Genomic DNA, 111,519 nt, shown 5'->3' with positions numbered 1-111,519 from the left:
AGAACAACGTGCGCACTTCAACGATGCTCTTTCTGCCGCTCAGCAGCGTTATCAGAACAGCCTGCCGCCGGCGGTGTTTCAGGCCTTGGTCAACAACAGTAATCAGCGCTTTGCGCCCAAAGCCATGGATCAACGTGCTGAAGCGCAGCTGCGCAAAAAGCTTGCCGATCCGAAACCTGCATTGACCTTCTTCCAATCGCCCTTGGGCAAGAAAATCGTCGCCGCCGAACTGCTGGCGACCCGTCGCGATCAATTGGCCAAAAACGCCAAGGGTTTGCCGAGAATGCAGGCCAGCGATACCCGTCAGCTGATCATCGGCCACCTCGCCCAGGCCTTGCCTGCCCGCGAGGCCGGTGCTGAAGTCAGCCTCGCCATCGCGGGCGTGGCGGCCGACAGCCTGAGCTCGATGATCCCCGGCCTGCTCGGTGGCGGCCAGGCACAAGGCATGCTGAACGGCCAGCGCCAGCGTCTGATGGAGCAGATCGGCGCTGACCTGAATAACACGCTGCTGTATGTCTATCGCGACCTGTCGGATGAAGAACTGGAAGAGTTCGCCACATTTGCCGAGTCCGCTGAAGGCAAGGCTTACTACCAGGCAGCATTGGCAGCGATTCGGGCGGGGTTGGCGGTGGGGCAGAGTACGTCGAGCCTGGCCCAGTAATTTTTGGCGTCTGCCAAATCGCCTTCGCGGGCAAGCCCGCGATGGGGCCCTGACTACCGCTAAAGATTCCGCCCCTTCATCCGCTTGCTCAAAAACCCGAAATACTCCTGCCGCAATCCGGCTGACTCATTCGCCAGATGATGCCGCGCCTTGGGCAGCATCAGTACTTGGGGCCGATCAAACTTGCCCCGCAATACATCAAGGTTGTGCTTCCAATCCACGGTCATGTCCGCCTGCCCCTGCACGATCAGCGGCTGCCGCGGGCTGCTCGGTGCCGCTTCGATGCGCTTGATCCAGCGCCCCAGCGCACCGACCCAGGCCGTTGGCAGACGCAGCGGCTGCAGCGGATCGGCTTGCAGGAATGCGAGGAAGTCAGGGTCGTTGGAATTCTCGCTGAAACGCCGGGCGATGCCTTTGACAAATGGCTTGAGCAGGTAATAACTGAGCTGCGACCAGCCCCAGGCTCGCGGCCGCACCAGTGGTGACAGCAGAATCACTTGCCCTTGGGCCGGACTGCTCGCGCCTTGATTGAGCACATGATCAATCACGATCGCCCCGCCGGTACTTTGCCCGCACAAATGCCAGGGCTGCGGAAGGCCGAGCGATTGCGCCTCGACCAACAGGCCTTGCAACGCGCTCTGATACTCGGCGAAGTCCTTGATGCTCGCCCGTTCGCCGCTGGACAGGCCATGGCCCGGCAGGTCACAGGCGATTACTGCAAAACCCTGGTCCAGCGCCCACTCGATCACATGCCGATAGAGCCCGGTGTGATCGTAGAAACCGTGAAACAGAAACAGCGTCGCCTTCGCCCGTTCGGGCCACCAGAGCTGGCTGACCACTTCATAGCCATCGACCTCGAAACGCCCCAGGCCACTGCGCAAGGTTCGCCGGGGGAAATCCAGCCCATAAAAATGCTGATAGGCCATGGCCTCGGTCGACAGCGGCTGCCACTCGGCCAATGGCCGCAGGCTGGCACGCAAATGATCGGGGTCGAAAGTGGCAGACATGGGCGATTCCAGAGCGCGAAATGGACTTTATGGGCCTGCGATATTCATCTGTCGCGGCAAGCATGGCAAGCTAGCCGACCTTCGAGGATTGAAACCCATGCGTCCGGTCTACCGCACCACATTGCTTGCCAGCCTGCTCGCCCTTGTGTGTGCCGGCGTGCTGTGGGCCGCCTATGACTGGTTTCAGGGGCGCTACTTGCGCGCCTTCAGTTCGCACACTGCGATGTTTTCCGGCGATCCATTGCGCCTGCCGGACGAGCTCGCCGGCCCCGGCGCCATTCGCCTGGTGCATTTCTGGGACCCGGCCTGCCCGTGCAATGTCGGCAATCAACAACACCTGACCGAACTGGTCGAGCAGTATGTACCGCAGGGCATCGAGTTCTATGCGGTTCAAAGGCCCGGCAGCCACGGTCAATTGCCCAGCACGTTGAGCCGCCTTAAAACCATCACGGTCCTGCCTGGTTCCGAACAAATCCCTGCCAGCCCGGCGGTGGCGATCTGGGACCGCAGTGGCAGGCTGGCGTATTTCGGGCCGTACAGCGAAGGCCTGACCTGCAATTCGAGCAACAGTTTTATCGAGCCCATCCTGCAAGCGCTGAACGAAGGTCGAGCGGTGAACGCCACCCATACGCTGGCGGTGGGTTGCTACTGCCCGTGGCCTGCTGAGATGCAGTAAAGGCATTGCTGACTTTTCCAGGACCGCGATGGCCGGCGCAGAAGGTCTGTGCTACACGTTTGCAGCCCCACGGGCGGCAATCCCGTAAGAACAAGGAGTCACCATGAAACGCGTCCTGACCATACTTGCCGTGCTGATCATCGTGCTCGTCGCCGGAGGCGGCTGGTATGTGTACAGCAAGCAACCGACGCGTCAGGGCCAGGTGGCGTTGCAGCACCTGCAAGGTTCGGTGACCGTGCGCTACGACGAGCGCGGCGTGCCGCATATCCGCGCCGAAAACGAAACCGACCTCTACCGCGCCCTCGGCTACGTGCACGCCCAGGACCGACTGTTCCAGATGGAAGCCATGCGGCGCCTGGCCCGCGGTGAACTGGCCGAAGTCCTCGGCCCGAAACTGATCGACACCGACAAACTGTTTCGCAGCCTGCGTATCCGCGAACGGGCAGACAGTTATGTGGCCGCGCTGGATCGTCAGTCGCCGGCATGGAAGGCTCTGCAAGCCTATCTGGACGGCATCAATCAATATCAGGACAGCCACGCGGCGCCCGCCGAGTTCGACGTGCTGGGGATCCCCAAGCGCCCTTTCACTGCCGAAGACAGCATCAGCATCGCCGGCTACATGGCCTACAGCTTTGCCGCGGCGTTTCGCACCGAACCCTTGCTGACTTACGTGCGTGACCAACTGGGCGCCGAGTACCTGACTATCTTCGATCTCGACTGGCAGCCCAAGGGCGTGCTGGCCAAGAGGCGCGCCAACCCTGCACCGGCCCTCACCGCCAATGACTGGAAGGATCTGAATGCCCTCGCCCGTTTGAGTGAGCACGCCTTGGCCGACAATGGCCTGCCGCAATTCGAAGGCAGCAATGCCTGGGTGATTGCCGGCAGCCGCAGCAAAAGCGGCAAGCCACTGCTGGCCGGTGACCCGCACATTCGCTTCTCGGCGCCGTCGGTGTGGTACGAAGCGCACCTGTCGGCACCAGGCTTCGAGCTTTACGGTTACCATCAGGCGCTGGTGCCGTTTGCGTTTCTGGGCCACAACCTGGACTTCGGCTGGAGCCTGACCATGTTCCAGAACGACGACCTGGACCTGATTGCCGAGAAGGTCAACCCGGAGAACCCGAACCAGGTCTGGTATCGCGGCAACTGGACTGACCTGGTCAACACCGAACAACAGATCGCGGTCAAAGGCCAGCCACCGGTCACGCTGCCCCTGCGCCAGTCGCCCCATGGCCCGATCATCAACGATGCGCTCGGCACTGCCGCCGGCAAGACACCGGTCGCCATGTGGTGGGCTTTCCTCGAGACGCCGAATCCGATCCTCGACGGTTTCTACCAGCTCAACCGCGCCGACACTTTGGCCAAGGCCCGCGCCGCCTCGGCCAAGGTTCAGGCGCCGGGGCTGAACATCGTCTACGCCAACGCCAAGGGCGACATCGGTTGGTGGGCCTCGGCGCTGCTGCCCAAGCGCCCGGCCGGGGTGAAACCCGGGTTCATCCTCGACGGCAGCACCCCTCAGGCGGACAAGGAAGGTTTCTACCCGTTCAGCGCCAACCCACAGGAAGAAAACCCGGCGCGGGGCTATATCGTCTCGGCCAACTTCCAGCCAGTGTCGCCGACCGGCATGGAAATTCCCGGTTACTACAACCTTGCCGATCGCGGTCAGCAGCTCAATCGTCAACTCAGCGACAAAAATGTGAAGTGGGACAACGAGTCCGGCCAGAAGCTGCAACTGGGCACCACCACCGACTACGGTCCGCGCTTGCTCGCGCCGTTGCTACCGGTACTGCGTGAAGGGGTGAGCGATCCCGCCGAGCTCAAACTCGTGGAGCAACTGGCGCAATGGACTGGCGATTACCCGCTGGACTCGATCAGCGCCACGCTGTTCAACCAGTTTCTGTTCAACCTCGCCGACGCCGCGATGCGCGATGAACTGGGCAACGACTTCTTCGAAACGCTGCTGCCGACCCGGGTGATCGATGCCGCACTGCCGCGTCTGGCGGCCTCCGCCGATTCACCGTGGTGGGACAACCGCAACACTTCCGGTAAAGAAACCCGCGCCGATACGGTCAAGGTGGCCTGGCAAGCGAGCATGGCTCACCTCAACACCACCCTTGGCGCCGACTCCGCGCAATGGCAGTGGGGCAAGGCACATACCCTGACCCACGGCCATCCGCTGGGAACGCAAAAGCCACTGGAGCGGATCTTCAATGTCGGGCCATTCGCGGCGCCCGGCACCCATGAAGTGCCAAACAACCTCTCGGCCAAGATCGGCCCGGCGCCGTGGCCTGTGACTTACGGCCCGTCGACGCGGCGGCTGATCGACTTCGCCGACCCGGCCCACAGCCTGACCATCAACCCGGTCGGCCAGAGCGGCGTGCCGTTCGACCGTCACTATGACGATCAGTCCGAGGCGTATATCGAAGGGGTTTATTACCAGGCGTATTTAAACGATGAAGAAGTGACGGCCAATACCCGCAGTACGTTGAAGCTGTTGCCAGCGCGTTCAGGGCAATAGATTTCTGTTGGTTTAACTGACGTAATCGCGGGCAAGTCGAATCGTCGCACCGCCGCTCCCACAGGTTTTGTGTTGATCACAAAACTGTTGCTTCACACCGATCACTGTGGGAGCGGGCTTGCCCGCGATAACGGCATCACCGTCAACATAGATATCGACGGACAGACCGCTATCGCGAACAAGCCTGGATTTGGGTTGGCCCCGCAACGGTGGTCAACCCGGCCTCAGGATCAAGCCGCTTCCGGCGCCTGCGTCCGGCGCACGTCCGGTTGTTTCCAGGAGTCGGCGGCGCCTTCTTCGATGGCCTGCTGGATCGCACGCTTGCGAATCTCTTCGGCACGACGGCTGAAGAACCAGACCAGGAACGTGACGAACGACACCGCCAGCAGAATCAGGCTGGCCACGGCATTGATCTCAGGCTTCACGCCCAGGCGCACCGCCGAGAACACTTCCATTGGCAGGGTCGTGGAACCCGGACCCGATACGAAGCTCGCCAGCACCAGGTCATCCAGAGACAAGGCGAACGACATCATCCCGCCCGCCGCCAGCGACGGCGCGATCATCGGGATGGTGATCAGGAAGAACACCTTCCACGGCCGCGCGCCCAGGTCCATGGCCGCCTCTTCGATGGACAGGTCCAGCTCACGCAAGCGCGCCGACACCACCACCGCCACATACGCCGCGCAGAACGTGGTGTGGGCGATCCAGATGGTGACGATGCCGCGTTCCTGCGGCCAGCCGATCATCTGCGCCATGGCCACGAACAGCAGCAACAGCGACAGACCGGTGATCACTTCCGGCATCACCAACGGCGCGGTGACCAGACCACCGAACAGCGTGCGGCCCTTGAAGTGGGTGATACGGGTCAGCACGAAGGCCGCCAGTGTCCCCAGTGCCACCGCGGCAATCGCCGTGTAGCAGGCGATTTCCAGCGAGCGCACCACCGAGCCCATCAGTTGGGTGTTGTCCATCAACCCCACGTACCACTTGATCGACCAACCGCCCCACACCGTCACGAGTTTGGAGGCGTTGAACGAGTAGATCACCAGGATCAGCATCGGCGCGTAGATGAACAGCAAACCCGCTACCAGCATGAAACTCGAGAAACGGAAGCGCTTCATTCCTTGCCCTCCATTTCTTTGGCCTGACTACGGTTGAACAGAATGATCGGCACAATCAGGATCGCCAGCATCACCACCGCCAGCGCGGACGCCACCGGCCAGTCACGGTTGTTGAAGAACTCTTGCCAGAGCACTTTACCGATCATCAGGGTTTCCGGACCGCCGAGCAGTTCCGGAATCACGAACTCGCCCACCACCGGGATGAACACCAGCATGCAGCCGGCAATGATGCCGTTTTTCGACAGCGGCACGGTGATCTTCCAGAAACTGTTGAAGGTGCTCGAACCCAGGTCCGACGCGGCTTCCAGCAGGCTGGTGTCATGTTTGACCAGGTTGGCGTAGAGCGGCAGGATCATGAACGGCAGATAGGAGTAAACGACCCCGATATAAACCGCGAGGTTGGTGTTGAGAATCTGCAGCGGCTGGTCGATCCAGCCCATGCTCATCAAAAAGCCGTTAAGCAAACCGTTGTTGCTGAGAATGCCCATCCACGCATACACGCGGATCAGGATCGCGGTCCAGGTCGGCATCATGATCAGCAACACCAGCACCGTCTGCAGCTCTTTGCGGGCACTGGCAATGGCGTAGGCCATCGGGTAGCCGATCAACAGGCAGAGGACGGTGCTGATCAGCGCCATCTTGAGCGAACCCAGGTAAGCGGCGATGTACAAATCGTCGTCGCCGAGCATCGCGTAGTTGCTCAGGTTAAGCAGCACCTGGAGCTTCTGGTCGATGAAGCTGTAAATCTCGGTGTACGGCGGAATGGCCACGTCGGCTTCGGCAAAGCTGATCTTCAAGACGATGAAGAACGGCAGCATGAAGAACAGGAACAGCCAGATGAACGGCACCCCGATGACCAACTGGCGGCCACCGGGAATTATTCGATTGAGCCGGCGTTTGAATTTGCGCAGGTTCATGAGCGAAGTACCACGCCGCTGTCGTCTTCCCACCACACGTAAACCTGGTCACCCCAAGTCGGGCGCGCGCCACGGCGTTCGGCATTGGCGACGAACGACTGGACGATCTTGCCGCTCGGCAGTTCGACATAGAACACCGAGTGGCCACCGAGGTAGGCGATGTCATGCACTTTGCCGCTGGACCAGTTGTATTCGCAGGTCGGCATGGTCGGCGTCACCAGCAGTTTTTCCGGACGGATCGCGTAGGTCACGGATTTGTCCTGCACCGACGTGCTGATGCCGTGGCCCACATAAATCTGCCGGTCCAGGTCCTTGCAGGTGATGATCGCGTGGCCTTCGGCGTCGTCGATCACTTCACCGTCGAAGATGTTGACGTTGCCGATGAATTCGCAGACCAGACGGCTGGTCGGGGTTTCGTAGATGTCGATCGGGCTGCCGATCTGGGCGATCCAGCCCAGGTGCATGATCGCGATGCGCTCGGCCATGGTCATGGCCTCTTCCTGGTCGTGGGTGACCATCACGCAGGTCACGCCGACCCGCTCGATGATTTCCACCAGCTCCAGTTGCATTTGCGAGCGCAGCTTTTTATCCAGCGCGCCCATTGGCTCGTCGAGCAGCAACAGCTTCGGTCGTTTGGCCAAGGAACGCGCCAGCGCCACACGCTGACGCTGGCCACCGGACAATTGGTGCGGTTTGCGCTTGGCGTACTGAGTCATCTGCACCAGTTTGAGCATGTCGGCCACGCGCGCATCGATTTCAGCGGCAGGCAGTTTGTCCTGCTTGAGGCCGAAGGCGATGTTCTGCGCCACGGTCATGTGCGGGAACAGCGCGTAAGACTGGAACATCATGTTGATCGGCCGCTCGTACGGCGGCATGTCCGTGATGTCGACGCCATCGAGGTAAATGCGCCCCTCCGTGGGCCGTTCGAAACCTGCCAGCATCCGCAGCAAGGTGGATTTGCCCGAACCCGAGCCGCCGAGCAAGGCGAAGATTTCGCCTTTCCTGATTTCCAGGGACACGTCGTCCACGGCAATCGTCTCGTCGAACTTTTTTGTGACCCGGTCGATTTTGACCAGCACCTGTTTAGGTGTCTGGTCGCCCTCGAGGGCTTTCTTATAGGCGCCGGAGGCAACTGCCATTTACGAAACTCCCAACAGAATTTGCAGTTCGCCCAACGTGGCGAACCTGGATAGTTTGCAGCTATTTGCCCGACTTGACCTTGGTCCAGCTGCGCGTCATCAAACGTTGAATGTTTGGTGGCAACTCGGTGGAAACGTAGGTCTTGTCGAGGACCGCTTGAGGTGGATAGACCGATTCGTCGGTGCGTATGGACTGTTCCATCAGTTTGTCCGACCCGGGATTCGGGTTGGCGTAGCCTACGGAATCGCTGACCTGGGCAATCACCTCGGGTTTCAGCAAATAGTTGATGAAGGCATGGGCTTCCTTGACGTTGGCGGCATCCTTGGGGATCGCCAGCATGTCGAACCAGAGCGCGCCGCCCTCTTTCGGAATCGAATAGGCAATGTTTATGCCTTTGCCAGCTTCAGCCGCGCGGGCCTTGGCCTGGAACATATCGCCGGAGAAACCGATCGCCACGCAGATATCACCGTTGGCCAGGTCTGCGATGTATTTGGACGAGTGGAAATACGTCACGTAAGGCCGCACCGCCAGCAACTTGGCTTCGGCCTTTTTGTAGTCTTCAGGGTTGGTACTGTTGGCATCCAGGCCCATGTAGTTGAGGACCGTGGGCATCATTTCATCGGCGGAGTCGAGGAACGCCACGCCGCAGCTGTGCAGCTTCTTGATGTTCTGCGGTTCGAATACCACATCCCAGGAATCGATCTTGTCGAGACCCAGCACGGCCTTGACCTTGTCGACGTTGTAACCGATGCCGTTGGTGCCCCACAGATACGGTACGGCGTACTGATTGCCCGGATCATTCTGCTCCAGGCGCTTGAGCAGCACCGGATCGAGGTTGGAATAGTGGGTCAGCTTCGATTTGTCGAGCTTCTGGAAAGCCCCGGCCTTGATCTGTTTGCCAAGAAAGTGGTTGGACGGCACGACCACGTCATAACCGGTACGCCCGGCCAGCAACTTGCCTTCCAGGGTTTCGTTGGAATCGAATACGTCATACACCGGCTTGATGCCGGTTTCTTTCTGGAAGTCGGCCAGGGTGGTCTCACCGATGTAGTCCGACCAGTTATAAATATGCACTGTGCCAGCCGCCTGAGCACTGACAGCGAGTGTCAGCCCGGCGCCGACCAACAGGGCATTGCGCAACAAAGAAAAAATAGGCAAGTGGAGGTCCTCTAAAATTAGTTGGGCCCAAGTTGCCCCGCGTTACATGACAGCCATGGCTGCCTGACAACAAAACCGGCGCGCAACTTACCCTCGAAAAACCGTTCCAGCAAAACTTTTATGCAGAACCCTGTAGCAGCTGCCAAAGGCTGCGTTCAACTGCGAAGCAGTTGTGCTGTCGAAAAGCGGAGGTCCTTGGGACCTCAACGCAGCCTGCGGCAGCTGCTACAGGTTTATGGCTTATTTACCGGATTTGATCTTGGTCCAGCTGCGAGTCAGGATCCGCTGGGTGGCGGCCGGCAAATCGGCAATCGCGTACAGCTTGGCCAGTACTTCTGCTGGCGGGTAGATGCCAGGATCGCTGGTGATTTCTTTATCGACCAATGCGGTAGATGCCGCGTTACCGTTCGGGAAACGCACGGCGTTGGTGATCTCGGCCATGATTTCCGGCTTCTGCAGGAAGGTCATGAACTTGTAGGCGCCTTCGACGTTTTCGGCATCTTTAGGGATGGCGACCATGTCGTAGAAGCTGCCGGCACCTTCTTTTGGAATGTTGTAGCTGACTTTCACCTTGTCACCGGCTTCAGCGGCGCGAGCCTTGGCCTGGTAGATGTCGCCCGAGTAACCCACGGCGACGCAGATGTTGCCGTTGGCCAGGTCGGAGATGTATTTGGACGAGTGGAAGTAGCCCACCGAAGGACGGATTTTGAGGAACAGCGCTTCGGCTTCAGCCAGTTGTTTCTTGTCCTGGGTGTCGGTTGGATAGCCCAGGTAATGCAACGCCACCGGAATCATCTCGGTTGGCGAATCGAGGAAGCTGATACCACACGACTTCAACTTGGCAGCGTTTTCAGGTTTGAACAGCAAGTCCCAGGAGTTGGTCGGCGCATCGGCACCCAGTGCAGCCTTGACCTTGTCGGGGTTGAAACCGATACCGATCGAACCCCACATGTAAGGGAAGGCGTGTTCGTTGCCCGGGTCGCTTACCGATACGGCTTTAAGCAGGTCCGGGTTCAGGTTTTTCCAGTTAGGCAGCTTGGACTTGTCCAGCTTCTGGTAAACGCCGGCCTTGATCTGCTTGGCCAGGAAGTTGTTCGACGGCACGACGATGTCATAGCCGGACTTGCCTGCCAGCAGCTTGGCTTCCAGGGTTTCGTTACTGTCGAACACGTCGTAGACGACTTTGATACCCGACTCGGCTTCGAACTTCTTGACGGTATCCGGTGCGATGTAATCGGACCAGTTGTACACGCGCAGCACTTTGTCGTCCGCCTGAACGGCGCCCGCCATCATGCCCATCAGGGACATGGCGAGGAGGGTCTTGCCAGCTATCTTCATACCTAATGCCTTCATGGGTAATGCTCCAGTTTTTCTTTTTAACCACGTGCTCGGCGGCCGGTTACCGGGCATCCGAACAACCGTTAGTCTGGCAAGTTCCAAGGCAGGCTTTCAAGGAAAGACCCATCCTTTGTTTGCACTGAACGAAGTGCAAACTTCGCACCTCGTTCAGAGCCTAGCACTTAGCCCTGCAACGCACTCAGGGTCAGGTCCAGGCACTTGCGCGCCTTGGTCACCAACTCGTCGATTTCAGCCGGTGTAATCACCAGGGGCGGAGCAATGATCATGGTGTCGCCGACGGCGCGCATGATCAGGCCGTTTTCGAAGCAGAACGTGCGGCAGATCATGCCGACACCCTTGCCTTCGTAACGTTTGCGGGTGGCTTTGTCCTGGACCAGTTCAATGGCCCCCAACAGACCGACCCCACGCACTTCCCCCACCAACGGATGATCGCTCAGTTCCCGTAGACGCTTTTGCAAATAAGGTGCCGTTTCTGTCCGCACGCGCTCGACAATTTTCTCGTCGCGCAAGATGCGGATGTTTTCCAGCGCCACCGCAGCGGCCACCGGGTGCCCGGAATAGGTGAAACCGTGGTTGAAGTCGCCACCTTCGTTGAGCACCTCGACTACGTCGTCATGCACGATCAGGCCGCCCATCGGGATGTAGCCGGACGTCAGGCCCTTGGCGATGGTCATCATGTGAGGTTTGAGGTCGTAGAAATCGCTGCCGAACCATTCACCGGTACGGCCGAAACCGCAGATCACTTCGTCGGCCACGAACAGAATGTCGTACTTGGCGAGGATTTCCTTGATGCGCGGCCAGTAGGTGTCTGGCGGGATGATCACGCCGCCGGCGCCCTGGATCGGCTCGGCAATAAAGGCACCGACATTGTCGACGCCGACTTCCAGAATCTTCTCTTCCAGCTGATTGGCCGCCCAGATACCGAACTCGTCCGGCGTCATGTCACCGCCTTCGCCGAACCAGTACGGCTGGGCAATGTGGACGATGCCCGGGATCGGCAAGTCGCCCTGTTCGTGCATATAGGTCATGCCACCCAGGCTCGCGCCGGCCACGGTGGAGCCGTGATAGCCGTTCTTGCGACTGATGATGACTTTCTTCTTCGGCTGGCCCTTGATCGCCCAATAGTGGCGAACCATCCGCAACATGGTGTCGTTGCCTTCGGACCCGGAACCAGTGAAGAACACGTGATTCATGCCTTCAGGCGCAACGTCGGCAATGACCTTGGCCAGTTCCAGCACCGGCGGGTGAGCGGTCTGGAAGAACAGGTTGTAATAAGGCAGTTCGCGCATCTGTTTGCTGGCGGCATCGGCCAGCTCATCGCGACCGTAGCCGACGGCGACGCACCACAGGCCGGCCATGCCGTCGAGGATCTTGTTGCCTTCGCTGTCCCAGAGGTAAACGCCCTTGGCATGGGTGATGATCCGCGGGCCTTTTTCTTTCAGCTGCTTGAAGTCGCTGAACGGGGCCAGGTGGTAATCACTGCTCAGGGCTTGCCATTCACGGGTTTGCGGGTTGTTGCTGGTCATGCCAATTCTCCTTGGATTCCAGTGAAGGCGCGGCGATTGACAGCCGCGCTCGGCGCATCAGACGGCAAAGAGCAGGAATTCCCGCTCCCACGAACTGATCACGCGCTTGAAGTTTTCATGCTCGGCTCGCTTGACCGCGACGTAGCCCGTGATGAATTTCGTGCCCAGGTATTTTTCGATGGTCTTGCTGTTTTCCATGCGATCCAGGGCATCTTCAATGGTCAGGGGCAGGCGCAGGTTGCGTCGCTCGTAACCACGCCCCACGACCGGCGCACTGGGGTTATGCCCTTCGACCATGCCGATCAAGCCACACAACAGGCTGGCGGCGATGGCCAGGTAAGGGTTGGCATCGGCACCCGGCAGACGGTTTTCCACCCGACGGTTCTGCGGCCCGGCGTCCGGAACCCGCAGGCCTACGGTGCGGTTCTCTTCGCCCCACTCCACGTTCACCGGGGCCGAGGTATCCGGCAGGAAGCGGCGGAATGAATTGACGTTGGGAGCGAACAACGGCAGCAGCTCAGGAATGAATTTCTGCAGGCCGCCAATGTGGTTGAGGAACAGCTGGCTCATGGTCCCGTCTTCATTGGAGAAAACGTTTTTGCCGGTCTCAAGGCTAATGATGCTCTGGTGCAAGTGCATGGCGCTGCCCGGCTCGCCGGTCATGGGCTTGGCCATGAAGGTCGCCGCCACGTTGTGCTTGAGCGCGGCCTCGCGCATGGTGCGCTTGAACACCAGAATCTGGTCGGCCAGGGACAGGGCATCGCCATGACGGAAGTTGATTTCCATCTGCGCCGTGCCGTCCTCGTGGATCAGCGTGTCGAGGTCCAGCTCCTGCAGTTCGCACCAGTCGTAGACGTCTTCGAACAACGGGTCGAATTCGTTCGCCGCTTCAATCGAGAACGACTGACGGCCGGTTTCCGGGCGACCGGAGCGGCCAATCGGCGGTTGCAGCGGGTAGTCCGGGTCATCGCTGCGCTTGGTGAGGTAAAACTCCATTTCCGGCGCCACGATCGGCTGCCAGCCGTGGTCGGCGTAGAGTTTGAGCACCTTCTTGAGCACGTTGCGTGGCGACAGCTCGATCGGGTTGCCTTGCTTGTCGTAAGTGTCGTGAATCACGATGGCGGTGGGCTCGATGGCCCATGGCACCAGAAACACCGCGTTCTGGTCGGGACGGCAGATCATGTCGATGTCGGCCGGGTCGAGCAGTTCGTAATAGATGTCGTCTTCGACGTAGTCGCCGGTGACGGTCTGCAACAGAACGCTTTCGGGCAGGCGCATGCCTTTTTCAGCAATGAACTTGTTGGTCGGCGAGATCTTGCCCCGGGTAATGCCCGTCAGGTCGCCAATCATGCATTCGACTTCTGTGATCTTGTGGTCTTTCAACCAATCGGTGAGCTGGTCGAGGTTGTTACTCATAAATGCCTCTTAGGCTGAGTTTCCTGACTCTTATAAGTCAGGCGTTGTTTGACGCATCGGCGTCGCGTTGTAGTGCGCGCTTGCGGCAGGCATCGCCAAATGCCTGGAAAATCGCAAGGTAGTCAGGATTCAAGCTTACCTGCCATTCGGGATGCCATTGCACCCCTAAAGCAAAAGCCTTGCCTTCGATGACAGAGATGGCTTCGATCAACCCGTCGGGAGCCACCGCTTCCACGCGAAGGCCTGGCGCCAGACGCTCGATGCCCTGACCGTGAATCGAATTGACTTCAATCTCGCTCTTCAGGCCCAGCCTGGCAAGTACACCGCCCGGTTGAACGTGTACAAGGTGACTTGGCGCGTATTGCCCTTCCAGCGGCAAGCTGTCGTCTTCACGGTGATCCATGAATGGACCGGCCTCGTGAACCTTCTGATGCAGACTGCCACCGAACGCCACATTCATTTCCTGGAAGCCGCGGCAAATACCGAGCACGGGCACACCCGCCTCGACAGCAGCGCGGATCAGCGGGAGAGTGATGGCATCGCGTGCAGAATCATGAGCAGTACCTGGCGCACTGGCCGGGCCTTTATAGTGAAACGGTTCTATATTGGAAGGAGAGCCTGTAAAGAGAATGCCGTCCAGAGCGTCCAGAATATCGGACGATGTCAGTAGATCCGCCAGGGATGGAAGAATCAACGGCAGGCCCTTGGCAGCTGAAGCCACGGCGCGTACGTATTTGTCGCCACTGATGTGATAAGCATGCAGACCGATCTGCTTTGAGCAGGCGGTGACGCCGATTAACGGCAGGCGAGACATGAAGCACCCCGGTATTATTGCTGTTATGGGTTTGAATCGAGCTTAGCCTTGTTCATTTTTTTACACAACACCCCCGTAAAAAATACAACACGGCCCGCTCAAGCTCGCGGGCGCCAAGAAGGCCGAAGGCAAAAAAACGCCCCAAAGTGCCTCAAAAAAGCCCGGCCAGTGCTTTTTTAGGGCAAAAAAGGCCTCGCTTGACTTCGGCATGCCGTTCGGGTTGACTGGAATCCGAAGAGATCAATGATTGATATTTTTAACAACAAAGGTGTTGCATCATGTCGGTACCCCCGCGTGCCGTTCAGCTTAACGAAGCGAACGCGTTCCTTAAGGAACATCCTGAGGTTCTGTACGTTGACCTTCTGATTGCGGATATGAATGGTGTGGTGCGCGGCAAGCGCATTGAACGCACCAGCCTCCACAAGGTTTACGAGAAAGGCATCAACCTGCCGGCCTCTCTATTTGCTCTGGATATCAATGGCTCGACGGTGGAAAGCACCGGCCTGGGCCTGGACATCGGCGATGCTGACCGAATCTGTTATCCAATCCCCGATACCCTGTGCAATGAGCCCTGGCAGAAGCGCCCGACCGCGCAACTGCTGATGACCATGCACGAACTCGAAGGTGATCCTTTCTTCGCCGACCCGCGCGAAGTCCTGCGACAAGTCGTAGCCAAGTTTGACGAGATGGGCCTGACCATTTGCGCCGCGTTCGAACTGGAGTTCTACCTGATCGACCAGGAAAACGTGAACGGTCGCCCACAACCGCCGCGCTCGCCGATCTCCGGCAAACGCCCGCATTCGACCCAGGTCTACCTGATCGACGACCTCGACGAATACGTCGACTGCCTCCAGGACATTCTGGAAGGTGCGAAAGAGCAAGGCATCCCGGCCGACGCCATCGTCAAGGAAAGTGCCCCGGCACAGTTCGAAGTGAACCTGCACCACGTGGCCGACCCGATCAAGGCCTGCGACTATGCGGTCCTGCTCAAGCGTCTGATCAAAAACATCGCCTACGACCATGAGATGGACACCACCTTCATGGCCAAGCCTTACCCAGGCCAGGCGGGTAACGGTCTGCACGTCCACATCTCGATTCTTGATAAAGAGGGCAAAAACATTTTTGCCAGCGAGGATCCCGAGCAGAACGCCGCACTGCGTCACGCGATCGGCGGTGTGCTCGAGACCCTGCCGGCGCAGATGGCTTTCCTCTGCCCGAACGTCAACTCCTACCGTCGTTTCGGCGCCCAGTTCTATGTGCCAAATTCGCCGTGCTGGGGCCTGGACAACCGTACCGTGGCCATTCGCGTACCGACCGGTTCTTCCGATGCCGTGCGCATCGAGCATCGTGTCGCCGGTGCCGACGCCAACCCGTATCTGTTGATGGCTTCGGTTTTGGCGGGCGTGCACCACGGCCTGACCAACAAGATCGAGCCGGGCGCGCCCGTGGAAGGCAACTCCTACGAGCAGAACGAGCAAAGCCTGCCGAACAACCTGCGTGATGCACTGCGCGAGCTGGACGACAGCGAAGTCATGGCCAAGTACATCGATCCGAAATACATCGACATTTTTGTTGCCTGTAAAGAGAGCGAGCTGGAGGAGTTCGAACACTCCATCTCCGACCTCGAATACAACTGGTACCTGCATACCGTTTAAGCGGTTGCAGTAAAAACAACGCCGCCGGCTGATAAGGCCGAGCGGCGTTTTTTTATGGCCGCCTACGGCGGATCGCGGGCAAGCCCGCTCCCACAGGGATCGTCTGCGTATTCAATATCTGCATTCAACACATGACATTGTGGGAGCGGGCTTGCCCGCGATGGCGGCCGGGAAGACAACATCAAACCCTGCTCGTACAATGCCCGCTGCCCCGCAGGAGACTTCAATGACGCGCACCGCCACTATTCGCAAACCCCGCGCCCGCAGTCAGGCCCGGATCGACTCGATACTCGATGCCGCCCGCACGCTGCTGGCCGCCGAGGGCGTGGCCAGCCTGTCGATTTACAGCGTCGCCGAACGCGCGGAGATTCCGCCCTCCTCCGTCTACCATTTTTTCGCCAGCGTCCCGGCCCTGCTTGAAGCCCTGACCGCCGATGTCCACGCCGCGTTTCGTGCCTGCCTGCAAGCGCCAATCGATCACCACGCCCTCAACGGCTGGCGCGACCTGTCACGCCTGGTGGAACAGCGCATGCTTGCCATCTACGACGAAGACGCCGCCGCCCGTCAACTGATCCTCGCCCAGCATGGCCTGACCGAAGTCACCCAGGCCGACCGCCAGCACGACATCGAACTCGGCGACCTGATGCACAAGCTGTTCGACCACCATTTCGAATTGCCGAGGTTGCCCAGTGATGTCGATGTGTTTGCGCTGGCCATGGAACTGGGCGATCGGGTGTATGCGCGCTCGGTGCAGCAGCATGGGCAGATCACGCCGCGGATGGCTGAAGAAGGGATGCGGGTGTTTGATGCCTATTTGGGGCTTTATCTGCCGCCATATTTGCCCAAACGCGAAGTGCTTTGATCATTCCCACGCTCTGCGTGGGAATGCCTCTTCGGACGCTCCGCGTTCGGCTTGTGGGACGCAGAGCGTCCCGGGCTGCATTCCCACGCAGAGCGTGGGAACGATCAGTCCTCCGGGGGGTTGGCGCTCGCGCTTACAACTTGGCGATCGACACCTCGGTGGATTTCACAAACGCGATCACTTCACTGCCGACCACCAGTTCCAGCTCTTTCACTGAACGGGTGGTAATCACCGAAGTGACGATGCCGGAGGCCGTCTGCACGTCGATTTCCGACAGCACGTCACCCAGCACGATTTCCTTGATCGAGCCTTTGAACTGGTTACGAACGTTGATGGCTTTGATAGTCATGAGATTTCTCCTGAGGTCGAAATGAGCTGCAAGTTGCAAACTACAAGCTGCAAGAAGAAGCAGAGCGCTTTTACTTGCAGCTTCAAGCGTGAGGCTTGCGCTGCTCTTATTGCGCCCAACGCAATTGCGCAGGCAGTGGTGAAACAGGTTCCGGTGCCGGCGGTTGGCCTGGCAGGGACAGCACGCGGTTGAGCACTTCGGTTTCCAGCGCCGCCAGCCGATGGGAGCCACGGGCCCGAGGGCGCGGCAGTTCCACAGGCAGGTCGAGGCCGACTTCGCCCTCTTCAATCAGAATCACCCGATCGGCAATTGCCACCGCTTCGCTGACGTCGTGGGTCACCAGCAACACGGTGAAGCCATGTTGTTGCCAGAGCCGTTCGATCAACTGCTGCATTTCGATTCGGGTCAGGGCATCCAGTGCGCCCAGCGGTTCGTCCAGCAACAGCAAGCGCGGTTGATGGATCAACGCGCGGGCCAGGGCCACACGCTGCTTCTGCCCGCCGGACAACGCTGCCGGCCATTCGTGGGCGCGATCCGCCAGGCCGACGGCGTCCAGCGCTTGCAATGCTTGCGGCCGCCAGTTGCCCTTGAGCCCGAGACCGACGTTGTCGATGATCTTTTTCCAAGGCAGCAAACGCGCTTCCTGGAACATCAACCGAGTGTCTTCCCGTGCATTGCTCAGCGGCGCGGAGCCTGCATGCAGCTCTCCCCCGGTGGGTGTGTCGAGACCGGCGAGCAGGCGTAGCAAAGTACTTTTGCCGCAGCCGCTACGCCCGACCACCGCCACAAACTGCCCGGCCGGAATGTGCAAATCGATTTCACGCAACACTTGCCGCAAACCGAAGGTTTTTTGCAGCTTGCGCACGGCCAGCGGAATACCGCGCCGCAAACGTGGAGGTTGTTGAGCTGTCATGCGGCACCTCCCTTGGGTACCTGATAAGCCGGATGCCAGCGCAGCCACACACGCTCAAGCCCACGCGCCGCAAGGTCGGCCAGCTTGCCGAGCACCGCGTACAACAGAATCGCCAGCACCACCACGTCGGTCTGCAAGAATTCCCGGGCATTCATCGCCAGGTAGCCGATGCCCGAGCTCGCGGAAATGGTTTCCGCCACGATCAAGGTCAGCCACATGAAACCCAGGGCAAAACGCACGCCGACCAGAATCGAAGGCAGCGCGCCCGGCAAAATCACTTGGCGAAACAGGCTGAAACCGGACAGGCCGTAACTGCGCGCCATCTCCACCAGCGCCGGGTCGACGTTGCGAATGCCGTGATACGTGTTGAGGTAGATCGGGAATAACGTGCCCAACGCCACCAGAAAAATCTTCGCCGTCTCGTCGATGCCGAACCACAGAATCACCAGTGGAATCAGTGCCAGGTGCGGCACGTTGCGGATCATCTGCACCGAGCTGTCGAGCAGGCGTTCGCCCCATTTCGACAAGCCGGTGATGAAGCCCAAGGCCAGGCCGATGCCGCCGCCAATGACGAAACCGAGCGCCGCGCGCCAGCCGCTGATGGCCAGGTGAGTCCAGATTTCACCGCTGCCGACCAGGCTCACACCGGCTTCGATCACCGCGATCGGCGCCGGCAGAATCCGCGTCGACAACCAGCCCGTCGACACCGACAACTGCCACACTGCCAGCAACAAGACCGGCAACGCCCAGGGCGTGAGGTTGTGGATAATTTTCTTCATGGCGGTAACTCAGCGCTGGGACGCGGCTTTGGGAAGAATGTCGTTGGCTACCATCTCGCCGAACGGGCTGACGTAACCGCCACTTTTCGGCAACTGCGCACGCTCGATATCCAGGTGCGGGAACAGCAATTCAGCCACGCGATAGGACTCTTCCAGGTGTGGATAACCGGAGAAGATGAATGTATCGATGCCCAGGTCCGCGTATTCCTTCACCCGAGCGGCCACGGTCGGGCCATCGCCGACCAGCGCCGTTCCGGCCCCGCCGCGCACCAGACCGACACCGGCCCAAAGGTTGGGGCTGACTTCCAGATGGTCGCGGCTGCCACCATGCAACGCGGCCATCCGTTGCTGGCCGACCGAATCGAAACGCGCCAGAGACGCCTGGGCACGGGCAATGGTGTCATCGTCCAGATGCGAGATCAGTCGCTCCGCCGCTTGCCACGCCTCGGCATTGGTTTCGCGAACGATCACATGCAGGCGAATACCGAAGCGCACGGTGCGACCGAGCTTCGCGGCTTTGGCACGAACCTGTTCGATTTTTTCCGCCACGGCGGCAGGCGGCTCGCCCCAGGTCAGAACCATTTCGACCTGCTCTGCCGCGAGGTCTTGGGCGGCTTCCGACGAGCCACCGAAATACAGCGGCGGGCGCGGTTGCTGGATCGGCGGATAGAGCAACTTGGCACCCTTCACGCTGATGTGCTGACCGTCGTAATCAACCGTTTCACCTTCCAGCACCCGGCGCCAGATGCGGGTGAATTCCACCGAGGCCTGATAGCGTTCCTCGTGACTGAGGAACAAACCGTCGCCGGCCAGTTCTTCCGGATCGCCACCAGTGACCAGGTTGAACAGCGCCCGACCGCCAGACAAGCGATCCAGTGTCGCGGCCTGACGCGCCGCCACCGTCGGGGAAATGATCCCGGGGCGCAGGGCAACCAGGAACTTCAAACGCTGGGTCACCGGGATCAGCGATGCGGCCACCAGCCACGAGTCTTCGCAGGAGCGACCGGTAGGAATCAACACCCCGCCAAAGCCCAGACGATCCGCCGCTTGCGCGACCTGTTGCAGGTAACCGTGATCGACGGCGCGAGCGCCTTCGGCGGTGCCAAGGTAATGGCCATCGCCATGGGTAGGCAGGAACCAGAAGATATTAAGGCTCATGGAGTGGTCTCCTCAGGGAATCGAATTACGGCGCTTTGGCCACGGTGGCAGGTGGCGTCCAGATCACATCTTTAATGCTCAAGGGTTTGGGAATCAGCTTGAGCTGGTAAAAGCTGTCGGCAATCTTTTGCTGGGCGGCGGCGACTTCCGGCGTCAGGAACAGCGCGCCGTAGCCCTGGCGTTTCATCGAGGTTAGGGTGATGTCCGCTGGCAGGCCGAGCAGTGGCGAAACTTGCCGGGTCACGTCCTCGGGATTGGCCTTGGACCATTCGCCAACCGCACGCACTTCTTCCACCAGCGCCTTGATCACTTGAGGATTTTTCTGCGCGTAAGGTTTGGTCGCCAAGTAGAACTGATGGTTGTCGACGAGGCCTTTGCCGTCGCGCAGCGTGCGTGCTTGCAGTTGCTGTTCGGCGGCGGCCTGGTACGGGTCCCAGATCACCCAGGCATCGACACTGCCACGCTCGAATGCAGCGCGGGCATCGGCCGGCGGCAGGAACACGGTCTGGATGTCGGTGTATTTGAGGCCGGCGTCTTCAAGCGCACGCACCAGCAGGTAGTGCACGTTGGAGCCCTTGTTGAGCACGACTTTCTTGCCCTTGAGGTCCTGCACCGATTTGATCGGCGAGTCCTTCGGCACCAGGATCGCTTCGCTGTGGGGCGCTGGTGGTTCGTAGGCGACATAAAGCAGATCGGCGCCGGCCGCCTGAGCGAACACGGGCGGCGTTTCGCCGGTAACACCAAAGTCGATGGAGCCGACGTTCAGGCCTTCGAGCAGTTGCGGGCCACCGGGGAATTCAGTCCATTGCACGTCCACGCCTTGAGCGGCGAGGCGTTTTTCCAGTGTGCCCTTGGCTTTGAGCAGCACCAGGGTGCCGTACTTTTGATAACCGATCCGCAGGACGCCTTCATGGGTAGAAAGTGCCTGAACTTGAGTAATGGCGCCGAAGGTAACAGCCGCAGCAAACAGAGCGACCAGACCACGACGCAAAATGACAGTGCGCATAGCGCTCTCCTTTTTGCAGTTGGGTTTTGGCTGCACCTGCTTGGCCGTTAGCGGCTGAGTAAGGTGAGTACTTCAAATTCAGATGTGGTTTGAGGGCTGGCTTAAATGCTCCAGCGAGCACTCAACAAACGTTCGTTCAACAGGTTCGGATCGAGCGGCTTGGGCCGTCGAGCCATGGCGCTGAAAAACTGCTCCAGCGCTTCAAACAATCGTTGCGCAAGCTCCGGCGCCAACTGCGCCTGGGCGCTGCCTTCGCCGTAAGCGATCTGGCTGTCCACGGCGAAAATCCCCTGCAACATCTCCTGGGCTTTCAACGCTGACAGCACCGGTTTGAGCGCGTAATCCACCGCCAGCATATGAGCGATGCTGCCGCCGGTAGCCATCGGCAAAACCACCTTGTGGTTGAGGGCACGTTCGGGCAGCAGATCGAGCAAGGTTTTCAGCGCACCTGAGAACGACGCCTTGTAAACCGGCGTGGCGATCAGCAAACCATCGGCGTTTTCAATCTGTTGCAGCAGGTCGATCACTTTCGGGCTGTCGAAGCGGGCATGCAGCAAATCTTCAGCCGGGAAGTCCCGTACCTGGTAATTCACCACTTCCACACCTTGCTCTTGCAACCAGCGTCGCGAGCGCTCCAGCAAAACCCCGGAACGGGAACGCGGGCTGGGACTGCCACCGAGTGAGACGACCAGCATTCAGACATTTCCTTGAGCGATGTTGGCGATTTCGCGGCGTGCGATCTCGCGTCGATGGAGTGACATTAACAGCTGATTCATATATCCATAAATCATATTTATTCATTTGTTTATTCTTTTAATGAATATGGCGATGGTCTTTCCCGGACAAAAAAAGAGCCGTCGAAACGGCCCAAAATCCCCTGCTTTGGTAGACCTGTAGGAGCGAGGCTTGCCCGCGAACGGTACAACTCGGTATCTCTGGCCCCGCCCAAATACGCCTTCGCGGGCAAGCCTCGCTCCTACAGAAAATCAACGATTCGGCTGTGGTGTCAGACGCAGGTATGGCGATTTATTTAGATTAAAAATGAATATTAAAAATCTATTCACTGGACCTGAATAGTCATCGAGACGAACATCGGCCACAAGGTTCGAGAAGGCCTTGAGTTGCTGCAAAAGAGGGGAATTTCAAGGAGGGTTTACGGGGGTGAGCCCCCCTTGAAAACGCAAAAGCCCCGCCTGGCGAGATGCCGGGCGGGGCTTTTTTTCTACGTCTTACATGAAGTTGTAAGTGTAGTTAAAGATCAGGCGAGTCTGATCCTGATCGGCGATACCGGTACTGCTGCCACGGTAGGTGCCGTGACGCAGGGTAGTACCAAAGCCTTTCAGAGGGCCTTGCTGGACAACGTAGTCCAGGCGCATGTCGCGTTCCCACTCGGACGATTCGCTTGCGCCATTGACGGATTTGATGTCGTCACCGTGGAGGTAGGCAATTGCAGCCTTCAAGCCCGGAACGCCCAGGGCGGTGAAGTCGTACGAGTATTGACCGAACGTGGTGTTCTCACCGGCGCGGACAAACTGATGGATCATGCTATCGGTAAACAGATAGAAGCTTGAGCCGCCAGCCCCTTCGTTACGACCACTGTCATTCAAAAGGCTGCCCTGGTTCAGGTAGACGAAGCCGCCGTCATCCCCAACTTGCTGGTGACCCAACAGGAAGGCGCTGCCACCCAGGGTATAAGTGAACATGGCGCTCCAGGTCTTGTTATCGACCTCGCCCGGGGTCTTGGCATAGCCACCATTGTTGTTGAACCGATAGCCAGCGTCACCATTGCGACCATCTGAGCTGCTGTCGAAGTAACGCAGGTCAGTCTTGAACGACTGGCCTTCGGTGATCGGGAAAACATGTACCGCGCCCAGGAAGTGCTGTTTGTAATAATCCTGCAGGTTGGCGTAGTAGTACTGCAGGGTCAGGTCTTTGGTGACTTTCCAGTCCGCGCCACCATAACGGAACTGGTTGCTGTCCTGAGTACCGCCGTTCACTGCCAGGCCGGTGCTGTTGGTTCCCGCACGTCCAACAGCGTGCTCCAGTTGACCGCCGTTGAAGGTTACATTGTCGATTTCTTTGGAGGTGATGGTGCCACCTTCAAAGGTTTGCGGCAGCAAACGACCATCGCTGGCCACCAGAATCGGCAAGTTAGGCATCAAGGCACCACCCAGGTGAGCCTCGGTCTTGGACAATAGCGCCTTTACGTTGCCAGACAGACGACTCCAGTTGTGTACAGCCGAACCGTCGGTGTCGCTTGGGACGAAGGAGTTGTTATCCGGGTGGTGACCTTTGCCGCCATCGAGGTGGATACCGACCAGGGCTTGGGCGTCGATACCAAAACCTACAACGCCTTGGGTGAAACCGGACTTGTAGTCGAACTTCAAACCGGTAGCCGTTTCGCGCTGGTCGGAACCGCCTTCGCGGTTATCGTTATTGAAGTAAAGGGTACGGGAACTGACGGATGCCTTGCTGTCTTCGATAAAACCGGCGGCGCTTGCCTGCTGCGCCAAAACCCCTACGGCCACTGCCAGGGCCAAGGTGGACTTCTTCATTGTTTCGCTCCTCTCGTTCTAATTTTTATGCTCTTTGGTCCAGGGTCTAACGCCCCGGATCCAAGATGCGCGATTAGCACTGGTCCATGACTGACAAGTCAATCGTAACCATGTGTGTCTACGACCAAGGTCTAACCGCCCGTGATTTGCTCCTGCAGGTTAATGACTTCCTTATAAACCCAAAAAGAATTATTTCTATCTTTTTAATACTCTTTAGGAATATCGCTCGGTCGCCAGTATCCGAACCGGGACACAAGGTATCGGCTCATAAGCTAATTCCTAAATGGTATTTATTGACGTTTTTTTAGATCGATTAGCTTTCGACGTATTCCCCAAACGTCAATCAGTATCGAAAAGGCGACGCCCATGATGGCCAAGCGCGCACTATCCAGTCAAATTGTTACAGTTTGTGTATCGCTGATATTTTCTTTTTTCCGCCGACGGAGGGGGTCGTTCACAGGATTTACGCCAAGATGACCGGCGCCAATAATGTGCCGAAGCACGCGCCAGCTCGGCATTTGCAGCCAAGGCGATGGGCGAAACAGCGAAGTGCTGGAAGGGATAAGGTCGCGCCGTATGTCAGCGCGAAATTCATCACTGAGTAACACCCCCGCCCCGGTAGGAGCGAGGCTTGCCCGCGAAGAGGCCATATCTGCCGACACAAGTGTTGAATGTCAGGCCACCTTCGCGAACAAGCCTTGCTCCTACAAGGCTTGGGGCATCACAGGGCTTTTTCGAAGATCTTCGAATTACGCTGATAGTTGTAAAGCGACGCCCGCGCCGACGGCAGGCGTTCGACGCTGCTTGGCACAAAGCCCCGCTCACGGAACCAATGGGCTGTGCGGGTCGTCAGCACGAACAGGGTTTTCAGCCCCTGGGCCCTGGCACGGGTTTCGATGCGCTCCAGCAGTTCATCGCCGCGACCGCCATGGCGGTACTCCGGGTTCACCGCCAGACACGCCAACTCCCCGGCATCCGAATCGGCAATCTGATACAGCGCCGCGCAGGCGATGATCATCCCTTCACGTTCGACCACGCTGAACTGCTCGATCTCACGTTCCAGCACCTCCCGGGAACGCCGTACCAGAATGCCCTGCTCTTCCAGCGGGCTGATCAAGTCCAGCAAACCGCCGACGTCCTCGATGGCCGCCTCGCGCACCACCTCGAATTGCTCCTGGGCCACCAGCGTACCGCCACCGTCACGGGTGAACAGTTCGGTCAGCAGCGCGCCATCTTCGGCGTAACTGACGATGTGGCTGCGCGCCACCCCGCCCCGACACGCTTCAGCGGCCGCATCCAGCAGCTCGGCTTGATAGTTGTTGCCCAAACGCTGCAAGTGAGCGGGTACTTGCTGCGGTCGCAATTCGCGGACCAGCCGGCCATTTTCATCGATCAAGCCAGGATCGGCGCCGAACAGCAGCAGCTTGTCCGCCCCCAGATCGATAGCGGCGCGGGTGGCAACGTCTTCGCAGGCGAGGTTGAAGATCTCACCGGTCGGCGAATAACCCAATGGCGACAACAGCACGATGGAGCGTTCGTCCAGCAGGCGATTGATGCCCTTGCGGTCAACCCGGCGCACTTCGCCGGTGTGGTGGTAGTCGACACCTTCAAGTACGCCAATCGGCCGTGCCGTGACCAGATTGCCGCTGGCCACCCGCAGGCGCGACCCCTGCATTGGCGAGGAGGCCATGTCCATGGACAGCCGGGCTTCGATGGCGATGCGCAGTTGACCCACCGCATCGATCACGCACTCAAGCGTCGCCGCATCGGTGATGCGCATGCCGTGGTGGTAATGCGGAATCAGACCGCGAGCAGCGAGGCGGGTTTCAATTTGCGGGCGCGAACCGTGAACCAGCACCAGTCGCACGCCCAGGCTGTGCAGCAGCACCAGGTCGTGGACGATGTTGCCGAAGTTCGGGTGCTCCACGCCGTCGCCGGGCAGCATGACGACAAACGTGCAATCGCGGTGGGCGTTAATGTAAGGCGAAGCGTGACGAAGCCAATTGACGTATTCGGGCATGAACCTGGGCCTGTAATAAATAGCAGCCGAAAAAAGGGTAAAGCAGTAAACGCACAGCGGGCTGATGGTTATCGTCGGAACAGGCTTGGCGACACGCGCGCTCTCCTCATGAATACGGGTTGGGACATCGGCAATTTATACACGCTCTGTAGGAGCTGCCGAAGGCTGCGATCTTTTGATCTTGTTTTTAAAATGCAAAGATCAAAAGATCGCAGCCTTCGGCAGCTCCTACACCGTTTTGGCCGGTGTCAGGCAGTAATGTTCAATCAGTTGACGTAATAGATGCACGGTAGGTTGCAAACGTGACATTTCGAGGTATTCCCCCGGTTGGTGCGCGCAGGCGATGTCGCCCGGGCCCAGTACCAGTGTTTCACAACCAAGACGCTGAAGATAAGGCGCTTCTGTGCCAAACGCCACTGCTTCGGCGCGATGGCCGGTGAGTTTTTCTGCGACCCTGACCAATTCCGAGTCTTCGGCCTGCTCGAAGGGGGGCACTTCAGGGAACAGCGGCGCGTAATCGATCTTCACTTGATGCCGTTCGGCAATCGGATTGAGCTTCTGCAAAATCGCTGCGCGCAGCGCTTTGGGGTCCATGCCTGGCAAAGGCCTCAAGTCGAATTCCAGCGAACACTGGCCGCAAATGCGATTAGGGTTGTCCCCACCGTGGATGCAACCGAAATTCAGGGTCGGCTGCGGCACGCTGAACTGTGGGTTACGAAACTCGCGCTGCCACGCCAGGCGCAGGCCGCGCAGTTCGCCCATGGCGTCGTGCATGGCTTCGAGGGCGCTGTGACCCAGGCGCGGGTCCGAGGAATGGCCACTCTGACCGAGGATGTCGATGCGTTCCATCATGATGCCTTTGTGCATCCTGATCGGCTTCAGCCCGGTCGGCTCGCCGATCACCGCCGCGCGACCCAAGGGCCGTCCGGCTTCGGCCAGGGCACGAGCTCCGGCCATTGAGCTTTCTTCATCGCAGGTGGCGAGAATCAGCAAGGGTTGCTTGAACGGTTGGTCGAGCAAGGGTTTGACGGCTTCGATGGCCAAGGCGAAGAAACCCTTCATGTCACAACTGCCCAAACCGACCCAACGACCCTCTACTTCCGTCAGTTTCAGCGGATCGGTCTGCCACAACGCCTCGTCGTACGGCACCGTATCGCTGTGACCGGCGAGCACCAGGCCGCCGGGGCCGGAGCCAAAACTGGCCAGCAGATTGAATTTGCCGGGGCTGACCTGCTGGATATCGCAGGCAAAACCCAAGTCCCCCAGCCAAGTCGCCAACAAGTCGATGACCGGCCGATTGGTTTGATCCAGGCGAGGTTGGGTACAGCTGACGGACGGCGCGGCGATCAGCGCAGCGAACTGATCTTTCATGGACGGCAAAGGCATCGCTGACTCCCCACTCGCGAATTGAAGTCCATCATAGAACCATCCGGTGACAGGAATAAACTGTCGCGGCGCGCGTCACCAAGCGTCAACAGACCCTATCTCGAATGAGTCCTGTACACTGCACGACCTTGGCAGCCACACATTCCCCCGGCTGCGCTCCCGATCCTGGATTTTCCGGCCATGCAGAAAGAAACCGAAATCAAACTCCGCGTCAGCCGCGAAACCCTCGCCGCCTTGCGCGAGCACCCGTTACTGAAAAAACGCAACAAAAGTGGCTGGGAACGCCGTGAGTTGATGAACCAGTACTTCGACACGCCTGAGCGCGACCTGGCCCGCGCCAAGGTTGCCCTGCGCCTGCGCCGCGATGGCGACGAAGTGATTCAGACCCTCAAGACCCGTGGCCAGAGCGTCGCCGGTTTGTCCGAGCGTCACGAGTACGACTGGCCTCTGGCCAAAGCCAAGCTCGACGTGAAAAAACTCGACGGCGAATGCTGGCCCCAAGAGCTGGCCGAACTGGACAAGAAAACCCTGAAAGCCATCTTCACCACCGATTTCGTTCGCGAACGCGCCGAAATCGCCTGGGGCCGTGGCAAGACCAAAGTGGTCATCGAAGCCGCGCTGGATTTGGGCCACGTGGTGGTCGGCAAGCAAAAAGAAGAAATCTGCGAGCTGGAACTGGAACTGCGCGAAGGCGAACCGGCCGCGCTGCTGGAACTGGCCGCCGAACTGGCCGCGACCCTTCCACTGATGCCGTGTGACATCAGCAAGGCCGAACGCGGTTATCGCCTGTTCGACGCCAACAGCTACTCGCTGAGCCTGGCTGCGCCGCAAATCACTGCCGAGATGCCGCTGGACGATGCGTTCGCCGCATTGAGCTGGCATTTGCTGAGCAGTAGCCAGCGATTGGCCGAGCAATATCGCTTCAATGGCCACTGGCGTCTGTTGCAAGACTGGGTCGAGAACCTCGCTGAGATGCGCGCGCTGATCAGCAGCCTCGGTCAGGCCGCACCGCGTCAGTCGACGCATGATCTGCGCATCGCGCTGGATGCCCTGCTGGAAGACTGGCGCCCACTGGTACAAGCCGGCCTGGACGACGAAGACGTGCGCAAAGCCGCGCCGGAGCAGTTCCTCGAAGAACTCGAAGACCCGCGCTGGGGCCTGTTCTCCCTGAACACTTCGCGCTGGTTGCTGGCTCGCACCTGGGCCAGCGATCGCAACACCCGCGGTAATCGCCAGGGCGCTGCACAACTGGGCAGCTGGTTGCCACGCATGCTGGGCGAAGAAGCCAACTCGCTGCAGTTGCAGCGTTATCAGCAACAGCCGGAAGACCTGGCCGAACAGTTGCCGCGTATCGAACGCATCCAGGCGTGGCTGCACCATGCCCGCAATGTACTGGAGATCCCGGAAATGGATCGCCTGTACGGTGAATTGAACAAACTGGCGCAACTGGCCAACGAGCCGATCACCGATGAATCGCTGGATGCGCGCAAGCAGCAGGCCATCGCGGTGTATCAGAATCGCGCCTGGAAGACTTTGCTGCGTCTGTAAAATCGCCTTCGCGGGCAAGCCTCGCTCCTACAAGGGCAGCAGGATCTCTTGTAGGAGCGAGGCTTGCCCGCGAAGAGGCCCGCACAAGCGCTATAAATCTCTACCCCCCCGCAACACCGGCAAACTCGTCGTGGACTTGATCTCCGATAACGCCACGATCGAGTTGACCTCCTGAATCCCCGGCACCATCGACAGTTTCTCGAAGAAGAAGCGCTCATAAGCCTCGATATCTGCTGTGACGATCCGCAGCAAGAAATCCACCGACCCCATCAGCACATAACATTCCAGCACCTCGGGAAAACCGCGAATCGCCTCGGTGAACTCAGTGAAGTTCGAACGTCCGTGGGCGTTGAGTTTGATCTCGGCGAAGATCTGCGTGTTCAGGCCGATTTTCTTGCGGTCAAGCAACGTCACCTGAGCGCGAATTATCCCCTCTTCCTTCATCCGCTGGATCCGCCGCCAGCACGGCGACTGCGAGAGCCCCACCTGTTCGGCGATCTGCGCACTGGAGAGCGAAGCGTCCTCTTGCAGCAACGCCAGAATCATGCGGTCGTAGTTATCCATCTCGCTGTGCATAGAAAAACCTGTAAATGATATGAATACGAATTGATCGATTCGATAAATCACCAATTCGCCCAATCATAGATAAGAAATGCCCGGCACCGAATGTAAAAATTCCCCCAGTGATTTTGGAGCTCGACCATGCCGCATTTAGAATCCGTGACCACCTTGCCTGCCCGCGCCGATGTCTGGAACGTCAACAACGCCCATTGCCGCGTTCACTATCAATTACTGGCCGAGGCCGAGCCGGACCTGCTGTGTCGGGCGCTTAACCTGTTCGCCCTGCAGTTTCTTACACCTCAGCAAGTCAACGTGCAGCGCATGGACGATCTGCTGTCGGTCGACATCGTCATGGACGGCCTGAGCGGGCACCGGGCTCAAGTGATTGCGGAAAAATTACGTAACCTGATCAGCGTCTGCTCGGTGAACCTGCAAGTGGTTGATTCTGCGTGGGTAGAGCCGGCTCAGGCGACAGGCTGAAAAGAAACGACATGCCTTGGTCGGGTAGTGGCCCAACGGTCTGCGGGTGCGCGACTATCCTTTGCGAACGGTTGTTCAAAAGGAGCCCGCATGTCCGTTCAACTCGCCACTCAGGACCGCTGGCTGGACCTTAATGATTTGCTGCGTGAATTGGTCGCCCAAGGTTTTATCAGTCAGGATTCGGCCGAGCACGCGCTCAACGCCCGCCGCCGTCATGCCATAAATGGTCAACAGCACCCGCTGGAATTCATCGCCAGCCAACACCTGGACGATCTCAGCCGTCCCGGCAAACACCTCGATCTGGAAAGCCTGACACTCTGGCTGTCTCAGCGGGCCGGTCAGCCTTACTTGCGCATCGACCCGCTGAAAATCAACGTCGCGGCCATCACGCCGCTGATGTCCTATGCCTTCGCCCAACGCCACAAGATTCTGGCGGTGTCCATCGACCGCGACGCCGTTACCGTCGCCAGCGCCCAGCCCTTCGTCAGCAGCTGGGAAGCCGACCTGACCCACGTGCTGAAGCTGCCGATCAAACGCGTAGTCGCCAACCCGGTGGACATCCAGCGTTTCAGCGTGGAGTTTTTCCGGCTGGCCAAATCGGTCACGGGCGCCACCAACGCGGATCAGCAAAACAGCACCCTGGGCAACTTCGAACAGTTGCTCAACCTCGGCGCCAGCGACCAGGAGCCGGACGCCAACGATGCGCACATCGTCAACATCGTCGACTGGCTGTTCCAGTACGCGTTCCAGCAACGGGCCAGCGATATCCACATCGAACCCCGGCGCGAGCAAGGCACGGTGCGCTTTCGCATCGACGGCGTGCTGCACAACGTCTATCAATTCCCGCCGCAGGTGACCATGGCCATCGTCAGCCGCCTGAAAAGCCTGGGGCGGATGAACGTCGCAGAAAAGCGCAAACCCCAGGACGGCCGGGTCAAAACCAAAACCCCGGATGGCGGCGAAGTCGAATTGCGCCTGTCGACATTACCGACCGCGTTCGGCGAAAAAATGGTCATGCGGATCTTTGACCCGGAAGTGCTGCTCAAGGATTTCGATCAGCTGGGTTTTTCCGCCGATGACTTGCGCCGTTGGCAGGACATGACTCGCCAGCCCAATGGCATCATTCTGGTAACCGGGCCGACCGGTTCGGGCAAGACCACCACGCTGTACACCACCCTGAAGAAACTGGCGACGCCAGAGGTGAACCTCTGCACCATTGAAGACCCGATCGAAATGGTCGAGCCAGCGTTCAATCAGATGCAGGTCCAGCACAACATCGAGCTGACCTTTGCCGCCGGCGTGCGCGCACTGATGCGCCAAGACCCGGACATCATCATGATCGGCGAAATCCGCGACCTCGAAACCGCCGAAATGGCGATTCAGGCCGCACTCACCGGCCATTTGGTGCTGTCGACATTGCACACCAACGACGCCCCGAGCGCCATCAGCCGCCTGCTGGAACTCGGCGTGCCGCACTATTTGATCAAGGCCACGGTACTCGGAGTCATGGCTCAGCGCCTGGTCCGAACCCTCTGCCCGCATTGCAAGGCGCCATTAACTTTGGGCGAGGACGACTGGCAAACCCTGACCCGACCTTGGCAAGCGCCACTGCCAGGTAACGCACAACGCGCCATCGGTTGTCTGGAATGTCGCGAAACCGGCTATCGCGGCCGCGCCGGAGTGTACGAAATCATGCAGCTGACGGACGGCATCAAAGCACTGATCAACCCCGATACCGATTTACTGGCGGTCCGCCGTCAGGCCTTCAAGGAAGGCATGCGCAGTTTGCGCTTGTCAGGGGCACAGAAAGTGGCGGCGGGGCTGACCACGATCGAAGAGGTGCTGCGGGTGACGCCGCAGAGTGAGCAGAAGTAGGCCATTTCAACCGCTACACACTCCTTGTTTGTAGCAACTGCCAAGCCTGCATGCCTGGCAGGAGCTGCCGCAGGCTGCGATCTTTTGATTTTCGCTTTAAAAACAACAACAAAAGATCGCAGCCTGCGGCAGCTCCGACAGCCGTCACGGAACTCGATTGGGTAATTGGCAATCAAAGCCCGCAGTTAAAACCCAGTGGAGTCACCTTTTATGCGTCTCAAACTTGCTGTCGCTACCTTCGCCGTGTTGTCCCTTCCAGTCGGTTCGGCGATGGCTGATGACAGCTTTTGGCGTAACGTCCTTACATCCGGTGCCACCACCGGCACCTCTTACCTGACCTCCAGGGATCACAAGCTGGTCGTCGCCGCCCAGGACGACGCCGGCAGCTTTGTTGCCAGTGACGGCGCCATCCGCGGCCCCTACCTGGAAGCTGCGATACAGAAAGTCCGCGCCGATAACCCTGGCCTGCAAGCCACGGACATGGAACTGGCGAACGCCCTCCTGGCGAAGAATGCCATCGCTTCGAAATAAGGTTCGTTGCTGAACAAAAAATGCCGCTCTGGATGAGCGGCATTTTTTTTGCCCGATACAAAACCCTGTCAATGATCGCTCCCCACGCTGCGCGTGGTAGCACCGCCATGGACGCTCTGCGTCCGCTCTTGGGACGCGGAGCGTCCCGGGAGGCATTCCCACGCAGAGCGTGGGCACGATCAGCCTCCCGCTGTCAGCGGTATTCGTCCACCGGCACACACGCGCAAAACAGATTGCGGTCACCGTAGACATTGTCCACACGGTTCACCACCGGCCAATATTTATGGGCCTTGGTGTGCGCATCTGGCGTCACCGCCTGCTCGATGCTGTACGGGCGCTCCCAAACCCCGGTGATATCGGCCAAGGTATGCGGTGAGCGTTTCAACGGGTTGTCCTCCGCCGGCCAATTGCCGTTCTGCACCTCGGTAATTTCCGCGCGAATACTCAGCATCGCGCCGATAAAACGGTCCAGTTCCGCCTTCGATTCACTCTCGGTCGGTTCGACCATTAACGTCCCCGGCACCGGGAATGACATGGTCGGCGCATGGAAGCCATAGTCCATCAGACGCTTGGCAACATCCTCTTCACTAATCCCGGTCTGCGCCTTGAGCGGGCGCAAGTCGAGGATGCATTCGTGGGCCACTCGCTCGTTGCGCCCCGTGTAGAGCACTGGAAATGCGCCGGCCAAATGCTGCGCCAGGTAATTCGCGGCGAGGATCGCCACCTCACTCGCATCCGCCAATTGCGGTCCCATCATGGCGATGTACATCCAGCTGATGGGCAAAATGCTCGCACTGCCCCAAGGGGCCGCGCTCACCGCGCCGTTTGCCGGCAGCGGGCCATCGATGGGCACTACCGGGTGATTGGCGACGAACGGCGCCAAATGCGCGCGAACACCGATCGGCCCCATGCCCGGCCCACCGCCGCCGTGGGGAATGCAAAACGTTTTGTGCAAGTTCATGTGCGACACGTCGGCACCGATGTCTGCCGGCCGTGCCAATCCGACTTGCGCATTGAGGTTGGCACCATCCATGTACACCTGACCGCCATGGCTGTGGATAACTTCACAGATCTCGCTGATGCCTTCCTCGTAAACCCCATGGGTCGAAGGATAAGTCGCCATCAGGCAGGCGAGTTTATCCCCCGCTGCCGTGGCCTTTTCCTTCAGATCATCCAGATCGACATTACCCGCCTCATCGCACTCGACGATCACCACGCGCATCCCGGCCATTTGCGCCGAGGCCGGGTTGGTGCCGTGGGCCGAAGCCGGGATCAGGCAAACATCCCGCGCGCCCTGATGGCGGCTCTCGTGATATTTGCGAATCGCCAGTAACCCGGCGTACTCGCCCTGGGCACCCGAGTTGGGTTGCATGCAGATCGCATCGAAACCGGTGATTGCGCAAAGCCAGCGCTCCAGTTCCTCGATCATCAAGGAATAACCCACCACCTGCTCTTTCGGCACAAACGGATGCAGGTTGGCGAACTGTGGCCAGGTGATGGGGATCATCTCGCTGGTGGCATTGAGCTTCATGGTGCAAGAGCCCAGCGGAATCATCGATTGATTGAGCGCCAGGTCTTTGTTTTCCAGCTGCTTGAGGTAACGCAGCATTTCGGTTTCGCTGTGATGAGCGTTGAACACCGGATGACGCAGATAAGGCGTACTGCGTTGCAACCCGGCAGGAATACCGGATGCCAGCGTTTCAGCGTCCAGGTCGTCGACGTTGAGCCCATGATCGGCACCGAGAAACACATCGAACAGCTTCGCCACGGTGCTTTCATCGCAGGTTTCGTCGAGGCTCAGGCCCAGGTGCCCGCGGCCGAGAATGCGCAAATTGATCTGCGCCGTCTGAGCGCTTTCGATGATCGCCGTCTGAGTGCCACCGACCTCCAGGGTCAAGGTGTCGAAGAAATTCTGGTTGAGACGGGTAATTCCGTGACGCTCCAGGCCAGCGGCGAGGATGCAGGTCAGCCGATGGACACGTTGGGCAATCCGTTTAAGCCCTTCCGGTCCATGGTAGACCGCGTAGAAACTGGCGATATTGGCCAGCAGCACCTGGGCGGTGCAGATGTTGGAGTTGGCCTTCTCCCGGCGGATATGTTGCTCGCGGGTTTGCAGGGCCATGCGCAGGGCGACATTGCCGCGAGCATCTTTCGACACACCGATGATCCGCCCGGGAATCGCCCGTTTGTATTCGTCGCGGCTGGCAAAAAACGCCGCATGAGGGCCGCCGTATCCCATAGGCACGCCAAATCGCTGGGATGAACCGAACACCACATCGGCGCCCAACTCCCCCGGTGGGGTCAGCAATAACAGGCTTAGCAGATCGGTCGCCACGCAAGCCAGAGCTTGTTGGGCATGCAATTGATCGATCAATGGACGCAGATCGCGCACTTCACCGTGGGTGTCGGGGTATTGCAGCAACGCGCCGAACACTTGGTGCTGTTGCAAGTTATCCACAGCGTCGACGATCAGCTCGAAACCGAACCCTTCGGCCCGGGTCCGCACCACGGAAATGGTCTGCGGGTGGCAGTTCTCATCGACAAAAAACAGGTTGCTTCGGGATTTGGCCACGCGCTTGGCCAATGCCATGGCCTCGGCTGCCGCCGTGGCCTCATCCAGCAGCGAGGCGTTGGCCAATTCCAGGCCGGTCAGGTCGATGGTCAACTGCTGGAAATTCAGCAACGCTTCGAGCCGGCCTTGAGCGATCTCTGGTTGATAGGGGGTATAGGCGGTGTACCAACCGGGATTTTCCAGCACGTTGCGCAGGATGACGGCCGGCGTGAGGGTCCCGTGGTATCCCATGCCAATCAGGCTGGTCCAGACCTGGTTCTGCTCGGCGTAACCCCGCAACCTGGCCAGCGCGGCTTGTTCGTCGAGGGCCGGCGGCAAGTCCAGCGGCCGGTTGAGGCGGATTCCCGGCGGCACCGTCTGCTCGATCAGTTCGATCCGGCTGCCAAGACCGAGGCTGTCGAGCATCGCCTGCTGCTCGGCGGCATCGGGGCCCAAGTGGCGGCGCAGGAAGGTATTGGGGTCGCGTAACTGGCTCAAGGACGGCAACTGGGACATGACGGGCTCTCTCTTGACTGGCGCTCGGCGTCGATGCAATGCGGTCAAACCAGCATAGCAGTCGCTGTCGGGGAGCCATTGAAGAAGGAGTCGGTAAACGATGTAGGAGCTGCCGAAGGCTGCGATCTTTTGATCTTTGATTTTAAGAATACAAGATCAAAAGATCGCAGCCTTCGGCAGCTCCTACGGGGCGAGCATTACTCGCCGATGGCGACCTTGTAGGCCGCCGGGTCCAGCAAGTTGTTCAGCTCGGAGGTATCGGTTGGTTCGAGTTTGAAGAACCAGCTGTCATAAGGCGCGCTGTTGACCAGTTCCGGGTTGTTGGCCAACTCTTCGTTGACGGCAATGACGGTGCCGGAAACCGGCGAGTAAATATCGGACGCAGCCTTGACTGACTCCACGACACCCGCAGATTCACCGGCCTCGAACACTTTGCCGATTTCCGGCAGCTCGACGAACACGACATCACCCAAGGCTTCTTGAGCATGGTCTGAAATACCCACTTTCACGCCGCCATCATGGTCTAGACGGGCCCATTCGTGACTTTCGGCAAAACGCAGGTCGACTGGGATTTCGCTCATGTTTTGTGTCCTCAAGAAAAATGTCAGCGGTCATTGCCGCCAAAAAAGTTAGATCAAGGTTTTGCCGTGGCGTACGAAGGTCGGTTTGACCACTCGAACCGGGTACCACTTGCCACGGATTTCCACTTCAGCGCGGTCGGCGGTGGCCACCGGTACGCGCGCCAGTGCAATCGACTTGCTAAGCGTAGGAGAGAAACTACCACTGGTGATCTCCCCTTCGCCAACATCAGCGATGCGAACCACTTGATGGGCCCGCAAAACACCACGTTCTTCCAGGACCAGCCCCACCAGTTTGTGCTGTACGCCATTGGCCTGTTCGGCTTCCAGGGCAGTGCGGCCAATGAACTGGCGCGTGTCCGGTTCCCAGGCAATGCTCCAGGCCATGTTGGAGGCCAATGGCGAAACCTCTTGATGGATGTCTTGCCCGTAGAGGTTCATGCCGGCTTCGACGCGCAAGGTATCTCGCGCGCCGAGGCCGATCGGGGAAATACCCGCGCCCACCAGATCGTTGAAGAAGCCCGGGGCCTGATCGGCTGGCAGCAGGATTTCCAGACCATCCTCACCGGTGTAACCGGTGCGCGCGATGAACCAGTCACCGTCGGTCTGGCCTTCGAAATATTTGAGCTTCTCAATCAGCGTGCCGCGGGACTGAGTCACCAGTTCGGCAATCTTGTGCCGGGCGTGAGGCCCTTGAATGGCCAGCATCGCCAGTTCGGAGCGCTCGTTGAGCCGTACATCGAAGTCGTCGAGATGCGCCTGCATCCAGGCCAGATCCTGATTGCGGGTGGAGGCGTTGACCACCAGGCGATAACCGTCCTGGAGACGGTAGACGATCATGTCGTCGACGATGCCACCGTGCTCGTTGAGCATGGCGCTGTACAAGGCACGGCCGGGGCTGTGCAGACGTTCGACGTCATTGGCCAGTAAATACTGCAGCCAGGCCTTGGCCTGGGGGCCGTCGACATCGATCACGGTCATGTGGGATACATCGAAAACCCCGCAATCGCGGCGCACCTGATGGTGTTCCTCGACCTGCGAGCCGTAATGCAAGGGCATGTCCCAACCGCCAAAATCGACCATCTTCGCGCCGAGGGCGAGATGAAGGTCATACAGAGGCGTACGCTGTCCCATGGGTTTCTCCTTCCGGGCGTGGCGAAGGTGCGGGCAGGCGCTGTACGGGATAAATGCCTTGAAATAAAGGCTTTCAGCCGATTTCAGCAACCCGATCCGAGGACGGACCGCACCGAATGCCGCGCATTGTAGCCGCAAGGTGTAGGACTGACACCTACGCGTTTCGATGCGCCGAACGTCGGATCAATCCGATGACCGGTAACAGCCCGACCAACACCAGGGTCAATGCCGGCAACGAGGCCCTCGCCCACTCGCCCTCGCTGGTCATTTCAAAGATCCGCACCGCCAGCGTGTCCCAGCCAAACGGGCGCATCAGCAGGGTTGCGGGCATTTCCTTGAGCACGTCGACGAACACCAGCAACGCCGCGCTCAATGTGCCCGGCAGCAGCAGCGGCAGATACACTTTGAAAAACAGTCGTGGCCCACTGACGCCAAGGCTACGTGCTGCTTCGGGCAAAGAGGGCCGTATTCGCGCCAGGCTGCTTTCAAGCGGCCCATAGGCCACCGCGATGAAGCGCACCAGATAGGCCAGCAACAACGCCGACAGACTGCCCAGCAGCAGCGGTTTGCCCGCGCCGCCAAGCCAGCCAGACAACGGGACCACCAGTTCGCGATCCAGGTAACTGAACGCCAGCATGATCGACACCGCCAGCACCGAGCCCGGCAAGGCGTAGCCAAGGTTGGCCAGACTGATGCCGGAGCGGATCGCCCGAGTCGGCGCCAATCGACGGGCAAAGGCCAGTACCAGAGCGACACTGACGGTGATCACTGCGGCCATGCCGCCCAGGTACAGGGTATGGAGGATCAATCCGGCATAACGCTCATCCAGATCGAAGCGCCCGCGTTGCCAGAACCACACCATCAGTTGCAGCACGGGAATGACGAAGGCGCAGGCGAACACCAGAGCGCACCAGCTCATGGCCGCCAGCGCCTTGAACCCGCTCAGGTGATACAACGCCTTGACCCGTGGCCGTTCGTTGCTCGCCCGGTTGGCCCCGCGGGCACGGCGCTCGCCATACAGCACGACCATCACCACCAACAGCAACAGGCTGGCCAGTTGCGCGGCGGTGGAGAGGCTGAAGAAGCCGTACCAGGTCTTGTAGATAGCGGTGGTGAACGTATCGAAGTTGAACACCGACACGGCACCGAAATCCGCCAGGGTTTCCATCAGCGCCAACGCCACGCCCGCGCCGATGGCCGGACGCGCCATCGGCAATGCCACTCGCCAGAACGCCTGCCAAGGGGATTGCCCAAGGACTCGCGCTGCTTCCATCAAGCCTTTGCCTTGAGCCAGGAATGCGCTACGCGCCAACAGGTAAACATACGGATAGAAAACCAGCACCAGCACCAGAATCACTCCGCCGGTGGAGCGCACTCGCGGTAGCCTCAAACCGCTGCCAAACCATTCGCGCAGCAAGGTTTGCACGGGGCCGGCGAAATCCAGCAGGCCGACGAAGACGAATGCCAGCACATAAGCGGGAATCGCAAAGGGCAACATCAGCGCCCAGTCCAGCCAACGCCGACCGGGGAATTCGCAGAGGCTTGTGAGCCAGGCCAGGCTGACGCCCAGCAGCGTTACGCCAAAGCCGACGCCGAGTACCAACGTCAGGGTATTGCCCAGCAACCGCGGCATTTGCGTGTCCCACAGGTGGGACCAGATCTGCTGATCAATGATTTGCCAGGAAAAAAGCAGAACGCTCAGGGGCAGCAGCACCAGCGCAGCAATGGCGAAGACCAGGGGATACCAGCGGCGTTGGGCAGGGTGGGCCAAGGAAGGTGTCTCGCGAGGAAATCGTGAAGTGTAAGGAAAAAATGCAAAAAGATCGCAGCCTTCGGCAGCTCCTACGTTGGGATGATGTACACCCGGTAGGAGCTGCCGAAGGCTGCGATCTTTTGACCTTTAAAACAGCAGACTCAGTTCCAGCCAGCCCGATCCATCATCCGGATCGCTTCAGCCTGACGTTTACCGGCGATTTCCACCGGCAAGGTGTCAGCCTTGAACTTGCCCCAGCTCGCGACTTCAGCTGAAGGCTCAACGGCAGGGTTGGCCGGGAATTCCTGGTTCACGTCAGCGAAAATCTTCTGTGCGTCAGGCGTGGTCATCCACTCCACCAGCGCCTTGGCGGCTTCTGGGTGTGGAGCGTGTTTGGTCAGGCCGATGCCCGACAGGTTGACGTGCACGCCGCGGTCGCCCTGATTCGGCCAGAACAGTTTCACCGGCAGGTCCGGCTTCTGTTGGTGCAGACGGCCATAGTAGTAAGTGTTGACGATGCCGACATCGCACTGGCCGGCGTTGATCGCCTCCAGCACGGCAACGTCATCGGAGAACACGTCGGTGGACAGGTTGTTGACCCAGCCCTTGAGGATTTTCTCGGTTTTCTCGGCGCCATGGACTTCGATCATGGTGGCCGTCAGAGACTGGTTGTAGACCTTCTTCGCCGTGCGCAGGCACAGACGACCTTCCCATTGTTTGTCCGCCAGCGCTTCGTAGGTGGTCAGTTCACCGGGTTTTACCCGGTCGGTGGAATAGGCGATGGTCCGTGCCCGCAGGCTGAGGCCGGTCCAGGCATGGGAGGATGCGCGGTATTGCGACGGGATGTTGGCGTCGATCACCTTGGAAGTGAACGGCTGGAGGATGCCCATTTGCTCGGCCTGCCAGAGGTTGCCGGCATCGACGGTCAGCAGCAGGTCGGCAGTGGCATTTTCGCCCTCGGCCTTGATCCGCTGCATCAGCGGCGCTTCCTTGTCGGTGATGAATTTCACCTGCACGCCGGTTTTCTGGGTGTACATATCGAAGACCGGTTTGATCAACTCATCGATACGCGAGGAGTAAACCACCACCTCGTCGGCGGCCTGGGCGGCGGTGCTGCCAATCAGGGTCAGGGCCAGGGCGGTCAGTAGACGCTTGGGTGCCAACATGGGAGTGGTCTCTCGAATGGGGGAGTGAGAGCAAATGATAAGGACTCACATTTCGCATCTCAATCGGACAGTGGGTGGAGGCGTTACCGGATGTTGCACAGCCGAATGAAAGACAAATGTGGCGAGGGGGCTTGCCCCCGTTCGGCCGCGTAGCGGTCGCAGACCGGATAGCAAACTTTGTCTGGGATAAATGCCGGGACTGCTTCGCAGCCCAACGGGGGCAAGCCCCCTCGCCACAAGGCCATCCCTGTCAGGCCTTGGCAAGTGCCGGCAGATCCCCGATCAACCCAAGCGCTTCTCGCACGAACAATGCCTTGGCCTCGGGCATTTGATCGACCATCTTCAACCCGGTATTGCGCAACCAGCGCACCGGCAACGGATCGGCCTGGAACAATCGCTCGAGCCCTTCCATCGCGGCCATCAACGCCAGGTTGTGGGGCATGCGCCGACGCTCGTAGCGACTGAGTACTTTCACGTCCGCCAACCGCTCACCGCGCGCGGCCGCTTGCAGCAGCACTTCGGCCAGCACCGCGGCATCGAGAAAACCAAGGTTCACGCCTTGCCCGGCCAGCGGATGGATGGTGTGGGCCGCATCGCCGATCAGTGCCAGGCCTTCAGCCACGTAACGCTTGGCATGACGCTGACGCAGCGGCACACACAAACGCGGGTCGACGCGCAGCACGGTGCCGAGGCAGCCTTCAAAGGCCCGTTCCAGCGCCTTGCAGAAGCCTTCGTCATCCAGCGCCATCAGGCGTTCGGCTTCGCTCGGCGTGGTTGACCAGACGATCGAGCACCAATCCTGTTGACCGTCCCGCTCCAGCGGCAGAAACGCCAGCGGGCCGTTGTCGGTGAATCGTTGCCACGCGGTCATTTGATGAGGTTTTGAGCTGCGCACGCTGGTTACGATCGCGTGGTGCATGTAGTCCCATTCGCGAGTCGCCACACCAGTGAGGCGCCGAACGGCCGAGTTGGCGCCATCCGCCGCGATCACCAAGGGGGCCCGCAAAGTACGGCCATCGGCCAGGGTCAGCAGCCAGTCGTCACCGGAGCGACGCATCCGCTCCAGGCGCGCATTGGCCAGCAACCCGAGATCGCAATCGTGCAGTCGATCGAGCAAGGCGTCCTGCACCACACGGTTCTCGACGATATGCCCAAGCACTTCGGCATGCACGCTGGTCGCCGAGAAGTGGATCTGCCCGGTGCCGCTGCCATCCCAGACGTGCATGTCTGTATAAGGACTGCTGCGCCGGCTGACGATGCCATCCCAAACGCCCAAGTGTTCGAGTATTCGCTGGCTGGCCGCCGACAAGGCGCTCACCCGCGGTTCGAACGGCGCCTGTTCATCGAAGGGTTTGACGCTCAGGGGGCTGCCGTCCAGCAGCAGGACCTCCAGCCCACTGTTTTGTAACGCCAGCGCCAAGGCACTGCCGACCATTCCAGCCCCGACAATCAGCAGATCTGCGCGCATTTCCATGCTTAAACCTGTCTCGCTTGCGGCTTGAGCCGCACATAAAGTTTTTTTTCGACTCGCATCACCCAAGAGCTCGCGCCGTCGTGAATAACGACTTGCAGGTGCCCCCTGCCCGGCTTTCTCTTAGTCATCGGGACGCGTACGCAGGCCCATGGCTTGGCGGGCGAACCAGCGTTTGGCCGGCGGCAGCAGATCGAGGCCAAGCAGCCCGATGTTGCGACCCAGGGAAACCAGCGGCTGAGTGCTGCCGAATAACCGGGTGACCTGATCGGAGAAGCCCACGGTCAGGTTCTGGTCCATGCGTTGACGCTCGCGGTAGGCCTGCAAGGTGGCGAAATCACCGGGCGATGTCTCGCTGCCCAACAAACTGTCGGCCAGCGCCTGGGCATCGCGCAACGACAGGTTGAACCCTTGCCCGGCAATCGGATGCAGGCTGTGGGCGGCGTTGCCGAGGATTGCCAGATGCGGGCGGACCTGTTCCTCGGCTTCGATCAGCGACAACGGATACAAATGCCGTGCACCGACCTGTTTCAGTGTGCCGAGGCGATAACCGAAGACGCCCTGTAGTTCAGTGAGAAAACTGCGGTCATCAAGGGCTGCCAGCCGTTGCGCGTCCATGCCCAGACGGGTCCAGACCAGCGCGCAACGGTTGTCCGGCAACGGCAGCAAGGCCATCGGCCCATCATCGGTGAAACGTTCGAAGGCCATGCCGTTGTGCGCTTCGCTGGGGGTGATGTTGGCGATCAGCGCGCTCTGGTTGTAGGGGCGTTTCTTGATGCCGATCCCCAGTTGCTCACGCAAGCCGGAACGGCCGCCATCGGCGAGTACCGCAAGGTCGCATTCCACCAGGGTTTCATCATTGAGCGCCAGGCGATAGCCGTCGGTCAGCGGTTCCATGGCGGTGACCTCCGCCGGGCAACGCCAACTGATCACGTCCTTGTCCAGACTGTGCCAGAGGCATTGGCCAAGCCAGGCGTTTTCCACCACATAACCCAGCGCCGGAACGCCCTCTTCCATCGCCGACAGCCGCGCGGTGGAGAAACGTCCACGGTCGGAGACATGAATCTGTTTGATCGGCTCGGCGCGGCGGGAGATTTCCTGCCATACGCCCAACCGTTGATAAATCTGCCGGGCACCAAAGGACAACGCCGAAGAGCGGGCGTCATAACTCGGTTGATAGTTGTCGCCGGGGGCAAACGGTTCGATCAGCACGATCTTCCAGCCACGGGCCTTGGCCCCGGCCTGCAATGCCAACGCCAGACTGGCGCCGACCAGGCCACCGCCGATGATTGCCAGATTGACTCGACTCATGTCGCGTGTGCCCGTGCGGCGGCCATCAAGGCCTCGATGTCGGCGACCGTTTTCGGCACGCCGTTCGTCAGGATTTCACAACCGGTTTTAGTGACCACCACGTCGTCCTCGATGCGTACGCCAATGCCGCGCCATTTCTTCGCCACGTTCTGGTTGTCCGGCGCAATGTAAATGCCCGGTTCGACTGTCAGCGCCATGCCGACTTCCAGCACACGCCATTCACCACCGACCTTGTACTCGCCAACGTCGTGCACATCCATGCCCAGCCAGTGGCCGGCGCGGTGCATGTAAAACGCTTTATAGGCTTCGCTGGCGATCAACTCGTCGACGTCGCCCTGCAACAGGCCCAACTTCACCAGACCGGCGGTAATCACCCGGACCGTGGCTTCGTGCGCCTGATTCCAGTGTTTGTTCGGTGCGATTTCGGCAAACGCCGCTTCCTGGGAAGCCAGCACCAACTCGTAAATCGCTTTCTGCTCCGGTGAATACTTGCCGTTGACCGGCCACGTGCGAGTGATGTCGCTGGCGTAACAGTCGATCTCGCAACCGGCATCGATCAGCACCAGATCGCCGTCCTTGAGCACCGCATCATTCTGCTGGTAATGCAGGATGCAGCTGTTGCGCCCGGCGGCGACGATCGACCCGTAAGCCGGCATCTTTGCCCCGCCCTTGCGAAACTCGTAATCGAGCTCGGCTTCGAGGCTGAACTCATGCAAACCGGCACGGCTGGCCTGCATCGCACGAATATGGGCCTGGGCGGAAATCCGTGCGGCTTCACGCATCACCTTCACTTCCGCCGCCGATTTATACAGGCGCATGTCGTGAAGCAGATGATCCAGGGCAACGTATTCGTTCGGCGGCTGGGCGCCGAGGTGCGCTTTAGAGCGGATTACGTTGATCCAGTCCATCAGGTGCCGATCGAATTCCGGGTTGCTGCCCATGGCCGAGTACACCCGGTCACGGCCTTCGATCAGGCCCGGCAGGATGTCGTCGATGTCGGTGATGGGAAATGCGTCGTCGGCGCCGTAATCACGGATCGCGCCTTCCTGGCCGGCACGCAGGCCATCCCACAATTCCCGTTCGGCATTACGTTCCCGGCAAAACAGCACGTATTCGCCGTGCTCACGGCCGGGCATCAACACGATGACGGCTTGAGGCTCGGGGAAACCGCTGAGGTACTGGAAGTCGCTGTCCTGACGGTAGACGTGCTCGACGTCACGGTTGCGGATGGCCACCGCGGCGGCGGGCAGGATGGCGATGCTGTTGGGTTCCATCTGCGCCATCAGCGCCTTGCGGCGACGGCTGTATTCCGATTTCGGGATATGAATCATGGGCAGATGGCTTTCCCTGGCACGCGATTAATGCAACGACGGTTTGGCAGCCGCTTTGTCGGTTTTCCTGGTTTCGGTAAAAAGCAGCAAAGGAGCGACGCGCAGGTACTCCATCACTTCCATGTAATCGCTTTCGCCGTCGTCGGACTCTTCCAGAGCATCCTGGACCTGAGAAATCGCCGCCAGGTCTTGCAACACTTCTTTAGCTTCTTCGCTCAACGCGTATTCACGGCGGGTCAAGCCAAAGCCGGCGAGGAAGCCCTGGCACCACTGACCCAGCGCGGCCGCACGCTCGGTGAGTGGCGCGTCGTCGGTCGGCAGCAGCAGAACAACGGTCATGTCGTCGCTGGTCAGCTCGCCCTTGACCATCTCTTGCAGCCCGATCAAGGCGTTGCGAACGTTGTCTTGTGGCTCGCCTTCGAGCAGCTCGGCGGCGTCGGCCAACCAGCTGTCGGCTTCAAAGCCGGCACCGGCGCAACTGCGACCGAGCAACAGGCCGTGCAGTTCGGCAGGCGAGACGGGATGGCCGCTGGTGCTCAGCAGGGTGGCGAAGGCTTGGTACGGAGAATTCTGAATGGGCATGGGCAGCTAGGCGCCAGACGGCGCTATGTCTAGAATGAAGGCCTTGTATCCTACATCGACAGACTCGCCAAGACTATTAAAGGCTGTCCGCCAGCTATCACGCATCAGACACAACCAGTGGACCCAATGGAAGACACCGACCTGCAAGCGCTGATGGCCAGACTCGAATTGCTGATTACTCGAGTCGAGCAACTAAAGAGTCAGAACGGACTCCTATTAGCTCAGGAAAAGAGTTGGCGCGAGGAACGCGCGCACCTCATTGAAAAAAATGAAATCGCCCGGCGTAAGGTCGAATCGATGATTTCGCGCCTCAAGGCCCTGGAGCAAGACTCATGAGTTCAAGCAATAGCGTAACCGTGCAGATCCTCGACAAAGAATATTCGATCATTTGCCCCCAGGAAGAGCGCAGCAATCTGGTGAGCGCTGCCCGTTACCTGGACGGCAAGATGCGCGAAATCCGCAGCAGCGGCAAAGTCATCGGCGCCGACCGCATCGCCGTGATGGCAGCCCTGAACATCACACACGAGCTTCTGCACAAGGAAGAACGCCCGGATGTGCAGGCCAGCAGCTCGACCCGTGAGCAGGTTCGCGACCTGCTGGACCGCGTCGATCTGGCGCTGTCGACCGATCCGGATGTCACCAAGGGCTGAAACGCGAAACCGCTTGGGGTATACTCGCATCACTCCCTGGGGTGCTTGCCAGTTGACGACGTCCCTGAGCCGATTCGCACTACCCTGGAGGTTGCACGTTGGGCTGGTGTGCATGTCCGCTAGACGGAAAGCCTTAAAGCCTACTGCATCTTCCACCTTGAACTTTCGGGTTCAAGGGCTAAGTCGACAGCGGTTCATCCGGGGAGCCTTATTCCAGTCCGATGCCGGTTCAAATACCGGCATCGGCTTTTTTACGGGTACGCTTTGGTACTCGCACTTCTGAAGCCTGAATCCATGACCGAACCTGCGCTGCTGCCCCGCCCGCAACTTCGACGCATGCTGCGCAAGGCCCGCCGCGCACTGACACCCTGTCAGCAGCGCGAGGCCGCTCGCGGGCTGTATAAGCAATTGATCCAGCACCCGCTGTTCCGCCGCGCAAAACACATTTCCCTGTACCTGCCCACCGACGGAGAAATCGATCCGCGCCTGTTGATGCGTGCCGCGCAACGTCGGGGCAAAACGACGTATCTGCCGGTGCTCAGTGCCTGGCCGCGAACCAAAATGGTGTTCCAGCGGATCCGCCCCGGGGAAAAGCTCAAGCCCAACCGTTTTCGCATTCCCGAACCACGGCACAACATTGCCCGGCAACGCAAGGTCTGGGCGCTGGATCTGGTGTTGTTGCCGCTGGTGGGCTTTGACGATGTCGGCGGACGCCTGGGAATGGGCGGCGGCTTCTACGACCGAAGCCTGGCGTACCTGGCACGGCGCAAAAACTGGCGCAAGCCGACGCTGCTGGGCCTGGCCCATGAATGCCAGAAGGTGCAACGATTGGCTCAGGCGAGCTGGGATGTGCCGTTGCAAGGAACGGTCACGGACAAGGCGTGGTATTTCGCGGACTAGACGCCACTGGTATCAGCGGCGTCCATCAAGACAGGTTCAGCGCTTGAAGGCCGACGGCTGTTGCTGCGCGATCTCGACCGGAGCATCGGGTTTATTGTTCCACAGGCTTTGGGCATAGCCGGTGGTCACGACACCAAGGCCAAATAGAACAACCAAAATCCATAGTAAATCCGGTTTGCGTTTCATCGATTGCCCCCCAAAGGCATATCAACACGATGACAGCAGCGGTTCCGTTGTAGGTGTAGGCCGTGCAGCAGCGTCAAGCTTAGAAGGCCGGCATTTTGCGACAACGTGAACCGGCACGCAAACACTGGCGTCAACCGACCGTCGGTTTGTCATAAAATTGACCGACCACTTGCCCACTCACCTCGCAAGGAGCAAAACCATGGCCTATTGGCTGATGAAATCCGAGCCCGATGAACTCTCGATCCATGACCTGGAGAAGCTAGGCCGAGCGCGCTGGGACGGGGTTCGCAACTATCAGGCACGTAACTTCCTGCGGGCCATGGCGGTGGGTGACGAGTTTTTCTTCTATCACTCCAGCTGCCCCGAGCCTGGGATTGCCGGGATCGGCAAGATTGTCGAGGCGGCGTATCCGGACCCAACGGCACTGGAAGCTGAAAGTCATTATTTCGATTCCAAGGCCACTGCCGAGAAAAACGCCTGGAGCGCGATCGATGTTGCTCACGTCGAGACGTTCCCCAAGGTGCTGAGGCTCGATCATCTGAAGCAGCAAACCGCGCTGGCCGAGATGCCATTGGTACAAAAAGGCTCGCGGCTGTCGGTGATGCCCGTCACCGCTGAGCAATGGACGGCGGTGCTTGGCCTGCGCTAAATGAAGCAGGACCGTTGTCCTTTGGTTTACCTTACCCATCGGTCAGGTTTGACCCTCAGTTGACGGACATCAAGTCGCTCAGGCGCTTGCCTGTCAGACTACGGCGCTACAGATGCAGGATGCCTACATGTCGACCCACAGCCGCTCTTCGCTTTTCTTCGTTTTTTTACTGGGGGCTTTGCTACTGGCCGCTGGGGGATTCGGTTACTGGAAGTCGACGCTTAACCGACTGCCCGAAGGGTTGTATGTCGGCAATGGTCGGCTCGAAGCCACTGAAGTGCAGATCGCCAGCAAGACACCCGGCCGGCTGGCTGAAGTTTGGGTGGACGAAGGCGACAAAGTCACCAAAGGTCAACTGTTGGCCCGCATGGACACCCGCACCCTTGAAGCCCAGCGCAAGCAGGCTGAAGCTGAAGTGATACGCGCCCGGGAAAACCTTTCGGCCGCTCAGGCCAATCTGCAACTGCGCCAGAGTGAGCAACTGCTTGCCCATCAAGAACTCAAACGCTCCCAGGAATTGTTCAAGCGCGGTTTCGCCAGTGGCCAGATCATTGATCAGCAGCAGTCACGCTTCGACACCGGCAATGCGGCTGTCACCGCCGCCCGCGCTCAGGTGTCTGCCGTTGGCGCAGCCATTGGTGCGGCACAGGCACAAGTCGCTCAGTTAACCAGCGAAATTGACGATTGCAGCCTACGGGCCCCCATCGATGGGGTCATTCAGCTTCGCACCGCCGAGCCCGGTGAAGTGCTCGGTGCCGGTGGGCGGGTACTGCTGCTGATTGACCCGAACGACCAATACATGAACCTTTATCTTGCGGCATCCGTAGCCGGACGCCTGGCGGTCGGCGACGAAGCCCGGATCTTGCTGGACGCCCTGCCCGGTCAGCCGTTGCCGGCGAAAATCAGCTTCGTGGCGGCCAAATCACAGTTCACCCCCAAAGAAGTCGAGACCCGCGACGAGCGTCAGAAACTGGTGTTTCGAGTCAAGCTACGTCTGACCCAACCCAGCGCCGTGCCCCAGGCCAAACCGGGGATGCCCGGTAACGGCTACGTGCGCACCGCTCCCATTGACTGGCCGGCCAACCTTCAATGACCGGCCTGGCGCTGCATGCCACTGGCCTTCAGCACCATTACGGCCAACAGAATGCGCTGAGCGACATCTCATTCAGCCTGCCCGCCGGCACCCGGTGCGGTTTGATTGGTCCGGATGGCGCCGGTAAATCCAGCTTGCTGGGATTGATCGCCGGCGTGAAGACATTACAAGACGGCCAACTGGAAGTACTTGGTGGCTCGATCCAGGACCGTCGCCACCGCAACAGCCTCTACTCGCGTATCGCGTTCATGCCTCAGGGCCTGGGTGGCAACCTGTATCCCGAGTTGTCGATCAGCGAGAACATTCACTTTTTCGCCACACTGTTCGGGCTGTCCGGGACCGAGTGTGATCAGCGCATGCATAACCTGCTGTTGGCCACGGATCTACTGCGATTTGCCGAGCGACCGGCCGGCAAACTATCGGGCGGGATGAAACAGAAGCTCGGCCTCTGTTGTGCGTTGATCCATGAACCGGACCTGTTGATCCTCGATGAACCGACCACTGGCGTCGATCCCTTGTCCCGACGGCGTTTCTGGGAGTTGATTGATGACGTTCGGCGCCAACGCCCGCAACTGACGCTATTGGTCGCCACCGCCTACATGGAGGAGGCCGAGCAGTTCGAACACTGCCTGATGCTTGATGGCGGCAAGCTGATCGCCGCCGGTTTGACCCGCGAACTGGAGGCGGTCACTCCTGGCGGCAAACTCGATGCGGCCTTCACCCAATTTCAGGGCGACACCGTCCATGACAACCAGCCGCTGGTAATCCCTCCTCAAGTCAATGCCACCACCGACATCGCCATCGAAGCCCACGACCTGACCCTGCGCTTCGGCGATTTCACGGCTGTGGACAAGGTCAGCTTCGCCATCGGCCGCGGCGAGATCTTCGGGTTTCTGGGCTCCAATGGCTGCGGCAAAACCACCACCATGAAAGTGCTCACCGGGCTGATTCCCGCCAGCGAAGGCAGTGCCACGCTGCTGGGCAATCCGGTGAACGCCAAGGATCTGGCCACCCGCAAACGCGTTGGTTTCATGTCCCAGAGTTTCTCTTTGTACGGCGAACTGAGCGTGCGACAGAATCTGGACTTGCACGCGCGACTGTTCGATTTGCCCAAGGTCGATAGCGCGCCGCGCATCAATGAGCTGATCCAGCGTTTCAATCTGGGCAGCGTCGCTCATCAGCCGTCCGGGGCGTTGCCGCTTGGCCTGCGTCAACGGTTATCCCTGGCGGTGGCGGTGCTGCATCGCCCGGAAGTGCTGATCCTCGACGAACCGACTTCCGGTGTCGATCCGGCGGCCCGGGACGATTTCTGGCGGCTGCTGATCGAACTGTCCCGCGAACAGGGCGTGACGATCTTCCTGTCCACCCATTTCATGAACGAAGCCCAACGCTGCGACCGCATCTCGTTGATGCACGCCGGCAAGGTATTGGCCTGCGACACCCCGGCAGCCCTGCAACAGCGGTTCAAGGGCCAGACACTGGAGGCAGCGTTCGTCACCTGCCTGGAACAGGCGCAGGGCCCCATCGCAACGCCGCCAGCGCCCGTCGACGCCACGCTCGCACTGACCACACCGATAGACCGTCGCTTCAGTTTTGGACGGTTGCGGGCACTGGCAAGCCGTGAAAGCAAGGAACTGTTGCGCGATAAAGTACGCATGGCCTTCGCCTTGCTCGGGGCGATCCTCATGATGGTGATCTTCGGCTACGGCATTTCCCTGGATGTGGAAGAACTCGCCTTCGCGGTTTACGACCAGGACCAGACCCCGCAAAGCCGGGCTTATCTGGAGGCCTTCCGCGGCTCCCGCTACTTCGATGAGCATCCTCCCATCAACGATGCGGAGCAGTTGCATCGACGCCTGCAACGCTCGGAAATCAAACTGGCGCTGGAGATCCCGCCCGGGTTCGGCCGAGACCTGTTCGCCGGTCGTCAACCCGTGGTGGCGGCCTGGCTCGATGGCGGCATGCCGTTTCGCGCCGAAACCAGCCGCAATTATGTGGAAGCGGTCCACCTGGCCAACCTGGAGCAATTGGCCGAGCAGTCCAGCCCCGCACTGAACCGGCCAGCAGCGGCCGCATTGGAAACCCGCTTCCGCTACAACCAGGACGTCATCAGCGTCAACGCCATCGGCCCCGGGGTGATGGCGTTGATCCTGGCGTTCATCCCCGCCATGCTGACCGCGCTGGGTATTGTGCGGGAGAAGGAATTGGGCTCGATCACCAACTTCTACGCGACACCGCTGACGCGCCTGGAATTCCTGTTAGGCAAACAGGCGCCGTATCTGGCAATCAGCCTGATCAACCTCGCCGTCCTGGCGGCCATGAATCGCTGGCTGTTCGGCGTGCCCTTCAAGGGCAGCGCACTGACCCTGGCCTTCGGCGGGCTGCTCTATGTGCTGGCAACCACCAGCATGGGTCTGTTGATCTCGGCATTCACCCGAACCCAGATTGCCGCCATTTTGGGCACCATGATCATCACCAGCCTGCCGACCATTCAGTTTTCCGGCTTGATCGTGCCGCGCTCCTCCCTTGACGGCGCGGCGGCAGTCATGGGGATGCTGTTTCCGGCGGGCTACTTCCTCGATATCGCCGTCGGCACCTTTACCAAGGCGCTGGATATCCGCCAGCTGTGGCCTCAATGCCTGGCATTGTTCGGGTTTTTTCTCGTGTTCACCGGGCTTAGCCTGGCCATGCTGAAAAAGCAGGAGGTCTGATGCACAAGCTTGCGCACATCCTGCGTCTTGGCCTCAAGGAACTCACGAGCCTGCGACACGACAGTGTGTTGCTGTTGTTTCTGTTCTACGCCTTTACGGTGGCAATCTACATGCCGGCCGCGGGCTCCGTGATCGGCGTGCACAACGCCAGTGTGGCCATGGTCGATGAAGATCACAGTCACCTGTCACGGCAATTGGCCCAAGCCCTGCAACCACCGGAATTCCAGCCGCCGGTGTCGCTGCCTTATGAACAAATGGACGAAGTGCTGGACAGCGGCCGATACACCTTCGTGATCAATGTTCCGGCAAATTTTCAGGCGGATCTGTTAGCCGCCCGCCAGCCGGCGCTGCAAGTCAACGTCGATGCCACGGCCATGAGCCAGGCATTCATGGGCGCGGGCTACATTGGACGGATTTTCCAGCGCGAGCTGCTGACCTACAGTGGCCAGGACGATGCGGCGAACAAATCCCCCGTGCTGTTAACGACGCGAGCCTTGTTCAATACCAACCTGGAAGGTGGCTGGTTCCTGGCGGTCATTCAGATCGTCAACAACATCACCATCCTCGCCATCATCCTGACCGGCACAGCACTGCTGCGTGAGCGTGAACACGGCACCCTCGACCATTTGCTGGTGCTGCCGCTGACAGCACTGGAGATCATGCTGGCTAAAATCTGGAGCAATATGCTGGTGGTGGTGCTGTGCACCTGGGTATCACTGGAAGTGATCGTCAAAGGTGCGCTCGGCGTGCCGCTGGCCGGCTCCTTGACCTTGTTTTTGCTGGTGACGGCGGTTTATCTGTTCGCCAGCACGGCGCTGGGGATATTCCTCGCGACCCTCGCCCGCTCGACACCGCAGTTCGGTTTGTTGGCGATTCCGGTGATTATTCCGATGTTGCTGCTCTCTGGCGGCAGCACCCCGCTCGACAGCATGCCGCAATGGCTGCAATGGGTGATGCAGGGCTCGCCTTCCACGCACTTCGTCAGCCTCAGCGCCGCGATATTGTTTCGCGACGCGGGCATCGGCGTGGTCTGGCCGGACTTACTGGCATTGAGCGCCATCGGCCTGCTGTTTTTTACCATTGCGCTGATGCGGTTTCGCAAGAGCCTGGCGTCCTGAACAGTGGCGAAGAGCAGGCCCTGATACCGGCAAGCTAAACTGCGGCGCGCGCCTTGTAGCAGCTGCCGAAGGCTGCGTTCGGCTGCGCAGCAGTCGTGAGTCCGGCTAATGAGGTCTGTCTGATACACCACAGTTTCTGATTTTACGATTGCTTCGCAGCCGAACGCAGCCTTCGGCAGCTGCTACAGATCGTATGACAGCTTAACTCATCGGCATCAGCCCCCCTCTGCCTATTGAATGATCAGGTTGTTGAACAACAAATCCTCAACCACCGGTTTGCCGGTTTCGTCGTTCATCACTTGCTGGGTCTGCTTCAAGGCTTCCTGACGCAGCTTTTCCTTGGCTTCGACATTGTTCATGGCTTCCGTGGTCTGCTGGGCAAACAGCGCCACCAGCTTGTTACGGATCAATGGCTCATTGGCCTTTACCGCTTTGGTTGCCTCGTCACCGGTCACCCGCAATGCTACATCGGCCTTGTAGACCTTGAGTTTGGGCGTGCCGTCCAGCCCATAGTTGCCCACGAATGGCGGGCTCAGGGTGATGTAGTTGACCTTCGGGGCTTCACCTTCTTTGGCTTCTTCGGCCATCGCTGCCACAGGCAGAGACAGGGCCAGCATCAACATGATCCACGCTTTCACAATTCACTCCTTATCCGGTTTGCGGCCAAGCATAACGACCCGCCGCTCAAGCACAAGCTTATGGCTGACTATCAGGGTCGGGCATGCTCGTTGACCCGATGACTCACACACCTACACTTATCGGCCATCACTCCCAAAGGAATAGCCCTGATGAAAGCCGTGCTGTGCAAAGCCTTCGGCCCTGCCGAATCGCTGGTGCTGGAAGACGTCGCCAGCCCTGTGGCGAAGAAGAATGAAATCCTGCTGGACGTGCATGCCGCCGGGGTGAACTTCCCGGACACGCTGATCATAGAGGGCAAATACCAATTCAAGCCGCCCTTCCCATTTTCGCCGGGGGGCGAAGCGGCGGGTGTGGTCAGCGAGGTGGGCGAAAAGGTCAGTCACCTCAAGGTCGGTGATCGGGTCATGGCCTTGACTGGCTGGGGCAGCTTTGCCGAGCAAGTCGCGGTGCCGAGCTACAACGTATTGCCAATCCCCTCATCGATGGACTTCAACACCGCCGCCGCATTCAGCATGACCTACGGCACTTCGATGCACGCCCTAAGGCAACGGGGCCAGCTGCAACCCGGCGAAACCTTGCTGGTGCTCGGCGCTTCTGGCGGTGTCGGCCTCGCCGCGGTGGAAATCGGCAAAGCCATGGGTGCTCGCGTCATAGCCGCCGCCAGCAGCGCAGAAAAACTCGCGGTGGCCAAGGCCGCCGGCGCCGATGAGCTGATCAACTACAGCGAAACCAGTCTCAAGGACGAGATCAAACGCCTGACCGACGGCCAGGGCGCCGACGTGATCTACGATCCGGTTGGCGGTGATCTGTTCGACCAGGCCATCCGCGCCATCGCCTGGAACGGCCGGCTATTGGTGGTCGGTTTCGCCAGCGGACGAATCCCGGAGCTGCCCGTGAACCTGGCACTGCTCAAAGGCGCAGCGGTGGTCGGCGTGTTCTGGGGCTCCTTCGCCCAACGCCAGCCACAAGACAACGCAGCAAACTTCCAGCAGCTGTTTGGATGGTTTGCCCAAGGCAAGTTGAAGCCCCTGGTGTCGCAGGTGTATCCGCTGAGCAACGCGGCGCAGGCGATCAATGACCTTGGCCAGCGCAAGGCGGTAGGGAAGGTGGTCGTTCAGGTTCGCTGATTGTTGCCTGCCCGGGTTGTCCCCCTGCGACCCGGGCTCACCATTCCCATACCGTCCTTTATTTATACTTGAGCGACATGTTCATAAAAGAACATGCCATCTCCAATTTTTCCGCTGTTTTGCGACTGCGAACCGATGCTATTTTCGGTAACGAAACTGTAACATTCGCATCCGCAGTAAAAACAAGAAATCTGGAGCTCTTGAATGTTTGCTTTCTTTCGTCCTGCCGCACATCAGGCTCCATTGCCTGAAGAAAAAATAGACGACACCTACAAACGACTTCGCTGGCAAATCTTCGCCGGCATTTTCATTGGGTACGCGGGTTACTACCTGCTGCGCAAGAACTTCACCCTGGCGATCCCGGATCTGATTGCTCAAGGCTATACAAAAGGCCAGCTGGGTGTGGCCATGTCGGCGATTGCGATCGCTTACGGCCTTTCCAAGTTTTTGATGGGCATCGTGTCCGACCGCTCAAACCCTCGTTATTTCCTGCCTTTTGGCCTGATAGTGTCCGCCGGAGTCATGTTCATTTTCGGTTTCGCGCCGTGGGCGACGTCCAGCGTGACCATGATGTTCATCCTGTTGTTCATCAACGGCTGGGCGCAAGGCATGGGCTGGCCGCCGAGCGGGCGCACCATGGTGCACTGGTGGTCACAGAAAGAACGCGGCGGTGTGGTTTCGGTATGGAACACCGCGCATAACGTCGGCGGTGGTTTGATCGGCCCGCTGGCAATACTCGGCATGGGCTGGTTCAACGACTGGCACAGCAAGTTCTATGTGCCGGCAGCGGTGGCGTTGCTGGTCGCTGTATTTGCCTTCATCGTCATGCGTGATACCCCGCAATCGACGGGCCTGCCGCCGATCGAGAAGTACAAGAACGATTACCCGGAAGGCTACGACGCCAGCCATGAAGAAGAATTCAGCGCCAAAGACATCTTCGTCAAATACGTGCTGCGCAACAAAATGCTCTGGTTCATCGCACTGGCCAACGTCTTCGTCTATTTGTTGCGCTACGGCATTCTGGACTGGGCGCCGACCTACCTTAAGGAGGTCAAGCATTTCAACTTCGACAAGACGTCCTGGGCTTACTTCCTGTATGAGTGGGCAGGCATTCCCGGCACGCTGCTGTGCGGCTGGATGTCGGACAAGATCTTCCGGGGTAACCGTGGCCTGACGGGCATGGTCTTCATGGCACTGGTGACCGTTGCGACGATCGTTTACTGGCTCAATCCGCCGGGCAATCCGATGGTCGACATGATCTCGCTGTTCGCGATCGGCTTCCTGATCTACGGCCCGGTGATGCTGGTCGGCCTGCAGGCGCTGGAGCTGGTTCCGAAGAAAGCTGCAGGAACGGCCGCGGGCTTTACCGGTTTGTTTGGTTATTTGGGTGGTTCAGTCGCGGCCAGTGCCCTGATGGGCTACACGGTGGACTATTTCGGCTGGGATGGCGGCTTCATCCTGCTGGTTGTTGCCTGCCTGCTGGCGATGGCGTTCCTGGCGCCTACTTTGGGTCACAAAAACGTCGCCAGTCAGAGCCGCGAAGCGATCGCCTGATCGGCTTTTGATTTGCAGCGCTTGAGCCGCGCCTCCAGATTCCGGTCTGGCATGGCGTGGCTACGCAGGGCGTGGGCAGTCTGCTCGACATACTCGCGCGTCGTGCCATAACGCCCGCAAGCACTTTCGAACACCTGGCTCAGCACATGATCCGGCAAGTTGCCGGCATAGCTGGGCAGGTGTCGCTCCAAAACGAATCCCAATGCCTGAACCTGGCTTCCGTCTTCGAGACGGCAGTTGAGCCAGTGTGGGCGATAGGACGGGAATGGCATTTCACGCTGCCAGAGCGCATAAAGCGAAGCGTCGAGTTGCTCTTCGGGCAAGCGATAGGCAAACCCGCTGCATGAGCCGCCGCGATCCAGGCCAAATACCAGCCCGGGCGCTTCCGGCGTACCGCGATGTTCGTGGGACCACAGGTATAAACCGCGATGGTAGCCATGCACGCGACCGCGTACTCGCTCAACCGCCGCACATTCAGGGCGCCAGATCAGCGAACCATAAGCGAATAGCCAGACCGGCCCACCCTTGTGGCGCGCCATGGTCGATTGCATCGAGTTGAGCAGTTGTTCATGCGTAAGTTGCGGCCCCAGATCGAGCCGCGGAGGGTAAGCCAGATTCAAAAAAGCAGATTCAATGGCGCTCATGGCGAATAGCGTTCAGCTCCCCGCGGGTGAAGAATTACTTAATAGAACGCACCGTTGTAACAATAAGGCACATAGGTTTAAGGCAATTTAAGTGCCATGGCGGCGCTCTAAAACTTATTGCCTGAATGGGATATAACCTACCGGCATTTATATAATTATATAAATACCGATCGGCTATATGAGGAGTTATAACGATTCAAGATCGCGGCGCGTAAGCGAACACATCCGCGCGCATTTGATGGGCATCCATCCCCGCTTCGACCAGCGCATCCAGCGTGCCATAGACCATCGCCGGAGAGCCGCTGGCGTAGACGTGCAGGGCTTTGAGATCGGGGAAATCTTCACACACTGCCTCATGCAACATGCCGCAGCGCCCTCCCCAACCACACTGATCGCTGACGACTTTATGCAGGAACAGATTGGGCAGTTTTTCCCATTCATCCCAATGTTCGATGTCATAAAAGTCTTCAGGACGACGTACGCCCCAATACAGATGCACCGGATGCTTGAACCCCGCAGCCCGGCAATGTTCGATCAGGCTGTGAATCTGGCCCATGCCGGTCCCGGCAGCAATCAGCACCAATGGACCGTCTGGTAGTTCCGCCAGATGGGTATCGCCGAACGGCATCTCGATGCGCACCATCGGGTTGCGCTGAAGCTGTTCGATCAGGCTCAGCGCACTGCTTTCGCGCGCCAGTACATGAATTTCCAGGTCGCGCCCGGAATGCGGTGCAGAGGCCAGGGAGAAGGCGGATTTCTCGCCGTTTTCACGCTCGATCATCAGGTACTGGCCGGCGTGATAGCGCGGCGGCTTGCCCGCCGGGGCACGCAGACGCACGCGCCAGGTATCGCCGCCGACGTCCCTGCATTCAATGACCTGACACGACACGCTGCGCACCGGCAATTCTCCCAGCGCGAGCACGCCATCCCACAGCACGATGCAGTCTTCCAGCGGCTCTGCAATGCAAGTGTAGAACTCGCCATGGTCGCGCACATCGCCGGCTTGTTGGACCCGCCCTTCCACCAGCAACGCGCCGCACACATGGCAATTGCCGTTTCGACAGCTTTGCGGGCATTCATAGCCCAGGCGCCGCGCGCCATCGAGAATCCGCTCGCCGGGCAGAATATCCAGCACTGCTCCGGAAGGCTGCAAAGTTACACGCATCAATCTATTCCTAACTGATTCCAGATGGCATCGATCCGTTGGGTAACGGCTTCATCCTTGACGATGACCCGGCCCCACTCGCGAGTGGTTTCACCGGGCCACTTATGCGTGGCATCGAGTCCCATCTTCGAACCCAGGCCGGAAACCGGCGAGGCGAAGTCGAGGTAGTCGATCGGCGTGTTGTCGATCATCACCGTGTCACGCTTGGGGTCCATGCGCGTGGTGATGGCCCAGATCACGTCGTTCCAGTCCCGTGCGTTGATATCGTCATCAGTGACGATAACGAACTTGGTGTACATGAACTGTCGCAAAAACGACCAGACACCGAGCATTACCCGCTTGGCATGCCCAGGATACGACTTCTTCATGGTCACGATGGCCATGCGGTACGAGCAGCCCTCGGGCGGCAGATAGAAGTCGGTGATCTCCGGAAACTGCTTCTGCAGGATCGGCACGAACACTTCATTCAGCGCCACACCGAGAATCGCCGGCTCATCCGGCGGACGGCCGGTGTAGGTGCTGTGATAAATCGGTTTGATTCGATGGGTGATGCGCTCGACGGTGAACACCGGGAAGCTGTCGACTTCGTTGTAATAGCCAGTGTGGTCGCCATACGGGCCTTCGTCGGCCATTTCGCCGGGATGGATCACGCCTTCGAGGATGATCTCGGCGGTAGCCGGCACTTGCAGGTCATTGCCGCGGCACTTCACCAGTTCGGTGCGATTGCCGCGTAACAGGCCGGCGAAAGCATATTCGGACAGGCTGTCCGGCACCGGGGTCACGGCGCCCAGAATGGTTGCCGGGTCAGCGCCCAAGGCCACGGAGACCGGGAACGGCTGGCCGGGGTGTTTCTCGCACCATTCACGGTAATCCAGCGCGCCGCCACGGTGGCTCAACCAGCGCATGATCACCTTGTTGCGGCCGATCACCTGCTGACGATAGATACCGAGGTTCTGGCGATCCTTGTTCGGACCTTTGGTGACGGTCAGGCCCCAGGTAATCAGTGGACCGACATCGCCCGGCCAGCAGGTCTGCACCGGCAACATCGCCAGATCGACATCGTCACCTTCGATGACCACTTCCTGGCACACCGCGTCTTTGACGACTTTGGGCGCCATGGCAATGATCTTGCGGAAGATCGGCAGCTTGGACCAGGCGTCTTTGAGGCCCTTCGGCGGCTCGGGCTCCTTGAGGAACGCCAACAGCTTGCCGATTTCGCGCAGCTCGCTGACCGCTTCTGCGCCCATGCCCAGCGCCACGCGCTCAGGGGTGCCGAACAGGTTGCCGAGTACGGGAATGTCATAACCGGTAGGGTTTTCGAAAAGCAGCGCCGGGCCCTTGGCGCGCAACGTGCGATCGCAGACCTCGGTCATTTCGAGCACTGGGGACACCGGAACCTGGATGCGCTTGAGTTCGCCGCGCTGTTCCAGGCCGCTGATAAAGTCGCGCAAGTCGCGATACTGCATGCGTGAGCCTCGTGTTGGCCGTGGCGTTCGGGGCAGGCAGTTTAGCGCCGAACCCCTCTATTCAGAACCACGAACTGCCGTTGATCAAAAATCAGATAGCAAAAAGCCGGGTTTCCCCGGCTTTTGCTGACTTTCTGCGATTTACTTGCGCTTCATCGACAGGAAGAACTCGTCGTTGGTCTTGGTCTGTTTCAGCTTGTCGACCAGGAACTCGATGGCAGAGACTTCGTCCATCGGGTGCAGCAACTTGCGCAGGATCCACATACGCTGCAGCTCGTCGTCGGCCGTCAGCAGCTCTTCGCGGCGAGTACCGGAACGGTTGATGTTGATGGCCGGGAATACACGCTTTTCGGCGATCTTGCGGTCCAGAGGCAGTTCCATGTTGCCGGTGCCTTTGAATTCTTCGTAGATCACTTCATCCATTTTCGAGCCGGTTTCAACCAGCGCGGTCGCGATGATGGTCAGCGAGCCGCCTTCTTCGATGTTCCGTGCAGCGCCGAAGAAACGTTTCGGTTTCTCCAGGGCGTGGGCATCGACACCACCGGTCAGCACCTTGCCGGAGCTCGGGATCACGGTGTTGTAGGCACGCGCCAGACGGGTGATGGAGTCGAGCAGGATCACCACGTCCTTTTTGTGTTCGACCAGGCGCTTGGCCTTCTCGATCACCATTTCGGCAACCTGCACGTGGCGGGTTGGCGGTTCGTCGAACGTCGAGGCAACCACTTCGCCGCGCACGGTGCGCTGCATTTCGGTCACTTCTTCCGGACGTTCGTCGATCAGCAATACGATCAGATGAACTTCAGGATTGTTACGTGCGATGTTCGCCGCGATGTTTTGCAGCATGATCGTTTTACCGGCTTTCGGCGGTGCAACGATCAGGCCTCGCTGGCCCTTGCCGATCGGGGCGCACAGGTCGATGACACGACCGGTCAAGTCTTCGGTGGAACCGTTGCCGGCTTCCATCTTCATGCGCACGGTCGGGAACAGCGGGGTCAGGTTCTCGAAGAGAATCTTGTTTTTCGCGTTCTCGGGACGATCGTAGTTGATCGTGTCAACCTTGAGCAGCGCGAAATACCGCTCGCCTTCCTTTGGAGGGCGGATCTTGCCAACGATGGTGTCACCGGTGCGCAAGTTGAAGCGGCGGATCTGGCTCGGCGAGACGTAGATATCGTCCGGGCCGGCAAGATAGGAAGCGTCAGCGGAGCGCAGGAAGCCGAAGCCGTCCTGGAGAATCTCCAGCACGCCATCACCGGAGATTTCCTCGCCGCTTTTAGCGTGCTTTTTGAGCAGGGAGAAAATCACGTCCTGCTTGCGCGAACGGGCCATATTTTCTATGCCCATCTGTTCGGCCAATTCGAGCAGTTCGGTAATCGGCTTTTGCTTGAGTTCAGTCAGATTCATATAGGAATGACGTAATCATTTATGGAGGGGGGAAATTAAGCTTTTGGCTTAATGAGGCCGCGCCGCAGAGAAGGCGACAGGATCGCGTACTTATTCGAAAAGGAGTGCGTCGGCGACGGCTAGCAGGGGGCAGTGGAGAAACCAGTGCGGGGCCGAATGTACCACCTGAATTTCGGAGCGTCTAGCCCTCAATAACGAAAAGGCCCCGCATTATGCGGGGCCTTTTCATGACGCTTTATAACAACGCTTAGATGTTGGCGTCGAGGAAAGCAGCCAGTTGCGACTTCGACAGCGCACCGACCTTGGTGGCTTCGACGTTGCCGTTCTTGAACAGCATCAGCGTCGGGATACCGCGTACGCCGTGCTTGGCCGGGGTTTCCTGGTTTTCATCGATGTTCAGCTTGGCAACGGTGAGCTTGCCAGCATAGGTGCCAGCAATCTCGTCCAGAACCGGGGCGATCATTTTGCAAGGGCCGCACCACTCAGCCCAGTAGTCAACAAGCACAGGGCCAGCAGCCTTCAGTACTTCTTCTTCGAAGTTAGCGTCGGTGACGTGCTTGATAAGATCGCTGCTCATGGATGTCTCCGGGTTGTAAGCAATAAAAAACGTGGCCCATCATAGCCGCCCTTCCCGTGTTCAGGAAGCCGCAGATGATTGAGTCTCGCTATGGTGGCCCATGAGTTTGGGTATAGCTCAAGTCATGAGGTGGCGGGAGCGACAAAAGCAATTCCGGTCCGCAGGGCGGCATTGCGCACATGCTCTTGCATGGCCTTCTGCGCGGCGCCAGAGGCCCGACGGGCCAGTGCGCGGAGGATTTTACGGTGCTCCTGCCAGGTTTCCATCGCCCGTTCGGCCCTGATGAACGGTAGCTTCTGGCTCTCCAGGAAGATGTCGGCGCTGGCGGAAAGGATGCTTAGCATCGCCTGATTGCCACTGGCCAGGAGGATACGTCGATGAAACTCGAAATCCAGTCGCGCCGCTGCATCGAAGTCGGCGGTCCGCAGTTCGTTGCGCATGGCGGCGACATTGTCTTCCAGGGCATCGAGTTCATCGGTGCTCAAGGTCACGGCCGCCAGCCCGGCGGCAAAACCTTCCAGCGCGTAGCGCAGCTGGAAAATGTCCAATGGCGATGCCTGAGCCGCGAACGGCCAGCCCGGCGCCGCATCGCCCCGGGGCAGATCTACCGGCGATTGCACGAACACCCCCTTGCCCGGCTGGATACTGACCACCCCCAGCGCGCTCAGGGACGACAACGCCTCGCGCAATGACGCCCGACTGACGCCCAACTGAGCTGCCAGATCCCGTTGCGACGGCAACGCGTCCCCCGCCCCGAAGCCTTGTTCGGTAATCAGTTTGCGGATGGCTTGCAGCGCCACTTCGGGTACGGCGCGGGAGATCGAGTTCATGGTTTTTTCAGACGAACCAGGCCAATGAGCGGCTAGTTGTAAAGCTATTCGCAACGCCCGGCAAGTCGTGCCCCATGGGGGTTCGGGAATTTTCACGGGTGCGCCATCAGGGTGCGAAATGTCACTCAACTGTTCAGACCAGTAAGACCGAACGACACCAGCAAAACCGTGGCCTGCGCCCCCCAAAAACCATTTTTGGCATGGCCCGTGCTCTGTCGATCCGCAGAAATCACTTCTCGCCGATCCGGAGATTTGCCATGACCCTGCGTTACAGCGCCCTCCTCGCCGCCTTGTTTGCCAGCCTGATGCTGAGCCAGGCACCCGCCCACGCCGACGGTCTGGAGGATGTGGTCAAGCGCGGCACCCTCAAAGTCGCCGTGCCCCAGGACTTCCCGCCGTTCGGTTCGGTCGGCCCGGACATGAAACCGCGCGGCCTCGATATTGACACCGCCAAACTGCTGGCCGACCAACTCAAGGTCAAACTCGAACTGACCCCGGTCAACAGCACCAACCGCATTCCGTTCCTGACCACCGGCAAAGTCGACCTGGTGATTTCCAGCCTCGGCAAGAACCCTGAGCGCGAAAAGGTCATCGACTTCTCCCGTGCCTACGCGCCGTTCTACCTCGCCGTATTCGGCCCGCCAGACGCCGCCATCAAGGGCCTGGACGATCTCAAAGGCAAAACCATCAGCGTCACCCGTGGCGCCATCGAAGACATCGAGCTGACCAAAGTCGCTCCTGAAGGCGCGACGATCAAACGCTTCGAAGACAACAACTCGACCATCGCCGCCTACCTCGCAGGGCAAGTCGACCTGATCGCCAGTGGCAACGTGGTGATGGTGGCGATCAGCGAGAAAAACCCGAAACGCGTGCCAGCCCTCAAGGTGAAGCTCAAGGATTCGCCGGTTTACGTCGGCGTGAACAAGAACGAGCCAGCGCTGCTGGGCAAGGTGAATGACATCCTCACCTCGGCCAAGGCTGACGGTGCGCTGGAAAAGAACTCGCAAACCTGGCTGAAAGAGCCGCTGCCGGCCGATCTCTGATCGTTCGCGGAGACGACTTATGGCTTATCAGTTCGATTTCTTGCCGGTGGTGGAAAACACCGATCTGCTGCTGCGCGGCGCGCTGTTCACCCTTGAGTTGACGGCCATTGGCGCGGTACTCGGAGTCGGTCTGGGTATCGTCGGGGCACTGGTGCGGGCGTGGAACATCCGCCCGTTCGCCGGCATTTTCGGGGTTTACGTCGAGTTGATCCGCAACACGCCATTCCTGGTGCAGTTGTTTTTCATCTTCTTCGGTTTGCCGTCGCTGGGCCTGCAGATTTCCGAATGGCAGGCGGCGGTGCTGGCGATGGTGATCAACCTTGGCGCCTATTCGACCGAGATCATCCGCGCCGGCATTCAAGCAATTCCGCGCGGGCAGCTGGAAGCCGCAGCCGCCCTGGCGATGACCCGCTTCGAAGCCTTCCGCCACGTGGTGCTGCTACCGGCGCTGGGCAAGGTCTGGCCGGCCCTGAGCAGCCAGATCATCATCGTGATGCTCGGCTCGGCGGTCTGTTCGCAGATCGCCACCGAAGAGCTGAGCTTCGCCGCCAACTTCATTCAATCGCGCAACTTCCGCGCCTTTGAAACCTATGCCCTGACCACACTGATCTACCTGTGTATGGCGCTGCTGATCCGCCAATTGCTGAACTGGATCGGCCGGCGCTACATAGCAAGGAGCAGCAGCCAATGAGCGATTTCACCTTCTGGGACATCCTGCGCAACCTGCTCACCGGCCTGCAATGGACCCTCGCGCTGTCGCTGGTGGCATTTATCGGCGGCGGGCTGATCGGTTTGTTGATCATGGTGATGCGGATTTCAAAAAAGTCCTTGCCCAGCCACTTCGCCCGCACCTACATCGAACTGTTCCAGGGCACGCCGCTGTTGATGCAGCTGTTTCTGGTGTTCTTCGGTGTGGCGCTGGCCGGTGTGGAGATTTCGCCGTGGATGGCCGCGGCGATAGCCTTGACGCTGTTCACCAGCGCCTATCTGGCGGAGATCTGGCGCGGTTGTGTCGATTCGATCCCCAATGGCCAGTGGGAAGCCTCCTCGAGCCTGGCGCTCAATCCGCTGGAGCAACTGCGTTACGTGATCCTGCCGCAAGCCTTGCGCATTGCCGTGGCGCCGACCGTGGGCTTCTCGGTGCAAGTGGTCAAAGGCACCGCCGTGACCTCGATCATCGGCTTCACCGAACTGACCAAGACCGGCGGCATGCTCGCCAACGCGACCTTCGAGCCCTTCATGGTCTACGGCCTGGTGGCGCTCGGTTACTTCCTGCTCTGCTACCCCTTGTCCCTCAGTGCGCGCTACCTGGAAAGGAGACTGCATGCCTCTGCTTAGAATTTCCGCCCTGCATAAATATTACGGCGACCATCATGTGCTCAAAGGCATCGACCTGAGTGTCGAGGAAGGCCAAGTGGTGGCGATCATCGGTCGCAGCGGCTCGGGCAAATCCACCTTGCTGCGCACCCTCAATGGCCTGGAATCGATCAATGACGGCGTGATCGAAGTTGATGGCGAATACCTCGACGCTGCCCGTGCCGACCTGCGTAGCTTGCGGCAGAAAGTCGGGATGGTGTTCCAGCAGTTCAATCTGTTCCCGCACCTCACTGTGGGCGAAAACGTCATGCTCGCGCCGCAAGTGGTGCAAAAAGTGCAGAAAGCCAAAGCCGCCGAACTGGCGCGGCACATGCTGGAACGGGTCGGGCTGGGGGAAAAGTTCGATGCCTTCCCCGACCGGCTGTCTGGTGGCCAGCAACAGCGGGTGGCGATTGCCCGGGCGCTGGCGATGTCGCCGAAGGTGCTGTTGTGCGATGAAATCACCTCGGCGCTGGACCCGGAACTGGTCAACGAAGTGCTGAGCGTGGTCCGGCAACTGGCCAGGGAGGGCATGACGCTGATCATGGTCACCCATGAAATGCGTTTTGCCCGCGAGGTGGGGGACAAATTGGTGTTCATGCACCAGGGCAAGGTGCATGAAGTGGGGGATCCGAAGGTGCTGTTCGCCAACCCGCAGACGACGGAGCTGGCGAATTTTATCGGGACGGTGGAAGCGGCAGGCTGAAGGAAACTTAGTGCCTTTGAGGCCGCCTTCGCGGGCAAGCCCGCTCCCACAGGGTTCTCTGCTGGAACGCGATCATGTGTTCGACGCAAAAACCTGTGGGAGCGGGCTTGCCCGCGAAGAGGTCATTCGCAACACCACGGATGCCCCGTGGTAAAAGATCGCAGCCTTCGACAGCGCCTACGCGTTGGCGGCAGCGTTTGATCGTGGCAGGATGTCGGGGTTATCGACCGAGACCCCCTGACCATGCCGCTATCCCAAGCCAAGAATCTGTCCCTGATCGCCGCAATCGACCTGGGCTCCAACAGCTTTCACATGGTCGTGGCCAAGGCCCAGAACGGCGAAATCCGGATTCTCGAGCGTCTCGGGGAAAAGGTTCAGCTGGCCGCCGGCATCGACGAAGAACGTCAACTCAGCGAAGAATCCATGCAGCGCGGGCTCGATTGCCTGAAGCGCTTCGCCCAACTGATCAGCGGTATGCCACCGGGCACCGTGCGGATCGTCGGCACCAACGCCCTGCGCGAAGCCCGTAACCGCGCCGAATTCATCCACCGCGCCGAAGAAATTCTTGGCCATCCGGTGGAAGTCATCTCGGGCCGTGAAGAAGCACGCCTGATTTACCTCGGCGTCTCCCACACCCTCGCCGATACGCCGGGCAAGCGCCTGGTGGCTGACATCGGTGGCGGCAGTACCGAATTCATCATCGGCCAGCGCTTCGAACCGCTGCTGCGCGAAAGCCTGCAAATGGGTTGCGTCAGTTATACCCAGCGCTATTTCAAGGATGGCAAGATTACCCCGGCCCGCTATGCCCAGGCATACACCGCGGCGCGGCTGGAGATCATGAGCATCGAACACGCCCTGCACCGCCTGACCTGGGATGAAGCCATCGGCTCCTCGGGCACCATTCGCGCCATTGGCCTGGCACTGAAGGCCGGCGGGCATGGCACGGGCGAAGTGAATGCCGAAGGCCTGGCCTGGCTCAAGCGCAAGCTGTTCAAACTCGGCGATGCCGAAAAAATCGATTTCGAAGGCATCAAGCCCGACCGTCGGGCAATCTTCCCCGCCGGGCTGGCAATTCTCGAAGCAATCTTCGACGCCCTCGAATTGCAACGCATGGACCACTGTGAAGGCGCCCTGCGCGAAGGCGTGCTCTACGACCTGTTGGGCCGTCATCATCATGAAGACGTGCGTGAGCGCACCCTCAGCTCGCTGATGGAGCGTTACCACGTTGACCTGGAGCAAGCCGCCCGGGTTGAACGCAAGGCGCTGCACGCCTTCGATCAGGTGGCCGTGGATTGGGAGCTGGATGACGGCGTCTGGCGTGAACTGCTGAGCTGGGCGGCCAAGGTCCATGAAGTGGGCCTGGACATCGCCCACTATCAGTACCACAAGCACGGCGCCTACCTGATCGAGCACTCGGACCTGGCCGGGTTCTCCCGCGAAGACCAGCAAATGCTTGCGCTACTGGTACGTGGCCACCGACGCAACATTCCCAAGGACAAGTTCGCCGAATTCGGCGACGACGGCATCAAGCTGATTCGCCTGTGCGTGCTACTGCGTTTTGCGATTCTGTTCCACCACATCCGCGGCACCCAGCAAATGCCTCAGGTCGTATTGCACGCCAACGGCCACAGCCTGGATGTGTTGTTCCCCGAACACTGGCTGGACGACAACCAGTTGACCCAGGCCGACTTCGCCCTCGAAGCGGAATGGCTGACCCGCGTCAGCTTCGTGCTTAACGTTCGTTGAAATTGAAAAAGGCCTTCTTCGGAAGGCCTTTTTTTGTGCCCGCGATTCAGCAGACGATGCAATCCCCATGTGGGAGCGGGCTTATGTGGCGAGGGGGCTTACCCCCGTTGGGTCGCGAAGCGGCCCCAGAATCTGCGCTCGTGGTGTATCGGGTACACCGCGTGCAATGTTCTACGACTGCTACGCAGCCGAACGGGGGCAAGCCCCCTCGCCACACAGGTTCTGCGCGTTAACGAACCGCCAGAATCGGGCTACCCAAACGCTCCAGCAAGGTGGCCTGGGCACTGCGCGGGTTCTGGTTGCCGGTCGGCGTATTGCGGATATAGCGACCGTCCGACTGCAGGCTCCAGCTGTGGGTGTTATCGGTGAGATAAAGCTCCAGCTCTTTCTTGACCCGCAATATCAGCTTCTTGCCCTCGACCGGGAAGCAAGTCTCGACGCGTTTGTCGAGGTTGCGCTCCATCCAGTCGGCGCTGGACAAGAACATCTGCTCTTCGCCGCCATTGAGGAAGTAAAAGACCCGGGTGTGTTCCAGGAAGCGGCCGATGATCGAGCGCACGTGGATGTTGTGGGACACGCCGGCGATGCCTGGGCGCAGGCAGCACATGCCGCGCACCACCAGATCGATACGCACCCCGGACTGGCTGGCCTTGTACAACGCGCGGATGACCTTCGGGTCGGTCAGCGAGTTGAACTTGGCGATGATGTGCGCCGGTTTGCCGTCTAGAGCGAATTGCATCTCCCGGGCAATCATGTCGAGCATGCCCTTCTTCAACGTGAACGGCGCGTGCAGCAGTTTCTTCATGCGCAGGGTCTTGCCCATGCCAATCAACTGGCTGAACAGTTTGCCGACGTCTTCGCACAAGGCATCGTCGGAAGTCAGCAGGCTGTAGTCGGTGTACAGACGGGCGTTGGCTGCGTGGTAGTTGCCGGTCCCCAAGTGGGCGTAACGGACAATTTCGCCCGCCTCGCGGCGTAAAATCAGCATCATCTTGGCGTGGGTCTTGAAGCCGACCACGCCGTAGATCACCACCGCGCCGGCCGCTTGCAGACGGCTGGCCAGTTGCAGGTTGGATTCTTCATCGAAGCGCGCGCGCAATTCGATTACCGCCGTCACTTCCTTGCCGTTGCGCGCAGCGTCCACCAGCGCGTCGACGATCTCGGAGTTGGCGCCGCTGCGATACAACGTCTGGCGAACCGCCAACACGTGCGGATCCTTGGCCGCCTGACGCAGCAAGTCGACCACCGGGGTGAACGACTCGAACGGGTGCAGCAGCAGAATGTCCTGCTTGCTGATCACGCTGAAAATGTTCTCGCTGTTTTGCAGCAGTTTCGGGATCTGCGGTGTGAACGGCGTGTATTGCAGCTCCGGATGACTGTCCAGGCCGGTGATGCTGAACAGCCGGGTCAGGTTGACCGGGCCGTTGACCTGGTACAGCTCGGTCTCATGCAGGTTGAACTGCTTGAGCAGGTAATCGGACAGGTGTTTGGGGCAGGTATCGGCCACTTCCAGACGCACCGCGTCACCGTAGCGACGGGAGAACAACTCACCGCGCAGGGCGCGAGCCAGGTCTTCGACATCTTCGGTGTCGACCGCGAGGTCGGCGTTTCGGGTCAGGCGGAACTGGTAGCAACCCTTGACCTTCATGCCCTGGAACAGGTCGTCGGCGTGGGCGTGGATCATCGACGACAGGAACACATAGTTGTCGCCGGGGCCGCCGACTTCTTCCGGCACCTTGATGATCCGCGGCAGCAGACGCGGTGCCGGGATAATCGCCAGACCGGAGTCGCGACCGAAGGCGTCGATGCCTTCGAGCTCGACGATGAAGTTCAGGCTCTTGTTCACCAGCAACGGAAACGGGTGCGTCGGGTCGAGGCCGATCGGGGTGATGATCGGCGCGATCTCGTCGCGGAAATAACGTCGAACCCAAGTCTTGAGCTTGGTGGTCCAGTAACGGCGACGGATGAAGCGGACCTGATGTTTTTCCAGTTCCGGCAACAGAATGTCATTGAGGATCGCATACTGACGATCGACGTGGCCGTGCACCAGTTCACTGATGCGAGCCAGGGCCTGGTGCGGTTGCAGGCCATCGGCGCCAGCCTGTTCGCGAGCGAAGGTGATCTGCTTCTTCAGGCCGGCCACACGAATCTCGAAGAACTCGTCCAGGTTGCTGGAGAAAATCAGCAAAAACTTCAGCCGCTCCAGCAATGGGTAGGACTCATCAAGCGCCTGCTCCAGCACGCGGATGTTGAACTGCAGTTGCGAGAGCTCACGATGGATGTACAGGCTGCTGTCATCCAGGCCGGGAATGGCAATCGCTGGCGCCGCCGCAACAACAGGCTCGGCCACCACCGCGGGAGGAGCAGGCTCCAGCTCCGGCGGGGTTTCGGCGATTGGCTCCACCACAGGTTGAGCGTCTTTTACGGCAACTTCAGTGAGTCCTTCGGTATTCATCGAATGTTCCTGGGAGGGCTATTTTTGCTCTCGTAACAATTGAGCAGCACGGACGGCAAAGTAAGTCAGGATGCCATCAGCGCCTGCACGTTTAAAAGCGGTCAGGGATTCGAGGATAACCCCTTCGCTCAACCAGCCATTCTGGATCGCTGCCATGTGCATGGCGTATTCGCCGCTGACCTGATAGACAAAGGTCGGCACTTTGAATTCTTCCTTGACCCGGCAAAGGATATCCAGATACGGCATGCCTGGCTTGACCATGACCATGTCCGCACCTTCTGACAAGTCCGCCGCCACTTCGTGCAGGGCTTCGTTGCTGTTGGCCGGGTCCATCTGATAGGAGGCCTTGTTGGCCTTGCCCAGGTTCAGCGCCGAACCCACCGCATCGCGGAACGGGCCGTAGTAGGCGCTGGCGTATTTGGCCGAGTAAGCCATGATCCGCACGTTGACGTGACCGGCCAGCTCCAGCGCTTCGCGGATCGCCTGAATGCGCCCGTCCATCATGTCCGAAGGCGCCACCACCTGAGCGCCGGCTTCGGCGTGGGACAGGGCCTGTTTAACCAGCGCGTCGACGGTAATGTCGTTCTGCACATAGCCTTCTTCATCAAGAATGCCGTCTTGACCGTGGGTGGTAAACGGGTCCAGAGCGACGTCGGTGATCACCCCCAGTTCCGGGAATCGGTCACGCAGCGCTCGGGTGGCGCGCTGGGCGATGCCGTCAGGATTCCAGGCTTCGGCGGCGTCCAGGGATTTGAGCTCCGGCGGCGTTACCGGGAACAATGCCAGGGCCGGAATTCCCAGGTCGACCCACTTGGCCGCTTCTTCCAGCAACAGGTCGATGGTCAGGCGCTCGACGCCCGGCATCGATGCCACCGCTTCGCGACGGTTTTCACCGTCCAGCACGAACACCGGCAGGATCAGGTCATCGACGGTCAGTACGTTTTCACGGACCAGTCGACGCGAGAAATCATCACGACGATTACGACGCAGGCGGGTTGCAGGAAACAAACGATTGGCGGGGGTAAAACTCACGGCAGACTCCTGAGCCCGCGCTGGCGGGCGAGCGTGACAGTTATAAGCGGCCATTATGACGAACGGATGACAGTTGTGCTTCAGCACGCCGCATTCCATTGTCCCTGTAGGAAATGTTCACGTCGAGACACATTTTGACACTTTCCTGAATGTGTCCGAGGGGTTAGGCTGCGCGTTCATTTCGCCAGCACCCAGACAATGCTCCAACAATTTCTTCAGGAATTCGGCTACTTCGCCCTCTTTCTCGGCACGTTCTTCGAAGGCGAAACCATCCTGGTGCTCGCAGGCTTCCTTGCGTTCCGTGGATACATGGACATCAAAGTGGTGATGCTCGTGGCATTCCTCGGCAGCTATGCCGGCGATCAGCTGTGGTACTTCCTGGGACGCAAGCACGGGCGCAAATTGCTGGCGCGCAAACCGCGCTGGCAACTGATGGGCGATCGGGCGCTGGAACATATCCGCAAGCATCCGGATATCTGGGTGCTGAGCTTTCGCTTTGTCTATGGACTGCGCACCGTGATGCCGGTGGCGATCGGTCTGTCGGGCTATCCGCCGGGACGTTATCTGCTGCTCAACGGGATTGGCGCAGCCATCTGGGCCGCCGCGCTGGCGTCCGCCGCTTATCACTTTGGCGCAGTGCTCGAAGGCATGCTCGGTAGCGTCAAGAAGTATGAGCTGTGGGTGCTGGGCGCCCTGCTGGTATTGGGCTTTTTCCTGTGGCTGCGCCGGCGCTTCAAGAATGCCCGTCTGGCGAAGCAGATCTATGCCGACGAGCAAGCGTTGAAAGCCGAACAGGCCAAATCCAGCGAGCCTACGACGCCCATCGAGTGAAGCGGTTTGTGCAACAGTAGAGACCGATTCCGCTGAGCAGGCTGTAACTGAGCAGCCCCACCCAGCCCGCCGCGCCTCCCATTACATGGGCCGGCCATAACCCGACCATTGGCGCCAGCCATACCAGCGGCAGGTTTGACGCCAGCCGCAACAGCTCCAGCTTCAATGCCTGCGGGCGATTTTCCAGGGCCATGCCCAACACAAACAACCCCAGCGCCACGGCGCCCCAGCCCAACACCAAGGCTGCGGTGGGCAGACTGTGCTCCAGGTTCATCAAGTAACTGCCCAAGGCGATGTAGACGCAAAATTGCAGCGCCACATACCACTGCTGGCGTCCGTCGAGTGGAACCTCGAATTTGCGGAACTGGCTAAGGTCCGGTTTGTTCATCGGGTACTTGGCCGCCACATCCGCCGGCCGCCAACCGGTGCGCATGAACCAGATCCGCAGTTTGTCCCATCTGCTTTCTGCGCGCCGGGCGTCATCCCACAGCTGCACATAGAACTGCACGTTCGCCCACAACGGATTCCAGCTCGCCAGCGGCGTGGTCACGCCGAAAATCACCGGTTCGTTGTCATCCTCTTCCTGGAACGAGCCAAATAGACGGTCCCAAATAATGAACACCCCGCCGTAGTTGCGATCCATGTAAAGAGCGTTCTGTGCATGGTGAGCCCGATGATTGGACGGCGTGACGAAGCACCATTCGAACCAGCCAAGCTTGGGAATGTGCCGGGTATGCACCCAGAATTGGTACAGCAGATTCAGCGCCGCAACGCTGACGAACACCACCAGCGGCACGCCGAGCACGGCCATGGGCAGGTAGAAAATCCAGCTCAACAGGAACCCGGTGCTGGTCTGGCGCAAGGCCGTGGAGAGGTTGTACTCCTCGCTCTGATGATGCACCGAGTGCGCGGCCCAGAGGATGTTGCGTTCGTGGCCCATGCGGTGCAGCCAGTAGTAGCAGAAGTCGTAGAAAACGAAAGCGAACACCCAGACCCAGACGCTGTCGGCCGACAGCTCGATCACGGCCAGATGCTTCAGGGCGAAAGCATAAGTCACCAGGCCGACGCCTTTGGTAAGCAGGCCCGTGGTAGTCGACAGCACACCCGTGCTGAGGCTGTTGATCGCGTCTGCCAAGCGGTAATTGCTCACTGCGCGCCAACGGTCAGCCAGCAACTCGACTGCAATCAGCACAAAGAAAAACGGCACCGCATACAGAATGAAGTCCATGACGCGCCCTGATCAGAATCGTTCAGCAGAGATTAGGTGTAGCCGCGTATTAACCCTATGGCAACGAATGACAAATTAGTGGACATTTAACGCCATGAATCTGGAGAAAAGCCCATGAGCAAAAAAATTGCAGTGATCCTTTCCGGCTGCGGCGTGTACGACGGCGCCGAGATCCACGAAAGCGTGATCACCCTGCTGCGGCTGGACCAGCGCGGTGCCCAGGTGCAGTGTTTCGCACCCGATATCGCGCAATTGCATGTGATCAACCACCTGACTGGCGAAGAAATGCCCGAGGCGCGCAACGTGCTGGTGGAATCGGCACGGATCGCCCGAGGCAACATCAAGGATATCCGTGAAGCCAGCGTCGAAGATTTCGATGCGCTGATCATTCCCGGCGGATTCGGATCAGCCAAGAATCTGTCGAACTTTGCCGTCGAAGGTGCCGGATGCAGCGTTCAGCCTGATGTGCTGGCGTTGACCGAAGCGTTCGCCGAAGCCGGCAAACCGGTGGGCCTGATCTGCATCTCGCCGGCGCTGGCGGCCAAGATCTACGGCCCAGGCGTGACCTGCACCATCGGCAACGATGCCGATACAGCCGCCGCGATGAGTAAAATGGGCGCCACCCATGCCGAGTGCGCGGTGACCGACATCGTCGAAGACAAGGCGCGCAAACTGGTAAGCACGCCGGCGTACATGCTGGCCCAATCGATCAGCGAGGCCGCTTCTGGCATCAATAAACTGGTCGACCGCGTGCTGGAACTGACCCACGAGAACGACGAGTAAAGAAGCAAGATCAAAAGATCGCAGGCTTCGCCAGCTCCTACATGGACCGTGACCGACGCAAATTACAGGTTTATGCGAATCCTGTAGGAGCTGCCGAAGGCTGCGATCTTTTCAGGCTTTGCGCGATAACCGCGTGAGTATCCGGTCCAGCGCATTGGCGAACGCCTGCTTCTCACGGTCGCCAAACGGCGCCGGTCCGCCGCTCATCTGGCCTTGCTCGCGCAGATCGGTGAACAGGTTACGCACCGCCAGTCGATCGCCCATGTTCTGCGCATCGAACTCCTTGCCCCGTGGGTCCAGCGCCGCGACGCCCTTCTTTACCAGCCGATCCGCCAGCGGTACATCGCTGCAAATCACCAGCTCACCCGGCGTCGCGTGTTCCACCAGGTAATCGTCGGCGGCATCCGGGCCGCTGGGCACCACGATCAGTTTCACCAAGGCGAGGCCCGGTTTGATCTGTGGCTGACCGGCCACCAGCACCACTTCGAACTGGCGCTTGAGGGCGAACTTCACCACCAGATCCTTGGCTGCCCGAGGGCAAGCGTCGGCATCGATCCACACGCGCATAGCGTTTCCTCTATTGAAAAGCATCGCGGGCAAGCCCGCTCCCACAAGGTTAGCGCTTAACCTGTGGGAGCGAGGCTTGCCCGCGAATATGAGCGCAGCGAATGCTTTTAAGAAACCTGCATCCGCCGCTTCTCGGCCATTCGGCTACGGCTGTACAACACAATGATCGCAATGATCGCCACAGCCTGAGCACTCAGCGAATACGCATCAGCGTGGATCCCCAGCCAGTCGAAGTCAAAGAATGGTACCGGCCGCGTGCCGAAGATCCCGGCTTCCTGCAATGCCTTCACGCCATGGCCGGCAAACACCACCGACAACGCGCAGAGCAAACCGGCATTGATGCCGAAGAACAACGCCAGCGGCAGTTTCGCCGAGCCGCGCAGAATCACCCACGCCAGACCAATCAGCAATACCAGCGCCGTCGCTCCGCCCGCCATTACGGCGTTGTGCCCTGCCGGCCCGGCTTGCAGCCACAGGGTTTCGTAAAACAGGATCACTTCGAACAGCTCGCGATACACCGAGAAGAACGCCAGGATTGCAAAGCCGAAACGCCCGCCGCCGCTCACCAGGCTGCTCTTGATGTAATCCTGCCAGGCCGCTGCGTGGCGGCGGTCGTGCATCCACACGCCGAGCCAGAGCACCATGACACTGGCAAACAACGCCGTCGCACCTTCCAGCAATTCACGTTGCGCGCCGCTGACGTCGATCACATACGCCGCCACTGCCCAGGTCGCCAGCCCGGCCAGCAGTGCCAGGCCCCAGCCGATGTTGACGCTGCGCACCGCCGATTGCTGGCCGGTATTGCGCAGGAAGGCGAGAATCGCCGCGAGCACCAGAATCGCTTCCAGACCTTCGCGCAGCAAAATCAACAGACCGGAAATGTAGCTCAGCGACCAGCTCAAGCCATCACTGCCTAGCAGGCCAGCGGACTCTTTCAACTTGGCTTTGGCCGCTTCCAGACGCTGCTCGGCCTGGGCCACCGGCAAGCCGTCCTGCAACGACTGACGGTACGCCATGAGGGATTTTTCGGTGTCTTTGCGCACGTTGGCGTCGACGTTGTCCAGCGAGCTTTCAACCAGCTCGAAGCCTTCCAGGTACGCCGCTACCGACAAGTCATAAGCCTGATCGTGATCGCCGGCGCGGTAGGCTGCGATGCTCTTGTCCAGGGTGGCGGCCGTGTAATCAAGCAACTGCCCCGGCCCACGCTTGACCTGCGGCGGTTGCGCCCGTTGTGCACGGAAGGTAGCGGCTGCTTGCGGGCCTTCGGCGGCCAGCACTTCGGCTGGTGTCTGACGCGCGAGGTCGGCGATGTTGTAGGTTTTCCCGGATGTGGCCGCAGCCGGATCGGCGCTGAAGCTGGCGATGTAGGTTGCCAGGTCCCAACGTTGACGATCATCCAGTTGATCGGCGAAGGCCGGCATGTCGGTGCCTTCGACCCCCATGCCCAGCGTGTTGTAGATCCCATAGAGGCTCAGACGGTCCAGTCGCACGGCATCACGCAGATTGGCCGGCGGCGGCGTCATGCCGACGCCCGCCGGGCCGTCACCGGCCCCCGCATCGCCATGGCATACCGAACATTGCTGGGCATACAGCGGCGCACCGCGAGTCGGGTCGGGGGTAATGACCGGGGCCTGGCTGACCTCATAGGTCACCGCCAGTCTGGCCCCCAGCTGACGCGCCTGACGGGCAACATCCGCGCCATTCTTGCGTGCAGCGATGGCAGTGCCAAGGCTGTCGACGCCCTGCTCCAGCTCTGCGCGCTCGGGTTTGGCCGGCAAATCGGCGATCAAACCTTGCAGCACTTTGAGGAATTCCTGTTGTTCGCGGTACTCAGGTTCATCGATGACGTTGCCCGCCTCCACCGTCGCCGGGTAATCGGCGCCGATGTAATCGAGCAAATGCAAGGCCTTGGGCGCACCTTCTGCGGTTTCGGCCAGCGTATTGAAGCTGCAGAACGCAATCATCGGCAGCACAAGCCACGCCAGAAAACGAGAGGAAGCAGTCATGAATAACTCTCAAATGGAAATACGAAGTAACACATTGTTCACTTCGAATGAGTTTCACTCAAGCTTTGTTGGAATTTCCTGGGAAAGCGCTGTGGTGTTCGGCCTGAAATAAGTGATGGCACATCGCGGAAATTTGCAATTAAAAAGCCATTACATGGCCAGCATCCCTGTTTATAATGCCGCGCCTTCGTTATTGCGATATGGCATTTAAGCTCCTTTTTTTATGAGGAATTGGCAGGAGGCCAACAGCCCTGCCGATGGGTCCCAACAGCCCGACCAGCACGCGGCTGCTTAATTCAGGGAAGACGTACCCCTTATGGCATTCCATGCCCCCACCTTGATCGCGCTCAGCGCTGTCACCTTGCTTTGCGGCTGCTCGGCCTTTCGTAACTACGATTCGGAACTTGCACAAACCAACCAGCAACTGGCCTCCGGCAACGTCGACGCCGCCTTGACCCTGCTGGAAAAGAACAACACCAGCAAAGACAAAGACCTGCTCTATTACTTCGAGAAAGGTGAATTGCTGCGCGCCAAGGGCGACTTGTCCGGCAGCCAGAACGCCTGGTCCAGTGCCGATCAGGTGGTGGGTAAGTGGGAAGACTCGGTCAAGCTCGACACCGACAAATACCTGGCTCAGTTCGGCAGCTTCCTGGTCAACGATAAAGTGCGTCGCTACGAAGGCTACGATTACGAAAAAGTCATGCTGACCACGCAGATGGCCCTCAACCTGCTGGCGGTGAATGACTTCGATGGCGCGCGCACGGCGATCAAGAAGACTCACGAGCGTGAAGCGGTGATTGCCGACCTGCGTGACAAGGAATACCTCAAGAGCGAAGAGCAAGCCGAGAAACAAGGCGTCAAAACCCAGTACAAGGATTTGCAGGGTTACCCGGTGGCCAGCCTCGATGCGCCGGAAGTGGTCAGCCTGAAAAACAGCTACCAGAGCGCGTTCAGCCATTATCTGGCCGGCTTCGTCTATGAAGCCCTGGGCGAGAAAGATCTGGCGGCACCAGGTTATCGCAAGGCCGCCGAGCTGCGTCCGAACACGCCGCTGCTGGAGCAGGCGCTGGTGAATCTCGACAAACCCGCCAAGAACGAGGACAGCGACATCCTGATCGTGGTGCAAAGCGGTCTGGCGCCGTCCCGTGATTCGATCCGCATTCCGCTGCCGTTGCCGATCAGCAATAACGTGGTGATTACGCCGCTGTCATTCCCGATCATCAAGCCGGACACCTCCACCGCCGTGTTTGCCCAAATCGGCGTGGACGGTCAGCAGTTGGACCTGACCCCACTCAACAGCACCACTGCCATGTCCCGTCGCGCGCTGCGTGATGACATGCCAGGCATCATCCTGCGCACTACCGTGCGGGCGATCACTCGTGGCGTGGCACAGAAGCAGATCAACGAAACCAACCCGCTGGCGGGTCTTGCGGTCGGCATCACTTCAGCCGTACTCGAAGGCGCCGATACCCGTACGTGGCGCACGCTGCCGGACAACACTCAGGTGGTGCGGCTGCGTTTGAAGAAAGGCGAGCACAGCGTCACGTTGCCGAGCGCCGTGGGTGGCTCGGTGGTCAAGGTCACCGTCGATCAGCGCTTTCAGGTCATCACCCTGCGCGCCGTGGGCAATCACGTGTTCGCCAGCGTCCTGGCTGCGCATGTGATCCCGAGCGCCAACCCGACCGCCGTGGCCAGCCTCAAACAACCTTAAGAACGGAGTCTTTGCATGCGTTTCAAATTCATCGCTGTCGTCGCCCTGGCCTTGCTGGCCGGCTGCGCCACCCCGCCACCGCCAGAGCCAGGCAGCGCGGCCAGCAAGGTCGTGACCATGGGCAAGCTCAAGAGCGTCGTGGTCGGCGCCATGCGCGTGGCCCGGGAAAACGGCTTCATGACGGTCAATGCGCAGCTGAGTAACACCAGCTACAACAACAAGACCTTCTACTACCGCTTTGCCTGGCTCGGCCCTGAAGGTTTTCCGGTTGCCGAAGAGGAAACCTGGAAAAGCCAGATGATGTATGGCGAGCAGACCAGTTTTATCCAGGCCATTGCCCCGACCGCCAAAGCCGTGGATTTCCGTCTCGAAATCAAAACGCCTTAAGCCCGACACCCTATTCGTTCAGTTCTAGAGAGCATTCCCATGTTTGCACGCTTTTCGTTCATCGCCTTCATCGCCCTGCTGGCCAGCGGTTGCGCCAACACTTCGCCGACGCTTGGCAACAAAAACATCAGCTACGGCGACACCAAGGCCGTGGAAACCGTGACCAACGAATTCGGTTCCACTGATCTGCAGATGATCGCTGAATCCATGACCCGCTCCCTGGCCCAGTCCGGCATCTTGCAAGGCCGCCCGGTGGTTCAGGTCTACGACGTGAAGAACAAGACCAGCGAGTACATCGATACCCGCGAAATCACCACCAGCATCAAGACTCAACTGATGAAGTCCGGCACTGCCCGCTTCGCCAGCGACAACACCGCCATGCAAAGCCAGGTCGACCAGCTCAAGCTGCAAAACCAGAGCGGTTTGTACAAGAAAAGCACCGTGGCCAAGACGGGCAACATGATCGCCGCCCAATACCGTCTTGAAGGTTCGATCAGCTCGATCGTCAAGCGCAGCAGCGATTACAAGGACGTCTTCTACAAATTCAGCCTGCAGTTGATCGACGTTGAAAGCGGCCTGGCCGAGTGGATGGACGAAAAAGAGATCCGCAAGACCACGGAGCGTTAATCGATGCGCGCATGGATTGGCATGATGGCCCTGGCTTGCGCGTTCAGCGTGCAAGCGGCCCCGAAAGTCGCGGTGACGGATCTGGCGTATCAGGAGCGGGTGGAGCAATACATCCACATCGTTTCGGCACAGAGCAACCACAGCCAGAGTTATTACGGCGCCAGCGGCTCTTCGAGTTACAACGAGATCGAAGCGACCAGCAGCTACATCGAGCAAGGCGAGCTGCGTAAATTCACCGGCGACATCAAGGGCGAGATTCTGCGCACCGGCATGTTCCAACTGGTGCAAGGCACGCCTTACACAGCATCGTCCAAAGGTGATGTGTATGACGTGATCAAGCGGATCAAGGCCGGCAGCTTCAAGGGTGCCGACTACGTGCTGTTCGGCACCGTGTCGGACATCGATTTCACCCGCGACATGAACGAGCTGGCCAATACCGACAGTTATTCGGCGGTGCTGGGGCTGACGTTGGTGGCGGACTTCAGCCTGATCAACACCAAGACGTTTGAAATCACCTCGGCGTTCACAGCGATGGGCGAAGGTCAGGACACCAAACTGGTGAATGGCCGGGACATCAGGATTTCGCTGAACCGCCCACGGGTGGTACGTGATGTGTCCAAGGCGCTGGGTGAGGACGTGGCTGCGCAACTGAGCCAACAGCTCGGTGGCGATGGTGGCTACGAGCAGCCGAGGCAAGCGCCGCTGCGCAATAACCTGCCGCAGGATACGGCGCCGGTGATTTTGCACTGACCTCAGGTTGGCTTTCTGTGGCGAGGGGGCTTTGTGGCGAGGGAGCTTGCTCCCGTTCTGATCGTTCCCACGCCCCGCGTGGGAATGCAGCCAGGGACGCTCTGCGTCCCAAAGAGCCGAACGCGAAGCGTCCGTTGAGGCATTCCCACGCAGAGCATGGGAACGATCAGGCGACCTGAAGAGGTCGCCTTTTTTGTGCCTGACGGTCTATGCCGCCGCTTTGCGCAGGGTCGCCATGAACGCCGCCGCGCCAATGAACAATCCGGCAAAAGTCCGGTTCATGCGTTGTTGCTGCTTGGGTGTGCGCAGCAAACGCAGCACCTTGGCCGCCAGCCCGGTGTAGCCGGCCATGACGATCAGGTCGACGCCGATCATGGTCACGCCGAGAATCAGGTACTGGGCCACCAGCGGCGCGTGAGGGTCGATGAATTGCGGCAGCACCGCAAGCATGAACACCAAGGCCTTGGGGTTGCTGATGTTCACCAGAAAGCCCCGGAACACCAGCGCCATCGGCTTGCCGATCTGTCGGATGGCGGCATCGTCGCTCATGTCATTGGGCAGCGCGCGCCATTGCTTGACCGCGAGGTAGACCAAGTAAGCCACGCCAAACCATTTGATCGCATAAAAAGCCGTGGCCGAAGCCGCGAGGATCGCCCCCACACCGGCCGCGACAATCGCGATCTGCAAGGCCAGGCCCAGTTGCAGGCCCAGAGCATTCCAGTAGCCGCGCCAGAAACCGTAGCGCAAACCGCTGGACATCGACGCAATGGCGCCGGCACCGGGTGAAAGACTGATCACCCAGCAGGCGGCAAAAAAAGCCAGCCATGTTTGAAGCACCATCGCACACCTCGATTCAGACTCGTGACAGACACCTAAACTAATGCGCCTTCGGGCCGATGACTACCGATTTTTTGTGGGATATGGCGACTGTCGATCTGCGCTTACGGCTTGAAGGGCCCATCGTCTGACGGACCGCCATCGCGAGCAAGCTCGCTTCACAGGGTTTCGGGCTGATCACAAACCTGTAATCCGCCCCCAAAAAACTGTGGGAGCGGGCTTGCCCGCGATGGCGGTGTGTCAGGCAACAGAAGACTTACTTTTCGAACCCGTTCGAAGGGAGCACATCCGTCCCACGCCAACGCCGGACCGAACGCTGGAAAAACAGGCTATTGGGCACCTGCACCATGGCGCTGCCGGTACCGAGTTCTTCGGCTTCGATCAGCGTGGTGTAGAGCAGATTGATCGCCACCACCCGGCCTTTGACACCGGGCTTGTCGGTGGTATCCACCAACTCGACCACATCGCCGATACGAAACGGGCCGACGGTAAAGATCAGGATCGCGCACAGCAAGTTGGAGAGCACGCTCCACATGGCGAAAAACGCCACGGCGGCCACTGCAACGAAACCGGACAATGCCGTCCAGAGCACTGTGGCCGACACGCCAAGGCGTTCCAGCACAAAGATCAACGCACTGCCCATGATCAGCCAGCGCAAACCACCGCGCAGCGGCATGAAAAACTGCGGCGGAAACGGATAGCGTTCGCCCAGGCGAGTCAGGCATTTAGCGACGACGCGCTGAGCGATATAACCGGCCAGCAGGATCAGCAGAATTTGCACGACCAGCCAGAGCGGCTCGCCCCACCCAGCCGGCAGCGGCAACTTGAAGGCTTCCATCAGGACAACGCCTCCAGCTCCGCCTGCATGCTTTCGAGCAGTTCGAGCGCTTCCATCCAGGCTTCTTCCAGCTCCGCTTCACGCACCTTCAGCTTGGCCTGTTCAGCCAGCAAATCACGCAAATCGTTCTTGCGCATCGGCTCGTAAATGTCGCTGTCGCCGAGGCTGGTATCGATTTTCGCCAGCTTCTCGTGCAGCTTGCCCAGCTCGGCTTCAAGCTTGTCAGCCTCACGCTTGTGCGGTGCCAGTTGCTGACGCAACGCAGCAGCCGCCTGGCGCTGGGCTTTCTTGTCGGTCTTGTCCGGATTGACCGGCGTATTGCTGACCGGGGCATTGCGTTGACGGTATTCCACCAGCCAACGGGCGTAATCCTCCAGGTCGCCGTCGAACTCCTCGACCTTGCCGTCTGCCACCAGATAGAAATTGTCAGTGGTGCTTTTGAGCAGATGGCGATCGTGTGAGACCACCAAAACCGCGCCACTGAACTCCTGCAGCGCCATGGTCAGCGCCAGACGCATTTCCAGATCCAGGTGGTTGGTCGGTTCGTCGAGCAGCAGCAGGTTCGGTCGATCCCAAGCGATCAATGCCAAGGCCAGACGTGCCTTCTCACCGCCAGAGAAATTAAGGACTGGCTCATCGATACGCGCGCCACGGAAGTCGAAACCACCGAGGAAATCACGCAAGGTTTGCTCTCGTTCGGTCGGCGCCAGGCGCTGCAAATGCAGCAACGGGCTGGCTTTGGCGTCGAGAGAATCCAGTTGATGCTGGGCGAAGTAACCCACGACGGTATTTTCACCGCGCGTCAGGCGACCCGCCAACGGCTCAAGCTCACCGGAGAGGTTTTTGATCAGGGTCGATTTACCGGCGCCGTTCGGGCCGAGCAAACCGATGCGCGCACCAGGGGTCAGTTGCAGCTTGACCTTCTCCAGCACGGCTTTGTCGCCGTAACCCAGTCGAGCATCTGACAGGTCGATCAGCGGGCTGGAAATTTTCGTCGACTCGCGGAAGACGAAATCGAACGGCGAATCGACGTGGGCGGCGGACAGCTCTTCCATCCGCTCCAGTGCCTTGATCCGGCTTTGGGCCTGACGGGCCTTGGTGGCCTGAGCCTTGAAGCGGGCGATGTAGCTTTCCATGTGCGCACGTTGCGCCTGCTGCTTCTCGTAGGCCTGTTGTTGCTGGGCCAGACGTTCGGCACGGGCACGTTCGAAAGCGCTGTAACCACCGCGATACAGGGTGATCTTGCGTTGATCGACGTGGGCGACGTGATCGACCACGGCATCGAGGAAGTCCCGGTCGTGGGAGATCAGCAGCAAAGTGCCGGGATAGCTTTTAAGCCACTCTTCGAGCCAGATGATGGCGTCGAGGTCCAAGTGGTTGGTCGGTTCGTCGAGCAGCAACAGGTCCGAAGGGCACATCAAAGCCTGCGCCAGATTCAGACGCATCCGCCAGCCACCGGAGAAATCTCCTACTTGCCGATCCATCTGCTCGTTGGTGAACCCAAGGCCGGCCAGCAACTTGCGGGCCCGGGCATCGGCGGTGTAGCCGTCGGCGCTGTCGAGCTCCGAGTGCAGGCGGGCCTGAGCGGCACCGTCATGGGCCGCTTCGGCTGCGGCGAGGTCGCGTTGCACCTCGCGCAGGCGCAGGTCGCCATCGAGCACGTAGTCGACCGCCAGGCGTTCGAGTGTCTCGATTTCCTGGCGCATGTGGGCGATGCGCCAGTCGGCCGGCAAGAAGCAGTCACCCGAGTCCGGATGCAGTTCGCCACGAATCAAGGCGAACAGGCTCGATTTGCCGGCGCCGTTGGCACCGATGAGGCCGGCTTTGTGGCCGGCGTGCAGGGTCAGCTCGGCGTCTTCTAGCAGACGTTGCGGGCCACGCTGTAAAGTGAGGTTCTGAAGTCGAATCATAATGGCGGCGGAGTCTACCAGCTTCGCTCGCAACTGGCGCGAGTAGCACTATGTCCTCTGACCTGTGGAGCTTTTCCGTTACCACGTATTCTCGTCGTGGCGTTGAACGCGCATGCCTGCACTTGCAGTCCAGGGGTGTGAACGTGTGCCTGCTGCTGTGCGGGTTATGGCTGGGAGAACGGGGCGTTGCCTGCAGCGAGCGACGCTTGCAGCAGCTACGCGATGTAGCCGGGCCTTGGGATGCGGATGTCGTGCAACCATTGCGCACCTTGCGCCAGCAATGGAAAGCCGCTGCGAGCGAGGATGCCGGGCTGGATGATTTACGCGGACGCGTGAAGACACTGGAGATGGAAGCCGAAAGGCATTTGTTGCTGCGACTGGAACGTTTGACGCAGCGTTGGCCGCAGGATGAGGCGACCGATCTCTCGGCCTGGCTGGAAGGTGTGGCGGCAGGCGCCGCCAACCTGGACCGCGACGCGCTGCATCAGCTGCGCGTCGCGGCAACCGGCACTTAGGAAGCGCTGGTCGGGGTAGTGCTGGTGCTCGACGGCGCGGCTGGCGTTGGCACAGACGCAGTTGTCGGGGTGGTTGCTGCAGGTACGGGCGCAGCCGAAGCAGCGGGTGCGGGTGCTGCAGTCGCTGGCTTGGCAGCAGGCGCAGTGGCCGGTTTGGCAGCAGCGACCGGCTTTTTCACGGCCGGTTTTGCTGCTGGCTTGGCCGCGGTTTTGGCTGCTGGTTTCGCAGTCGGTTTGGCGGCTGGCTTGGCGGCTGGCTTGGCAGCGGCAGCGGGTTTGGCAGCAGCGGTTCTGGTAGCTGGTTTAGCAGCGGGTTTAGCCGCCGTTTTTACAGCGGTTTTCGCAGCAGGCTTGGCCGCGGCGGTTTTAGCTACAGCCGGTTTGGCGGCGGCAGTTTTAGCGGCTGGCTTGGCAGCAGGTTTAGCCGCTGCCGTTTTTGCGGCGGGTTTGGCAGCCGTGGTTTTTGCAGCCGGTTTAGCGGCAGCTGTTTTGGCAGCAGTTGTTTTGGCGGCAGTTGTTTTGGCGGCAGTTGTTTTGGCAGCAGCAGGCTTGGCGGCAGGTTTGGCAGCCGTCGTTTTAGCTGCTGGTTTTGCAGCACTGGCAGCGACTGTTTTTTTCGCCGCCGGTTTTACGGCTGGCTTGGCTGTGGTTTTCACCGCAGTTTTGGCTGGTGCTTTCGCAGCAGCTGGTTTGGCCGCAGCCTTCTTCACAGGTGCCGCCGCTGGCTTGGCCGAACGCAGGGATAACGCCTTGCCGACAGCCTCCTGGACACGACCGACACCCTGGGCCAGTTTCAGGCTTTCTTGAGCATCGCGTTTGAGTTGCAGGATGTAGCTGCGCGTTTCGGACTGGCGATCCTTGAGGGCATCGAGCAAGTTCTCAAGTTCTTTCACCGCCTCCTTGGCCTTGGCTTGCGCCTTGGCTTTGCCGGCCGCCGCCGCATCCTGCAATTTGGTCCGGGATTTGTGCAGTTTTTCCTGCGCTTTTCCGCGCTGCTTCTCCAGTTTGGCGAGCAGTTTTTCAGCATCAGCCAAGGCTTGGGAACAAGCGTTTTCCAAATGCTCGAGCAGGCTGCCCGAGAGTTGTTGGAGTAAGTGCAACGGAGTATTTACTGGCTTCTTGGTGGCCGACATGATTTACCTCCTGGCTGACGTGAATGCGGCTCATACTAGACCTCTGCTGCAACCGCCGCTAGGGCCTGTTGACAGTATCGAAAGCACGCCGTTGCAACATCGCCAAAATGTTCTGCGCGCAGCCAAAACCAGTTCACCTTCGAGCGCATCCACACTGGCATAATCCTGCTCATCCCAGGCTGGAGAGTGCCCATGTCGCGCTACCTTTTTTTATCGTTGTGCGTGTGTTTTTCTGTGGCACAAGCCACCGAAAAAAACGCCGCAAATGACACTCACGATCTCGCTTACAGCTTGGGCGCAAGTCTTGGCGAACGCTTGCGCCAGGAAGTTCCGGACCTGCAACTTCAGGCCCTGCTCGAAGGTTTGCAACAAGCCTATCAAGGCAAGCCGCTGGCGCTGAAAGATGAGCGGATCGAACAGATTCTGGCTGAGCATGAAGCCCGGATTGCCATGCAGTCACCGGTACCGCAAAGCGAATTGGCACTGGAAAACGAGCGACGGTTTCTCATTGAAGAAAAAGCCAAACCCGGCGTGCGCGAACTGGCCGATGGAATACTGCTGACCGAGTGGGTGCAGGGCACCGGCGCCAAGGCCGGTCCGAATGGCAAAGTCCAGGTGCTGTATACCGGACGCCTGCCTGACGGCTCGGTGTTCGACCAGAACAGCCAGGCGCAGTGGTTCAGTCTCGATAGCGTAATCAGTGGATGGCGCAGTGCGCTGCAAAACATGCCGGTCGGCGCGAAATGGCGCCTGGTGATTCCGTCGGCGCAAGCCTACGGCGCCGACGGTGCCGGCGATGTGATCGCGCCGTTCACGCCGCTGGTATTCGAGGTCGAATTGCTGGGTGCTAAAAGCTGAAAGCCGTGAACGAAAAACGGCGCGCATAGGCGCACCGTTTTGAGGGTGTTGCCGGATACGGTTCAGGCCTGAACCGAATCCTCTTGCTTGTGAGCGGTGTGCAGCACTTCAATCAGGCAATCTTCCAGTTCGAAGCGTTCGTGCAACAAGCCACCCAGCTCCTTGAATTTCTCCGCGACACACTTGCCGGCATCACACAGATCGTTGAACGCCAGCAGCTTTTCGGTGATGACGTCGATGCGCGGGTAGATCTGCTCGGCGAGTTCCAGGCCACGCTTGTCGTTGAAGGCCTTGGCCTCACTTGTCAGTTGTTCGTAGATCTCGAAATGCCCGGCAGACACGTAGTCGACCAGCACACCGCAGAACTCCTGCAACCGTTTTCGGTCCTCGCTCAGAGCCTCGGGCTTGTCGCCGAGAGCATCATAGGCCCGAACCAGTTCGTGACGCTCCTGCAACCAGCGATCGATCAGCAGATGCACTCCACCCCAGCGTTCCTGAGCATTCTGACAACTTTCGAGCATGGTGATTCTCTCTTCCCTTGTGGGTCATGCTGCTCTACACCTGTCGCACTTGAAATCACGGATCGACCAGGCAGAGCGTCATTCGAGCAACATAAATCCAATGACACGTGCGGGCCAGATTATGCCCGCGCGCTTATAGCTTCAAGGTACGCAGGAGATAAAGTTCATACAAGTGTTTAATCTCCCGCCAACGCCCGGTGCGACGACTCGCCGCTGAGCGGTCGCTGGCATGCGATCCAGACAAGGCGCAGCAACTGATACCCGCCCAGAATCATCATCGCAACGAAGAACAACAGACTCCATTCCGGGATGCTCAGGTCGAACAGCGTCCAGGAAATTTCCGCGCAATCGGCGGTTCCTTTGAACATTCGCTGTACGACACACAGCCAGGGCGTACTGGCGAACAGATCAGCCAGATCAGGCGAGCATGCCGATAACTGATGTGCCGGATCGCTCTGCAACACCACCTGGCGCCACGCTGTGATGGTGCCCGCCAGACTGCAGAGCAGACCCAGCAACCAATACAGGAACAATCCGAAGCGGCCAGGCCCCTGCACTGAAGCCGCCAGACAGATACCCGTCAACAGCGCCAGGCAAACCCGCTGCAATAGGCACAACCCGCATGGCTTGAGGCCGACGGCATATTCCAGGTGATAGGAAACGCCCAAGGCCAGGGCACCTGCAATGAAAACCATGAAAAACAAGGAGCGTGAGCAGGCCAAAGACATGGCTTTTCCGTAACAGTAGAGACAGGCGGTTACGGTAGAGGAAAGCGCAGCAGCCTTTCAAGGCAGGCCGCCACGGACACTTCACCAGAAGTGTAGGGAATTCCCGACAGTGTCGAGAGGATTTGATGTAGTCCTCTGTAGGACTTTGCCGCCGAAGGATTACAGCGCTGAAACAGAGACGGATTCGAAGCGATTTCCGCCCGTTGCAGCAGCTGCCGAAGGCGGTGTTCGGCTGCGCAGCAGCCGTAAAACAGACACGGTTTGGTCAGCCAAGTCGCATTAAATCTGGGCGACTGCTGCGCAGCCGAACGCAGGCTGCGCCAGCTGCTACAGCTACAGCGAAATCAGGCGTGAGCCGGCACCGGCAGCGGTGCCGCCAGCAAGCGCTCATCCAGCAGGCCCAAGCCCTCCTGAAACAGCTGATTACTGCGTTGGGTATCACCCAGTTGCGCCAGCAACCGCGCCAGCTCGGCGCAGGCTTCAGGGTTGCGCTGCACGCGCAGGCTGCTCTCCAGATAATCCCGGGCTTTGCCCCACAGACTGCTTTGCAGGCACAAACGGCCCAGCGTCAGCAGCAGGCTCGGGTCGGCGGGATGATCCTTGAGCCAACCCTCGGCGGTGTGCAGCTGCCTGGCCGGATCACTGCCGCGAACCAGCCCGTACAGACGCGCCAGATGACTGTCGTATTGGCGCTTGAGGGCTGTCCGCAAAACTTCTTCGGCCTCGACCTGCGCGCCCAGTTGCCGCAATTGCTCGGCATAGGCCAGCACCAGTTGTGGTTCCTGGCGCTGAGCGCTGGTGAGTTGTTGCCAGGCGCGCTGCAGCGATTGCAAACCAACTGTTCCGTCTTCTTCCTGGTGGGCCGCCAACGAAAGATTTTCACCCCAGGCGCGGCGCTCCAGCTCAGCCAGTTCGGCCGGTGGCAATACCTTGTCCTTGCGTAACTCCGGCAACAAGCGAATCACGGCCGACCAGTCGCCCCGCTGCTGATGCAGGCGTTGCAACTGGCGCAGGGTCTGGACGTTATGGGGATGGCGTTCGTGCATGGCCTGCAGGGTCACCAGCGCACCGTCAGTATCGCCGCGGTCTGTCTGTAACTGGGCATGGCTCAAGGCAATCGCCAGCTCGGCCTGGGGCTGCCGCTCGAGGGCACGTTCCAGCAGGTTGTCGCTTTCCTCGTAGTGACCTTGTTCGTTCGCGGCACGGGCGGCACCGAGGTAATAGAGCAGCGGTTGGCGTTCGGCTTCCGCTGCGCGATATAAATGACGCTGCGCACTGGCCCAACGGCCCTCGGCCAAATCCAGCTGACCGTGTTCGATGGCCACTTGTACCCGCCGACTGCGATTGCGCCGGGACCATGGATTGACCACGCCACCGGAAGTCGTCACCAGCTCGATCAGCGCCTTGATGCCCCAGAACACCAGCCACAGCACAGCCACCAGGGCGAGGGTTGCCCACAGGCTCGATTCATAACGGAATGTTTTGTAGGCGATCAGCACGTAGCCGGAATGCTCGGCAATCGCCAGCCCGAGCGCGGCAGCCGCCGCGATGACGACGAACACGATGACATAGAGGCGCTTCATGGCGTGGCCTCCTGGGGGGTGCTCGCGGCAGGTTTGGCCAGAGGTTTCACCGACTCCTCGGCATTGATATTACGACGTTCAAGATAGGCCTGAACCGTACTCAAGGTGCCCGTCAGATCTGGCGTGACCACCGTGACTGGCTGCTTGCTCAACTCGACCACCTGCTCGAGCATGACTTTGCTCTGTGGGTTGTCCGGGTTGAAGTTGTTCTTGAGTACATCCCGCGCTTCAGCCAGCGCTTGGGTGTACACCGCGGCCTGACCATTGAGCGCGGCCCATTGCGCCTGTTCCAGCGCCAGACTCAGCGCCAGACGCACCTGGCTCAGGCTCTGCCCCGCCAGCAGCGGACGGACATTCTTGTCGGCGTTGAAATCGATGCGGATATAACGCGAGATCTGGTCCCACCATTGCGCCCAGCGACTGGCGCCGTCGCCATCAGCGGTCAGGCCCAACAGGGATTCGCCACGATCCTTGTACTCAGGTGCCAACTCGGTGAGGTTGATCACCTGATCACGCAAGGCACCCAGTTGCAGGAACAACCCGGTGCGATCCGGTTGTTCGGTACTGCGCAGGGCCACCAGGGTTTTGGCCACTTGCTCTCGAGCGGCGAAAGCCCCGGGGTCGTTCTGTTCACGGAGAATTTCGTCGGCGCCTTGCACCAGGGCCTGGGCGCTGTTGATGTCCTGCAATGCAGACAGACGCAGGCTGGCCAGACGCAGCAAGTGCTCGGCTTCGGCCAGACGCCAGTCCTTGCGGCTCGCGCCGAGGACGGTTTCCAGACGTTGATTCAGGCGTTGCTGATCGCCTTGGAGCTGAGTGACCAGACGATTGCGCGCGTCGAGCTCCTCGGCGGCCGGTATTTGCTCGAGGCGAGCCGTCAGGCGTTGCTCGTTGAGCTTCAGGCTCTGGGCCTGATCACTCAACGCCTGCACCTGATTCAACTGTTGCTGGTTAGTGGCTTGCAGGTGACGCACCTGCCAGACTCCCCAACCGCCCACGGCAACACCGGCGGCGCCCAACAGCAGCGCGACGATTGCCAACCCATTGCCTCGGCGCTGCTCAACAGCAGTTGGCGTAGTTTCAACCGGTGCATCAGCCGATGCATCAAGCACAGGCCGGACGTCATCTTTAGGCAAGGCTGTTTCGCTCACGTATCCATCCTTTGCATTAGAAAACGGGCACGGGATGTTCCCGTAACGCCGCCAGCAAGGCCGCGGCACTGGCGCCACGACAATCCACAACTGTTTGGGCCCCGGCGGCATGTGCCAGCGCGGCGACCCTGGGGCTTGGAACAAACAACGGCAACCGCACCATGCTCGGCCAGGCATCGCCAGCCAATCGGTGCAGGTGCTCAAAACCCTGTCCACTGCTGACCACCAGCCCGTTCAAGCGTTCCGCCCTGATCCGGTCTGGCAAGGTCGCCGACGGGTACCGCGGTAAACCGCGCCGGTACAACTCCAGATATTCGACACTAGCACCAAGCTCACGTAAACGCTCAGCCAGCAGCTCGCGCCCACCCTCCCCGCGCAGGATCAGCACCCGCGGATCAGGGCCGACGACAGCCTCGCGCAACGGCGCAAGCTCAAGCAAGGCTTCGCTGTCATCGCCGTCCACCGGGAAGCTCACATCCAGCCCGCTGTCCTTGAGAATCTGCGCCGTCGCCGCGCCCACGCTGAACCACTTCAGGCCCGATGGCTGCGACCCGTACTGGTTGAGCAGATCGACAGCGATTCTGGCGGCCGGTTTGCTGACCACGATCACCGCGCGATAGTTTTCCAGGTGCTGAATCACTTCGCGCATTGTGTCAGAGGCAGGAATCGGCTCGATATCCAAAAGCGGCAACGTGCTGCTGAAAACCCCCGCGTCGGCCAGCACCCGGGCGAGCGCCGCCGACTCCTGCGCAGGGCGTGTCAGCAACAGGCGCCAGCCGGTCACTCGTGCCCCGCCTCGCCGTAGACTGCTTTCAAAATGTCGGCAGCGCCCTGGTTCAGCAGGTCTTCAGCCACTTGCACACCCAAAGCCTGGGCATCAGCCCGCGGCGCCCGGGCCTGCGCGCTGAGCAACAGACCGCCGCCCGGATCCCCCACCAAACCGCGCAACCAGATCTGCTCGCCTTCAAGCACGGCGTAGCAAGCGATGGGCACCTGGCAGCCGCCATTCAGATGTTTATTGAGCGCACGTTCGGCGGTAACGCGAGTGGCCGTGTCCTGGTGATGCAGCGGCGCCAGCAACGCGTGGATCTCTGTGTCGGCGCTACGGCATTCGATACCGACCGCGCCCTGGCCACCGGCCGGCAGACTGTCTTCGACGCTGATGGCCGAGGTGATGCGGTCTTCGAAGCCCAGGCGAATCAAACCCGCCGCGGCGAGAATGATCGCGTCGTATTCACCGGCATCGAGCTTGGCCAGGCGAGTATTGACGTTGCCGCGCAGGAAGCGGATTTCCAGGTCCGGGCGACGGCTCAGCAACTGCGCCTGACGACGCAGGCTGGAGGTGCCGACGATGCTGCCTGGCGGCAACTCAGCCAGACTGGCGTAGGTATTGGAGACAAAGGCATCGCGTGGGTCTTCGCGCTCGCAGATGCAGAACAGACCGAGGCCTTCAGGGAAGTCCATCGGCACGTCTTTCATGGAATGCACGGCGATGTCGGCTGCGTTTTCCAGCAGCGCGGTTTCCAGCTCTTTGACGAACAGGCCCTTGCCGCCAATTTTCGACAGCGGCGAATCGAGCAGCTTGTCGCCACGACTGACCATCGGAACCAGCGTCACGAGCAGGCCCGGATGGGCCTCTTCCAGACGAGCCTTTACGTACTCGGCCTGCCATAGGGCGAGAGCACTTTTGCGGGTGGCGATGCGGATTTCGCGAGAGGACATGGATCAATCCGTACTGAAATAGATACGGCAGATAATAACAGCTCAGCCAAATCCGCTTTGACTTGTATCAGAAACCGCGTGGCCTCCCTGGCCTTCTATGTCCGGTAACAGGCTGAAAATCCGCTTTTAAAGCTGTTGCATCATTTTGCGCACGCCGGCCACATGACGTCGACTGACGATCAGGGCATCGCCGTTCAGGCCTTTGAGAAATAATTGAAAATGCCCAAGGGGCGTGCGCTGCAACCGCTCGATGCGTTCGCGAGCCACCAGTGCATTGCGGTGGATCCGCACAAAACGTTCGCCAAATTCGTCTTCAAGGGCCTTGAGTGGTTCGTCGAGCAGTACTTCACCACCTTCATGACGCAAGGTGACGTACTTGTGGTCGGCGATGAAGTAGACCACCTGACCCAACGGAATCAGTTCAATGCCTTTTCGGGTGCGAGCGCTGATGTGGCTGCGCGGACCGCTGCCGGTTTCGGCCGCCGGGCGAGTCAACGCCGCAAGCTGGACGCGATTGGGTCGCTCGGCTTTCTTTAATGCTTCCTGTAACTGTTCTGTGCGCACTGGCTTCACCAGATAGCCCACGGCGCTGGCCTGCAGGGCTTCCACGGCAAATTCATCGGGCCCGGTGCAAAACACCACGGCGGGCGGGGTTTCGCGTTCGCACAATCGTGCAGCCACTTGCAGGCCATCGAGGCCGGGCATGCGAATATCGAGCAGTACGATATCCGGTTTGTGGCTGTCGATCAGTGCCAACGCCTCTTCGCCGTTCGTGGCGCTGGGCTCCAGGACATTGTATCCCTCGAGCTCGCCAACCATTCGGCTCAGGCGCTCGCGGGCCAGGGGTTCGTCATCAACGATCAGGACATTCATATTGCGCTGGATTCCTGCGTGAGTCTCGCACAAGGATAGCGTAGACAGGTGAAGTGACGTCCGTCACCGCGATCCACGCTAAGACTAGCGCGAGGGCCAAAAAGTGCCGCGAGACCGGCGGCTAAATTTTCATTTGCCGCGTGACTGGCGGCCCAGGCCCGCACTGGCGAGACATCGCCGTAGGGTTTGCTGATACACAATATGAACACCCCTCTTCTCTCTATAGTCAGCTGCAGCATCGAGAAGTGCGCTGATCCTCTGTCCAACTGTAGACGGTTGCCGGGACGATATTGCTCAATTGAAAAATATCCTTGCGCAATTTGCGCATTGCTTGCTTCGAGCAGGGGGTGGCGCGATGAGAAAAAAACCTGTCGACCAGTGTCAGCGACAGGATTGGCAACCCTGTTATTATCCGCGTCAGCGTTTCACGCCATCTTTCTTCAAGCCGATACGAGCGAATTCATGAGCACTGACAAGACCAATCAGTCCTGGGGCGGCCGCTTCAGTGAACCCGTCGACGCCTTCGTCGCCCGCTTCACCGCCTCCGTCACCTTCGACCAGCGCCTGTATCGCCACGACATCATGGGTTCGATCGCCCACGCCAGCATGCTGGCCAAGGTTGGCGTGCTGACCGATGCCGAGCGCGACAGCATCATCGATGGCCTGAACACCATCCAGGGTGAAATCGAGGCCGGCCAGTTCGACTGGCGCATCGACCTTGAAGATGTGCACATGAACATCGAGGCGCGTTTGACCGACCGCATCGGCATAACCGGTAAAAAACTGCACACCGGCCGCAGCCGTAACGATCAGGTCGCCACCGACATCCGCCTGTGGCTGCGGGACGAGATCGAACTGATCCTGGGCGAAATCACCCGCCTGCAACAAGGCTTGCTGGAGCAGGCCGAGCGCGAAGCCGCCAGCATCATGCCAGGCTTCACTCACCTGCAAACCGCGCAGCCAGTGACCTTCGGGCATCACATGCTGGCCTGGTTCGAAATGCTCAGCCGCGACTACGAGCGCCTGGTCGACTGCCGCAAACGCACCAACCGCATGCCGCTGGGCAGCGCCGCGCTGGCCGGCACCACGTACCCGATCGACCGCGAGTACACCGCTCAATTGCTGGGCTTCGACGCGGTCGGTGGTAATTCCCTGGACAACGTGTCCGATCGCGACTTCGCCATCGAATTCTGCTCGGCCGCGAGCATCGCGATGATGCACTTGTCGCGGTTCTCCGAAGAATTGGTGTTGTGGACCAGCGCGCAGTTCCAGTTCATCGATCTGCCGGACCGTTTCTGCACCGGCAGCTCGATCATGCCGCAAAAGAAAAACCCGGACGTGCCAGAACTGGTTCGCGGCAAGACCGGCCGGGTATTCGGCGCGTTGATGGGCCTGCTGACCCTGATGAAAGGCCAGCCGCTGGCCTACAACAAGGACAACCAGGAAGACAAGGAACCGCTGTTCGACGCCGCCGATACCCTGCGCGACTCGCTACGCGCCTTCGCCGACATGATCCCGGCGATCAAGCCCAAGCACGCCATGATGCGCGAAGCGGCACTGCGCGGTTTCTCCACCGCCACCGACCTGGCTGACTACCTGGTACGCCGTGGCCTGCCGTTCCGGGATTGCCACGAAATCGTCGGCCATGCGGTGAAGTATGGCGTGGACACCGGCAAGGACCTGGCGGAAATGAGCCTGGAAGAACTGCGCAAGTTCAGCGACCAGATCGAGCAGGACGTATTTGCCGTGCTGACTCTGGAAGGCTCGGTGAATGCCCGCGATCACATCGGCGGGACGGCGCCGGCGCAGGTCAAGAAGGCTGTTGCTCGCGGTCAGGCGTTGCTCGCCAGCCGTTAAAAGCTTCGCGGGCAAGCCTCGCTCCTACATTAGGGGACTGTATTTGTCCTTGTAGGAGCGAGGCTTGCCCGCGAAGGCATTCTCAAGATCGTTACACGTCTACTTTTTGGACGCGATCATCGCCAGGAACGCCGGCATCGCCGCGTCCTTGTCCTTTGCGATCCGCTGCACATGCCGATTGTGCTCCAGACGCTCCAGCAGCGCCCTGGCCGCCGGCATCTCGGCCAACAGATCGATATCAAACAGCTTCCGCGCCACGGCACAAGCCATCGGTACGCTGTAGAGAAAATACAGATCGGCCACGCTCAGGCTGTCACCCGCCACATAGGGGGCGAATTTGCCATGCCTGCCCAGCGAGGCAAATCCCAGCAGTAGCTCGGCCTTGGTCTTGTCCTTGATCGCCTCCGGCACAGACATGCCGAAAAACGCTTCGGGGTAGCAGGCGCGCGCCGGCAGTTCGATGTACAACTCGATTTCCTTGGCCAAAGCCAGCGCCTGCGCTCGCTCGAAGGGATTGTCCGGCAGCAGCGGCGTGCCTGTCTGGCTCTGCTCGAGGTACTCGAGAATCACGCTGGTTTCGTTGATGAAACCTTGTTCGACACACAGCACCGGGACCTTTCCGCGCGGGCTGATCGCTAGCGTCTCGGGGGTAGTGCCTGGGTAAAACAGCACCTCTTCGAACGGCAATCCCTTTTCCAGCAACGCCAGCTTGACCATGTTGTAGTAGTTGCTGACGCAAAATCCATAAAGCTTGAGCATTAGTTAGCCTCCAGGCCGTGCAAGGGGTTGGCAGCGCCAGTTATAGAACGCCCGGGCACTTCTCGCCAGCAGCATCACAGCGCTGAATGCAGGTAAACTGGCCGCCTTAACTTGAGGAGCCTGCCATGAGCGAGCCAACTGACATCGACAACGACGAAGAAGAGTTCACCGAAACGACGCTGATCGAAGCCATCGAAAACCAGATCGAAAGCGACAATCCACCGGCGGCCAAGGCCACGTTCAACAAGCTGACCCTGGTGGGTTACGAGCGTGAGGAAATCCTCAACCTGATGGCCCACGTGCTGGCTTATGAAATCGATGCCATGCTCGATGACGACCGTGCCTTCAATACCGAATGGTATGAAACCGCGTTGCGCGCGCTGCCAGAGTTGCCGCCGGAAAAGAAATAAGCCCAATCCGTTTCGGGCACGGGACTGTGGCGAGGGGGTTTACCCCCGTTGGGTCGCGAAGCGGCCCCAAAAGCTTTGCGACTGCTTCGCAGCCGAACGGGGGCAAGCCCCCTCGCCACAAAAGCCCGCCTCCACATGGATTTGTCATCCATCCGTATTGCCTTGCCCCAGACGCTGACTGAACTGGAAACCACCTCAAGTGAAAAACCCTGTTACGAGCACTGGACATGCTGCGCGAGTGGGCTCACCTTAGGAGCGCTATCGTCCAATTCCTAGAAAGTCTGGAGTCCTTATGTCGCTTACCCCTGAGTTGGTTGCCGAACTGGAAATCCTCGCCCTCTTCAACCTGGACAGTTCCCAGGAAGGTTTGAAAATTCATCAGACCGCTGCCCCGAAAGCCATTGCCGCTGCCCAACGACTGTTCGACAAAGAATTGATTACCCAGCCCGATGGCGGTTATCTGACCAGCCTGGGGCGTGACGCTGCTCAAAATGTACAAACCCTTCTAACCATTTTGTCCGTACGCGAAACAGCCTGAACATCAGCGCATCGCCCACGGAAAGCTCTGTCACGGGATTTCCGCGGGCACACCTTGGTGCCCGCCGTCGCCGCGCGATAAAAACCTGACGCCAGAAATACAAAATCAGCTTAAAAGTCCCGGGGCCGAGGCGCTAAACTGCCCCTCATCCCGAGCCCTCCACATTCGAGCCCGCGAGCCGGATTGAGCTGACATGACCCGCACCCATGAAATCCGCCCCGATCTGGACGAGGGAATCGACCGCAAGGTTCTCAGCCAGTTGCGCGCCCGTTTTCTGAAGCTCAACGAGGGCCGCATGGCCCGCGCCATGGAAGGGCTATCGACCCGCCAGCAAACGGTGCTGAGCCTGCTGCCGCTGTTTTTCCACGTCAATCATCCGCTGTTGCCGGGTTACGTTTCAGGTAGCACCCCGGCAGGGCTGTCAAATTTCGAACCTGACGCCAATACCCTCGCCGAAGCCCAGCGCCTGACCCGCTCGTTTTCCTACAAACCACGCCACGGCAGCAACCCGCCGCGACCGATCCACGGCCTGTTCCTGATGGGCAGCCTCGGCACCTTGGCCCAGGCCGATCAGAGCGATATGGACGTGTGGGTCTGCCACGGGCCGGACTTGAGCGAAAGCGAGCTCACGGAGCTGCGCAAAAAATGCCAGCTACTTGAAACATGGGCGGCCAGCCAGGGTGCCGAGGCGCATCTCTTCCTGATCGACCCTGCGCGGTTCGTGCTCGGTGAGCGCGATACCCAATTGAGTTCGGAAGATTGCGGCACCACCCAGCATTACCTGCTGCTGGACGAGTTCTACCGCACCGCGATCTGGCTGGCCGGCCGCACCCCCATCTGGTGGCTGGTGCCGGTTTATGAAGAGGCAGCGTATGACCGTTATACCCACACGCTGTTATCCAAGCGTTTCATCCGTTCCGACGAAACCCTGGACCTGGGGCATCTGGCCTATATCCCGCCCGGAGAATTCATCGGTGCCGGGCTCTGGCAATTGTTCAAAGGCATTGAGTCACCCTACAAATCCGTGCTCAAACTGTTGCTGACCGAGGTCTATGCCAGTGAACACCCCAAGGTCCACTGCCTGAGCCTGCGCTTCAAGCAGGCGGTGTTTGCCAATCAGCTGGACCTGGATGAACTGGATCCATACGTCGTGGTTTACCGGCGTATCGAGGAATACCTCACGGCCCGGGGCGAATCGGAACGCCTGGAGCTGGTGCGCCGCGCGCTGTACTTGAAGGTCAACCGCAAACTCACCGGCAGCAGCGGTCGCACCCAGAACTGGCAGCGTTCGTTGCTCGAACGCCTGGCCCACGAATGGCAGTGGGATCAGCGTCAGCTTGCGTTGCTCGATAGCCGCAGCCAATGGAAGGTCCGCCAGGTCAGCGCCGAACGCCGAGCCTTGGTCGGCGAGCTGAATTACAGCTACCGCTTCCTGACGCAGTTTGCCCGCAACGAGCAGACCGTCAGCCTGATCAACAAACGCGACCTCAATGTACTGGGGCGGCGTTTGTACGCGGCCTTCGAGCGCAAGGCCGACAAGGTCGAATTCATCAACCCGGGCATTGCCCCTGATCTGGCCGAAGACACTCTGACGCTGGTGCAGGCGCCAAACAAGAAAGAACCGGGGCAAACCCAATGGGGTCTGTACAACGGCAGCCTGACGGCCCATGAGTGGGAACATTTCGCGCCGATCAAGCGCAGCCGTCAGTTATTGGAATTGCTCACCTGGTGCCACCGCAACGGCGTGATCGACAGCAGCACCCGCCTGGCCCTGCATCCCGGCACCAGCGATTTGAGCGAGTTCGAACTGTTCAACCTGCTCGGCAGCCTGCAACAAAGCATCGCCCTGCCCCTGAGTACTGTCGCCGAAGAGCCTTTACTGCGCGCCAGCGTGCCAAGCGAAGTACTGATTCTGGTGAATGTCGGCATCGACCCGCTCAAGCACCATCGCGACCTGAACATCCTGATGACCACCGAACGCACCGATTCCCTGAGTTACGCCGGCGTGCGGGAAAACCTGGTGCTGACCCTGGACCAGGTCACGCTCAATAGCTGGAACGAAGTGCTGGTCAGCCGCTTTGACGGCCCCCATGCCCTGCTCGACTGCCTGCGCGATTACCTCAACACCCTGCCGGACGGGCCACAACAGCCCAAGGTGCGGGTACGTTGTTTCTGCCACAACCGCGCGCAATTCATTGCCCGGCGAGTCGAGGACATTCTCGACACCGCGCAGAACCTGCTACTGAGCAAACTCAATCATCGTTACCTGATTCAGGTCCAGCAGCACTACCACGTGCTGGAACTGGTGCCGGGCCAGGTCAATCACATTGCCCTCGCCACCCTGCCAGCGCTGTTCGATTACCTTGGCGAAGAACTGGTGAGCTACAGCCCGTTTCATCTGGATCCGATGGCACTGGAAGATCACGACCTGGCGCTGATCCTGCCCATGGGGCAACCCGATTGCGTTCAGGTGTTCTACCGGATCAACGAACATCAGGCCGAGGTGTATGTTCTGGATGAGTTCAATGCCCTGTGGCAGCAGCGCTTGCCCTATCACGACGAACAGAGCCTGCTGGTGCCGCTGCAGCGCTTCCTGCAATCGATCCAGTACCGGCGTGATGCCTTGCTGCCGATGGACGCTGCCCAACCATTAAGTCTGGACACTTTGTATTACCAGTTGTTGCCTTCAGGTACCGCACGGGCGCGTCGCGTCGAAACCCGGCCGGCACCGCAATCCCCCGTCAACAAGCCGTTCTATGACGTGCAAGCCATCATCGGCAAAGCCGCACCAGGGCAGGTGCAGGTCACGCTATATTGCAACCAGCGGGAATTTTGCGAACTGGAATATGGCGACCAACTGTTCAGCGTGGTCGCCCGGGAAATCGTCGAGCAGCGCCGCGAGGCCGAACGCTATCGCTGCTACATCACCGATCTGGACCTGTCGGGGCTGCTCGGTGATGGTCAGGGTTCAAGCCATCTGTATCTGCGCTACAAGGCCGACCTGGAACGCGCACTGAACGAGGCGCTCGAGCAGGTCTGAGGCGTGGTCAAACGTTGAAATCACCGCCATGGTCAGGTTGCGATTCGACTTCAAGCAACGTCAGTTTGAGGGTCTTGCCGCCCGGTGCCGGCCAGTCGATGTGCTGACCGACTCTCAAGCCCAGCAAAGCACTGCCCACCGGCGCCAGAATGGAAATCCGGCCTTCGTCGGCGTTGGCATCCTTGGGGTAAACCAGGGTCAGGTGATAGTCCTTGCCGCTGCTTTCTTCACGGCAATGCACGCGGGAGTTCATCGTCACGACGTCGGCGGGCACCTCTTCGTGACCGACCAGGGTATCGGCGCGATCCAGTTCGGTTTGCAGCGCGATCACGCCCGGCAGCGTGTTATCCAGGCTGTCGATCAGGCGCTCCAGACGTTGCACGTCCAGACGGGTAAGGGTGATGGAAGGTGCGGTCATGATCAGGGCAGACTCCTTTCTTCTGCACGAAAAAAGCAAAACCCCGCCAGAAGAAGGCGGGGTTTTCACGAGCCTCGGTGGGTTGAGGCGTCTCTGGACACTATCACAGCTCAATAAATATACAAGCGAGGCCGCCGAACACCCTCTTTAGGGCTAGCGAGTAACTTTGTGTTTAGGGTTGGCGAATAACTTTGTGGCGAGGGGGCTTGCCCCCGTTCGGCTGCGCAGCAGTCGTCAGCTTTTTGGGGGCGCTTGGCGACCCAACGGGGGCAAGCCCCCTCGCCACAGGTAAGCATCGCTACCCAATAGAGTGATCAGACCGCAGATTTTCGCTGAACAGCCTGCGCACAAATCACCCGCCGCCGCTCATCATCCGCCGAGCGCCATTCGCGAATATCTTCGACATGACGGAAACACCCCAGGCAAACCTTCTGCTCATCCAGCCGACACACGCCACTGCACGGCGAAGGCACCGCCGGGCTGATATTGCTGTAAAGCGGTTTGGGCGGACGAACGGACGCAGGCTGAGTCACGATCTCACAAACCTTCGAAATCGAGTTCGACGTCAGCCTGCTGCTTGACGATGCGTTCAAGCATTTCGCCCAGCTGCTCTTCGCTCTTGTCGCACATCCAACGCTCGCTCTCCTCGTCGTAGTCGAAGTGAAAGCCGCCGGACACCGCCGCCAGCCACAACTGCCGCAGCGGCTCCTGGCGACTGAAGATCAGCGCGGTGCCGTTTTCGAACTTGACGGTGAGCACACCGGCCGAGCTCTCCAGATCGATATCCAGTTCACTATCGTCAAAAATATCCTCCAGCGTCTGCTGGGTCGCATCGACCAGGTCGTGGAAGCGGGCTTCGGTCAAACTCATTGCGGGAACCTCAAAAAGTGTCTACTCACGCTCAAGCGCCGCAAGATACGGGCGAGCCCCGGTGATTGCAAAGGATAACCACCCAGGGCCCTGTCGGTACATCCAACACTGCTCTCTGTGAGAGCGAGCCTGTTTGCGAAGCGAGGGCACTTGCAACATCGCGGGTGACTGACATACCGCCATCGCGAGCATCTCACAAGGAGAGCCGCGTTCCGGCGGTGACAAGACAAGCCCCGCCGGACGGGAGGTGCGTCGCATAGGCAAGCTGCCGGGTGGCCGGTATACTCCGGCGCAATTAACGCATTTTCAAGGATTTCGCCATGAAGCGCCTGATCTCTTCCCTTGCTGCGCTCACTTCGCTCGTCGCTTTTGTCAGCTTGTTATCGGCCTGTGGTCAAAAAGGCCCGCTGTACCTGCCTGATGAAAATCAGGACCCCGCAGAGCAAGCCAAATCGTCGCAGCAGACTCCGTCGAAAGCCCACAAGCACGACGTCTACTAAGGGAACGCTATGGACGCTTTTAACTACCGTGACGGTGAGCTGTTCGCGGAAGGGGTTGCCCTGTCCGCCATCGCCGAGCGCTTTGGTACACCGACCTACGTTTACTCCCGTGCCCACATCGAAGCCCAATACCTGGCGTATGCCGATGCGTTGGCCGGCATGCCACACCTGGTCTGCTTTGCGGTCAAGGCCAACTCCAACCTGGGTGTACTGAATGTCCTGGCGCGTTTGGGCGCCGGTTTCGACATCGTTTCCCGTGGCGAGCTGGAACGCGTGCTGGCCGCTGGCGGCACTGCGGACAAGATCGTGTTCTCCGGTGTCGGCAAGACCCGTGATGACATGCGTCGTGCGCTGGAAGTCGGCGTGCACTGCTTCAACGTCGAATCCACCGATGAGCTCGAACGTCTGCAAGTGGTGGCCGCGGAGCTGGGCGTTCGCGCGCCGATCTCGTTGCGCGTGAACCCGGATGTTGATGCCGGCACCCACCCGTACATTTCCACCGGCCTCAAGGAAAACAAGTTCGGCATCGCCATCGCCGACGCCGAGGACGTGTACGTGCGCGCCGCACAACTGCCTAACCTGGAAGTGGTCGGCGTCGATTGCCACATCGGTTCGCAACTGACCACCCTGCCACCGTTCATCGATGCCCTCGACCGCCTGCTGGGCCTGGTCGACCGCCTCGGCGATTGCGGCATCTACCTGCGCCACATCGATCTCGGTGGCGGTTTGGGCGTGCGTTATCGCGATGAAGAGCCGCCATTGGCTGGCGACTACATCAAAGCCGTGCGCGAACGTCTCGACGGTCGTGACCTGGCGCTGGTATTCGAGCCGGGCCGTTTCATTGTCGCCAACGCCGGCGTGCTGCTGACCCAGGTCGAGTACCTCAAGCACACCGAACACAAAGACTTCGCCATCGTCGATGCGGCCATGAACGACCTGATCCGCCCGGCGCTGTATCAAGCCTGGATGGACGTCACCGCCGTGCGCCCGCGCAACAGCGCCGCTCGTGCCTACGACATCGTCGGCCCGATCTGCGAAACCGGCGACTTCCTGGCCAAGGATCGTCAACTGGCCCTGGAAGAAGGCGACCTGCTGGCTGTGCATTCGGCCGGTGCCTATGGGTTTGTCATGAGTTCCAACTACAACACCCGCGGCCGCGCCGCTGAAGTGTTGGTGGACGGTGATCAGGCATTTGAAGTGCGTCGCCGTGAGACGGTAGCCGAGTTGTTTGCTGGCGAAAGCCTGCTGCCGGAGTAAAACCATGCTGCTGCGTTTTACCAAGATGCACGGCCTGGGCAATGATTTCATGGTCCTCGACCTGGTCAGCCAGCACGCGCACATCCTGCCCAAGCACGCCAAACAATGGGGCGATCGGCACACGGGGATCGGTTTCGACCAGTTGTTGATCGTCGAGGCGCCGAGCAACCCGGACGTGGACTTCCGCTATCGGATCTTCAACGCCGACGGCTCCGAAGTGGAACAGTGCGGCAACGGTGCGCGCTGCTTCGCCCGCTTCGTACTCGACAAGCGCCTGACCGCCAAGCGGCTGATTCGCGTCGAGACCAAAAGCGGCATTATCGAACTGGACATCCGCAACGATGGCCAGATCTGCGTCAACATGGGCGCCCCGCGCCTGGTGCCGGCCGAGATTCCATTCGATGCCCCGAGCCAGGCCCTGAGCTATCAGGTCGACGTCGACGGCACCCAGGTCGAACTGGCCGCGGTGTCCATGGGCAACCCCCATGCCGTGTTGCGGGTCAGCGATATCAACAACGCACCGGTGCATGAACTGGGGCCGAAAATCGAACATCACCCGCGCTTTCCGGCACGGGTCAATGTCGGTTTTCTCCAGGTCATCGACCGGAACCGTGCGCAGTTGCGCGTCTGGGAACGCGGGGCCGGGGAAACCCAGGCGTGCGGAACCGGCGCCTGTGCTGCCGCAGTCGCCGCGATCAGCCAGGGGTGGATGGATTCGCCGCTATTGATCGACCTGCCCGGCGGGCGTCTGTCCATTGAATGGGCAGGCCCTGGCCAACCGGTCATGATGACCGGCCCGGCAGTACGCGTATACGAAGGACAAGTGCGTCTTTGAGTGAGCCAAATCCATGACCGACAAGCCCCAGGTTCCCGCCCCGCAGCCCGACGAATCTCCTTGCGAAAGCCTTGAGGCGGCGGCGATTGCCGCGTACCTGGAGGCTCATCCGGATTTCTTCATCGAGCACGAAGAACTGCTTCCGGCGCTACGCATTCCGCATCAGCGCGGCGACACCATTTCGCTGGTCGAACGCCAGATGACGATTCTGCGCGACCGCAATATCGAGTTGCGTCATCGCCTCTCGCACTTGATGGACGTGGCCCGGGACAATGATCGACTCTTCGACAAGACCCGCCGCCTGATTCTCGCGCTGATGGACGCCACCAGCCTGGAAGATGTGGTAATCAGCGTTGAAGACAGCCTGCGACAAGACTTCCAGGTGCCCTTCGTCAGCCTGATCCTGCTGGGCGACAACCCGATGCCGGTGGGTCGTTGGGTGACGCATGCCGAGGCGCAAACAGCGATCGGTGGCTTGCTCTCGGAAGACAAAAGCGTCAGCGGCAGCCTGCGAGAGCATGAACTGGACTTCCTGTTCGGCGAGGAACAGCGCAAGCAGATCGGCTCCACCGCCGTCGTCGCCATTTGCCACCAGGGCATCCACGGCGTCCTGGCCATCGCCAGCCGCGATCCGCAGCACTACAAGAGCTCGGTGGGTACGCTGTTCCTGAGTTACATCGCCGAAGTCATGGGCCGCGTGCTGCCTCGGGTCAACAGTTCCCTGCGCTCGGTACGCTGACCATGGAACGACAACTGGACGCTTACTGCGAACACCTGCGCAGTGAGCGGCAGGTGTCGCCGCACACGCTGTACGCCTATCGCCGCGACCTCGACAAAGTATTGGGTTGGTGCGTCAAACAGAACATTGGCAGTTGGGCCGCGCTGGACATTCAGCGCCTGCGCAGCCTGATCGCCCGCCTGCATGCCCAGGGCCAATCCTCCCGCAGCCTGGCGCGGCTGCTCTCGGCCGTGCGCGGGCTTTATCACTATCTGAACCGCGAAGGTCTGTGCGATCACGACCCGGCCAACGGCCTGGCGCCGCCCAAGGGCGAACGTCGCCTGCCGAAAACCCTCGACACCGACCGCGCGCTGCAACTGCTTGAGGGCGCGGTGGAGGACGATTTTCTCGCGCGTCGGGATCAGGCGATTCTGGAGCTGTTCTATTCCTCCGGCTTGCGGCTTTCGGAACTGACCGGGCTCAACCTTGATCAGCTGGACCTGGCTGACGGTATGGTTCAAGTGCTGGGCAAGGGCAGCAAGACGCGGCTGTTGCCGGTGGGTAAAAAGGCTCGCGAAGCGCTGGAGCTATGGTTGCCTTTGCGGGCAATGACCAACCCGGCGGACGACGCAGTGTTTGTCAGCCAGCAAGGCCGGCGCCTCGGTCCACGGGCGATTCAGGTACGGGTCAAGGCTGCCGGCGAGCGCGAACTGGGGCAGAACCTGCACCCGCACATGTTGCGACATTCCTTCGCCAGCCATTTGCTGGAGTCCTCTCAGGACTTGCGGGCGGTGCAGGAACTGCTCGGCCACTCAGACATCAAGACCACCCAGATCTATACCCATCTGGACTTCCAGCACCTGGCGACGGTCTACGACAGCGTCCATCCACGGGCCAAACGCATTAAAGGCGACGATTCATGACCATCCAATTGATCACCTTCGACCTCGATGACACCTTGTGGGACACCGCCCCGGTGATCGCCAGCGCCGAAGTCGTATTGCGTGAATGGCTGACCGAGCAAGCGCCGACCCTGGGCGCAGTACCGGTAGAACATCTGTGGTCGATTCGCGAACGGGTGCTGAGCCACGAACCGAGCCTCAAACACCGCATCAGTGCCTTGCGTCGGCGGGTGCTGTTCCATGCACTGGAAGAAGCCGGTTATGGACATGCTGAAGCAGCCGACCTGGCCGATCAGGGTTTTGAAGTGTTTCTGCATGCACGGCATCAGCTGGAGATCTTCCCGGAGGTGCAACCGACCCTGGAAACTCTGGCCAATCACTATGCGCTTGGCGTGGTGACCAACGGCAATGCCGATGTGCGTCGATTGGGGCTGGCAGATTATTTCAAGTTTGCCCTGTGCGCCGAAGACATCGGCATCGCCAAGCCCGATGCGCGACTCTTTCATGAAGCATTGCTGCGGGGCGGCGCGACTGCCGAAACCGCAGTGCATATCGGCGATCATCCCGGCGATGACATTGCCGGCGCCCAGCAGGCGGGGTTGCGGGCAATCTGGTTCAACCCGGCGGGCAAGGTGTGGGAGGCAGAGAAGGCGCCGGATGCCGAGATTCGCAGTTTGACCGAGTTGCCGGGGTTGTTGGCGCGCTGGAATTCGGTTTTGTAGCGGCTTTGAGATCGCCTTCGCGGGCAAGCCTCACTCCTACAGGATTTGCGTCGTGCGCGATATTTGCGAACGACACAAATCCTGTAGGAGTGAGGCTTGCCCGCGAAGCTCTTCGGCCCATTTATCCTTCCCCATGAAAAAGCCCGCAGCGACGGCGGGCTTTTTCAGCAAGCAAGAAGCAGGCGCTTAGATAGGCCGGCTGCCGTACTTGTTATCAGGCTTTTTGGGAGGATCGGCGACCACATTGGCCTCCACTTCCTGCACCTTGCCGCCCCGTGCAAGAAACTCTTCCATGGCCTTGGCCAGGGCGTCGCGTTCCTTGTTCTTGGCTTCGACGCTCGGCAGCTCATCGACCGATACCGCAGCCTTGGCCTTGCCTTTGGCAGTCGGAACGGGCACATCACCGCCGTCGTCTTCAGCGACGTCTTCTGCCGCCGCATCAAGGCCTTCTTCGGTTTCGTCTTCGTCGCCTACTTCGAGGTCGTCGTTTTCCAGATCATCGTCGCTCATGTTCTACCTCATGACTTGCGAAAAGCAAATTAGTTATAGCCCAGCTTTGCTGTCTGTCGACGGCTGCCGGAAAAAATCAACCACCACTGGTGACCAGCGGTTTTCATGCCCCTTCACCGTGCACGGTGGCGAGGACTTTACGGGCACCGCCGTGATCACGGTGCTCGCCCAGATAAACACCTTGCCAGGTCCCCAACGCCAGTCGGCCTGCCGAGATCGGCAAACTGAGCTGACAGCCAAGTACGCTGGCCTTGAAGTGCGCCGGGAGGTCGTCCAGGCCTTCGTCGTTATGCTCATAGCCGTCTGTTCCTTGTGGGATCAGACGATTGAAAAATCGTTCGAAGTCGCGACGTACCGCCGGATCGGCGTTCTCGTTGATGGTCAACGACGCCGAGGTATGCTGTAGCCACAAATGCAACAGACCGACCCGACACGCCTTGAGTTCAGGCAAGCCGGCGAGCAATTCATCCGTTACCAGATGAAACCCCCGGGGCCGTGCTCGCAAGGTGATCAGAGTCTGTTGCCACATACTGTTCTCCGCACGTTCGGGGCGCATTCTAGCGCGCTCTGGAAAAAAACAAAGGCCCTAATATTCCTTCAATCATGTAAGCCATTGGCCGCATAAAAACCCCCGTCGCAAACGGGACTGAACGTGTATGAAAAAACCTTTCAGCCCTTCCTTCACTGACAAATCCCAGACAAAAAAATGCCCGGCAAGCCGGGCAATTTTTTCATGGGCGTGCTTACAAGTTGTAGCCGCGTTCGTTGTGAAGCGCCAGATCGATGCCGACAGCTTCTTCTTCCTCGGTGATACGCAGCCCCATGACGGCATCCAGGACCTTGAGGATGATGAACGTGACGATCGCGGTGTAGATCACCGTGAAGCCAACGCCTTTGCACTGGACCCAGACTTGTGCACCGATGTCGGTGACGGTGCCGAAGCCACCAAGAGCCGGTGCCGCGAATACACCCGTCAGGATTGCGCCGAGGATACCGCCGATGCCGTGCACGCCGAAGGCATCCAGGGAGTCGTCATAACCGAGTTTGCGTTTCAGGGTGGTGGCGCAGAAGAAGCACACCACGCCCGCCGCCAGACCGATCACCAGAGCGCCCATCGGGCCCACGGTGCCGGCCGCCGGAGTGATTGCAACCAGACCGGCCACCACACCCGAAGCGATACCCAGTGCGCTTGGTTTGCCGTGCGTGATCCACTCGGCAAACATCCAGCCCAGCGCCGCCGCAGCGGTGGCGATCTGGGTGACCAGCATCGCCATGCCGGCAGTGCCGTTGGCGGCGGCAGCGGAACCGGCGTTGAAGCCGAACCAGCCGACCCACAGCATCGCGGCGCCCATCAAGGTATAACCAAGGTTGTGCGGGGCCATCGGGGTGGTCGGGAAACCTTTACGCTTGCCCAGCACCAGGCAGGCAATCAGGCCAGCCACACCGGCGTTGATATGCACCACGGTGCCGCCGGCGAAGTCGAGAACGCCCCAGTCCCACATCAGGCCGCCGTTACCGGACCAGACCATGTGCGCGATCGGTGCATAAACCAGGGTGAACCAGATGCCCATGAAAATCAGCATGGCGGAGAACTTCATCCGCTCGGCGAAAGCACCGACGATCAACGCGGGGGTGATGATGGCGAAAGTCATCTGGAAGGTAATGAAGACCGCCTCGGGGAACAGTGCCGCGGGGCCGGTCAGGCTCGAAGGCGTGACACCGGCGAGGAACGCCTTGCCCATGCCACCGAAGAACGAGTTGAAGTTGACGACGCCCTGTTCCATGCCGGTGGTGTCGAACGCAATGCTGTAGCCATAAATGACCCACAGAATGCTGATCAGACCGGTAATGGCGAAGCACTGCATCATCACGGAAAGAATGTTTTTCGAGCGAACCATGCCGCCGTAGAACAGCGCGAGACCGGGAATGGTCATGAACAGCACGAGGGCTGTCGAGGTCATCATCCAGGCGGTGTCGCCGGAATTGAGGACTGGGGCCGCCACTTCGTCTGCCGCCATGGCCAGGCCGGGCATTACGAGGGACAACAGGGCTCCTAGCCCTGCGATTTTACGCAGAGTCATATTGTTTTCTCCTGGGGCGTTGGGTTTGTGGCGGCTTAGATTGCGTCGGTATCGGTTTCGCCGGTACGGATGCGAATCGCCTGTTCCAGATTGACCACGAAGATCTTGCCGTCACCGATCTTGCCGGTGTTGGCGGCCTTGGTTATCGCCTCGATAACCCGGTCCAGATCCTTGTCGTCAATGGCGACATCGATCTTCACCTTGGGCAGGAAATCGACCACGTATTCCGCGCCGCGATACAGCTCGGTGTGACCCTTCTGCCGGCCGAAGCCTTTGACCTCAGTAACGGTAATGCCCTGCACGCCGATTTCGGACAGCGACTCGCGCACGTCGTCCAGTTTGAACGGCTTGATGATGGCAGTGACTAGCTTCATGAAACTCTCTCCCGAATTGGTGGACTTGCCCCAGGAAAACAAACCCGACTCAAGTCTAAGCGCAGTGCCTGGCTTTGTAACGCATCGTCGGCCTTACCTGCCGTCCGACGCCAGCGAACCACTCCGCACGAAACATCCCCCGTTCCGCTTGGCGCACTGCATTCGTCACAGCGACTGCATCAGTGCATGGGTCACCAGCGACTAAGCAGAAAGCTTGCCATCTATCTAAATCCCATTGATTTCAATGCCTTGGCCGCGGCCGAAGCGCCTTCCGCCCGATTGAGGCAACCGTTACGCACAACAACAGTGCGCGGCCGCCCACTCGATTGCGCGAAAAGCGTGCATCGCAGTTGCCGAGATTGACTATAGACACTGCGTGATACACTGCTCGCCATTGTTGACAGGACATTTCCCATGCTCGCGCCCAAAGATTTCCTCGACGCCCTGAGCGGCACCGCTTCCCGCCTCTTCAGCGGCGACACCCCACTGCCGAAAAGCGAAATCGAAAGCCAGTTCAAGGCTCTGTTGCAGAGCGGCTTCAGCAAGCTGGATCTGGTCAGCCGGGAAGAATTCGATAGCCAGATGGTCGTACTGGCACGCACCCGCGCCCGGTTGGAAAGCCTTGAGGCGAAAGTGGCGGAGCTGGAAGCGAAGCTCAATCCACCGACCGAGTAACACCGTAATCCCTGTGGGAGCGGGCTTGCCCGCGAATGGGGACGCCTCGGTCTACCAGCCCTCCCACATGGGACAGACCACCCCTGTAGGAGCTGCCGAAGGCTGCGATCCTTTGATCTTTAAGCCTTCAAAAACCCCGGCAACGTCCTACAAGAAAACCACCGCCGTCCGATTGCGTCGCAAAGCCCCGGTTTCTAAGCTCACCCAATGCTGAATGTTCAGCACTGGGTTTGGCGACCCGGATAGCATCCGACGCACTGCGACCACGTTCGAACCGGGGAATTATCCCATCTCGAATTATGGCGGCTGTGCGTGGGAGACCTTCGGGTCTGCCGGTTTCCGGATGCACCGGTTCGCCAACCCGCGTATAGCTGCCACCCTTTTCGTTTGGCGACGATCAGAGGCAGTTTCCTTCATACGAATCCGGGAGCTGCACCATGGACGAAAACTATCTAATCCCCCACATTTTCACCCGCCACAAACTCTACCTCCACGCCCTCCTCCTGGAAAACCAAGCCTGGTTCAGCGCCCGCGACCTCGGCCGATTGCTCCGCCTCTTCCTCGACGAACGAGCGCTACGCAAACTCGATCCCGACCAACACCAAAATCTGCAGATGCTCATCCACGGCACCGTCGAAAACACACTGCTGATCAGCGAATCCGGCGTCTACGCGTTACTGGTTTACCACTACTGCCCAGAATACCGAGGCCTGCGCGAATGGCTGACCCACGACGTGGTGCCAGTGCTCAGAGACGCCCAGCAACCCGCCTCAACAGAGCGCCCGATTCTGAGCCTGCTGAATTGGCCGCAGATGTCGTTGAGTTTGCTGCACTGGAATAATCAGCCGTGGATTCGGTTGCAGGATGTTCCATCCATGCTGCCTGGTCGGGAACTGCCACGATGTACAGCGAATGGATCGTGGTGGAAAAGGGCTTCGCGGGTGCTGCAATCGCTTTGAGCACCCGGAGCTCAGCCGCGCCTCACCTGGGCCTTACGCAACTCGTAAGTCGATTGCAGGTTAAGCCAGAACTCGGGTGTTGTTTTGAGATGGATGGAAAGCTTCTTGGCCAGATCGGCACTGACCCCGATCTGGCACATTACGAGGCTGCTGACTTCACTCTCAGACTCATTCAGCGAGCCTGCCAAAACCGCGAAGGTCATGCCCACCGGCTCCATAAACTCTTGACTGAGGATTTCGCCAGGATGAATCGGGCGCATTCCAATACGGTTCATTCGCACCTCCTGAGGCTTCTTTCTGCAGTACATGTTAAGCAACAACCTAGATCAGACAAGACCGTCAACACTCTTTCACCGATGTCCTTCACTGATCCAGGCACGATCCTACAAAAAATAGCTCCCACAGCTGATTACGTTGGCCTTCTACCTCCCTTACGCTTCCCAAAAAATACCAAGTATTGGTTACGAGGCCTCAACGAAACTAAAGACGTAAGAGCCGAAAATGTCTGTTGTAGGCCAATAGAGCAAAACCCCGGCCCTATCGCTAAGGTTTTTGTTAAAGTGAACAAAGACAAGGGGATCATTCGTCAGACTAAAAACGTGCCCATGAGGCTACATCGAATGACTTAAGCCCTTAGACGGATCAGTGGGTTGAACTGTGAATTCGGCTTTTAGTAGAAGCCTCAATAGAAAAGGTTACCTGACATGCGTTTGAGCAAGGTCACCCTGAATAATTTTCGCTGCTTCGATAATTTGGAGCTGACTCTTCATCCTCGGCTGACTGTCATCGTTGGCAAAAATGGTGGCGGGAAAACTGCTATTTTGGATGGGATTTCTGTTGGGCTTTCGCCTGTTCTTCGGTATCTGTCTTCGCCCAATCAGCGGTTGTCTGGAGTTGGGATCAAAGATACCGACTTTAGAATCGAGTCTTGGGGTACACGCGGTGCTCAGGAGCGTTGGGGAGCTTGCGACTCCTCACAGGTGATTGTCGAAACCACTACGCCATTAAAATGGGATATCTGGAGAGGCAAGGCACCGTCAAAAAAAATCGGTGAGTCCGAGCTGTCACGAGATTTGGCTCGTATCAACGAGAGCTTGAAGTCGGACGCGCCTGAGCTTCTGCCGATTTTTGCCTACTACGGTGCCCAGAGAGGCTACATCGAAATTCCTCAGCGATTGCGTGCAGGAAATCAGAACTATAGCCATCCGACTTCTGCTTTATTCGATGCTCTGCATGCGCGAAGTGATTTTCGGGAGATGCTCAAGTGGTTTGATGTCGAAGAGTCAGTTGAACTGCGGAGTAACAAGGGCTGCCGCCCCGAAGAATACGAAGAAAGCGTAGCACTGAGCGCAGTTAGATCGGCCATAAATCAAGTCTTAGGCGGTGACTACAACAATCCTAGGTTTAATCGGGAACACAAGTTTGTAGTTGATGCCGGGCACGGACCGAGCCCACTTCAGGTCAGTCAGCTTAGTCAGGGTTACCAGAGCATGCTGGCACTGGCTATGGATTTTGCTCGGCGCCTCGCAATTGGTAATAGCCATTTACATCAACTATTCGACTTTTCTAACGAGGAAGCAGCTACCGCCTTCCTTGACGAGGTGCGAGAACTCAATCCGACATGGTTTGAGGACTCGGCGATTGACGATATCCCCTCCTTTGGTACACCTGTTTTACTTGCGCCCGGAGTCATGCTGATCGATGAGATTGACCTTCATCTACACCCTGCTTGGCAGCAAAGGGTCTTGGAGGACTTGCTACGCACGTTCCCAAAAACACAATTCATTGTCACTACTCACAGTCCTCAGGTACTAACTACGGTTCCATCTGAATGTATTCGTATTCTTCGAGATAACAAAATCTTCTCAGCCCCACCTGGAACTGAGGGAGCTGAACCTGAACGTATGCTGAAGCAAGTATTGGGATTGGAGGATGTACGTCCATCTACTAATAATGCGACTAAGGAGCTTAGGGAGTATCTAGCATTGGTAGACCGGGATGATTGGAGTAGCCCTCGTGCTTTGGAGCTAAGGCAGATTTTGGACGCTCGCTATCAGGGCAATGAGCCTGAACTTCTTGAAGCCGACTTGCATATAGAAAACCGTAAATGGGAGCAAGAGGATTGAAGGACGTACCTCGGGAAGCCGAACCTGCACAGCTAACTGCCTACCGCAATGCTGCGCCGGATAGTAGTTGGGAGCAAATGCGAACTGATACCCTCTTTAATGGACCTGTCGCCTACACTACTTGCCGTACGCAGCTCATCAGTGACCAAGGAGGGCTCTGTGCATTCTGTGAAATTGGTATTCATGAAAATGATCCATTGAAATGTAGGGTCGAGCATTTCCACCCCAAAGCGGATATTTCACCGGAGCATAATTGGGCGCTAGATTGGAACAATCTCTTGGCGGTTTGCTCTGGCGGTTCTTGGAAGCATGCAAGCGCACCTTATGCGCTTGAACCATTGAGTGAAAATTTGAGCTGCGATGCGCACAAGGATCGGATGATTCAAGCGGGTGTATTACCGCAGCAATGTGAAGGCTGGATCATCAACCCGCTTGATCTACCCCGGTCACCTCTCCTATTCCGTCTGGAGAGAAGTACCGGAAAATTATTTCCTAATGAAGTTGCGTGTGCAACCTTCACCGTTTGGCCTGGCAATCAGCATACGGATGTACAAGAGCTAGTTCAGCACACAATAAAGATGCTAAACCTCAACTGCGAACGACTATCGACAGCAAGGTTGACCATCAGCAGAGAAATTGAGCGCAGCAAGAAAAGGCAGCGCGATGCTGGTTTTAGTGCGCAACAAGGGCTACGCAATTTAGCCGAACGCTATTTTCGTCAGCGCTGGCCGGATTTTTTTACTACGATCCGTCTTTGCTTAGGCGCCACTGCTGATCAGTACCTTACTGACAGTGGGTACCGTGGTTAGCTTTTACAAGCAAAAATATGGTTGCAAGAGCCTGAACCGCATTTATAAGTAAGTCGCCTGACTAACTTTTTTGTAAGCGTCTGGTGAAGTCGTCTGGACAAAGCAAATGGTCTAAATACGATCAGATTTCCCGAAAGAGCAGCTCGCCAGTTCGCTTTTTCATTTCTTGAC

106 protein-coding genes, 1 other RNA gene and 1 pseudogene (1 of these 108 only partly in view) are annotated in these 111,519 nt (G+C 59.5%); 46 read left to right on the top strand and 62 right to left on the bottom strand.

Annotated elements, in window-relative coordinates; genetic code table 11:
- A protein-coding gene (locus tag BZL43_RS15860; protein WP_095633189.1) for a DUF2059 domain-containing protein crosses the window boundary here: on the top strand, positions 1-661 show its 3' portion. 92 nt of this gene lie to the left of the window's left edge; 661 of the gene's 753 nt are visible here — the last part of the coding sequence; its start codon lies beyond the left edge, outside the window; its stop codon occupies positions 659-661.
- Between the two features lie 59 nt (positions 662-720).
- On the opposite strand, the gene BZL43_RS15855 is transcribed toward BZL43_RS15860, so the two are convergent.
- On the bottom strand, positions 721-1,668 hold the full coding sequence (locus BZL43_RS15855) for an alpha/beta hydrolase (RefSeq protein ID WP_095633188.1): 948 nt from the start codon (positions 1,666-1,668) through the stop codon (positions 721-723).
- Between the two features lie 97 nt (positions 1,669-1,765).
- Here BZL43_RS15855 and BZL43_RS15850 point away from each other — a divergent pair, with 97 nt between their 5' ends.
- Positions 1,766-2,344 carry a DUF6436 domain-containing protein gene (locus tag BZL43_RS15850; protein ID WP_095633187.1) on the top strand — a complete coding sequence of 193 codons (579 nt, stop codon included), beginning with the start codon at positions 1,766-1,768 and terminating at the stop codon, positions 2,342-2,344.
- A gap of 103 nt (positions 2,345-2,447) precedes the next feature.
- A complete protein-coding gene (locus BZL43_RS15845) occupies positions 2,448-4,859 on the top strand; it encodes a penicillin acylase family protein (protein ID WP_095633186.1) in 2,412 nt (803 codons plus the stop codon).
- A gap of 230 nt (positions 4,860-5,089) precedes the next feature.
- Here BZL43_RS15845 and BZL43_RS15840 read toward each other — a convergent pair whose 3' ends face one another.
- The 8 genes from BZL43_RS15840 to BZL43_RS15805 form a co-directional block, all read right to left on the bottom strand.
- Positions 5,090-5,980, bottom strand: coding sequence for an ABC transporter permease subunit (locus BZL43_RS15840; RefSeq protein ID WP_095633185.1), 891 nt, complete (start codon positions 5,978-5,980; stop codon positions 5,090-5,092).
- Positions 5,977-6,858 (bottom strand): ABC transporter permease subunit, encoded by an 882-nt coding sequence (locus BZL43_RS15835; RefSeq protein WP_177409340.1) that lies wholly within the window; start codon positions 6,856-6,858, stop codon positions 5,977-5,979. Before BZL43_RS15835 ends, BZL43_RS15840 begins: the two co-directional genes overlap by 4 nt.
- 35 nt (positions 6,859-6,893) lie before the next feature.
- Positions 6,894-8,036: an ABC transporter ATP-binding protein gene (locus tag BZL43_RS15830; protein ID WP_095633183.1), complete on the bottom strand. Its 1,143-nt coding sequence runs from the start codon at positions 8,034-8,036 to the stop codon at positions 6,894-6,896.
- Positions 8,037-8,097: 61 nt separating this feature from the next.
- The gene (locus BZL43_RS15825) at positions 8,098-9,195 is read right to left on the bottom strand and encodes a polyamine ABC transporter substrate-binding protein (protein ID WP_095633182.1); all 1,098 of its coding nucleotides are present in this window, start codon (positions 9,193-9,195) and stop codon (positions 8,098-8,100) included.
- A 240-nt stretch (positions 9,196-9,435) separates the two neighbouring features.
- Positions 9,436-10,533, bottom strand: a complete 1,098-nt coding sequence (locus tag BZL43_RS15820) for a polyamine ABC transporter substrate-binding protein (protein ID WP_095633273.1) — start codon at positions 10,531-10,533, stop codon at positions 9,436-9,438.
- 182 nt (positions 10,534-10,715) lie between these two features.
- Positions 10,716-12,080 (bottom strand): aspartate aminotransferase family protein, encoded by a 1,365-nt coding sequence (locus BZL43_RS15815; RefSeq protein ID WP_095633181.1) that lies wholly within the window; start codon positions 12,078-12,080, stop codon positions 10,716-10,718.
- Positions 12,081-12,137: 57 nt separating this feature from the next.
- A complete protein-coding gene (locus tag BZL43_RS15810; protein ID WP_095633180.1) occupies positions 12,138-13,496 on the bottom strand; it encodes a glutamine synthetase family protein in 1,359 nt (452 codons plus the stop codon).
- 37 nt (positions 13,497-13,533) lie between these two features.
- A complete protein-coding gene (locus BZL43_RS15805; RefSeq protein WP_095633179.1) occupies positions 13,534-14,310 on the bottom strand; it encodes a gamma-glutamyl-gamma-aminobutyrate hydrolase family protein in 777 nt (258 codons plus the stop codon).
- Between the two features lie 278 nt (positions 14,311-14,588).
- Here BZL43_RS15805 and BZL43_RS15800 point away from each other — a divergent pair, with 278 nt between their 5' ends.
- Together BZL43_RS15800 and BZL43_RS15795 are read left to right on the top strand one after the other, a co-directional pair.
- The gene (locus BZL43_RS15800; RefSeq protein WP_095633178.1) at positions 14,589-15,965 is read left to right on the top strand and encodes a glutamine synthetase family protein; all 1,377 of its coding nucleotides are present in this window, start codon (positions 14,589-14,591) and stop codon (positions 15,963-15,965) included.
- Positions 15,966-16,191: 226 nt separating this feature from the next.
- Positions 16,192-16,827, top strand: a complete 636-nt coding sequence (locus BZL43_RS15795; RefSeq protein ID WP_095633177.1) for a TetR/AcrR family transcriptional regulator — start codon at positions 16,192-16,194, stop codon at positions 16,825-16,827.
- Between the two features lie 133 nt (positions 16,828-16,960).
- Here BZL43_RS15795 and BZL43_RS15790 read toward each other — a convergent pair whose 3' ends face one another.
- The 9 genes from BZL43_RS15790 to argE all read right to left on the bottom strand — a co-directional run bounded on the left by BZL43_RS15790 (position 16,961) and on the right by argE (position 26,993).
- Positions 16,961-17,176, bottom strand: a complete 216-nt coding sequence (locus tag BZL43_RS15790; RefSeq protein WP_003229256.1) for a molybdopterin-binding protein — start codon at positions 17,174-17,176, stop codon at positions 16,961-16,963.
- 106 nt (positions 17,177-17,282) lie between these two features.
- Entirely contained in the window at positions 17,283-18,089 is an 807-nt protein-coding gene (gene ssuB, locus BZL43_RS15785) for an aliphatic sulfonates ABC transporter ATP-binding protein (RefSeq protein ID WP_095633176.1), read from the bottom strand.
- On the bottom strand, positions 18,086-18,868 hold the full coding sequence (gene ssuC, locus BZL43_RS15780) for an aliphatic sulfonate ABC transporter permease SsuC (protein ID WP_095633175.1): 783 nt from the start codon (positions 18,866-18,868) through the stop codon (positions 18,086-18,088). Before ssuC ends, ssuB begins: the two co-directional genes overlap by 4 nt.
- Before the next feature lie 9 nt (positions 18,869-18,877).
- Positions 18,878-20,026 (bottom strand): FMNH2-dependent alkanesulfonate monooxygenase, encoded by a 1,149-nt coding sequence (ssuD, locus tag BZL43_RS15775; RefSeq protein WP_095633174.1) that lies wholly within the window; start codon positions 20,024-20,026, stop codon positions 18,878-18,880.
- 25 nt (positions 20,027-20,051) lie between these two features.
- Complete coding sequence (locus BZL43_RS15770) at positions 20,052-21,032, bottom strand: sulfonate ABC transporter substrate-binding protein (protein ID WP_095633173.1); 981 nt, start codon at positions 21,030-21,032, stop codon at positions 20,052-20,054.
- A 101-nt stretch (positions 21,033-21,133) separates the two neighbouring features.
- Positions 21,134-21,727, bottom strand: a complete 594-nt coding sequence (gene ssuE, locus BZL43_RS15765; protein WP_095633172.1) for an NADPH-dependent FMN reductase — start codon at positions 21,725-21,727, stop codon at positions 21,134-21,136.
- 534 nt (positions 21,728-22,261) lie between these two features.
- Entirely contained in the window at positions 22,262-23,587 is a 1,326-nt protein-coding gene (locus BZL43_RS15760; RefSeq protein WP_095633171.1) for an OprD family outer membrane porin, read from the bottom strand.
- Positions 23,588-24,308: 721 nt separating this feature from the next.
- On the bottom strand, positions 24,309-25,607 hold the full coding sequence (argA, locus tag BZL43_RS15755) for an amino-acid N-acetyltransferase (RefSeq protein WP_095052454.1): 1,299 nt from the start codon (positions 25,605-25,607) through the stop codon (positions 24,309-24,311).
- A gap of 228 nt (positions 25,608-25,835) precedes the next feature.
- On the bottom strand, positions 25,836-26,993 hold the full coding sequence (argE, locus tag BZL43_RS15750; RefSeq protein ID WP_095633170.1) for an acetylornithine deacetylase: 1,158 nt from the start codon (positions 26,991-26,993) through the stop codon (positions 25,836-25,838).
- Between the two features lie 180 nt (positions 26,994-27,173).
- On the opposite strand from argE, the gene BZL43_RS15745 reads away from it, so the two are divergent.
- Complete coding sequence (locus tag BZL43_RS15745) at positions 27,174-28,541, top strand: inorganic triphosphatase (RefSeq protein WP_095633169.1); 1,368 nt, start codon at positions 27,174-27,176, stop codon at positions 28,539-28,541.
- 90 nt (positions 28,542-28,631) lie between these two features.
- Here the strand turns inward: BZL43_RS15745 and BZL43_RS15740 are convergent, their stop codons facing one another.
- The gene (locus BZL43_RS15740; protein ID WP_095633168.1) at positions 28,632-29,117 is read right to left on the bottom strand and encodes an Lrp/AsnC family transcriptional regulator; all 486 of its coding nucleotides are present in this window, start codon (positions 29,115-29,117) and stop codon (positions 28,632-28,634) included.
- A gap of 126 nt (positions 29,118-29,243) precedes the next feature.
- On the opposite strand from BZL43_RS15740, the gene BZL43_RS15735 reads away from it, so the two are divergent.
- The 3 genes from BZL43_RS15735 to BZL43_RS15725 all read left to right on the top strand — a co-directional run bounded on the left by BZL43_RS15735 (position 29,244) and on the right by BZL43_RS15725 (position 31,988).
- Complete coding sequence (locus BZL43_RS15735; protein WP_095633167.1) at positions 29,244-29,582, top strand: hypothetical protein; 339 nt, start codon at positions 29,244-29,246, stop codon at positions 29,580-29,582.
- A 90-nt stretch (positions 29,583-29,672) separates the two neighbouring features.
- Positions 29,673-31,457, top strand: a complete 1,785-nt coding sequence (locus BZL43_RS15730) for a GspE/PulE family protein (protein WP_095633166.1) — start codon at positions 29,673-29,675, stop codon at positions 31,455-31,457.
- A gap of 210 nt (positions 31,458-31,667) precedes the next feature.
- A complete protein-coding gene (locus tag BZL43_RS15725; RefSeq protein WP_095633165.1) occupies positions 31,668-31,988 on the top strand; it encodes a DUF2388 domain-containing protein in 321 nt (106 codons plus the stop codon).
- 193 nt (positions 31,989-32,181) lie between these two features.
- Here the strand turns inward: BZL43_RS15725 and gcvP are convergent, their stop codons facing one another.
- The 10 genes and pseudogenes from gcvP to BZL43_RS15680 all read right to left on the bottom strand — a co-directional run bounded on the left by gcvP (position 32,182) and on the right by BZL43_RS15680 (position 44,381).
- Entirely contained in the window at positions 32,182-35,055 is a 2,874-nt protein-coding gene (gcvP, locus tag BZL43_RS15720; protein WP_095633164.1) for an aminomethyl-transferring glycine dehydrogenase, read from the bottom strand.
- A gap of 197 nt (positions 35,056-35,252) precedes the next feature.
- Positions 35,253-35,636, bottom strand: a complete 384-nt coding sequence (gene gcvH / locus BZL43_RS15715) for a glycine cleavage system protein GcvH (protein ID WP_095633163.1) — start codon at positions 35,634-35,636, stop codon at positions 35,253-35,255.
- 48 nt (positions 35,637-35,684) lie between these two features.
- The gene (gcvT, locus tag BZL43_RS15710) at positions 35,685-36,767 is read right to left on the bottom strand and encodes a glycine cleavage system aminomethyltransferase GcvT (RefSeq protein WP_095633162.1); all 1,083 of its coding nucleotides are present in this window, start codon (positions 36,765-36,767) and stop codon (positions 35,685-35,687) included.
- Between the two features lie 154 nt (positions 36,768-36,921).
- Positions 36,922-38,538, bottom strand: a complete 1,617-nt coding sequence (locus BZL43_RS15705; protein ID WP_095633161.1) for an iron ABC transporter permease — start codon at positions 38,536-38,538, stop codon at positions 36,922-36,924.
- Positions 38,539-38,681: 143 nt separating this feature from the next.
- Complete coding sequence (locus tag BZL43_RS15700; RefSeq protein WP_095633160.1) at positions 38,682-39,686, bottom strand: extracellular solute-binding protein; 1,005 nt, start codon at positions 39,684-39,686, stop codon at positions 38,682-38,684.
- Positions 39,687-39,936: 250 nt separating this feature from the next.
- Entirely contained in the window at positions 39,937-41,154 is a 1,218-nt protein-coding gene (locus BZL43_RS15695) for a 2-octaprenyl-3-methyl-6-methoxy-1,4-benzoquinol hydroxylase (protein WP_168185101.1), read from the bottom strand.
- Positions 41,155-41,162: 8 nt separating this feature from the next.
- Positions 41,163-41,258 (bottom strand): annotated as a pseudogene (locus tag BZL43_RS28580) (tetrameric acyl-CoA thioesterase); the annotation flags it as partial.
- Positions 41,259-41,280: 22 nt separating this feature from the next.
- On the bottom strand, positions 41,281-42,468 hold the full coding sequence (ubiH, locus tag BZL43_RS15690) for a 2-octaprenyl-6-methoxyphenyl hydroxylase (protein ID WP_095633158.1): 1,188 nt from the start codon (positions 42,466-42,468) through the stop codon (positions 41,281-41,283).
- A complete protein-coding gene (pepP, locus tag BZL43_RS15685; RefSeq protein ID WP_095633157.1) occupies positions 42,465-43,799 on the bottom strand; it encodes a Xaa-Pro aminopeptidase in 1,335 nt (444 codons plus the stop codon). The genes ubiH and pepP overlap by 4 nt, the downstream gene beginning before the upstream one ends.
- Before the next feature lie 27 nt (positions 43,800-43,826).
- A complete protein-coding gene (locus tag BZL43_RS15680) occupies positions 43,827-44,381 on the bottom strand; it encodes a YecA family protein (RefSeq protein ID WP_095633156.1) in 555 nt (184 codons plus the stop codon).
- A gap of 126 nt (positions 44,382-44,507) precedes the next feature.
- Here BZL43_RS15680 and BZL43_RS15675 point away from each other — a divergent pair, with 126 nt between their 5' ends.
- The 4 genes from BZL43_RS15675 to BZL43_RS15660 all read left to right on the top strand — a co-directional run bounded on the left by BZL43_RS15675 (position 44,508) and on the right by BZL43_RS15660 (position 45,931).
- Positions 44,508-44,717 (top strand): TIGR02449 family protein, encoded by a 210-nt coding sequence (locus tag BZL43_RS15675; protein WP_007899405.1) that lies wholly within the window; start codon positions 44,508-44,510, stop codon positions 44,715-44,717.
- The gene (locus BZL43_RS15670) at positions 44,714-45,031 is read left to right on the top strand and encodes a cell division protein ZapA (RefSeq protein WP_095633155.1); all 318 of its coding nucleotides are present in this window, start codon (positions 44,714-44,716) and stop codon (positions 45,029-45,031) included. Before BZL43_RS15675 ends, BZL43_RS15670 begins: the two co-directional genes overlap by 4 nt.
- Positions 45,032-45,061: 30 nt before the next feature.
- A non-coding RNA gene (gene ssrS, locus BZL43_RS15665) (6S RNA) lies at positions 45,062-45,240 on the top strand.
- A gap of 85 nt (positions 45,241-45,325) precedes the next feature.
- Positions 45,326-45,931, top strand: coding sequence for a 5-formyltetrahydrofolate cyclo-ligase (locus tag BZL43_RS15660; RefSeq protein WP_095633154.1), 606 nt, complete (start codon positions 45,326-45,328; stop codon positions 45,929-45,931).
- Between the two features lie 36 nt (positions 45,932-45,967).
- Here the strand turns inward: BZL43_RS15660 and BZL43_RS28305 are convergent, their stop codons facing one another.
- Positions 45,968-46,117, bottom strand: coding sequence for a hypothetical protein (locus BZL43_RS28305; RefSeq protein ID WP_095633153.1), 150 nt, complete (start codon positions 46,115-46,117; stop codon positions 45,968-45,970).
- Between the two features lie 199 nt (positions 46,118-46,316).
- Here BZL43_RS28305 and BZL43_RS15650 point away from each other — a divergent pair, with 199 nt between their 5' ends.
- The 4 genes from BZL43_RS15650 (at position 46,317) to BZL43_RS15635 (ending at position 51,688) form a co-directional block, all read left to right on the top strand.
- Positions 46,317-46,766 (top strand): EVE domain-containing protein, encoded by a 450-nt coding sequence (locus tag BZL43_RS15650; RefSeq protein WP_095633152.1) that lies wholly within the window; start codon positions 46,317-46,319, stop codon positions 46,764-46,766.
- A gap of 127 nt (positions 46,767-46,893) precedes the next feature.
- A complete protein-coding gene (locus BZL43_RS15645) occupies positions 46,894-47,859 on the top strand; it encodes an HlyD family secretion protein (RefSeq protein WP_095633272.1) in 966 nt (321 codons plus the stop codon).
- Entirely contained in the window at positions 47,856-50,570 is a 2,715-nt protein-coding gene (gene rbbA, locus BZL43_RS15640; RefSeq protein WP_095633151.1) for a ribosome-associated ATPase/putative transporter RbbA, read from the top strand. The genes BZL43_RS15645 and rbbA overlap by 4 nt, the downstream gene beginning before the upstream one ends.
- On the top strand, positions 50,570-51,688 hold the full coding sequence (locus tag BZL43_RS15635) for an ABC transporter permease (protein WP_095633150.1): 1,119 nt from the start codon (positions 50,570-50,572) through the stop codon (positions 51,686-51,688). The genes rbbA and BZL43_RS15635 overlap by 1 nt, the downstream gene beginning before the upstream one ends.
- Positions 51,689-51,918: 230 nt before the next feature.
- Here the strand turns inward: BZL43_RS15635 and BZL43_RS15630 are convergent, their stop codons facing one another.
- Complete coding sequence (locus BZL43_RS15630) at positions 51,919-52,326, bottom strand: flagellar basal body-associated protein FliL (RefSeq protein ID WP_095633149.1); 408 nt, start codon at positions 52,324-52,326, stop codon at positions 51,919-51,921.
- Positions 52,327-52,476: 150 nt separating this feature from the next.
- Between BZL43_RS15630 and BZL43_RS15625 the strand changes: the two genes are divergently transcribed.
- Complete coding sequence (locus BZL43_RS15625; protein WP_095633148.1) at positions 52,477-53,454, top strand: NADPH:quinone oxidoreductase family protein; 978 nt, start codon at positions 52,477-52,479, stop codon at positions 53,452-53,454.
- A 204-nt stretch (positions 53,455-53,658) separates the two neighbouring features.
- Positions 53,659-55,008: a glycerol-3-phosphate transporter gene (glpT, locus tag BZL43_RS15620; protein WP_095633147.1), complete on the top strand. Its 1,350-nt coding sequence runs from the start codon at positions 53,659-53,661 to the stop codon at positions 55,006-55,008.
- Here glpT and BZL43_RS15615 read toward each other — a convergent pair.
- The 6 genes from BZL43_RS15615 to BZL43_RS15590 form a co-directional block, all read right to left on the bottom strand.
- On the bottom strand, positions 54,984-55,652 hold the full coding sequence (locus BZL43_RS15615; RefSeq protein ID WP_095633146.1) for a gamma-glutamylcyclotransferase: 669 nt from the start codon (positions 55,650-55,652) through the stop codon (positions 54,984-54,986). The genes glpT and BZL43_RS15615 overlap by 25 nt on opposite strands.
- Before the next feature lie 196 nt (positions 55,653-55,848).
- Positions 55,849-56,817: a CDP-6-deoxy-delta-3,4-glucoseen reductase gene (locus BZL43_RS15610; RefSeq protein ID WP_095633145.1), complete on the bottom strand. Its 969-nt coding sequence runs from the start codon at positions 56,815-56,817 to the stop codon at positions 55,849-55,851.
- Complete coding sequence (gene ubiD / locus BZL43_RS15605) at positions 56,817-58,283, bottom strand: 4-hydroxy-3-polyprenylbenzoate decarboxylase (protein WP_008024285.1); 1,467 nt, start codon at positions 58,281-58,283, stop codon at positions 56,817-56,819. The genes BZL43_RS15610 and ubiD overlap by 1 nt, the downstream gene beginning before the upstream one ends.
- Before the next feature lie 141 nt (positions 58,284-58,424).
- A complete protein-coding gene (rho, locus tag BZL43_RS15600; RefSeq protein WP_007899384.1) occupies positions 58,425-59,684 on the bottom strand; it encodes a transcription termination factor Rho in 1,260 nt (419 codons plus the stop codon).
- A gap of 247 nt (positions 59,685-59,931) precedes the next feature.
- Complete coding sequence (gene trxA, locus BZL43_RS15595; protein ID WP_007899382.1) at positions 59,932-60,261, bottom strand: thioredoxin TrxA; 330 nt, start codon at positions 60,259-60,261, stop codon at positions 59,932-59,934.
- Between the two features lie 122 nt (positions 60,262-60,383).
- Positions 60,384-61,091, bottom strand: a complete 708-nt coding sequence (locus BZL43_RS15590) for a FadR/GntR family transcriptional regulator (RefSeq protein ID WP_095633144.1) — start codon at positions 61,089-61,091, stop codon at positions 60,384-60,386.
- 257 nt (positions 61,092-61,348) lie between these two features.
- Here BZL43_RS15590 and BZL43_RS15585 point away from each other — a divergent pair, with 257 nt between their 5' ends.
- The 5 genes from BZL43_RS15585 (at position 61,349) to ppx (ending at position 65,942) form a co-directional block, all read left to right on the top strand.
- Positions 61,349-62,134 (top strand): transporter substrate-binding domain-containing protein, encoded by a 786-nt coding sequence (locus BZL43_RS15585; protein WP_095633143.1) that lies wholly within the window; start codon positions 61,349-61,351, stop codon positions 62,132-62,134.
- A gap of 19 nt (positions 62,135-62,153) precedes the next feature.
- The gene (locus tag BZL43_RS15580) at positions 62,154-62,825 is read left to right on the top strand and encodes an amino acid ABC transporter permease (RefSeq protein WP_008076077.1); all 672 of its coding nucleotides are present in this window, start codon (positions 62,154-62,156) and stop codon (positions 62,823-62,825) included.
- Complete coding sequence (locus BZL43_RS15575; protein ID WP_007899375.1) at positions 62,822-63,472, top strand: amino acid ABC transporter permease; 651 nt, start codon at positions 62,822-62,824, stop codon at positions 63,470-63,472. The genes BZL43_RS15580 and BZL43_RS15575 overlap by 4 nt, the downstream gene beginning before the upstream one ends.
- Complete coding sequence (locus BZL43_RS15570) at positions 63,459-64,196, top strand: amino acid ABC transporter ATP-binding protein (protein ID WP_095633142.1); 738 nt, start codon at positions 63,459-63,461, stop codon at positions 64,194-64,196. The genes BZL43_RS15575 and BZL43_RS15570 overlap by 14 nt, the downstream gene beginning before the upstream one ends.
- Before the next feature lie 243 nt (positions 64,197-64,439).
- Positions 64,440-65,942: an exopolyphosphatase gene (gene ppx, locus BZL43_RS15565; RefSeq protein ID WP_095633141.1), complete on the top strand. Its 1,503-nt coding sequence runs from the start codon at positions 64,440-64,442 to the stop codon at positions 65,940-65,942.
- A 229-nt stretch (positions 65,943-66,171) separates the two neighbouring features.
- On the opposite strand, the gene ppk1 is transcribed toward ppx, so the two are convergent.
- Together ppk1 and hemB are read right to left on the bottom strand one after the other, a co-directional pair.
- Complete coding sequence (ppk1, locus tag BZL43_RS15555) at positions 66,172-68,397, bottom strand: polyphosphate kinase 1 (protein ID WP_095633139.1); 2,226 nt, start codon at positions 68,395-68,397, stop codon at positions 66,172-66,174.
- An 18-nt stretch (positions 68,398-68,415) separates the two neighbouring features.
- Entirely contained in the window at positions 68,416-69,429 is a 1,014-nt protein-coding gene (gene hemB, locus BZL43_RS15550) for a porphobilinogen synthase (protein ID WP_095633138.1), read from the bottom strand.
- Positions 69,430-69,627: 198 nt separating this feature from the next.
- Between hemB and BZL43_RS15545 the strand changes: the two genes are divergently transcribed.
- Positions 69,628-70,260, top strand: a complete 633-nt coding sequence (locus tag BZL43_RS15545; protein ID WP_095633137.1) for a DedA family protein — start codon at positions 69,628-69,630, stop codon at positions 70,258-70,260.
- On the opposite strand, the gene BZL43_RS15540 is transcribed toward BZL43_RS15545, so the two are convergent.
- Positions 70,241-71,488, bottom strand: a complete 1,248-nt coding sequence (locus BZL43_RS15540) for a sterol desaturase family protein (protein ID WP_095633136.1) — start codon at positions 71,486-71,488, stop codon at positions 70,241-70,243. The genes BZL43_RS15545 and BZL43_RS15540 overlap by 20 nt on opposite strands.
- Before the next feature lie 114 nt (positions 71,489-71,602).
- On the opposite strand from BZL43_RS15540, the gene elbB reads away from it, so the two are divergent.
- Positions 71,603-72,271 carry an isoprenoid biosynthesis glyoxalase ElbB gene (elbB, locus tag BZL43_RS15535; protein ID WP_095633135.1) on the top strand — a complete coding sequence of 223 codons (669 nt, stop codon included), beginning with the start codon at positions 71,603-71,605 and terminating at the stop codon, positions 72,269-72,271.
- A gap of 111 nt (positions 72,272-72,382) precedes the next feature.
- On the opposite strand, the gene BZL43_RS15530 is transcribed toward elbB, so the two are convergent.
- Both BZL43_RS15530 and BZL43_RS15525 read right to left on the bottom strand, forming a co-directional pair.
- On the bottom strand, positions 72,383-72,838 hold the full coding sequence (locus BZL43_RS15530) for a YaiI/YqxD family protein (RefSeq protein WP_095633134.1): 456 nt from the start codon (positions 72,836-72,838) through the stop codon (positions 72,383-72,385).
- A gap of 107 nt (positions 72,839-72,945) precedes the next feature.
- The gene (locus tag BZL43_RS15525) at positions 72,946-74,844 is read right to left on the bottom strand and encodes an FTR1 family protein (RefSeq protein ID WP_095633133.1); all 1,899 of its coding nucleotides are present in this window, start codon (positions 74,842-74,844) and stop codon (positions 72,946-72,948) included.
- Between the two features lie 316 nt (positions 74,845-75,160).
- Here BZL43_RS15525 and BZL43_RS15520 point away from each other — a divergent pair, with 316 nt between their 5' ends.
- The 4 genes from BZL43_RS15520 to BZL43_RS15505 are packed head-to-tail and all read left to right on the top strand — an operon-like array spanning position 75,161 to position 78,319.
- A complete protein-coding gene (locus BZL43_RS15520; RefSeq protein WP_095633132.1) occupies positions 75,161-76,555 on the top strand; it encodes a COG3014 family protein in 1,395 nt (464 codons plus the stop codon).
- A gap of 15 nt (positions 76,556-76,570) precedes the next feature.
- Positions 76,571-76,942, top strand: coding sequence for a YcfL family protein (locus BZL43_RS15515; RefSeq protein ID WP_095633131.1), 372 nt, complete (start codon positions 76,571-76,573; stop codon positions 76,940-76,942).
- A 39-nt stretch (positions 76,943-76,981) separates the two neighbouring features.
- The gene (lpoB, locus tag BZL43_RS15510) at positions 76,982-77,569 is read left to right on the top strand and encodes a penicillin-binding protein activator LpoB (RefSeq protein WP_095633130.1); all 588 of its coding nucleotides are present in this window, start codon (positions 76,982-76,984) and stop codon (positions 77,567-77,569) included.
- Positions 77,570-77,572: 3 nt separating this feature from the next.
- Entirely contained in the window at positions 77,573-78,319 is a 747-nt protein-coding gene (locus tag BZL43_RS15505) for a penicillin-binding protein activator LpoB (protein ID WP_095633129.1), read from the top strand.
- A gap of 207 nt (positions 78,320-78,526) precedes the next feature.
- Here BZL43_RS15505 and BZL43_RS15500 read toward each other — a convergent pair whose 3' ends face one another.
- The 3 genes from BZL43_RS15500 to BZL43_RS15490 form a co-directional block, all read right to left on the bottom strand.
- Positions 78,527-79,159 (bottom strand): LysE family transporter, encoded by a 633-nt coding sequence (locus tag BZL43_RS15500; RefSeq protein ID WP_095633128.1) that lies wholly within the window; start codon positions 79,157-79,159, stop codon positions 78,527-78,529.
- A 253-nt stretch (positions 79,160-79,412) separates the two neighbouring features.
- Complete coding sequence (locus BZL43_RS15495) at positions 79,413-79,994, bottom strand: mechanosensitive ion channel family protein (protein WP_095633127.1); 582 nt, start codon at positions 79,992-79,994, stop codon at positions 79,413-79,415.
- On the bottom strand, positions 79,994-81,904 hold the full coding sequence (locus BZL43_RS15490; protein WP_095633126.1) for an ATP-binding cassette domain-containing protein: 1,911 nt from the start codon (positions 81,902-81,904) through the stop codon (positions 79,994-79,996). Before BZL43_RS15490 ends, BZL43_RS15495 begins: the two co-directional genes overlap by 1 nt.
- 50 nt (positions 81,905-81,954) lie before the next feature.
- Here BZL43_RS15490 and BZL43_RS15485 point away from each other — a divergent pair, with 50 nt between their 5' ends.
- Entirely contained in the window at positions 81,955-82,419 is a 465-nt protein-coding gene (locus BZL43_RS15485; protein ID WP_095633125.1) for a TIGR02444 family protein, read from the top strand.
- Here BZL43_RS15485 and BZL43_RS15480 read toward each other — a convergent pair.
- A complete protein-coding gene (locus BZL43_RS15480; protein WP_095633124.1) occupies positions 82,416-83,552 on the bottom strand; it encodes an AlgP family protein in 1,137 nt (378 codons plus the stop codon). The genes BZL43_RS15485 and BZL43_RS15480 overlap by 4 nt on opposite strands.
- Before the next feature lie 192 nt (positions 83,553-83,744).
- On the opposite strand from BZL43_RS15480, the gene BZL43_RS15475 reads away from it, so the two are divergent.
- Positions 83,745-84,410 (top strand): FKBP-type peptidyl-prolyl cis-trans isomerase, encoded by a 666-nt coding sequence (locus tag BZL43_RS15475; RefSeq protein ID WP_095633123.1) that lies wholly within the window; start codon positions 83,745-83,747, stop codon positions 84,408-84,410.
- Between the two features lie 62 nt (positions 84,411-84,472).
- Here BZL43_RS15475 and rsd read toward each other — a convergent pair whose 3' ends face one another.
- The 7 genes from rsd to BZL43_RS15440 form a co-directional block, all read right to left on the bottom strand.
- Entirely contained in the window at positions 84,473-84,931 is a 459-nt protein-coding gene (gene rsd / locus BZL43_RS15470; protein WP_095633122.1) for a sigma D regulator, read from the bottom strand.
- Between the two features lie 176 nt (positions 84,932-85,107).
- Positions 85,108-85,659 carry a disulfide bond formation protein B gene (locus tag BZL43_RS15465; protein ID WP_095633121.1) on the bottom strand — a complete coding sequence of 184 codons (552 nt, stop codon included), beginning with the start codon at positions 85,657-85,659 and terminating at the stop codon, positions 85,108-85,110.
- 344 nt (positions 85,660-86,003) lie between these two features.
- On the bottom strand, positions 86,004-87,242 hold the full coding sequence (locus BZL43_RS15460) for a heme biosynthesis protein HemY (RefSeq protein ID WP_095633120.1): 1,239 nt from the start codon (positions 87,240-87,242) through the stop codon (positions 86,004-86,006).
- The gene (locus BZL43_RS15455; protein WP_095633119.1) at positions 87,239-88,393 is read right to left on the bottom strand and encodes a uroporphyrinogen-III C-methyltransferase; all 1,155 of its coding nucleotides are present in this window, start codon (positions 88,391-88,393) and stop codon (positions 87,239-87,241) included. The genes BZL43_RS15460 and BZL43_RS15455 overlap by 4 nt, the downstream gene beginning before the upstream one ends.
- Positions 88,394-88,409: 16 nt before the next feature.
- The gene (locus tag BZL43_RS15450) at positions 88,410-89,177 is read right to left on the bottom strand and encodes a uroporphyrinogen-III synthase (RefSeq protein ID WP_095633118.1); all 768 of its coding nucleotides are present in this window, start codon (positions 89,175-89,177) and stop codon (positions 88,410-88,412) included.
- Positions 89,174-90,115: a hydroxymethylbilane synthase gene (gene hemC, locus BZL43_RS15445; RefSeq protein WP_095633117.1), complete on the bottom strand. Its 942-nt coding sequence runs from the start codon at positions 90,113-90,115 to the stop codon at positions 89,174-89,176. Before hemC ends, BZL43_RS15450 begins: the two co-directional genes overlap by 4 nt.
- A gap of 126 nt (positions 90,116-90,241) precedes the next feature.
- A complete protein-coding gene (locus BZL43_RS15440; protein ID WP_095633116.1) occupies positions 90,242-90,988 on the bottom strand; it encodes a LytTR family DNA-binding domain-containing protein in 747 nt (248 codons plus the stop codon).
- Between the two features lie 462 nt (positions 90,989-91,450).
- On the opposite strand from BZL43_RS15440, the gene argH reads away from it, so the two are divergent.
- The gene (gene argH, locus BZL43_RS15435; protein ID WP_095633115.1) at positions 91,451-92,845 is read left to right on the top strand and encodes an argininosuccinate lyase; all 1,395 of its coding nucleotides are present in this window, start codon (positions 91,451-91,453) and stop codon (positions 92,843-92,845) included.
- Between the two features lie 99 nt (positions 92,846-92,944).
- Here the strand turns inward: argH and BZL43_RS15430 are convergent, their stop codons facing one another.
- Positions 92,945-93,604: a glutathione S-transferase gene (locus tag BZL43_RS15430; protein ID WP_095633114.1), complete on the bottom strand. Its 660-nt coding sequence runs from the start codon at positions 93,602-93,604 to the stop codon at positions 92,945-92,947.
- A 125-nt stretch (positions 93,605-93,729) separates the two neighbouring features.
- Between BZL43_RS15430 and BZL43_RS15425 the strand changes: the two genes are divergently transcribed.
- The 3 genes from BZL43_RS15425 to BZL43_RS15415 all read left to right on the top strand — a co-directional run bounded on the left by BZL43_RS15425 (position 93,730) and on the right by BZL43_RS15415 (position 97,592).
- Complete coding sequence (locus BZL43_RS15425) at positions 93,730-94,014, top strand: hypothetical protein (protein WP_095633113.1); 285 nt, start codon at positions 93,730-93,732, stop codon at positions 94,012-94,014.
- Positions 94,015-94,306: 292 nt separating this feature from the next.
- Positions 94,307-94,552, top strand: a complete 246-nt coding sequence (locus tag BZL43_RS15420) for a TIGR02647 family protein (RefSeq protein WP_095633112.1) — start codon at positions 94,307-94,309, stop codon at positions 94,550-94,552.
- 193 nt (positions 94,553-94,745) lie between these two features.
- Positions 94,746-97,592: a class I adenylate cyclase gene (locus BZL43_RS15415; RefSeq protein ID WP_095633111.1), complete on the top strand. Its 2,847-nt coding sequence runs from the start codon at positions 94,746-94,748 to the stop codon at positions 97,590-97,592.
- 7 nt (positions 97,593-97,599) lie between these two features.
- Here BZL43_RS15415 and rnk read toward each other — a convergent pair whose 3' ends face one another.
- From rnk to cyaY, 3 genes are all read right to left on the bottom strand, one after another.
- Entirely contained in the window at positions 97,600-98,010 is a 411-nt protein-coding gene (rnk, locus tag BZL43_RS15410; RefSeq protein WP_095633110.1) for a nucleoside diphosphate kinase regulator, read from the bottom strand.
- 314 nt (positions 98,011-98,324) lie between these two features.
- Positions 98,325-98,543: a DUF1289 domain-containing protein gene (locus BZL43_RS15405; protein WP_095633109.1), complete on the bottom strand. Its 219-nt coding sequence runs from the start codon at positions 98,541-98,543 to the stop codon at positions 98,325-98,327.
- Positions 98,544-98,547: 4 nt separating this feature from the next.
- Positions 98,548-98,880 (bottom strand): iron donor protein CyaY, encoded by a 333-nt coding sequence (gene cyaY / locus BZL43_RS15400; RefSeq protein ID WP_095633108.1) that lies wholly within the window; start codon positions 98,878-98,880, stop codon positions 98,548-98,550.
- A gap of 320 nt (positions 98,881-99,200) precedes the next feature.
- On the opposite strand from cyaY, the gene BZL43_RS15390 reads away from it, so the two are divergent.
- The 6 genes from BZL43_RS15390 to BZL43_RS15365 are packed head-to-tail and all read left to right on the top strand — an operon-like array spanning position 99,201 to position 103,814.
- Positions 99,201-99,380, top strand: coding sequence for a lipoprotein (locus BZL43_RS15390; protein WP_095633106.1), 180 nt, complete (start codon positions 99,201-99,203; stop codon positions 99,378-99,380).
- A 9-nt stretch (positions 99,381-99,389) separates the two neighbouring features.
- A complete protein-coding gene (lysA, locus tag BZL43_RS15385) occupies positions 99,390-100,637 on the top strand; it encodes a diaminopimelate decarboxylase (RefSeq protein ID WP_095633105.1) in 1,248 nt (415 codons plus the stop codon).
- Between the two features lie 4 nt (positions 100,638-100,641).
- The gene (gene dapF / locus BZL43_RS15380; protein ID WP_095633104.1) at positions 100,642-101,472 is read left to right on the top strand and encodes a diaminopimelate epimerase; all 831 of its coding nucleotides are present in this window, start codon (positions 100,642-100,644) and stop codon (positions 101,470-101,472) included.
- Between the two features lie 13 nt (positions 101,473-101,485).
- Positions 101,486-102,211, top strand: a complete 726-nt coding sequence (locus BZL43_RS15375) for a DUF484 family protein (protein ID WP_095633103.1) — start codon at positions 101,486-101,488, stop codon at positions 102,209-102,211.
- Between the two features lie 2 nt (positions 102,212-102,213).
- Positions 102,214-103,113, top strand: a complete 900-nt coding sequence (gene xerC, locus BZL43_RS15370) for a tyrosine recombinase XerC (RefSeq protein WP_095633102.1) — start codon at positions 102,214-102,216, stop codon at positions 103,111-103,113.
- Entirely contained in the window at positions 103,110-103,814 is a 705-nt protein-coding gene (locus BZL43_RS15365) for an HAD family hydrolase (RefSeq protein WP_095633101.1), read from the top strand. Before xerC ends, BZL43_RS15365 begins: the two co-directional genes overlap by 4 nt.
- Positions 103,815-104,000: 186 nt before the next feature.
- Here the strand turns inward: BZL43_RS15365 and sutA are convergent, their stop codons facing one another.
- The 4 genes from sutA to glnK all read right to left on the bottom strand — a co-directional run bounded on the left by sutA (position 104,001) and on the right by glnK (position 106,779).
- Positions 104,001-104,324, bottom strand: a complete 324-nt coding sequence (gene sutA, locus BZL43_RS15360) for a transcriptional regulator SutA (protein ID WP_095633100.1) — start codon at positions 104,322-104,324, stop codon at positions 104,001-104,003.
- Positions 104,325-104,427: 103 nt separating this feature from the next.
- Positions 104,428-104,853 (bottom strand): secondary thiamine-phosphate synthase enzyme YjbQ, encoded by a 426-nt coding sequence (locus BZL43_RS15355; protein WP_007989493.1) that lies wholly within the window; start codon positions 104,851-104,853, stop codon positions 104,428-104,430.
- Between the two features lie 214 nt (positions 104,854-105,067).
- Positions 105,068-106,405 (bottom strand): ammonium transporter, encoded by a 1,338-nt coding sequence (locus BZL43_RS15350; protein WP_095633099.1) that lies wholly within the window; start codon positions 106,403-106,405, stop codon positions 105,068-105,070.
- Between the two features lie 35 nt (positions 106,406-106,440).
- Entirely contained in the window at positions 106,441-106,779 is a 339-nt protein-coding gene (gene glnK / locus BZL43_RS15345) for a P-II family nitrogen regulator (RefSeq protein WP_002555808.1), read from the bottom strand.
- A 414-nt stretch (positions 106,780-107,193) separates the two neighbouring features.
- Here glnK and BZL43_RS15340 point away from each other — a divergent pair, with 414 nt between their 5' ends.
- On the top strand, positions 107,194-107,454 hold the full coding sequence (locus BZL43_RS15340; RefSeq protein WP_008007559.1) for an accessory factor UbiK family protein: 261 nt from the start codon (positions 107,194-107,196) through the stop codon (positions 107,452-107,454).
- A gap of 437 nt (positions 107,455-107,891) precedes the next feature.
- A complete protein-coding gene (locus BZL43_RS15335; RefSeq protein WP_095633098.1) occupies positions 107,892-108,413 on the top strand; it encodes a Bro-N domain-containing protein in 522 nt (173 codons plus the stop codon).
- Positions 108,414-108,424: 11 nt separating this feature from the next.
- On the opposite strand, the gene BZL43_RS15330 is transcribed toward BZL43_RS15335, so the two are convergent.
- Complete coding sequence (locus tag BZL43_RS15330; protein ID WP_095633097.1) at positions 108,425-108,688, bottom strand: HigA family addiction module antitoxin; 264 nt, start codon at positions 108,686-108,688, stop codon at positions 108,425-108,427.
- 429 nt (positions 108,689-109,117) lie between these two features.
- Here BZL43_RS15330 and BZL43_RS15325 point away from each other — a divergent pair, with 429 nt between their 5' ends.
- A complete protein-coding gene (locus tag BZL43_RS15325) occupies positions 109,118-110,539 on the top strand; it encodes an AAA family ATPase (protein ID WP_095633096.1) in 1,422 nt (473 codons plus the stop codon).
- A complete protein-coding gene (locus BZL43_RS15320; protein WP_168185099.1) occupies positions 110,536-111,348 on the top strand; it encodes a retron system putative HNH endonuclease in 813 nt (270 codons plus the stop codon). The genes BZL43_RS15325 and BZL43_RS15320 overlap by 4 nt, the downstream gene beginning before the upstream one ends.
- Positions 111,349-111,519: the final 171 nt, after the last annotated feature.

The sequence above is a fragment of the Pseudomonas sp. PICF141 genome, assembly GCF_002286815.1.
In the GTDB taxonomy this organism is placed as follows: Bacteria; Pseudomonadota; Gammaproteobacteria; order Pseudomonadales; family Pseudomonadaceae; genus Aquipseudomonas.
This window is presented reverse-complemented; position numbering and strand designations above follow the sequence as displayed.

What these genes read in the sequence shown, in the direction of transcription:
- BZL43_RS15805 (WP_095633179.1), bottom strand. Translation starts at nt 14,310, where the DNA reads ATGTCTCGCCTGCCGTTAATCGGCGTCACCGCCTGCTCAAAGCAGATC.
- rho (WP_007899384.1), bottom strand. Translation starts at nt 59,684, where the DNA reads ATGAATCTGACTGAACTCAAGCAAAAGCCGATTACCGAACTGCTCGAA.
- xerC (WP_095633102.1), top strand. Translation starts at nt 102,214, where the DNA reads ATGGAACGACAACTGGACGCTTACTGCGAACACCTGCGCAGTGAGCGG.
- BZL43_RS15635 (WP_095633150.1), top strand. Translation starts at nt 50,570, where the DNA reads ATGCACAAGCTTGCGCACATCCTGCGTCTTGGCCTCAAGGAACTCACG.
- BZL43_RS15505 (WP_095633129.1), top strand. Translation starts at nt 77,573, where the DNA reads ATGCGCGCATGGATTGGCATGATGGCCCTGGCTTGCGCGTTCAGCGTG.
- argE (WP_095633170.1), bottom strand. Translation starts at nt 26,993, where the DNA reads ATGCCTTTGCCGTCCATGAAAGATCAGTTCGCTGCGCTGATCGCCGCG.
- BZL43_RS15585 (WP_095633143.1), top strand. Translation starts at nt 61,349, where the DNA reads ATGACCCTGCGTTACAGCGCCCTCCTCGCCGCCTTGTTTGCCAGCCTG.
- sutA (WP_095633100.1), bottom strand. Translation starts at nt 104,324, where the DNA reads ATGAGCGACGATGATCTGGAAAACGACGACCTCGAAGTAGGCGACGAA.
- BZL43_RS15500 (WP_095633128.1), bottom strand. Translation starts at nt 79,159, where the DNA reads ATGGTGCTTCAAACATGGCTGGCTTTTTTTGCCGCCTGCTGGGTGATC.
- ssuD (WP_095633174.1), bottom strand. Translation starts at nt 20,026, where the DNA reads ATGAGCCTTAATATCTTCTGGTTCCTGCCTACCCATGGCGATGGCCAT.
- BZL43_RS15810 (WP_095633180.1), bottom strand. Translation starts at nt 13,496, where the DNA reads ATGAGTAACAACCTCGACCAGCTCACCGATTGGTTGAAAGACCACAAG.
- BZL43_RS15820 (WP_095633273.1), bottom strand. Translation starts at nt 10,533, where the DNA reads ATGAAGATAGCTGGCAAGACCCTCCTCGCCATGTCCCTGATGGGCATG.
- elbB (WP_095633135.1), top strand. Translation starts at nt 71,603, where the DNA reads ATGAGCAAAAAAATTGCAGTGATCCTTTCCGGCTGCGGCGTGTACGAC.
- BZL43_RS15645 (WP_095633272.1), top strand. Translation starts at nt 46,894, where the DNA reads ATGTCGACCCACAGCCGCTCTTCGCTTTTCTTCGTTTTTTTACTGGGG.
- ssuC (WP_095633175.1), bottom strand. Translation starts at nt 18,868, where the DNA reads ATGAAGAAAATTATCCACAACCTCACGCCCTGGGCGTTGCCGGTCTTG.
- ssuE (WP_095633172.1), bottom strand. Translation starts at nt 21,727, where the DNA reads ATGCTGGTCGTCTCACTCGGTGGCAGTCCCAGCCCGCGTTCCCGTTCC.
- BZL43_RS15815 (WP_095633181.1), bottom strand. Translation starts at nt 12,080, where the DNA reads ATGACCAGCAACAACCCGCAAACCCGTGAATGGCAAGCCCTGAGCAGT.
- hemC (WP_095633117.1), bottom strand. Translation starts at nt 90,115, where the DNA reads ATGTCCTCTCGCGAAATCCGCATCGCCACCCGCAAAAGTGCTCTCGCC.
- BZL43_RS15575 (WP_007899375.1), top strand. Translation starts at nt 62,822, where the DNA reads ATGAGCGATTTCACCTTCTGGGACATCCTGCGCAACCTGCTCACCGGC.
- BZL43_RS15490 (WP_095633126.1), bottom strand. Translation starts at nt 81,904, where the DNA reads ATGATTCGACTTCAGAACCTCACTTTACAGCGTGGCCCGCAACGTCTG.
- BZL43_RS15855 (WP_095633188.1), bottom strand. Translation starts at nt 1,668, where the DNA reads ATGTCTGCCACTTTCGACCCCGATCATTTGCGTGCCAGCCTGCGGCCA.
- BZL43_RS15800 (WP_095633178.1), top strand. Translation starts at nt 14,589, where the DNA reads ATGTCGGTACCCCCGCGTGCCGTTCAGCTTAACGAAGCGAACGCGTTC.
- BZL43_RS15650 (WP_095633152.1), top strand. Translation starts at nt 46,317, where the DNA reads ATGGCCTATTGGCTGATGAAATCCGAGCCCGATGAACTCTCGATCCAT.
- rbbA (WP_095633151.1), top strand. Translation starts at nt 47,856, where the DNA reads ATGACCGGCCTGGCGCTGCATGCCACTGGCCTTCAGCACCATTACGGC.
- cyaY (WP_095633108.1), bottom strand. Translation starts at nt 98,880, where the DNA reads ATGAGTTTGACCGAAGCCCGCTTCCACGACCTGGTCGATGCGACCCAG.
- BZL43_RS15735 (WP_095633167.1), top strand. Translation starts at nt 29,244, where the DNA reads ATGCCGCATTTAGAATCCGTGACCACCTTGCCTGCCCGCGCCGATGTC.
- BZL43_RS15795 (WP_095633177.1), top strand. Translation starts at nt 16,192, where the DNA reads ATGACGCGCACCGCCACTATTCGCAAACCCCGCGCCCGCAGTCAGGCC.
- BZL43_RS15375 (WP_095633103.1), top strand. Translation starts at nt 101,486, where the DNA reads ATGACCGACAAGCCCCAGGTTCCCGCCCCGCAGCCCGACGAATCTCCT.
- ppk1 (WP_095633139.1), bottom strand. Translation starts at nt 68,397, where the DNA reads ATGAATACCGAAGGACTCACTGAAGTTGCCGTAAAAGACGCTCAACCT.
- gcvT (WP_095633162.1), bottom strand. Translation starts at nt 36,767, where the DNA reads ATGGGACAGCGTACGCCTCTGTATGACCTTCATCTCGCCCTCGGCGCG.
- BZL43_RS15700 (WP_095633160.1), bottom strand. Translation starts at nt 39,686, where the DNA reads ATGTTGGCACCCAAGCGTCTACTGACCGCCCTGGCCCTGACCCTGATT.
- BZL43_RS15420 (WP_095633112.1), top strand. Translation starts at nt 94,307, where the DNA reads ATGTCGCTTACCCCTGAGTTGGTTGCCGAACTGGAAATCCTCGCCCTC.
- BZL43_RS28305 (WP_095633153.1), bottom strand. Translation starts at nt 46,117, where the DNA reads ATGAAACGCAAACCGGATTTACTATGGATTTTGGTTGTTCTATTTGGC.
- pepP (WP_095633157.1), bottom strand. Translation starts at nt 43,799, where the DNA reads ATGATTCATATCCCGAAATCGGAATACAGCCGTCGCCGCAAGGCGCTG.
- BZL43_RS15670 (WP_095633155.1), top strand. Translation starts at nt 44,714, where the DNA reads ATGAGTTCAAGCAATAGCGTAACCGTGCAGATCCTCGACAAAGAATAT.
- BZL43_RS15485 (WP_095633125.1), top strand. Translation starts at nt 81,955, where the DNA reads ATGTCCTCTGACCTGTGGAGCTTTTCCGTTACCACGTATTCTCGTCGT.
- BZL43_RS15615 (WP_095633146.1), bottom strand. Translation starts at nt 55,652, where the DNA reads ATGAGCGCCATTGAATCTGCTTTTTTGAATCTGGCTTACCCTCCGCGG.
- BZL43_RS15625 (WP_095633148.1), top strand. Translation starts at nt 52,477, where the DNA reads ATGAAAGCCGTGCTGTGCAAAGCCTTCGGCCCTGCCGAATCGCTGGTG.
- BZL43_RS15545 (WP_095633137.1), top strand. Translation starts at nt 69,628, where the DNA reads ATGCTCCAACAATTTCTTCAGGAATTCGGCTACTTCGCCCTCTTTCTC.
- BZL43_RS15770 (WP_095633173.1), bottom strand. Translation starts at nt 21,032, where the DNA reads ATGCGCACTGTCATTTTGCGTCGTGGTCTGGTCGCTCTGTTTGCTGCG.
- BZL43_RS15845 (WP_095633186.1), top strand. Translation starts at nt 2,448, where the DNA reads ATGAAACGCGTCCTGACCATACTTGCCGTGCTGATCATCGTGCTCGTC.
- glpT (WP_095633147.1), top strand. Translation starts at nt 53,659, where the DNA reads ATGTTTGCTTTCTTTCGTCCTGCCGCACATCAGGCTCCATTGCCTGAA.
- BZL43_RS15660 (WP_095633154.1), top strand. Translation starts at nt 45,326, where the DNA reads ATGACCGAACCTGCGCTGCTGCCCCGCCCGCAACTTCGACGCATGCTG.
- BZL43_RS15695 (WP_168185101.1), bottom strand. Translation starts at nt 41,154, where the DNA reads ATGCGCGCAGATCTGCTGATTGTCGGGGCTGGAATGGTCGGCAGTGCC.
- ssuB (WP_095633176.1), bottom strand. Translation starts at nt 18,089, where the DNA reads ATGACAGCTCAACAACCTCCACGTTTGCGGCGCGGTATTCCGCTGGCC.
- BZL43_RS15330 (WP_095633097.1), bottom strand. Translation starts at nt 108,688, where the DNA reads ATGAACCGTATTGGAATGCGCCCGATTCATCCTGGCGAAATCCTCAGT.
- BZL43_RS15350 (WP_095633099.1), bottom strand. Translation starts at nt 106,405, where the DNA reads ATGACTCTGCGTAAAATCGCAGGGCTAGGAGCCCTGTTGTCCCTCGTA.
- BZL43_RS15335 (WP_095633098.1), top strand. Translation starts at nt 107,892, where the DNA reads ATGGACGAAAACTATCTAATCCCCCACATTTTCACCCGCCACAAACTC.
- BZL43_RS15415 (WP_095633111.1), top strand. Translation starts at nt 94,746, where the DNA reads ATGACCCGCACCCATGAAATCCGCCCCGATCTGGACGAGGGAATCGAC.
- BZL43_RS15525 (WP_095633133.1), bottom strand. Translation starts at nt 74,844, where the DNA reads ATGACTGCTTCCTCTCGTTTTCTGGCGTGGCTTGTGCTGCCGATGATT.
- BZL43_RS15430 (WP_095633114.1), bottom strand. Translation starts at nt 93,604, where the DNA reads ATGCTCAAGCTTTATGGATTTTGCGTCAGCAACTACTACAACATGGTC.
- BZL43_RS15850 (WP_095633187.1), top strand. Translation starts at nt 1,766, where the DNA reads ATGCGTCCGGTCTACCGCACCACATTGCTTGCCAGCCTGCTCGCCCTT.
- BZL43_RS15480 (WP_095633124.1), bottom strand. Translation starts at nt 83,552, where the DNA reads ATGTCGGCCACCAAGAAGCCAGTAAATACTCCGTTGCACTTACTCCAA.
- BZL43_RS15495 (WP_095633127.1), bottom strand. Translation starts at nt 79,994, where the DNA reads ATGGAAGCCTTCAAGTTGCCGCTGCCGGCTGGGTGGGGCGAGCCGCTC.
- BZL43_RS15580 (WP_008076077.1), top strand. Translation starts at nt 62,154, where the DNA reads ATGGCTTATCAGTTCGATTTCTTGCCGGTGGTGGAAAACACCGATCTG.
- BZL43_RS15725 (WP_095633165.1), top strand. Translation starts at nt 31,668, where the DNA reads ATGCGTCTCAAACTTGCTGTCGCTACCTTCGCCGTGTTGTCCCTTCCA.
- BZL43_RS15425 (WP_095633113.1), top strand. Translation starts at nt 93,730, where the DNA reads ATGAGCGAGCCAACTGACATCGACAACGACGAAGAAGAGTTCACCGAA.
- BZL43_RS15740 (WP_095633168.1), bottom strand. Translation starts at nt 29,117, where the DNA reads ATGCACAGCGAGATGGATAACTACGACCGCATGATTCTGGCGTTGCTG.
- BZL43_RS15730 (WP_095633166.1), top strand. Translation starts at nt 29,673, where the DNA reads ATGTCCGTTCAACTCGCCACTCAGGACCGCTGGCTGGACCTTAATGAT.
- BZL43_RS15325 (WP_095633096.1), top strand. Translation starts at nt 109,118, where the DNA reads ATGCGTTTGAGCAAGGTCACCCTGAATAATTTTCGCTGCTTCGATAAT.
- BZL43_RS15540 (WP_095633136.1), bottom strand. Translation starts at nt 71,488, where the DNA reads ATGGACTTCATTCTGTATGCGGTGCCGTTTTTCTTTGTGCTGATTGCA.
- rsd (WP_095633122.1), bottom strand. Translation starts at nt 84,931, where the DNA reads ATGCTCGAAAGTTGTCAGAATGCTCAGGAACGCTGGGGTGGAGTGCAT.
- BZL43_RS15530 (WP_095633134.1), bottom strand. Translation starts at nt 72,838, where the DNA reads ATGCGCGTGTGGATCGATGCCGACGCTTGCCCTCGGGCAGCCAAGGAT.
- BZL43_RS15680 (WP_095633156.1), bottom strand. Translation starts at nt 44,381, where the DNA reads ATGCCCATTCAGAATTCTCCGTACCAAGCCTTCGCCACCCTGCTGAGC.
- BZL43_RS15675 (WP_007899405.1), top strand. Translation starts at nt 44,508, where the DNA reads ATGGAAGACACCGACCTGCAAGCGCTGATGGCCAGACTCGAATTGCTG.
- BZL43_RS15520 (WP_095633132.1), top strand. Translation starts at nt 75,161, where the DNA reads ATGGCATTCCATGCCCCCACCTTGATCGCGCTCAGCGCTGTCACCTTG.
- lpoB (WP_095633130.1), top strand. Translation starts at nt 76,982, where the DNA reads ATGTTTGCACGCTTTTCGTTCATCGCCTTCATCGCCCTGCTGGCCAGC.
- argA (WP_095052454.1), bottom strand. Translation starts at nt 25,607, where the DNA reads ATGCCCGAATACGTCAATTGGCTTCGTCACGCTTCGCCTTACATTAAC.
- BZL43_RS15745 (WP_095633169.1), top strand. Translation starts at nt 27,174, where the DNA reads ATGCAGAAAGAAACCGAAATCAAACTCCGCGTCAGCCGCGAAACCCTC.
- BZL43_RS15340 (WP_008007559.1), top strand. Translation starts at nt 107,194, where the DNA reads ATGCTCGCGCCCAAAGATTTCCTCGACGCCCTGAGCGGCACCGCTTCC.
- ubiH (WP_095633158.1), bottom strand. Translation starts at nt 42,468, where the DNA reads ATGAGTCGAGTCAATCTGGCAATCATCGGCGGTGGCCTGGTCGGCGCC.
- glnK (WP_002555808.1), bottom strand. Translation starts at nt 106,779, where the DNA reads ATGAAGCTAGTCACTGCCATCATCAAGCCGTTCAAACTGGACGACGTG.
- BZL43_RS15460 (WP_095633120.1), bottom strand. Translation starts at nt 87,242, where the DNA reads ATGAAGCGCCTCTATGTCATCGTGTTCGTCGTCATCGCGGCGGCTGCC.
- trxA (WP_007899382.1), bottom strand. Translation starts at nt 60,261, where the DNA reads ATGAGCAGCGATCTTATCAAGCACGTCACCGACGCTAACTTCGAAGAA.
- BZL43_RS15515 (WP_095633131.1), top strand. Translation starts at nt 76,571, where the DNA reads ATGCGTTTCAAATTCATCGCTGTCGTCGCCCTGGCCTTGCTGGCCGGC.
- BZL43_RS15790 (WP_003229256.1), bottom strand. Translation starts at nt 17,176, where the DNA reads ATGACTATCAAAGCCATCAACGTTCGTAACCAGTTCAAAGGCTCGATC.
- lysA (WP_095633105.1), top strand. Translation starts at nt 99,390, where the DNA reads ATGGACGCTTTTAACTACCGTGACGGTGAGCTGTTCGCGGAAGGGGTT.
- dapF (WP_095633104.1), top strand. Translation starts at nt 100,642, where the DNA reads ATGCTGCTGCGTTTTACCAAGATGCACGGCCTGGGCAATGATTTCATG.
- BZL43_RS15610 (WP_095633145.1), bottom strand. Translation starts at nt 56,817, where the DNA reads ATGCGTGTAACTTTGCAGCCTTCCGGAGCAGTGCTGGATATTCTGCCC.
- BZL43_RS15590 (WP_095633144.1), bottom strand. Translation starts at nt 61,091, where the DNA reads ATGAACTCGATCTCCCGCGCCGTACCCGAAGTGGCGCTGCAAGCCATC.
- rnk (WP_095633110.1), bottom strand. Translation starts at nt 98,010, where the DNA reads ATGACCGCACCTTCCATCACCCTTACCCGTCTGGACGTGCAACGTCTG.
- BZL43_RS15465 (WP_095633121.1), bottom strand. Translation starts at nt 85,659, where the DNA reads ATGTCTTTGGCCTGCTCACGCTCCTTGTTTTTCATGGTTTTCATTGCA.
- BZL43_RS15475 (WP_095633123.1), top strand. Translation starts at nt 83,745, where the DNA reads ATGTCGCGCTACCTTTTTTTATCGTTGTGCGTGTGTTTTTCTGTGGCA.
- argH (WP_095633115.1), top strand. Translation starts at nt 91,451, where the DNA reads ATGAGCACTGACAAGACCAATCAGTCCTGGGGCGGCCGCTTCAGTGAA.
- gcvP (WP_095633164.1), bottom strand. Translation starts at nt 35,055, where the DNA reads ATGTCCCAGTTGCCGTCCTTGAGCCAGTTACGCGACCCCAATACCTTC.
- gcvH (WP_095633163.1), bottom strand. Translation starts at nt 35,636, where the DNA reads ATGAGCGAAATCCCAGTCGACCTGCGTTTTGCCGAAAGTCACGAATGG.
- BZL43_RS15570 (WP_095633142.1), top strand. Translation starts at nt 63,459, where the DNA reads ATGCCTCTGCTTAGAATTTCCGCCCTGCATAAATATTACGGCGACCAT.
- BZL43_RS15840 (WP_095633185.1), bottom strand. Translation starts at nt 5,980, where the DNA reads ATGAAGCGCTTCCGTTTCTCGAGTTTCATGCTGGTAGCGGGTTTGCTG.
- BZL43_RS15760 (WP_095633171.1), bottom strand. Translation starts at nt 23,587, where the DNA reads ATGAAGAAGTCCACCTTGGCCCTGGCAGTGGCCGTAGGGGTTTTGGCG.
- BZL43_RS15830 (WP_095633183.1), bottom strand. Translation starts at nt 8,036, where the DNA reads ATGGCAGTTGCCTCCGGCGCCTATAAGAAAGCCCTCGAGGGCGACCAG.
- BZL43_RS15440 (WP_095633116.1), bottom strand. Translation starts at nt 90,988, where the DNA reads ATGAATGTCCTGATCGTTGATGACGAACCCCTGGCCCGCGAGCGCCTG.
- BZL43_RS15365 (WP_095633101.1), top strand. Translation starts at nt 103,110, where the DNA reads ATGACCATCCAATTGATCACCTTCGACCTCGATGACACCTTGTGGGAC.
- BZL43_RS15355 (WP_007989493.1), bottom strand. Translation starts at nt 104,853, where the DNA reads ATGTGGCAACAGACTCTGATCACCTTGCGAGCACGGCCCCGGGGGTTT.
- ppx (WP_095633141.1), top strand. Translation starts at nt 64,440, where the DNA reads ATGCCGCTATCCCAAGCCAAGAATCTGTCCCTGATCGCCGCAATCGAC.
- BZL43_RS15390 (WP_095633106.1), top strand. Translation starts at nt 99,201, where the DNA reads ATGAAGCGCCTGATCTCTTCCCTTGCTGCGCTCACTTCGCTCGTCGCT.
- ubiD (WP_008024285.1), bottom strand. Translation starts at nt 58,283, where the DNA reads ATGCAGTATCGCGACTTGCGCGACTTTATCAGCGGCCTGGAACAGCGC.